Origin of the sequence: uncultured Odoribacter sp., assembly GCF_937966165.1 — a bacterium.
In the GTDB taxonomy this organism is placed as follows: Bacteria; Bacteroidota; Bacteroidia; order Bacteroidales; family Marinifilaceae; genus Culturomica.
The window spans coordinates 346,030-461,372 of the sequence record NZ_CALCLB010000012.1 but is presented as its reverse complement, the minus strand read 5'-3'; the positions used below and the strand labels follow the sequence as shown (position 1 = coordinate 461,372).

At 41.4% G+C, this 115,343-nt stretch carries 76 protein-coding genes and 1 tRNA gene (1 of these 77 running past the window's edge); 54 read left to right on the top strand and 23 right to left on the bottom strand.

Annotation, left to right across the window (positions count from 1 at the left end):
- Window positions 1-390, top strand: partial view of a sigma-70 family RNA polymerase sigma factor gene (locus Q0465_RS05600; RefSeq protein ID WP_009135349.1) — the final stretch only. The gene continues 471 nt to the left of window position 1, outside the view; only the last 390 of its 861 coding nucleotides appear in the window; the start codon falls outside the window, past its left edge; the stop codon is at window positions 388-390.
- A gap of 71 nt (window positions 391-461) precedes the next feature.
- Here the strand turns inward: Q0465_RS05600 and Q0465_RS05595 are convergent, their stop codons facing one another.
- The 3 genes from Q0465_RS05595 to Q0465_RS05585 form a co-directional block, all read right to left on the bottom strand.
- Complete coding sequence (locus tag Q0465_RS05595; protein ID WP_298613989.1) at window positions 462-1,229, bottom strand: TIGR03915 family putative DNA repair protein; 768 nt, start codon at window positions 1,227-1,229, stop codon at window positions 462-464.
- A 1-nt stretch (window position 1,230) separates the two neighbouring features.
- Window positions 1,231-2,499 carry a putative DNA modification/repair radical SAM protein gene (locus Q0465_RS05590; protein ID WP_298613869.1) on the bottom strand — a complete coding sequence of 423 codons (1,269 nt, stop codon included), beginning with the start codon at window positions 2,497-2,499 and terminating at the stop codon, window positions 1,231-1,233.
- An 84-nt stretch (window positions 2,500-2,583) separates the two neighbouring features.
- Window positions 2,584-3,117, bottom strand: a complete 534-nt coding sequence (locus Q0465_RS05585; protein WP_298613987.1) for an NUDIX domain-containing protein — start codon at window positions 3,115-3,117, stop codon at window positions 2,584-2,586.
- Between the two features lie 1,071 nt (window positions 3,118-4,188).
- Here Q0465_RS05585 and Q0465_RS05580 point away from each other — a divergent pair.
- The 9 genes from Q0465_RS05580 to Q0465_RS05540 all read left to right on the top strand — a co-directional run bounded on the left by Q0465_RS05580 (window position 4,189) and on the right by Q0465_RS05540 (window position 19,470).
- Complete coding sequence (locus Q0465_RS05580; protein WP_298613867.1) at window positions 4,189-5,820, top strand: tetratricopeptide repeat protein; 1,632 nt, start codon at window positions 4,189-4,191, stop codon at window positions 5,818-5,820.
- A 397-nt stretch (window positions 5,821-6,217) separates the two neighbouring features.
- Window positions 6,218-7,171: a hypothetical protein gene (locus Q0465_RS05575; RefSeq protein WP_298613865.1), complete on the top strand. Its 954-nt coding sequence runs from the start codon at window positions 6,218-6,220 to the stop codon at window positions 7,169-7,171.
- A gap of 18 nt (window positions 7,172-7,189) precedes the next feature.
- A complete protein-coding gene (locus Q0465_RS05570; RefSeq protein WP_298613863.1) occupies window positions 7,190-10,276 on the top strand; it encodes a TonB-dependent receptor in 3,087 nt (1,028 codons plus the stop codon).
- Window positions 10,277-10,300: 24 nt separating this feature from the next.
- Window positions 10,301-11,821 carry a RagB/SusD family nutrient uptake outer membrane protein gene (locus tag Q0465_RS05565; protein ID WP_298613861.1) on the top strand — a complete coding sequence of 507 codons (1,521 nt, stop codon included), beginning with the start codon at window positions 10,301-10,303 and terminating at the stop codon, window positions 11,819-11,821.
- 104 nt (window positions 11,822-11,925) lie between these two features.
- Complete coding sequence (locus Q0465_RS05560) at window positions 11,926-12,189, top strand: LysO family transporter (protein WP_298613859.1); 264 nt, start codon at window positions 11,926-11,928, stop codon at window positions 12,187-12,189.
- A gap of 34 nt (window positions 12,190-12,223) precedes the next feature.
- Entirely contained in the window at window positions 12,224-12,826 is a 603-nt protein-coding gene (locus Q0465_RS05555) for a lysine exporter LysO family protein (protein ID WP_298613857.1), read from the top strand.
- 87 nt (window positions 12,827-12,913) lie between these two features.
- Window positions 12,914-16,021: a glycoside hydrolase family 2 TIM barrel-domain containing protein gene (locus tag Q0465_RS05550; protein ID WP_367274303.1), complete on the top strand. Its 3,108-nt coding sequence runs from the start codon at window positions 12,914-12,916 to the stop codon at window positions 16,019-16,021.
- A gap of 42 nt (window positions 16,022-16,063) precedes the next feature.
- A complete protein-coding gene (locus Q0465_RS05545) occupies window positions 16,064-17,980 on the top strand; it encodes a trehalase family glycosidase (RefSeq protein ID WP_298613853.1) in 1,917 nt (638 codons plus the stop codon).
- A gap of 212 nt (window positions 17,981-18,192) precedes the next feature.
- Window positions 18,193-19,470: a M64 family metallopeptidase gene (locus Q0465_RS05540; RefSeq protein ID WP_298613851.1), complete on the top strand. Its 1,278-nt coding sequence runs from the start codon at window positions 18,193-18,195 to the stop codon at window positions 19,468-19,470.
- 133 nt (window positions 19,471-19,603) lie between these two features.
- On the opposite strand, the gene Q0465_RS05535 is transcribed toward Q0465_RS05540, so the two are convergent.
- Together Q0465_RS05535 and gap are read right to left on the bottom strand one after the other, a co-directional pair.
- The gene (locus Q0465_RS05535) at window positions 19,604-19,951 is read right to left on the bottom strand and encodes a hypothetical protein (RefSeq protein WP_298613849.1); all 348 of its coding nucleotides are present in this window, start codon (window positions 19,949-19,951) and stop codon (window positions 19,604-19,606) included.
- Window positions 19,952-20,297: 346 nt separating this feature from the next.
- Entirely contained in the window at window positions 20,298-21,302 is a 1,005-nt protein-coding gene (gene gap, locus Q0465_RS05530; protein ID WP_298613847.1) for a type I glyceraldehyde-3-phosphate dehydrogenase, read from the bottom strand.
- A 575-nt stretch (window positions 21,303-21,877) separates the two neighbouring features.
- Between gap and Q0465_RS05525 the strand changes: the two genes are divergently transcribed.
- Window positions 21,878-22,624 carry a transposase gene (locus Q0465_RS05525; RefSeq protein WP_298613846.1) on the top strand — a complete coding sequence of 249 codons (747 nt, stop codon included), beginning with the start codon at window positions 21,878-21,880 and terminating at the stop codon, window positions 22,622-22,624.
- 49 nt (window positions 22,625-22,673) lie between these two features.
- Here Q0465_RS05525 and Q0465_RS05520 read toward each other — a convergent pair whose 3' ends face one another.
- Entirely contained in the window at window positions 22,674-23,747 is a 1,074-nt protein-coding gene (locus Q0465_RS05520; RefSeq protein WP_298613844.1) for a redoxin domain-containing protein, read from the bottom strand.
- A gap of 82 nt (window positions 23,748-23,829) precedes the next feature.
- The gene (gene ppdK, locus Q0465_RS05515) at window positions 23,830-26,562 is read right to left on the bottom strand and encodes a pyruvate, phosphate dikinase (protein WP_298613842.1); all 2,733 of its coding nucleotides are present in this window, start codon (window positions 26,560-26,562) and stop codon (window positions 23,830-23,832) included.
- Between the two features lie 866 nt (window positions 26,563-27,428).
- Between ppdK and Q0465_RS05510 the strand changes: the two genes are divergently transcribed.
- From Q0465_RS05510 to mnmA, 7 genes are all read left to right on the top strand, one after another.
- Window positions 27,429-28,397 (top strand): TIGR01212 family radical SAM protein, encoded by a 969-nt coding sequence (locus tag Q0465_RS05510; protein WP_298613841.1) that lies wholly within the window; start codon window positions 27,429-27,431, stop codon window positions 28,395-28,397.
- Between the two features lie 63 nt (window positions 28,398-28,460).
- Complete coding sequence (locus Q0465_RS05505) at window positions 28,461-28,952, top strand: prolyl-tRNA synthetase associated domain-containing protein (protein ID WP_298613839.1); 492 nt, start codon at window positions 28,461-28,463, stop codon at window positions 28,950-28,952.
- Between the two features lie 135 nt (window positions 28,953-29,087).
- Complete coding sequence (locus Q0465_RS05500; protein WP_298613837.1) at window positions 29,088-29,747, top strand: aspartate kinase; 660 nt, start codon at window positions 29,088-29,090, stop codon at window positions 29,745-29,747.
- Window positions 29,748-29,893: 146 nt separating this feature from the next.
- Entirely contained in the window at window positions 29,894-31,219 is a 1,326-nt protein-coding gene (gene ffh, locus Q0465_RS05495) for a signal recognition particle protein (RefSeq protein ID WP_298613835.1), read from the top strand.
- A gap of 57 nt (window positions 31,220-31,276) precedes the next feature.
- Window positions 31,277-32,149, top strand: a complete 873-nt coding sequence (gene folD, locus Q0465_RS05490; RefSeq protein ID WP_298613985.1) for a bifunctional methylenetetrahydrofolate dehydrogenase/methenyltetrahydrofolate cyclohydrolase FolD — start codon at window positions 31,277-31,279, stop codon at window positions 32,147-32,149.
- Window positions 32,150-32,196: 47 nt separating this feature from the next.
- Window positions 32,197-33,429 carry a nucleoside recognition domain-containing protein gene (locus Q0465_RS05485; RefSeq protein ID WP_298613834.1) on the top strand — a complete coding sequence of 411 codons (1,233 nt, stop codon included), beginning with the start codon at window positions 32,197-32,199 and terminating at the stop codon, window positions 33,427-33,429.
- A 3-nt stretch (window positions 33,430-33,432) separates the two neighbouring features.
- The gene (mnmA, locus tag Q0465_RS05480) at window positions 33,433-34,470 is read left to right on the top strand and encodes a tRNA 2-thiouridine(34) synthase MnmA (RefSeq protein ID WP_298613832.1); all 1,038 of its coding nucleotides are present in this window, start codon (window positions 33,433-33,435) and stop codon (window positions 34,468-34,470) included.
- Between the two features lie 16 nt (window positions 34,471-34,486).
- Here mnmA and Q0465_RS05475 read toward each other — a convergent pair whose 3' ends face one another.
- Window positions 34,487-35,911 (bottom strand): hypothetical protein, encoded by a 1,425-nt coding sequence (locus Q0465_RS05475; RefSeq protein WP_298613830.1) that lies wholly within the window; start codon window positions 35,909-35,911, stop codon window positions 34,487-34,489.
- Window positions 35,912-36,355: 444 nt separating this feature from the next.
- Between Q0465_RS05475 and Q0465_RS05470 the strand changes: the two genes are divergently transcribed.
- From Q0465_RS05470 to Q0465_RS05445, 6 genes are all read left to right on the top strand, one after another.
- On the top strand, window positions 36,356-36,934 hold the full coding sequence (locus Q0465_RS05470; RefSeq protein ID WP_298613828.1) for an RNA polymerase sigma factor: 579 nt from the start codon (window positions 36,356-36,358) through the stop codon (window positions 36,932-36,934).
- Complete coding sequence (locus Q0465_RS05465; protein ID WP_298613827.1) at window positions 36,912-38,129, top strand: FecR family protein; 1,218 nt, start codon at window positions 36,912-36,914, stop codon at window positions 38,127-38,129. The genes Q0465_RS05470 and Q0465_RS05465 overlap by 23 nt, the downstream gene beginning before the upstream one ends.
- Window positions 38,130-38,175: 46 nt before the next feature.
- Window positions 38,176-39,660: a M20/M25/M40 family metallo-hydrolase gene (locus tag Q0465_RS05460; protein ID WP_298613825.1), complete on the top strand. Its 1,485-nt coding sequence runs from the start codon at window positions 38,176-38,178 to the stop codon at window positions 39,658-39,660.
- Between the two features lie 249 nt (window positions 39,661-39,909).
- Entirely contained in the window at window positions 39,910-43,374 is a 3,465-nt protein-coding gene (locus tag Q0465_RS05455; protein ID WP_298613823.1) for a TonB-dependent receptor, read from the top strand.
- A gap of 12 nt (window positions 43,375-43,386) precedes the next feature.
- On the top strand, window positions 43,387-44,838 hold the full coding sequence (locus Q0465_RS05450) for a RagB/SusD family nutrient uptake outer membrane protein (protein ID WP_298613821.1): 1,452 nt from the start codon (window positions 43,387-43,389) through the stop codon (window positions 44,836-44,838).
- A 13-nt stretch (window positions 44,839-44,851) separates the two neighbouring features.
- The gene (locus Q0465_RS05445; RefSeq protein ID WP_298613819.1) at window positions 44,852-46,036 is read left to right on the top strand and encodes a C1 family peptidase; all 1,185 of its coding nucleotides are present in this window, start codon (window positions 44,852-44,854) and stop codon (window positions 46,034-46,036) included.
- 415 nt (window positions 46,037-46,451) lie between these two features.
- Here the strand turns inward: Q0465_RS05445 and Q0465_RS05440 are convergent.
- Together Q0465_RS05440 and Q0465_RS05435 are read right to left on the bottom strand one after the other, a co-directional pair.
- Window positions 46,452-46,525 (bottom strand) — tRNA-Pro (locus Q0465_RS05440).
- 121 nt (window positions 46,526-46,646) lie between these two features.
- Complete coding sequence (locus Q0465_RS05435) at window positions 46,647-48,149, bottom strand: potassium/proton antiporter (protein ID WP_298613817.1); 1,503 nt, start codon at window positions 48,147-48,149, stop codon at window positions 46,647-46,649.
- A gap of 161 nt (window positions 48,150-48,310) precedes the next feature.
- Between Q0465_RS05435 and Q0465_RS05430 the strand changes: the two genes are divergently transcribed.
- A complete protein-coding gene (locus Q0465_RS05430) occupies window positions 48,311-50,563 on the top strand; it encodes a cation:proton antiporter (RefSeq protein ID WP_298613815.1) in 2,253 nt (750 codons plus the stop codon).
- 236 nt (window positions 50,564-50,799) lie between these two features.
- Window positions 50,800-53,157 carry an ABC transporter permease gene (locus tag Q0465_RS05425; RefSeq protein WP_298613813.1) on the top strand — a complete coding sequence of 786 codons (2,358 nt, stop codon included), beginning with the start codon at window positions 50,800-50,802 and terminating at the stop codon, window positions 53,155-53,157.
- A gap of 152 nt (window positions 53,158-53,309) precedes the next feature.
- On the opposite strand, the gene Q0465_RS05420 is transcribed toward Q0465_RS05425, so the two are convergent.
- The gene (locus Q0465_RS05420; protein WP_298613811.1) at window positions 53,310-54,281 is read right to left on the bottom strand and encodes a hypothetical protein; all 972 of its coding nucleotides are present in this window, start codon (window positions 54,279-54,281) and stop codon (window positions 53,310-53,312) included.
- Between the two features lie 725 nt (window positions 54,282-55,006).
- On the opposite strand from Q0465_RS05420, the gene Q0465_RS05415 reads away from it, so the two are divergent.
- The 5 genes from Q0465_RS05415 (at window position 55,007) to Q0465_RS05395 (ending at window position 63,190) form a co-directional block, all read left to right on the top strand.
- The gene (locus Q0465_RS05415) at window positions 55,007-56,155 is read left to right on the top strand and encodes a basic secretory protein-like protein (protein WP_298613809.1); all 1,149 of its coding nucleotides are present in this window, start codon (window positions 55,007-55,009) and stop codon (window positions 56,153-56,155) included.
- A gap of 9 nt (window positions 56,156-56,164) precedes the next feature.
- On the top strand, window positions 56,165-58,501 hold the full coding sequence (locus tag Q0465_RS05410; protein ID WP_298613807.1) for a GH92 family glycosyl hydrolase: 2,337 nt from the start codon (window positions 56,165-56,167) through the stop codon (window positions 58,499-58,501).
- A 164-nt stretch (window positions 58,502-58,665) separates the two neighbouring features.
- On the top strand, window positions 58,666-61,011 hold the full coding sequence (locus tag Q0465_RS05405; RefSeq protein ID WP_298613805.1) for a GH92 family glycosyl hydrolase: 2,346 nt from the start codon (window positions 58,666-58,668) through the stop codon (window positions 61,009-61,011).
- Between the two features lie 190 nt (window positions 61,012-61,201).
- Window positions 61,202-62,338, top strand: a complete 1,137-nt coding sequence (locus tag Q0465_RS05400; protein ID WP_298613803.1) for a clostripain-related cysteine peptidase — start codon at window positions 61,202-61,204, stop codon at window positions 62,336-62,338.
- A 63-nt stretch (window positions 62,339-62,401) separates the two neighbouring features.
- Window positions 62,402-63,190 (top strand): C40 family peptidase, encoded by a 789-nt coding sequence (locus tag Q0465_RS05395; RefSeq protein WP_298613801.1) that lies wholly within the window; start codon window positions 62,402-62,404, stop codon window positions 63,188-63,190.
- 163 nt (window positions 63,191-63,353) lie between these two features.
- Here Q0465_RS05395 and Q0465_RS05390 read toward each other — a convergent pair whose 3' ends face one another.
- Together Q0465_RS05390 and Q0465_RS05385 are read right to left on the bottom strand one after the other, a co-directional pair.
- Window positions 63,354-64,421, bottom strand: a complete 1,068-nt coding sequence (locus Q0465_RS05390; RefSeq protein WP_298613799.1) for a DUF1573 domain-containing protein — start codon at window positions 64,419-64,421, stop codon at window positions 63,354-63,356.
- Window position 64,422: 1 nt separating this feature from the next.
- A complete protein-coding gene (locus Q0465_RS05385) occupies window positions 64,423-65,487 on the bottom strand; it encodes a DUF1573 domain-containing protein (RefSeq protein WP_298613797.1) in 1,065 nt (354 codons plus the stop codon).
- A gap of 301 nt (window positions 65,488-65,788) precedes the next feature.
- Between Q0465_RS05385 and rpsO the strand changes: the two genes are divergently transcribed.
- From rpsO to Q0465_RS05370, 3 genes are all read left to right on the top strand, one after another.
- The gene (gene rpsO / locus Q0465_RS05380) at window positions 65,789-66,058 is read left to right on the top strand and encodes a 30S ribosomal protein S15 (RefSeq protein WP_298613795.1); all 270 of its coding nucleotides are present in this window, start codon (window positions 65,789-65,791) and stop codon (window positions 66,056-66,058) included.
- A gap of 163 nt (window positions 66,059-66,221) precedes the next feature.
- Window positions 66,222-68,360, top strand: a complete 2,139-nt coding sequence (gene pnp, locus Q0465_RS05375) for a polyribonucleotide nucleotidyltransferase (protein ID WP_298613983.1) — start codon at window positions 66,222-66,224, stop codon at window positions 68,358-68,360.
- Window positions 68,361-68,525: 165 nt separating this feature from the next.
- Entirely contained in the window at window positions 68,526-69,629 is a 1,104-nt protein-coding gene (locus Q0465_RS05370; RefSeq protein WP_298613793.1) for a PdxA family protein, read from the top strand.
- A gap of 20 nt (window positions 69,630-69,649) precedes the next feature.
- On the opposite strand, the gene ndk is transcribed toward Q0465_RS05370, so the two are convergent.
- From ndk to Q0465_RS05335, 7 genes are all read right to left on the bottom strand, one after another.
- Entirely contained in the window at window positions 69,650-70,114 is a 465-nt protein-coding gene (gene ndk, locus Q0465_RS05365; RefSeq protein ID WP_367274302.1) for a nucleoside-diphosphate kinase, read from the bottom strand.
- Between the two features lie 98 nt (window positions 70,115-70,212).
- Window positions 70,213-71,121 (bottom strand): PLP-dependent cysteine synthase family protein, encoded by a 909-nt coding sequence (locus Q0465_RS05360; RefSeq protein ID WP_298613789.1) that lies wholly within the window; start codon window positions 71,119-71,121, stop codon window positions 70,213-70,215.
- A 12-nt stretch (window positions 71,122-71,133) separates the two neighbouring features.
- On the bottom strand, window positions 71,134-72,900 hold the full coding sequence (locus Q0465_RS05355; protein ID WP_298613787.1) for a (Fe-S)-binding protein: 1,767 nt from the start codon (window positions 72,898-72,900) through the stop codon (window positions 71,134-71,136).
- Between the two features lie 32 nt (window positions 72,901-72,932).
- A complete protein-coding gene (locus Q0465_RS05350) occupies window positions 72,933-73,262 on the bottom strand; it encodes a 4Fe-4S dicluster domain-containing protein (RefSeq protein WP_298613785.1) in 330 nt (109 codons plus the stop codon).
- Between the two features lie 9 nt (window positions 73,263-73,271).
- Window positions 73,272-74,303, bottom strand: coding sequence for an FAD-dependent oxidoreductase (locus tag Q0465_RS05345; protein WP_298613783.1), 1,032 nt, complete (start codon window positions 74,301-74,303; stop codon window positions 73,272-73,274).
- A gap of 162 nt (window positions 74,304-74,465) precedes the next feature.
- Window positions 74,466-75,536 carry a heterodisulfide reductase-related iron-sulfur binding cluster gene (locus Q0465_RS05340; protein WP_298613781.1) on the bottom strand — a complete coding sequence of 357 codons (1,071 nt, stop codon included), beginning with the start codon at window positions 75,534-75,536 and terminating at the stop codon, window positions 74,466-74,468.
- Window positions 75,537-75,561: 25 nt separating this feature from the next.
- On the bottom strand, window positions 75,562-76,254 hold the full coding sequence (locus Q0465_RS05335; RefSeq protein ID WP_298613779.1) for a 4Fe-4S dicluster domain-containing protein: 693 nt from the start codon (window positions 76,252-76,254) through the stop codon (window positions 75,562-75,564).
- A 670-nt stretch (window positions 76,255-76,924) separates the two neighbouring features.
- On the opposite strand from Q0465_RS05335, the gene Q0465_RS05330 reads away from it, so the two are divergent.
- The 10 genes from Q0465_RS05330 (at window position 76,925) to Q0465_RS05285 (ending at window position 92,416) form a co-directional block, all read left to right on the top strand.
- Complete coding sequence (locus tag Q0465_RS05330; RefSeq protein WP_298613777.1) at window positions 76,925-77,206, top strand: FtsX-like permease family protein; 282 nt, start codon at window positions 76,925-76,927, stop codon at window positions 77,204-77,206.
- Between the two features lie 156 nt (window positions 77,207-77,362).
- Complete coding sequence (rbr, locus tag Q0465_RS05325; protein WP_298613776.1) at window positions 77,363-77,941, top strand: rubrerythrin; 579 nt, start codon at window positions 77,363-77,365, stop codon at window positions 77,939-77,941.
- Window positions 77,942-78,481: 540 nt separating this feature from the next.
- Entirely contained in the window at window positions 78,482-79,222 is a 741-nt protein-coding gene (locus Q0465_RS05320; protein WP_298613774.1) for a biotin--[acetyl-CoA-carboxylase] ligase, read from the top strand.
- A 31-nt stretch (window positions 79,223-79,253) separates the two neighbouring features.
- Entirely contained in the window at window positions 79,254-81,935 is a 2,682-nt protein-coding gene (locus Q0465_RS05315) for a transglutaminase-like domain-containing protein (RefSeq protein ID WP_298613772.1), read from the top strand.
- A gap of 127 nt (window positions 81,936-82,062) precedes the next feature.
- Window positions 82,063-84,183 (top strand): HRDC domain-containing protein, encoded by a 2,121-nt coding sequence (locus tag Q0465_RS05310; protein ID WP_298613770.1) that lies wholly within the window; start codon window positions 82,063-82,065, stop codon window positions 84,181-84,183.
- 74 nt (window positions 84,184-84,257) lie between these two features.
- Window positions 84,258-85,304 (top strand): DUF2776 domain-containing protein, encoded by a 1,047-nt coding sequence (locus Q0465_RS05305; protein WP_298613768.1) that lies wholly within the window; start codon window positions 84,258-84,260, stop codon window positions 85,302-85,304.
- A 66-nt stretch (window positions 85,305-85,370) separates the two neighbouring features.
- Window positions 85,371-86,645, top strand: coding sequence for a replication-associated recombination protein A (locus tag Q0465_RS05300; protein WP_298613766.1), 1,275 nt, complete (start codon window positions 85,371-85,373; stop codon window positions 86,643-86,645).
- A gap of 106 nt (window positions 86,646-86,751) precedes the next feature.
- A complete protein-coding gene (gene kdsA / locus Q0465_RS05295) occupies window positions 86,752-87,558 on the top strand; it encodes a 3-deoxy-8-phosphooctulonate synthase (protein ID WP_298613764.1) in 807 nt (268 codons plus the stop codon).
- Between the two features lie 111 nt (window positions 87,559-87,669).
- Entirely contained in the window at window positions 87,670-90,792 is a 3,123-nt protein-coding gene (locus Q0465_RS05290) for a SusC/RagA family TonB-linked outer membrane protein (RefSeq protein ID WP_298613762.1), read from the top strand.
- Between the two features lie 4 nt (window positions 90,793-90,796).
- Entirely contained in the window at window positions 90,797-92,416 is a 1,620-nt protein-coding gene (locus Q0465_RS05285) for a SusD/RagB family nutrient-binding outer membrane lipoprotein (protein ID WP_298613760.1), read from the top strand.
- 151 nt (window positions 92,417-92,567) lie between these two features.
- Here Q0465_RS05285 and Q0465_RS05280 read toward each other — a convergent pair whose 3' ends face one another.
- Together Q0465_RS05280 and Q0465_RS05275 are read right to left on the bottom strand one after the other, a co-directional pair.
- Complete coding sequence (locus Q0465_RS05280; protein WP_298613758.1) at window positions 92,568-93,188, bottom strand: WbqC family protein; 621 nt, start codon at window positions 93,186-93,188, stop codon at window positions 92,568-92,570.
- 12 nt (window positions 93,189-93,200) lie between these two features.
- Complete coding sequence (locus tag Q0465_RS05275; protein ID WP_298613756.1) at window positions 93,201-95,669, bottom strand: Smr/MutS family protein; 2,469 nt, start codon at window positions 95,667-95,669, stop codon at window positions 93,201-93,203.
- Window positions 95,670-96,311: 642 nt separating this feature from the next.
- On the opposite strand from Q0465_RS05275, the gene Q0465_RS05270 reads away from it, so the two are divergent.
- The 10 genes from Q0465_RS05270 to Q0465_RS05225 all read left to right on the top strand — a co-directional run bounded on the left by Q0465_RS05270 (window position 96,312) and on the right by Q0465_RS05225 (window position 114,749).
- Entirely contained in the window at window positions 96,312-97,235 is a 924-nt protein-coding gene (locus Q0465_RS05270) for a fimbrillin family protein (protein WP_298613755.1), read from the top strand.
- Window positions 97,236-97,254: 19 nt separating this feature from the next.
- A complete protein-coding gene (locus Q0465_RS05265; RefSeq protein WP_298613753.1) occupies window positions 97,255-98,220 on the top strand; it encodes a fimbrillin family protein in 966 nt (321 codons plus the stop codon).
- Window positions 98,221-98,258: 38 nt separating this feature from the next.
- Window positions 98,259-100,208, top strand: coding sequence for a fimbrillin family protein (locus Q0465_RS05260; RefSeq protein WP_298613751.1), 1,950 nt, complete (start codon window positions 98,259-98,261; stop codon window positions 100,206-100,208).
- 458 nt (window positions 100,209-100,666) lie between these two features.
- Window positions 100,667-102,661, top strand: coding sequence for an alpha amylase C-terminal domain-containing protein (locus Q0465_RS05255; RefSeq protein ID WP_298613749.1), 1,995 nt, complete (start codon window positions 100,667-100,669; stop codon window positions 102,659-102,661).
- 31 nt (window positions 102,662-102,692) lie between these two features.
- Window positions 102,693-104,669 carry an amylo-alpha-1,6-glucosidase gene (locus Q0465_RS05250; protein WP_298613747.1) on the top strand — a complete coding sequence of 659 codons (1,977 nt, stop codon included), beginning with the start codon at window positions 102,693-102,695 and terminating at the stop codon, window positions 104,667-104,669.
- A gap of 20 nt (window positions 104,670-104,689) precedes the next feature.
- The gene (locus Q0465_RS05245) at window positions 104,690-105,979 is read left to right on the top strand and encodes a glycosyltransferase family 4 protein (protein WP_298613744.1); all 1,290 of its coding nucleotides are present in this window, start codon (window positions 104,690-104,692) and stop codon (window positions 105,977-105,979) included.
- A gap of 66 nt (window positions 105,980-106,045) precedes the next feature.
- Window positions 106,046-107,473, top strand: a complete 1,428-nt coding sequence (locus Q0465_RS05240) for a glycoside hydrolase family 57 protein (RefSeq protein WP_298613742.1) — start codon at window positions 106,046-106,048, stop codon at window positions 107,471-107,473.
- Between the two features lie 284 nt (window positions 107,474-107,757).
- Window positions 107,758-111,999: an alpha-glucan family phosphorylase gene (gene glgP / locus Q0465_RS05235; RefSeq protein ID WP_298613740.1), complete on the top strand. Its 4,242-nt coding sequence runs from the start codon at window positions 107,758-107,760 to the stop codon at window positions 111,997-111,999.
- A gap of 163 nt (window positions 112,000-112,162) precedes the next feature.
- The gene (locus Q0465_RS05230) at window positions 112,163-112,906 is read left to right on the top strand and encodes a transposase (RefSeq protein WP_298613739.1); all 744 of its coding nucleotides are present in this window, start codon (window positions 112,163-112,165) and stop codon (window positions 112,904-112,906) included.
- 55 nt (window positions 112,907-112,961) lie between these two features.
- The gene (locus Q0465_RS05225) at window positions 112,962-114,749 is read left to right on the top strand and encodes a DNA mismatch repair protein MutS (protein ID WP_298613737.1); all 1,788 of its coding nucleotides are present in this window, start codon (window positions 112,962-112,964) and stop codon (window positions 114,747-114,749) included.
- A 19-nt stretch (window positions 114,750-114,768) separates the two neighbouring features.
- On the opposite strand, the gene Q0465_RS05220 is transcribed toward Q0465_RS05225, so the two are convergent.
- Window positions 114,769-115,098: a translation initiation factor gene (locus tag Q0465_RS05220; protein WP_298613736.1), complete on the bottom strand. Its 330-nt coding sequence runs from the start codon at window positions 115,096-115,098 to the stop codon at window positions 114,769-114,771.
- Between the last annotated feature and the right edge of the window lie 245 nt (window positions 115,099-115,343).

Below are 115,343 nucleotides of genomic sequence, written 5' to 3'. Positions count from 1 at the left end.
CTGGCTGATACTTTGGATTTACCTGCTGAAAAAGTTGCTGATACACTACGGGTGTCCGGCCGGCATATCTCTGTAGATGCTCCCTTTGTAGAAGGAGAAGACAATAGTTTGCTGGATGTATTGGTGAATGACGATTCTCCTGTAGCTGACCGGACTTTGATTAATGAATCCCTGTCTACAGAAGTGGAGCGGGCATTGTCTACCTTAACAGAAAGGGAACGGGATATCATTAAACTGTTTTTTGGGATCAATACGCAGGAAATGACTCTGGAAGAGATTGGCGAGAAATTCGGATTGACCCGGGAAAGGGTTCGGCAGATCAAAGAAAAAGCTATACGGCGTTTACGTCATTCTTCCAGGAGTAAATTGTTGAAAACCTACCTCGGATAAACGGATATTCTGATCGTATAGAAATCGTGCAAAATAGAAATTTGCACGATTTTTTTGTTGTAAGGCTGGCTCTAGTCTTGTTTTTCGATTAAGTATTTCCAGAACCGGGCCGGCATATTTTGACGGTGGAGTTTGGGGTTCAGGCGTTCTCGTATGGTGATGGATTTAAAATAGGCTTTCCAGAGTTGCTGAAATAATTTTTCGTCTGTCGCCAGAAATTTTTCAGGAAGTTTTCCCTTTTCTAAAGGGGTGGTTTCAGAATTGAAATATACTTCCGTGACTTGGGAGAGATCGTAATAATAGCCGTACTTTCGTTTAATATCGTAGATTAACCATTTCTGATCGGAAAAACGATTTTGAAAATGCGGAATAACTAAGGGCAGAACATTATAACGGGGTTCGAAAACGGAGAAAAAGATATCGTCTGCAGTTTTCTGAAAACGGGTAAATTGAATGATTTTGTGTTTTTCCTGATTTACTTTTTTCCAGATTTGAGAAATTTTCAATACATCCGGATCTCCGAAATTGAGTTCTATGGATTGGGGAGAATCGATATTTTTTCGCATATAACGAAAAAGTAACAGATCTGTTTCCGGTAGTTCTGACAGCCAGGTGATCGTCAGAAAAGACAGGCCGCCCCGGGATAATTTTTTTTGAAGGCCCTGCCATACCCGCTTTGATTTTTCTTCATCTGTGTAAATGGGGATTACCCGATCGTAAAAAAGGGGAAGCGTCTCCCCTTCCGCCAATAGAATATCCGGAAAAATTTTGTAATAATAGGCTTCAAAAAGAGCTGTCAGAAGTCCTTCGAACGTTTTATCATAAGTGAACAAAATCATATCAGTCGTCTTCAAACTGTAATTTTAATTGTCTGGGATCCTCCTGGTTCCGGCCTGTATTTTTGCGGGTCAGGATTTTCCTTACCTGGTCGGGGTGGACTTCTTGTATTGTTTGTAAAGGAAATTCCTGGCAGGTGATAAAATAACGGGCTTTTTTCATCACAATCCCCATTTTTTGCAGCTGTTGGCTACCTAATTTGCCGTATCGGCGGGAGACCAGGATCAGTTTCGCAGATTTTACGCCTATTCCCGGTACACGTAATATCATTTCATAATCCGCTCTGTTGATATCTACCGGAAATTTTTCCGGATGCCGGAGAGCCCAGGCTAATTTCGGGTCGATTTCTAAATCCAGGTCCGGGTAGGCATCATTGGCGATTTCATCTGCTTTAAAATGATAAAAACGCATTAACCAATCTGCTTGATAAAGTCGGTTTTCCCGGATCAGTGGGGGTTGTTTCAGGGCCGGCAGACGGGTATCATATGCGTTTACGGGTACAAATCCGGAGTAATAGACTCTTTTTAAAGTCGGCTTCTGATAAAGGACTGAAGAAAGCCGGAGAATGTCTTTATCCTGGTCCGGACTGGCCCCAATAATCATCTGAGTACTCTGGCCTGCGGGTGCAAATCGGGGGGCTGCCCGGAATTTTTTACGATCTTCCAGATTTTCCAATATCCCCTGACGGATAAAACGCATGGGGGTAAAAACACTCTGAAAATTTTTGTCAGGGGCCAGTAATTGTAAACTTTGTTCGTTGGGGATTTCAATATTTACACTGAGCCGGTCGGCATATAATCCGGCTTCGTTAATCAGTTCCCGGCTTGCTCCGGGTATACTTTTTAAATGAATATAGCCGTTATAGCGGTGATTCAACCGCAATTCTTTTGCTACCCGAACGAGCCGTTCCATAGTATAGTCAGGATTGCGTACCACTCCGGAACTCAGAAAGAGGCCTTCAATATAATTGCGTCGGTAGAATTCAATTGTCAGGTTAACCAATTCGGTGACAGAAAACGTGGCTCGTTTTAAATCATTACTTCTCCGGTTGATGCAATAGGCACAGTCGTATATACAATGATTCGTGAGCATGATTTTCAACAAAGATACACAACGCCCGTCTTCGGTAAAACTGTGGCATATTCCCCAACCTGCGGCGCTTCCCAGCCCTTGAGACCTGTTTCGTCTTGAGGTGCCGCTGGAGGCGCAGGAAACATCGTATTTGGCCGATTCCGCCAGTATTTTTAATTTTTCGAGTACCGCTTCATTCATGCTGCATAGTTCTATCCTTTTGCAAAGAAACGAATTAAATTGCAAACCGAAAGTTGAAAAAAGTTAATGATTGAAGAAAGGAAATTAATTTTTTATTTTTTCGGAAAAACCGGTGTGAAAAAAAGTCTGATATTCATGGATAAAATTGGGCGTCAGCAGATTCCGGGCGATTCCCTCTTTAATTTCCGGGCGACTCCAGAACCGGCCGGAATCCACTTCATCATTATCGATGTGAATACGGTCGTAACGGGTACAGAGAAAAGAGAATACCAATTCTTTTTCCCTGGGGCTCTCCCATAAATAAGAACCGTTGAACCGGGCTTCAAAATCCCTTATTCCTAATTCCTCCCGGGCTTCTCTTTTCAGGGCTTCTTCAATTTTTTCATTTAGTCCGATATGCCCGCCAACAGCGGTGTCCCACAAGCCTGGCAAAAGGTCCTTTTTCATGCTTCTTTTCTGTAGAAAGATTTCGTTTTTTTCATTTTGTATATGGAGATGTACGACGGGGTGCAGTAATTTAGAACCCGAATGACAAACACTTCTCGGAGCTTTTCCGACCAACTCTCCTTGTTCGTTTACTAAAGGTAACCATTCTTCCTTTTTATACTTTTGTACCATTAAATATCTCCTGAGGAATAAGCTACCGAAAAATAACCCGATCCCCGTATAGAGAAGGGTGCTACTCACAAAATTTACCGTATTTTCATCTGCATAGTAAAGGGATAAGAATAGGATAATAAGGTGTAAAAGCAGTAAGAAAAAAAGAATCCGTAATGTTATTTTCATCGTCTGCTGTTGTCCTGGACTAATTTGAAAATTTTTGCGTAGATTGGCCGGGATCGTAGAGCGGATGTCTTTATGGAAAAAAGCAAAAAATCCGATTAAAATACAAAAGGCAGCTTCCGCTATGCCGTTTTGTATTCGTGCGGGAAGAGGGGAAGAACTGCTTAAAGCAATTAGCCCGGGGATACCCAGAGCACAAGTTATAAATAAAATTGTCCAATCGTTGGATTTTTCTTTCATCCGGGTGTAAATAAATTCTGCGGAACCTAAAATAACAAGGCAGATTAAACCACTGAGCGGACCCAGATACTCATCAATTATCACGTAAAGTATAGCTAATAGTAGTGAAGGTCCTAATTTTCTCCAGGTGAACATGAGCAGTCTGACATAAAAGTTTTATGATCCGGGAATAAAAATACCGATTCAGTTTATTCATTTTTCAAAGATAATAAAAATTGGGGACGAATAATCATTTCCTTCCTCTTTACCGGTCCGAAAATTTTGAACCTTGGAACAGTTATCCGATAGATCAGTTTATTTCACTTTATGACAGGTGTTTAACAGGCAGGTAGATGAAATACGAATAAAAAGGAAGATGGTTGTGAAGAAATACAGATTACTTGAAAAGAGAATCTGTTCGTTTCAAAAGAATGGAGGAAAATGAGAAAAAACCGATTTATTTATGTTTTTAAGTTAGTAAATCCTAATTTGTATTCAGGGACGGGAAATATGGGAATATTATCTTTATATTTGTTTGATTTTTAGTTTGTGGGGAAAAAAGTTCGTTTTTACGGAGGTGAATTTTTACAAACTGTTGGGTGTAAATAATTTATAAAGAAATAATACCTGCCTGTTAAGCAGGTGGGGGTTTGATTACTGAAAGTGATAATAAGTATAACGAAGTATATGTTTAGGGTATTTCTCTATTTTCTTGTTTTTTTATTCCCGCTGCTGGGCAGAGGAGAAAGAAAAGAGGATATACAGGAGAAAGAAGTAGAAGGATATATCGATAAGGCTTACCAAAGTTCTTATTCAGATCCGGTTCGTGCGATTTCTTTTTCAAATACGGCTATACTGAAGGCTGAATTGTCCGGTAACAACAATTTAGTGTGCCGGGCATTGGTGGTATTGGGACGTTCTTATGTAAATCTCGGTTCTTTTGATATGGGATTTGAAGCATTTTATAACGCCTTGGATAAATGCCCGCCTGATAATGAACAATTACAAGCTCAGATCAATGTAAACATTGGTTATCTGTATATCAGTTTAGGAGATATTAAAAAAGCATTCCAATTTATAGAACGGGCAACAGAACTCTTTACTGCCTTGGGGGATATGGCTGGAATTGCCAGTTGTTATAACGCTGAAGGATTGGCATATGAACGGATAGAAGAAGACGGGAAGGCTGAATTTAGTCTGCAAAAGTCTTTGGCCTTGAACCGGCAATTGAACGACCGGAAAAATATTGCTGCTAATTTAAATAATTTAGGGCTTTTAGAGGGCAAACCGGAGGAAAAAATAGAATGGTTAAAAGAGGCCATACAAATTAATAAATCGTTGGGAGCAAACTGGTCTCTGGCGGAAAATTATAATAATCTGGGGACTCAGTATTTTTATAAAAAAGATTATGAAAAGGCTTTGGTAGAATTGAACAGTGCTTCTGTTTTGGCGACAAATTTGGGGGCTAAAGAGTTGCTGTGTGATAACTACCGCTATCAGACATGGGTTTATAAGGCAATGGGCAACTATAAAAAAGCCTATGAAAGTATGGAACGCCTGTATGAAATGGAAAAGGAACTGCTGTCGGATAAGAAAATCAGAGAAATGGAATTAAATGTAGCTGACCGGCGTTTTAAAGCCCAGCAACAGGAGTTAAATCTGAAACAAAAAGAATTGAAAATTAAGGGTTTGGAACGGGATATGCTATTGGTTATTGCTTTTTCTTTAGCCCTGTTTTTCGGATTATTTTGGGGGGTATGGAGATTTCGGCACAGGCGAAAAATACAATTGACATTAGCGAATCGGGAAATTGAAGACCAGCGCCAGGAAATGATCCGGTTGCAGTTGGAAAAGACGGAAGAAGAACGGAGAAATGTAGAGATGGAACTGGAATTTACTAAAAAAGAATTGACCAATTTTGCCTGTTACATGCAGAGTAAAAATGAATTGATCGAAAAGATTAAAGTGATGATCCGGGAATCTTATAAAGATGCCAAACCCGAAGTGAAAACACAATTGAAAACCATCAATGCTTTCATTTCTCAATATCAGAATAAAGAAGAAAATGCCGGTCCCTTGATTGAAGAAATCGAGCGGATTAATGCAGAGTTTATTGTACGGTTGACTACAATACATCCGGATTTATCGAAAAATGAAAAACAGTTGGCTTCCTTTTTGCGGATCGATTTCAGTACCAAAGAGATTGCTCTGCTCATTGGTTCTACCCCCAAGACTGTCAATATGGCCCGTTATCGCTTACGTAAAAAATTGGGTTTGGAAACCGACGAAGGATTGAGTGAATATATGAAAAAGATGTAAATTTTATTTTTATTTTAAGTTGTTTTTGCTGAAGACCCGGATAGCATTTCTTTAAATGTCTTCTGTCAAAGTTAATACTTTTCTTTTACCGTATGGTTTTATTTCCGGTTTCTTTCTCTCTTTTCACATTTATAATAGAAGGCATCCGTATTTTTTATATTTAAACCTATACTTTTTTACGCAAATTAAATGTAGATAGGATTATTTATTTAAATATCTGATTATCAAATATTAATTAAAAAAAATGTAGATATTAAATTCTAAAAAAATATCTTTTTGTAGGTTCATTTACGAGTAGTATTTCAAACGATTGTTTTCTTTCCCTTTTATTTTTGCCGGGCGATGGTGAAAAATATATCATTTTTTGAGAAAATAAATAACTAAAACCTTTATGAAAATGAGAAAGTATGTTTTGCAAATGTTGTTCATTTTTGTGGCATTTCTGGTTTTTCCAGGGTGTAGCGATGATGAAGATAATGTCGATTGGGGGAAAGTGGTAAAAGTGGCAGTAGCGACTCCCTCCAGTGTGTATTTTGAACGGAAGGCCGAGTTACCGGATACGGTGAAAATTGACCTTGCTTTTTCTGTGCCTGTGCCGGAAGATATAAACTTTGAAGTCCGGCTGGCTGCCGATAATGAAGTTTGTGCGGATAGTATTTCTTTCTCCCACGATTACTTCACCATAGGAAAAGGGGGACGTTCTTTTGAAATGGATTGTAAGATAAAAGCCGGGGCAGTAGAAAAGGGCATCCGGAACTTACGTATAGATTTTGTTTCAACACATGCAGAGGTGGGGACGATGCGGTTGGAGATTCCTGTGGAAAAAGAAGGACCGAATACGATCGTGCATGTGAAAGACCTGAATTGGGTTGTGGATTTTGATCAGCGGACATGGCAGGAAGTGGAGGCCGGTGGTATATTAATCGGAGGATTGTTTCAGACGACTGTAGCTATTGGTTCTGCTCCGGCAGAAAAGAGAATTCATTTCGATAACTATGGACGGGACATTATGGGAGTAAAGGAAGGGGATTTGATTCATATTCTACCCTTGAGCGAAGGGACAGAAATAGAAGAAACATCAAACTGGACCTTTAATTCTTCCTATAGTGACGAAAACTGGATGTATATGCCGGTATTGTATTCGGAAAGTTATACAGATTGGTTGGGTAAAACGGCTTATGTGGGAATGAGAATCGTAACGGGTGAAGAGGATATTGTTTTCAGGTATTATTGGTTCAAGTTTACAGTCACCGAAGATGCTGTATTTACTTTAACCGAATATGCATACGACAAAGAAGGTAAGAGCCTGAGAGCCGGTCAGACAGAATCGGAAAATAAACAAGATGAATAAAATTAATTTCGGATAAAAATGAAAAATAGACAAACGGATAAGGTGAAATATCTGTGGAAGATATGGGTAGTACTTTTGGCCTGGTGTTTACCGTTTAGTGCAATGGCTCAGGACAATTACCTGTTAAAGGGAAATGTATCGGATACTAAAGGTGAAACAATGCCTGGCGTAAATATTTTGATAAAGGGGACAGTAAGCGGTGTCGCTACGGATTTGGACGGGAATTTCAGCTTGAAGGTAAAGAAAGGGGATGTGCTGGTATTTTCGTTTACCGGCTATAAAAGTCAGGAAATTCCGGTCGTCGGACAAAATGATCTGAAGATCGTTTTGGAAGAAGATATAGAAAGTCTGGAAGAAGTTGTGGTAATCGGTTACGGTACTATGAAAAAGAGTGATTTAACCGGAGCGATAACTTCGGTGGATGCGGAAAAGTTGGCCAATAAGTCGACTGTAAATGTGGCAGAAGCTTTACAGGGACAGGTTGCCGGAGTCAGCATTGCCAAATACGGCGGTTTGGCCGGTCAGGGAGTATACGTGAAAATCCGCGGTTTTGGTACCTACGGAAGTAGTGAACCTTTATACATTGTCGATGGTTTCCCCGGGGATATGTCGACTATAGCTCCGAATGATATTGAATCGATAGAGGTGCTCAAGGATGGTGCTGCGGCTGCTATTTACGGATCAGTGGCTGCTAACGGAGTCGTAATTATTACGACAAAGAGCGGTAAAAAGGGTCAGGTAAAAGTAGATATCAATTCTTATGGGGTGGTGAAAAAAGCTACCGGTCTTTTTGATATGCTGGATGCAAAAGGGTTCCAGACCCTGAGCCGAATGATGGTGGAGGAAAAGAACAAATATGTGACCAAACCGGATGATATTCCTGCATACGTATACAAAGAGCCGCGGGCTAATACCAACTGGCAGGATGAAGTTTTTCGCAGGGGATTTGCTCAGAATCACAGTGTTTCTGTAAGAGGGGGAGGAGATGTTGCCCAATTCTCTATTTCTGCCAATATATACGATGAAAAGGGTATTGTCCTGGATAATAATTTCCTTATGCAAAATGCCCGTATAAAAGTGAATACTAAAAAGTCGATCTTTGATATTTCTGCTAGTTTGGCCTATACTGCTAAAAAGAGAAGCGATCCTGATTTTACCCTTACTGAAGTCTACCGGGCCAGTCCTTTGACTCCGGTATTCGATGACAGCCAGGAATTCGGATATGGGATAGCTAATCTTTCTGAGGGATTCGTTTCTACGCGTAATCCGGTGGCAGATGCTCATTTTAAACACAATAAGACAAAAACACAGGATGTGGTGGCTATGTTTTCTGTAGCAGCTAATTTTACGGATTGGTTACAGTTCAAAACTGCTTATTATTACAATGGATATAATTCACAGTATTACGAAAATGCTCCGAATTTTATATCCAGTCCTACGGAACCGAATAGTTATCCTTATGTATATGAAAAAAGAAGTTATTGGGAAAATCAAACGGTAGATAATTACCTGACATTTAATAAAAAATTCAGATCCCATTCCGTCACCTTAATGGCAGGTATTTCCGTATCTATGGAAAAATCCACTTGGAACGGTTTGAATGGGGAAGGTAAAACGACTGTTGACGGAAAAGACCAGCCGGCAGGATTTGAAAATCCGTGGTGGAATACCCCGAACGCAGCAATCGGAGGAACTTTCTCGGGAGAAGGTACCCGAACCGAGTACAATCGTCTTTCTTATTTCGGCCGATTGAATTATTCTTTTAAAGATCGCTATTTGTTACAGGTGACGGTACGCCGGGACGGTTCCTCTAAGTTCGGCCCGGATTCCCGTTGGGGAACTTTCCCCTCTGTGGCTTTGGGATGGAGAATCAGTGAAGAAGAATTTTTCCCGAAAGGCAATGTGATTTCCAATCTGAAATTGAGAGGTAGCTGGGGACAATTAGGAAATGAAAATGTTTTAGGTACGGTGGACTTCCTGGCACTGATGACGAAAGGAAATGGCGGTAGCCTTGGATACGTACAGGGAGTAGGAAAAAATCCCTGGACTGCTACTATTGCGAATGTGATGGAGAACAGGGAACTGAAATGGGAAACCAGTCAGTCGTTAAATGTGGGTGTAGATTACGGATTGTTCGATGGAAAACTGACCGGTGCTTTAAATTATTTCAATAATAAAACCATCGATTTGCTGATTACTAAAAAACTTGCTCCTTCGGCCGGTATCGCTGACCCGATTTTGAATATCGGAACAATGCGCAATACCGGAGTCGAATTTGATATTAATTACCGGAATAATTATGAAGGTTTTGTCTGGAATGCCGGATTTAACATTACTTACCTGAAAAATAAAGTAATTAAGATGGCAAATCCGGATCAGATTATTTACGGCGGATATAACGCTACCCAAACGAGGGAAGGAAAACCTGTGGCTACCTTCTATTTGTATCAGACAGATGGAATTTTCCAGAATATGGGTGAAATATATGCCCACAGTAAGGATGGGAAGTTGATTCAACCGGATGCCAAACCGGGGGATATTCGCTTTAAAGATATAAATGGGGACGGGATACTGGACGGAAAGGATAAAGTAGATATGGGAAGCGGTATGCCGAAGGTCGAGGCGAACCTGTCTTTTAGTGCGGAATACAAAGGATTGGATTTCTCATTTTTGCTCGGAAGCGGTTGGGGACATAAAATATACAATGGTACCCGGGTAAGATCAGAAAGTATGGATGAACTTTACAATATGTTTACTTCTACTTTAAATGCCTGGACGCCCAATAACCGGAATACCAGTATGCCCCGTGCGGTATTGGGAGATCCGAATGAGAATAGCCGTGAATCGGATCGTTTCCTGGAAGACGGTGATTTTATCCGTTTACGTCAGATACAGTTGGGCTATACCCTGCCCAAGATGTGGTTAAAAAAGCTCAATATGGAAAAAATCCGTTTGTATGTCAGTGCCGATAATTTGTGGACCTGGACGAAATATTCCGGTGTAGATCCTGAATTTGCACAGGAAAAAGTGATCAATACCGGTATTGACAGTAGCGTTTATCCTTTTACTAAATCTTATGTATTTGGATTACAAGTGACTTTTTAATGAATGAGATATAAATTTAGACCTATGAAAAAATTACTGAATCTGATATATATACCGTTACTCGCTTTGGCATTGTGCGGTTGTGAAGATTTCCTGACGGTGGAATCTCCGGATCAGTCTACTTCCGGAAATTACTGGAAAAATCAGGAAGCAGCCTTGTCCGGATTGTCAGCTGCTTATTCTCAATTGTATTATGGAGGAAGCTGGCGTTTTCACGAATATAAATTCGTATTTGAGCCTTTCCGGGAAGATATCATAAATATGGGTCCGGGAGCTTCCGGTTATGGGTATATGAGTTCGATATACAATTTTACCTTTAATATGAACAGCAGTATACCGGCTATGATTTGGGATTATAATTATTGGGGGCTTAGCTATAGCAATCAGGTGATAGATAAAGTCAGCGCTATGGATGAGGCTCTCTTTGATCCCAAGATGAAAGAACAAATTATCGCAGAGGCCCGTTTCATGCGGGGATATTATCATATGGTATTGTTGTTAAACTGGGAAAAAATCATAGTTCGGGAGAAATATATTACTTCGGAAAGTGATATTGACCAACCGCTGGCAGAAAGGGATTATGCCTGGGATTTTATCGTACAGGATTTCAAATATGCTGCCGGAAATTTACCGATGACCCGTGGGGATTCCGATAAGGGAAGGGCTACTTCTGCTGCAGCGAATGCTTATTTGGGTTTTGCTTATTTAACCCGTGCATACGAGGAACCGGAACGAAAAACAGAGTTTCTGGAGCAAGTTGTGGAAGTCCTGAAACCGGAAAATTTTAAAGGTTACGGACTGGTACCTATGGACAAATGGTTGGGCATGTTCAACGGTACAAATGATAATTCGGCAGAATCTTTATTTGAAGTACAGTTCTCTCCTTCTACTTCAGGGAATGCTTATTACCGGCATGAAACCCATTATTGGGTAGCTTCTTCGGAATTAAAAGGTTGGGAAGGGATTTTACCTTCGGAAATGTTGTACGAAGAATTTAAAAAGGAAGGGAAGACGGCCACGACCGGAAGATATGACAGCCGTTTGTACAGTACGTTGTGGTTTAAAGACGATTATTTTAACGGCCAGCCGGAAAAAGTATGGGGCACAAATTATGATGAACGGTTTAATGGAAAGGATAAACCGGTGTTCCGGAAATATGTACCGAGTGAAGAGTCAGAGATGAAGCCGCTTGAAACATCTATGAATGTAATGTTGATGCGGTATGCGAATGTATTGCTGATGCGGGCAGAGGCTTATAATGAATTAAATCATCCGGAATTGGCCCGTCCGCTGATCAATGAAGTGAGAGCCAGAGCCGATATGCCGCCTATGCCGGGAACTTCTCAGCAAGCGGTAAGGGATCAGATCGAACACGAACGTATTGTAGAATTTGCTTTGGAAAGTTTCCGTTTTTACGATTTGCGTCGTTGGGGAAAAACAAAAGAGGCTTTAGCTGCTGTAGGACGTACGGGTTTTGATCCGAGCAGACATAATTTTTTTTATGTTCCGCAGGATGAGATCGATTCAAATGGGCAAATAAAATAAATGAGGTTGGGGCGCCGGCGGAATGTTCTGTTTCAGAACATTCCGCTTTTTAAAATTCGTTAAAATATATATATTGCATGCCTTAACGAATAAAAGAGGAAATTATGCTAATAGTGATAGGATTAATGGTCAGCGGGATCATTTTGGGTTATTTGTTCCGGGAACGGAATCTGAAATTTGTACAAAAGTTGATTACATGGGCCATTTTTATTTTACTTTTTTTACTGGGGATCAGTGTGGGAGTGAACGACCAGATTATGGATCATCTGGACACCATAGGAATGGATGCTTTATTGATTACTTTCGGTGCCGTTACCGGAAGCATATTGTGTGCCTGGGGGATTTATAAATTTTACTTTTCTAAATGAAAAGGAAGGGTGAAATTTCAAAAATTGTTTAAATATGCGTGGAAGTTTAGTCATTGTTGCTTTTTTTATAGTAGGCTTATTGATCGGGCGTTTTGTTGATATGCCTGCTTTTATTACAGAGCAGGATCCTACTTTATATGCCCTTTACGTATTGATGTTTTTAGTCGGAATTAGTATTGGAAGCGATAAAAAAGCCTTACAGGCACTGAAACAACAAAATTTGAGGATTGCCTTGGTTCCCTTGGGAACGATATTAGGCACCCTGGCCGGTTCCGCTATAATTAGTTTAGTGATAAGGGACAGAAGCCTGACTGATTGTCTGGCTGTCGGTTCGGGATTCGGATATTATTCCTTGTCTTCCATTTTTATTACCCAATACAAAGGGGCAGAATTGGGAACAATAGCATTGGCTTCCAATATTATCCGGGAATTAGTCACTTTATTAGCAGCACCGTTTTTAGTTCGTTATTTCGGGAAATTAGCCCCGATATCTGTGGGGGGAGCCACTACGATGGATACAACTTTGCCGGTTATCACGCAGAATTCCGGAAAAGATTATGTAGTCGTTTCCATTTTTCATGGAATTACTGTTGATTTTAGTGTGCCGTTTTTAGTCACGTTTTTTTGTACAATATAAATGTCAAAAAGGTACAGATTTACTGTTTTAATGGAGTTTCGAAAGTATTAATTAGATAATCAGATGATAAGATATATATTTTTCTTCATGCTGGCCTGCTGTATAATGGAGGGGAAAGGCCAGATTACGGGAAATGAGTGGGAAAATCCTTCCGTAAATCAGATAAACCGGGAACCCATGCACGCTTGGTTTGTTCCGTATGAAAAAGAAAAAGATGCTGTTCAGAGGAGAATATCCGAAGCTTCCCGTTTGTCTTTAAACGGGATGTGGGATTTTAACTATTCGGTTCATCCGGAAAGTCGTCCGAAAGACTTTTATAAAAAAGGATACCGGCTGAAGGGCTGGAAGAAGATCGAAGTGCCGGGAAGCTGGGAGTTACAGGGTTTTGATGCTCCTATTTATACGGATACCAAATATCCTTTTCCGGCTAATCCTCCCTATATTCCTGAGGACTATAATCCGGTCGGATCGTATGTAAGGGAATTTACGGTTCCGGAAAATTGGAAAGGGCAAGAGATTATTTTACATTTTGGAGGCGTAGAGTCTGCTTTTTATTGCTGGGTGAACGGAGAATTTGTAGGTTATAGTGAAGACAGCCGTTTGCCGGCTGAATTTGTCATTACGCCTTATCTGAAAAAAGGGCAGAATAAGCTGGCAGTGGAGGTATATCGTTATAGTGATGGCTCTTATCTGGAATGTCAGGATTTTTGGCGGTATAGTGGAATTGAGCGGGATGTATGGCTGATTGCCCGCCCGGAATCCCGGGTCAAGGATTTTGAGATTGTTGCTCCCTTGATAAATAATTATCAGGACGGGGAACTACAGGTGAAAATAACGGCTGATAGCCGGAAGCTGACGGCAGGTACTGGTATTGAGGTAAAATTGCTGGACAGGGGAGAACTTGTTTACTCGGCCCGTTCAGTCGTGAAGGCAGTTACGGATACTTTGCATTATTTCCATACATTTCTGAAGAATGTCCGGAAATGGACTGCCGAAACACCGGAATTGTATACGCTGGTGGTGAATACCTTGAATCCGCAAGGAAAGGTCAGGGAATCATTTGCGCATCGCTTCGGTTTCCGTACAGTGGAAATGAAAAATGGAATGTTGCAGGTAAACGGGACTCCGGTGATTTTAAAAGGAGTGAACCGGCATGAGCACGATCCCCGGAAAGGAAGAAGCGTGAGTTTCGAAAGTATGAAAGAAGATGTGCGGCTGATGAAACAATTTAATATCAATGCCGTGAGATGCAGTCATTATCCGAATAGAGAAGAATGGTACGAACTCTGTGACGAATACGGACTTTATCTGATAGATGAAGCCAATCTGGAATCACATGGAATGGAAGTCACCGAAGCAGGGACGCTGGCGAACAGTCCGGCATGGATCACTTCTTTTATGGAACGGATGAGCCGTATGGTAGAGAGAGATAAGAATTTTACTTCTGTGATTATCTGGTCACTAGGTAATGAATCCGGATACGGGCCGCATTTTGAATCCACTTATCACTGGACGAAAAAAAGGGACGGAAGCCGTCCGGTACAATATGAAGGGGCAGGACGGGAAGGAGTAACGGATATTTATTGCCCTATGTATGCCCGGGTTTGGAGATTGAGGGAGCATGTCAATCAAAGACGTCCAATGCCCCTGATTCTTTGTGAATATGCCCATGCAATGGGTAATAGTGTTGGTAATCTGGGTGATTATTGGGATTTGATTTATAAATATGATCAGTTGCAGGGGGGATTTATCTGGGATTGGGTGGATCAGACTTTTGCGATAAAAGACAAAGAAGGAAACGATATATGGGGATATGGAGGAGATATGGGATATGTGGGAGTAAAAAACGACTCCAATTTTTGTGCAAATGGTTTGGTGATGGCCGACCGTTCCCTGCACCCGCATATCTGGGAAGTAAAGAAAATATATCAAGGGGTACATTTTGAAGGGGTACCTTTCCGTACGGACCGGATTGCACTGACAAACCGGAATGATTTTCTGAACCTGGATAATTATGATTATTTCTGGAAAATAAAAGCAGATGGAGAAACGATTTTGTCGGGTAAATTAGATGTTCCGGCTGTTCGTCCCCATGAAACGGCAGAGGTCAGAATCAGTGTTCCCGAATTTGAAGTAAAACCTGCTACGGAGTATTTTTTACATTTGCAGGCTTGTACCCGGGAGGCAACGGATTTGTTACCGGCTGGGCATGTCGTTGCTACTGAGCAGATGTTGTGGCCGGTAGAGTATATTTATCCGGAAATAACGAAAGTGGAAGGAACTTTAAAAGTAGAGCAGACAGCGCATCAGATTAAGTTGAGCGGAGACGAATTTGAAGCTGTTTTTTCCACAGACAAAGGACAGCTGACCCGTCTCTCTTATCAGGGGAACGAAGTTTTGAGAGAAGCTTTGCAGCCTAATTTCTGGAGAGCGCAGACGGATAATGACGTTGCCAACGGTATGATGGAACGTTGCGGAATCTGGTTAAAAGCTCCCGATCAAATGAATTTAGACGATTTGCAGGTAGAAAAAAAAGGAAAAAATATACAGCTGAAAACCCGTTATACTATGCAGGGACAAACTTCTGTTTATACGGTAATATATACAGTTTATCCCGACGGTGCCATACGAGTGGAAAATTGTTTTGAAACAGAGGAAAAGAATTTACCTGAAATGCCCCGGTATGGTATGCGGATGATTCTGAAAGGGGAGTATGATCAGATGACTTGGTTGGGCAGGGGGCCTCATGAAAATTACTGGGACCGGAAGTCTTCGGCTGATATCGATTTATACGAAGCATCTGTCTGGGAACAATTCCACCCCTATGTCCGTCCCCAGGAAACAGCAAATAAATCGGACGTCCGCTGGTGTGCTCTCTTGAATTCCGCCGGAAATGGGATTTTAGTGGTGGGAGAGCAGCCTTTGGGGGTAAGTGCCTGGAATTTCCCTTTGAAGGATATTCTGCATGTAAGCCCGAATATCGAAAGAAAACACGGGGGAAGTATCCGCAAACAGGATATGGTATGGTTGAATATCGATTTGCAGCAGATGGGAATAGGAGGTGATAATTCCTGGGGAGCGCAGACACATCCGGAATATACGGTAACACCCGATAATAAGCAATATGCATTTACGATTGTTCCGGTAAAACCGGGGGAAGATTTAGTGAAAAAGTCTAAAATTCTTCGTCCCTGACGGAGAGTAATAATCAATGTATAACACATAAAGATAGAGAAGATGTATAAGATACTGTGGATAGGAATAGTTATATTCTGCTTCGTAAATTGTAAGCCGGGAAAAATTACTGAACCGGAGAAAGCGTTTGCATATCCTGATATTTTGAATATTACTTATACTCCGGATCAGATGAAAGGAGGAAAAGGGTGGTTTACGGATTATGGCGCATGGATGGGCTTTACTTTGCCTGAGGCAAATAAGTTTACCAACGGCTTTTGCGGCCCTTTCGATTTGGATAACCGGAAGTGGATCAGCCGTTCATTGGTACAGGTGGGATATGTGGAAAATGGAAAAATTATGCCTCCGGATGTATTTCGTCCGGATAGTTTGGTATATTTCCCCGGACAATTGTATATGAAGAGTAGCCTTTCGGATGTTTCTGTCAGTCAGCGGCTTTTCTTTACAGATAAAAATCATGCTCTCTTAGTTTGTCAGAGTAATCGGGAATTAGATTGGTTTTTTGAAGGGAATATCTGGGGAGATGAAAATAAAAGCGAAGTGATAAACCGGAGTGTAGTAATTTATTTACCGGGCGGAGAAGTGGTTGGGGTAACTTTTGAGAAAGAGGCGGAAGTGATGCTTACTTCTTCTGTTTATAAAACTTCTTTTTCAACGCCTGCAAACAGACAGACGGTCGTATTGTCTTTTTTTAATCAGAAGGAAGAATTACCCGCAGGATTGAAAAAAGCTGAAACTCTTTTGGAACAGTCTGGACTGGAATTGAAACAGCATACACAAAGGTGGAACTCCTATTTAAAAAAGGTTTTGAGAGAAGATATGCCGGAATCGTATAACCGGATTGCAGTAAAGGCAATGGTGACTTTATTGAGTAACTGGCGTAGCAGTAAAGGAGATTTATTGCATGACGGAATGGTTCCTTCGCATGCGGTCGGATATTTCGTCGGTTTTTGGGCTTGGGACACCTGGAAACAGGCTGTGGCTACTGTACATTTTGAACCGGAATTGGCTAAAAACCAAATCCGCTCGATGTTCGATTATCAGGATGAAGCCGGGATGATTGCCGATTGTATATATAGTAATAAGCGGGAAAACAATTACCGGGATAGTAAACCTCCTTTAGCCGCGTGGAGTGTATATGAGGTTTGTAAAGAAACGGCCGATACAGCTTTTGTACGGGAAATGTATCCTAAATTGTTGAAATATTACCGTTGGTGGTTCCGCTACCGGGATCACGATGGGAACGGAATCTGTGAGTTCGGTTCTACGGACGGGACAGAAGAGGCTGCGAAATGGGAAAGCGGAATGGATAATGCTGTCCGTTTTGATGAAGCAAAAATGGTAAAAAACGGGGAAGATGCCTGGAGTTTTAATCAGGAATCTGTGGATTTGAACGCTTATCTTTGTTATGAATACCGCTTATTACAACAAATGGCGGACTTGATCGGGGAAAAATTTGAAGAACCGGATCGGACAGAAGTGATAAGGACTTATTTTTTTGACAGTCAAAATGGATATTTCTTTGACAGAATACTGAAAGGCGATTTTGTACGGGTAGAAGGCCCGGAAGGCTGGACCCCCTTGTGGACAGAGATAGCTACTACGGAACAAGCGGGGAAAGTGATGAAGATTATAGCTGACACAAATAAATTTTCGACGTATATCCCGTTTCCGACTTTGGCTGCAGATCATCCCAAATTTTTGCCGGGAGGATATTGGCGGGGACCGATTTGGTTGGATCAGGTGTATTTCGGAATTTCAGGAATCCGGAAATACGGTTATCACGAAGAGGCAGACCGTTATACAGACCAGGTATTTACCCGTTTGAAAGGATTATCGGGGAAAGCTCCCATACATGAAAATTACGATACCCATGACGGAAGCGTCTTAAAAGCGCCCCACTTTAGCTGGTCAGCTGCTCATTTGTTGATGATGTATTGGGAGTACGGAAAAGAATAAGGAGAATAAAAAACAGGTCCCGAAGCATTTTTCCGGAAACCGTTTGAGTTTTGAAGCCCGGCCGGCGAATAGGATTTCCTTCCATTCACCGGCCGGAGTTTTTTAACAGATAAAAGATTTTTCTGCATCATTTCTTTTTTTAAATGTAGAGAGGATTCTATTTAGTTTATTAACTTTACCCATCTGTAATTTTAATATATAAATATAAGATTATGAATCGATTATTTTTGACCGGATGGCTGGTGTTATTGTCTGTTGTTTCGGTAAAAGCCCAGTTTGATAAGTATTTTTGGGATAAAACCATGCGTTTTGATTTTTATCATTGCGGAGATCAGAATACTCAGAATTATTATTTTGACGAACTGAAAGAAGAACCTTATTGGGCAGGTTCCAAAGTTTCTCTGATCGATGATAATGGCTATGGGAATCAACTTTTTAAACTCGTGGATGAGGCAACAGGTAAGCTGATTTATTCCCGCTCTTATTGCACTTTGTTCAATGAATGGCAAACCACTCCTGAAGCTGCAGAGACAATGAAATGTATGCCGGAATCGGTCGTATTTCCTTTTCCTAAAAAGGATGCCAGGGTGGAATTATATGCCCGCAACCGGAAAGGAAAATTTGAAAAGAAATTTGAATATTCTATTCGGGTGAATAATTATTTTATCAAGCGGTTTACTCCCCGTTACGAATCCTTCGAAATTGTATACAACGGAAATCCGGACCACAGAATCGACTTGGTGTTATTGCCAGAGGGTTATTCTGCTATGGAAAAAGAAAAATTTATGGCGGCTTGTAAAGTATTTGCAGAAGAATTCTTCAGTTATTCTCCTTTCAGGGAAAATGCCCAAAAATTCAATATACGGGCCGTGTGGGCTCCTTCAGAGGAAACAGGAGTGACAATTCCCGGGGAACATATCTGGAGAAACACGGCTTTGAAAGCTTCGTTTTATACCTTCGATTCTGAAAGATACCAAATGATTGAAGATTTTCAGAATGTCAGGGATATAGCAGCCCATGTGCCTTATGAATATATTTATGTTTTGTCGAATACCCAGAAATACGGCGGGGGCGGAATATATAATTTCTATGGGATAAGTGCTGCTAATCATCCCACCCGGACCGGAAAAATTTATGTACATGAGTTCGGGCATGTTTTATTGGGTTTGGGGGATGAATATGTGGGAAATGTTTCCTATAACGATATGTATCCGGTGGATGTGGAGCCTTGGGAAGCTAACCTGACTACTCTGGTGGATTTTGAACGGAAAGATTGGAAGCAGATGCTGAAATCCGGCACTCCGGTACCTACTCCTTTAACCGATGAAAACGACCGTACATTGGGTGTGTACGAAGGTGGAGGATATGTGGGAAAAGGAGTGTATCGGCCTTGGCCAAATTGTCTGATGAACAATTTACATAAAACCGATGAATTCTGCCCTGTATGTAAACAGGCGATTCAGAAATACATCGATTTTTTGTGTAAATGATAAAGAGAACGATTTTTTTGAAAATCATCATCAATTTAAGATCGTTAAACGGTCTTGCAATAAGAATCTGAAAAGTTGGGAGATTTCTCTCCCGGCTTTTTTATCCTCTTTCTGTATTCTCCATTACTCCACACTAAATAAGTTCCAGGTAAAAATTAAAGTCAAAGATACGAAAGGCTGTTTCGCGAGGCAGATGCCGGCCCCTGACAATCGGGATACTTAGCATCAATTGGTAAACTTTGAAAAGACTTAACGTTTGTTCTTCTGGTACATACCTATTATAGGTTTTACAGTACTTCCGGAGGGCAAAAAGAAATATCCGGTATTCGTATTTATCTTTGTAATTCACAGAAAGATAATCTTTCAAAGGGACTGGAATATGCCAGATTTTGAACAGATACTCAGGAACTTCGTCAAAAGTAGCATCTATGTGTTGCTCTATAAATTCAAAACTTCTCTGCTCTATTTCGTCGATACTCATATATTGGGTTTTAAACTGTATTTTACCGACAAATAAAAAAGCGTGAACTGTACTTATTTCTTCTACGAAGGCTTGACGAGACCCCAATGACAAAAATAAGCAAGCCCACGCTTTTTTGTGAGTATATCGACAAAGCGTGAGCGTTGCACATTTTATCTCGTCATTTAATAAAATCGTCAAATTTTCGTAGAGAGACTTAATGTAAACGCAAAATTATATTATTTAGCTCAAAGTTGCACTACAAGTAGGCAACTCTATATGACAAAGTAAATAATAAAAAATGACTTTACAAAATGAAAAAAGGATGTCCTAAGACATCCTTTTATGAATATTTAGTAAGTTAAATTTACTTTACAGTAGCCATGTGAACGATTAATTCCAGTACCTTATTGGAGTACCCCCACTCGTTATCATACCAGGATACCAATTTTACAAAACTCTTATTTAAAGCAATACCTGCTTTTGCATCAAAAATAGAGGTGCGGGCATCGCCTAAGAAATCGGAAGAAACGACATCATCTTCTGTATATCCGAGTATACCCTTCATTTCTCCTTCGGCAGCTTCTTTAATGGCAGCTTTGATTTCGTCGTATGAAGCTTCTTTCGCTAAACGGAAAGTAACGTCTACCACAGATACATCCAGTGTCGGAACACGGAATGACATACCGGTCAATTTCCCGTTTAATTCCGGAATAACTTTACCGACTGCCTTAGCAGCTCCTGTAGAAGAAGGAATGATATTGCCGGCAGCAGCACGTCCTCCTCTCCAATCCTTCATAGAAGGACCGTCAACAGTTTTCTGTGTAGCGGTTGTTGAATGTACTGTCGTCATTAAACCCTCGATTACTCCGAATTTATCATTGATTACTTTAGTTAAGGGAGCCAGACAATTGGTCGTACAAGAGGCGTTGGAAACAATAGCTTCTCCTGCATATTTCTTATTGTTTACACCCATAACAAACATAGGAGTGTCATCTTTGGAAGGAGCCGACATTACAACCCGTTTGGCACCTGCTTTGATGTGAGCTTCTGCTTTTTCCTTGGTAAGGAAAAGACCGGTTGATTCTACAACATATTCAGCACCTACCTCATCCCACTTCAGATTAGCCGGATCTTTTTCTGCCGTTACCCGGATAGGCTGACCGTTTACAATCAGTTTTCCGTCTTTCGCTTCAACTGTACCTTTGAATCTTCCGTGCATAGTATCGTATTTCAGCATGTAAACCATGTAATCTACGTCAATCAGGTCATTTATACCTACAATTTCAATATCATCTCTGCCTATAGCAGCACGGAATACTAAACGTCCAATCCGCCCGAATCCGTTAATACCAACTTTAATTTTTGACATCTTTGTTATTTTTTAGGTGATACAAATTTTAAATTTTTCTCAAATTTACGATAAAGTGATGTATTTTGTGACTAATGGATTTAAAACTTTCCAAAAAAATGTCACAAACGATTCCATCAAAAAGAACTCATTACATTTCGTATGAATTTTACAAAAATAGAAATAAAAATTGAAACTTTAAAATAGTCAGTATATTGGATTATTTACGGTTCCTTTTTTCGAAAAGTTTGAATCGGTTTGCCTCCCTTTTTTTATTTAATTCATGCAGAATTCTTTATTCCGTTATTTTTGGCATCCTCCAATTTGAAACCAATTGTGAACTTTGGGAAATGAATTGAAACTTTTTAATGATTTTTTCTTTAAAAAATTTTGTGCAAACGTTTTAAGTATGTATATTTGCCCTACGATATAGAAATTATATTGCTTTATAAGTGTAGTAAATTTATTGTTAGTGTGTTTAAAAAGAGGCTTCGGCCTCTTTTTATTTTTTACACATTAGGGACGTGCCCTAATGTGTAATTTTGAAATGACCTCCTTTTTTTGTAAATTTGATATACCCATATCAATTTACTTATATGCCCCGTCTCGCTCGTAAAAGATCTGTAACTGGTGTATACCACGTCATTTTACGTGGTATCGATAGAATGATGGTCTTCCACGACGATCATGACCGTAAGCTATTTTTAAAACAATTAAAATTACAGGTTTGTTCGGATTTTGAGATTTATTGCTACTGCCTAATGAGTAATCATATACATTTATTAGTAAAAAGTGATTTAATCAGTCAGTGTATGCATCATATTGCTTCTGTATATGCAATGTTTTTTAATAATAAATACGACAGGAAGGGCTATCTTTTTCAGGACCGTTTTAAGAGTGAAGTGATTGAGAAGGAAGATTATTTGATTCAGTGTTTCCGTTATATTTTGCAAAATCCGGTTAAAGCCGGAATATGCAACCGGGTTTCAGATTACCGCTGGAGTAGTTACCGATTTTATTTTAATTCCGCCAATAGCTTTATAAATGCCGGGTTTATAAGGAATTTTTTCTCCGATAGGGTACATTTTGAAAAATATCTGTTGGAGATGGATCAGGCTCCCTTTATGGAGTATATGTCTGAGCGCCAGATGCGGGATGAACAATTAAAGCGATTGCTTGAGGAGCTGACGGGGAAACAGGATATATGTGAATGGCCGAAAGGGCAACAAAAAACAATTCTCCGGGAAATGTTGAAGAGGACAAACGCAGGGTCGAGGCAATTGGCGAGAGTTACCGGTGTAAGTATAGGGATTATTCGTTATCTGAAGAAAAGGGAAGGGTAGGGGGAAAATTACACATTAGGGCACGTCCCTAATGTGTAATTTTGAGGGATTATTTGTATATTTTCTGTAATTCTTCGTCTATGGCTTTTCCGCGTAAATTCCGGGCAATAATGGTACCATCCGGTCCGAAGAGGATAATATGAGGAATACCGGCAATGCCGTATAATTCAGTTGCTTCCTGTGTAGGAACAAAGAGTTGTGGCCAAGTGATATTGAGGTCTTTCACTGCTTTTTGATGGTCTTCTTTTTTGTCCCATACCGAAACACCAATGACGATTAATCCTTTCTTTTTGTAATCTTTATATGCTTTGGCGATGTAAGGAATTTCTTGCCGGCAAGGGCCACACCAGGAAGCCCAGAAATCTACCAGTGTATATTTTCCTTTTCCGACATAGTCCGATAATAAAATTTCTTTTCCGTCTTTATCTTCCGCTTTAAAATCCTGAAAAGGTTTTCCGGGAGATGTTAATTCAATTTTCCGGTTTTTTTCCTGAATTTGTTGTATGGTTTTGTTGTTTTTAGTCTGATCTCCGGCTTGTGCCAGGACGGAATTAAATTGTTCAGGGGTTAAGATTTCTGACCAGCTAAGAACGATCCAGGTCCCTAATGCATTATCTTTATTAACCTGGAAATAACTATTCATCAAAGAATCATAACTTTGTCTGAGTTTTTCAAAATTTTTGTCCAATATTTCTTCCTTTTCTTCTTCGCTCAGGTCAGTTTGATTTCTGACGTTTTCGACTTCCGTACGAAAACTGTTTTGCATTTGTTTTGATTTCTCATTTATTTCGCTCATTGCATTATTTAGGGGAGTACCGGCAGGGGCTTCTGCGTTATCCATGTCCACCAGAATATCTCCTTTTTCCAGGATGAGATAGCCGTGAAGGCGTTGTACACGGAGAAGAGCCATCTGTGCAGTATCCATCTGACCGGAAAAAGTGAATTTTCCTTCGGTTATAATGGCACTGTCCAGGACATTTACATTTTCGGGATCAATGAGATAAATTGTTTTTCCATTATAAGCGGGATCAGCTATTTTACCTTTTACGGTGTATGTATTGGATGGGGAAGAACAAGCTGACAATAAAGCAGCTGCAAATAAAAAGATAAGAATTCGTTTCATAATTTCCTGTTTTTAATGAGTCTTATGTTTAATAAAAAAACCGTCCCAACAAAGGAACGGTTTTTTTCCATATAAAACAAAATTATTTTTCAGCATGCATGATGGCAGCCTGAGCTGCAGCTAACCTGGCGATGGGTACACGGAAAGGAGAGCAGGATACGTAATTCATACCGATGGCGTCGCAGAAAATGACGGAGGAAGGTTCTCCACCGTGTTCTCCACAGATGCCTAATTTAATATTCGGATTGGTTTGGCGTCCTAATTGAGCACCTTTTTTTACCATACGGCCTACTCCGATCTGGTCCAGGACTGCAAACGGATCAGCTTTCAGAATTCCTTTTTTCAGGTAGGTAGGTAAGAATTTACCAACGTCATCCCGGGAATAACCGAAGGTCATCTGTGTTAAATCGTTCGTCCCGAAAGAGAAAAATTCTGCTACTTCAGCGATTTCATCGGCTGTGATAGCTGCACGGGGGATTTCAATCATGGTACCTACCATAAACTCAACCCGTACACCTTTTTCAGTAAATACCAGTTCAGCTGTTTTGCGGATAATATCTACTTGCATTTTCAGTTCCTTAACTTCTCCTACCAGGGGTACCATAATTTCCGGTTTCGGGTTCAAACCTTTTAGTTTCAGGTTGCAAGCTGCTTCGATAAGTGCACGGGCCTGCATTTCGGTGATTTCCGGATAAGTAATTCCCAGGCGGCATCCCCGGTGTCCCAACATCGGATTAAATTCGTGCAGGGCGTCTACTTTTTGTTTAACTTCTTCTACAGAAATATGCAGTTTGGCGGCTATTTCTTTTTGTGAGGAAGGTTCGTTCGGGGTGAATTCATGTAAGGGGGGGTCGAGCAGGCGGACGGTTACTCCAAGGCCGTCCATGGCTTCGAGTATACCTTCAAAGTCGCCTCTTTGCATGGGTAAAATCTTAGCTAAAGCTGTACGGCGGCCCTCTTCTGTATCGGAAAGAATCATTTCACGCATAGCGTCGATACGGTCTCCTTCGAAAAACATATGTTCGGTCCGGCAAAGGCCTACGCCTTTTGCACCGAAATTGCGGGCTGTTTTTGCATCATTCGGCGTATCTGCATTTGTCCGTACATACATACGGGTATATTTTTCTGCCAGGTTCATTATGGCCTTAAAGTCATCATTCAAAGAAGCTGCTACGGTTGCTACTTTCCCCAGGTAAACTTCTCCGGTCGAACCGTTTAGAGAGATCCAGTCTCCTTCTTTAATGGTAGTGCCTTTAACAGTAAATAGACGTTTATGGTAATCTACATTGATATCCCCTGCTCCGGAAACGCAGCATTTCCCCATTCCCCGGGCAACAACGGCAGCATGTGAAGTCATACCTCCCCTTGCGGTCAGTATACCTTCCGAAACGTGCATACCTCTCAGGTCTTCCGGAGAAGTTTCCAGGCGGACCAGTACCACTTTTTCTCCTTTCTCTTTCCATTCTTCCGCTTCATCAGCAAAGAATACGACTCTACCGCAGGCGGCACCCGGAGAAGCAGGCAGACCTTTGGCCAGCACCTTGGCTTTAGATTGGGCCACTTTGTCAAATACAGGATGAAGTAATTCATCCAGTTTAGCTGGTTCCAGACGAAGTAAAGCTGTTTTTTCGTCAATCATATCTTGTTTCAGCATATCCACGGCCATTTTCACCATAGCAGCTCCGGTACGTTTTCCGTTACGGGTTTGTAACATCCATAATTTACCGTCCTGTATGGTAAATTCCATATCCTGCATATCGCGGAAATGGTTTTCCAGCTTTTCCTGTACACTGTTCAGATCGGCATATGCCTCAGGCATAGCTTCTTCCAGAGAAGGATATTTCGTTTTTCTTTCTTCTTCAGAAATCCCCTGCAGTTTTGCCCAGCGGCGGGAACCTTCGATGGTGATTTCCTGAGGAGTACGGATACCGGCTACAACATCTTCCCCCTGTGCATTGATCAGGTATTCTCCGTTGAAAATATCTTCTCCGGTAGCGGCATCCCGGGAGAAAGCAACTCCGGTAGCTGAATTATTACCCATATTTCCATAAACCATGGACTGCACATTTACAGCTGTTCCCCATTCTTCCGGAATCTGGTTGAGTTGACGGTATAAGACAGCCCGTTCTGTCATCCAGGAGTCAAATACGGCACAAATGGCTCCCCATAACTGTTCCCAGGGACAAGTCGGGAAATCCTTGCCTGTCTTATCTTTGACAACTTGTTTGAATTTTCCTACTAATACCTGAAGATCTTCTACTGTAAAATCGGTATCATTGGTAATATTTTTGATGGCCTTCAGCTTGTCGATTTCCACTTCAAACGGATTGTGTTCGCCTTTTGCTGCTGAAACACCCATTACTACATCCCCGTACATTTGAATAAAACGACGGTATGAGTCCCATGCAAATCTCGGATTACCTGATTTTTCAGCCAATAATTTTACAGCATCGTCATTTAACCCCAGATTCAGCACTGTATCCATCATACCCGGCATAGAAACACGAGCTCCGGAACGTACGGAAACCATTAACGGGAAAGCTTCACCTTTTGAACCGAATTTCGCATTCATGATTTTTTCCATGTGTGCAATTCCGGCTTTTACATCCTTTTCAATCAACTTAACCACAGCTTCTTTTCCCTGTTGGTTGTAAATCGTGCAAACTTCAGTCGTAATTGTAAAACCTGCAGGGACAGGCAATCCGATAAGATTCATTTCAGCAAGGTTGGCTCCTTTTCCTCCGAGCAGATTTTTCATATCTGCACGGCCTTCAGCCTGTCCGTTGCCAAAAGTGTAAACGTACTTGGTACTCATATGTATTAGATTTGTTTTATATTCCTTTTTTCATAAGGAATGGTTTATATTATAGAAATTTTTCTCTATTAATGATCTGATTGGCAATGCGATCGATCAGAAGTACCCACTATTTTTAAGGGTGCGCAAATATAGTTCTTTCTACTGAAACATGAAAATATTGAATGCAGTTTTTATGTGATTAAATCATGAAAACGTTATAAATTCTAATTAAATGGAGCAGAACAGGATAGATAAATAAAAAATAACTATGGGTTTAGTTTTGTAATGAAGAGATTAGTTGTGAATTTGGTTTTAAATAAAGCATACACTGATGAAAAATTGCGTTTGAATAGCGGTGTTTAGTTTTATCGCAGTATGTAAGTTACAGGTAAAAAAGAGTGGGTTGAGGAAAAGTTACAGGCATTTAAAGTTAATTTTTGTCAGTTGTCAGCAAACGGACGTAATGATTTTTATAAACTAAAAGAAGGGATAAAACGGGGACGGCTGAGTATTCTGTTTGAGGAAGTATCACGAAGACGGGGCAGAAGGGGACTATTTGATTTACGGTAGGGTAGGAAAGCAGAAAAGTATGCTGATATGGGTAACGGATAAAAAGTAAGGAGACAAAAGAATTTCAGGAGGTTGTGTATGACAAGAAAAATGGACTGTTCTCTGCACTGTTTTCATTGGCATACCGGGTGTAAAGGAAATAGAGTGGTTTATATCCCTATAGGGAGGTTAGGAGCTTAATTTTCAGATGTTCCTTCTGGAAAGCTTTTTGGGGGAGAGAAAATCGGCGAAAGGGATTAAAATACTGTTTTATTTTCTGTTATTTGCGATTTTATTTTTCCATTGAATATATTACTTTCGCGGAAATAAAATAAATGGCCGTGGAGGGAAAAAGATATAGGGATTTACCGTCTTTTTTTAAGACTTTATTTGGGGAACGTGTACAAAAATTGTCTATAGATGGCGGATTTACCTGTCCTAACCGGGATGGAAGGAAAGGTTGGGGAGGATGTACTTATTGTAATAATGCCAGTTTTAATCCGGATTATTGCCGGCAGGTGGAAGGGATTCGTGCACAAATCGAGGAAGGGATTCGTTTTTTTGATACCAAATATCAAGGACAAAAATATTTAGCTTACTTTCAGGCTTATTCGAATACTTATGCAGCTCTGGAGGTTTTAAAATCCAGGTATGAAGAAGCTTTGGCTCATCCGAAGATTGTCGGGTTGGTAATAGCCACCCGTCCGGATGCGGTAAATGAAGAAATACTGAATTATATTGCCGGCCTGGCAAAACAGACTTATGTTTGCATTGAATATGGAGTGGAATCGGTGAATGATAGGGTATTGGAGACCATACGCCGCCGGCATACTTATGCAGAAGCAGAGGCTGCTATATGTCGGACAGCAGAGCGTGGAATACAGGTAGGAGCCCATTTGATTTTCGGTTTACCGGGTGAAAGCAGGGCGTCTATGCTGGAGGGAGCTGTGCGTTTGGGAAATCTTCCCCTACAGGTCTTAAAACTTCATCAGTTGCAAATCATAAAAGATACCTTGATGGCCGAAGAGTATTTCCGGAATCCGGAAAAATTCCGGCTTTATTCCGTTGAGGAGTATCTGGATTTTGTCGTGGAGGTGATCAAAAATATTTGCCCGGACATCTATCTGGAGCGTTTTGTCAATCAGTCCCCTCCTGAATATTTAATCGCTCCGAACTGGGGAATCAAAAATTTTGAATTTGTAGCTATGCTGGATAAAAAACTGAAGGAAAAGAATGTTTGGCAGGGAAAATACCGGAATAGTGGAACAGAAAATATTGTAAGTCCTGAAAGCGGGAAACATTGAATAAAAAGCATCTGTGTCTTTAGCACAAAAAAGAAAAGTTTAGTGTATTAAAAATAAGTGATCATGATCGGACAGTCAAAAGTATATGATACCTTGAAAACGTTAGGGATTGCATACGATTATATCGAGCATCCGCCTGCCCCCACCATAGAAATTGCCAAGCAATATTGGACAAATTTGGATAGTACTCATTGTAAAAATCTGTTTTTCCGGAATCATAAAGGTAACCGGCATTATCTGGTCATCTTCGATTGTGATCAGAATCTGGCTATTCATGACTTGGAACATTTATTAAAACAGGGAAAACTGAGTTTTGCTTCTGAAAAAAGGATGGTTAACTATCTGGGATTATATCCCGGTTCGGTAAGTCCTTTCGGTTTAGTTAATGACGCAGAGCATCACGTGTATGTTTTTTTAGACGAAAATTTAAAAAAAGCAACTAAACTTTCTTTTCATCCAAATGATAATCGCGCTTCTTTAGCTATTAAAACAGAAGATTTTATTCGTTATATGGAAGCTATGGGAAACGGTTACGAATGGATAAAGCTCTATTGAGTAAACAGAGGACTGAAAAACAGATTATAATGGTTTATTTTGTAGAAAATTTTTCGATTTGCCGTTTTTTTCTGTTAATGTGTTAGTTTTTGCTTTTTTTCTGTGTATCTTTGTTTAAAATTAAACATTCGAACTATGATCAGTATATCTCATGCGGTGGAGGAGCTTGTAAAACACCGTCCTTATTTGTCGGAATCTTTGGCTGTCGGAATTATAAATGTATCGGCTCTGGCCCGGCAGTTGCAGCCGGATGTGGAAAAAATATTGCAGAAAGAAGTGAATACAGGAGCTATTGTTATGGCTTTGAATCGTTTGGCTCCTTACTTACAAATCCGGCAACAGGTACAGTTGAACAAGCTGTTAAACAATATGGGGGATATTATATTGAGGAGTAATCTTTGCGATTATACTTTTAAAAATTCGCCTACTTTATTAGAGTGTCATATAGAAGTACTGAAAAAATTAATAAAAAACGAAGAGGTTTTTTATACTTTAGTACAAGGGGTTTTTGAAACGAACCTGGTGGTCAGTGACACGATGGAGCAATTGATTTTGGATTATTTTAAAAATGAGGTCTGTTTATTTAAGCAGAATTCTTTATCTTCGGTTACACTTAAATTGCCGAAAGGGAATAGTATGCAGCCGGGGTTTTATTATAGCATTATGAAAGAATTGTCCTGGGAAGGAATCAATTTGACAGAAGTTATTTCTTCTACCAATGAGTTCACGGTAGTAGTGGACAATTCCTTAATCGATAAAACTTTTGTCGTTTTGAAAAATATGGGAAAGAGGTAGGGAAAAGGTAGAAGCGAAAGGGGAGAATCCCGGGATTATGGAAGAGAAATTGCCGGATTAGTGAAGTTTTTTTAACTTTGCCTTCCTGAGGAGGAGGAAAGATTTTACTTCATTTTTATAACTGTAATTTATAACTGAGAATAATTATGTTTGAAAATTTATCGGAAAAACTAGAGCGTTCGTTTAAAATACTGAAAGGACAAGGCAAGATAACGGAGTTAAACGTAGCAGAGACCTTAAAAGAGGTAAGGCGTTCTTTGTTGGATGCGGATGTCAACTATAAAATAGCCAAGGATTTTACAAACCGGGTAAAAGAGAAAGCACTGGGTATGAATGTGCTGACGGCAGTAAAACCAGGGCAGATGATGGTGAAGATTGTACACGATGAGTTGGCTGAATTGATGGGGGGTAAAAACGTGGATATCGACGTAAAGGGAAATCCGGCGGTTATTTTGATGTCTGGTTTACAAGGTTCCGGTAAAACGACTTTTTCCGGAAAGCTGGCGAATATGCTGAAGACAAAGAGGGGAAAGAAACCTTTACTGGTGGCTTGTGATGTGTATCGTCCGGCGGCTATCGAACAATTGCGTGTTTTGGGAGAACAGATTGAAGTTCCTGTTTATACAGATGAAAACAGTAAAGATCCCGTAAAAATAGCACTGGCGGCGATCAGGCAGGCAAAAGCCAACGGAAATGACGTTGTCATTATCGATACGGCGGGTCGTCTGGCTATAGACGAACAGATGATGGCGGAGATTACAGCTATCAAGCAAGCGGTCGAGCCCAATGAGACTTTGTTTGTGGTAGACGCTATGACGGGGCAGGATGCTGTCAATACAGCCAAAGAATTTAATGAACGTCTGGATTTTGACGGGGTCATCCTGACAAAACTGGATGGAGATACCCGGGGAGGAGCAGCTTTGTCTATCCGTACAGTGGTCAACAAACCTATAAAATTTGTCGGTACAGGTGAAAAGATGGAAGCTATTGACGCTTTTCATCCGGAACGTATGGCCGACCGTATATTAGGGATGGGGGACATTGTTTCTTTGGTAGAGAAAGCTCAGGAACAGTTTGATGCGGAAGAAGCTAAAAAACTCCAAAAAAAATTATCGAAAAATCAGTTTAATTTCAATGATTTTCTCGGTCAGATTCAGCAGATCAAAAAGATGGGTAACATTAAAGATCTGGCTTCCATGATTCCGGGCGTAGGAAAAGCATTGAAAAATGTAGACATAGACGACGATGCTTTTAAGAGTGTAGAAGCTATTATACATTCTATGACTCCGGCAGAGCGGGAAATGCCGGATATAATCAACGGTTCCCGGAGAAAACGGATTGCTTTGGGAAGTGGGACTACTGTACAGGATGTCAACCGTTTATTAAAACAATTTGAGGAATCGAAAAAGATGATGAAAATGCTTTCCGGTGGCGGAAAGATGATGCGGCGCATGCCGGGTATGAAGCGGTAGGCAAGGGACGTTCCTGGGAATTAAAAATTTTAAAAGCGGTTGTTCCGCATGATCAATATGAAATTAATAGACGGAAAAGAAATAGCGGCACAGATTAAGCAGGAACTGGCGGACAAAGTAACTCAACTGAAACGGCAGGGGCGGAAAATTCCTCATTTAGCTGCTGTATTAGTAGGAAATGACCCCGCCAGTGAGACGTATGTTGCCAGTAAAGTAAAGGCTTGTCAGCAGGTTGGATTTAAAAGTACCGAATTACGTTATCCGGCTGAAATTACGGAAGAGCAGTTGCTGGAAGTTGTTGAAAAACTGAATACGGATCCGGATGTGGACGGATATATCGTCCAGTTGCCTTTGCCGGCGCATATTTCTGAGCAAAGAATAGTATTAGCCATCGATCCGGATAAGGATGTCGATGGATTTCATCCTTGTAATGTCGGGAAAATGGTAACCGGACTGCCTGCTTATTTACCGGCTACTCCTGCCGGGATTGTCGAATTGCTAAGGCGTTATGAAATTCCTACCCGGGGAAAGCATTGTGTTGTAATCGGCCGGAGTAATATCGTCGGGACGCCGATGGCTGTATTGATGTCCCGTAAAGAAAAGTATGCGGATTGTACGGTAACTCTTTGTCATAGCCGTACACAGAACATCCAAGAGATTACCTTGCAGGCGGATATACTGATTGTGGCTTTGGGGAAGCCGCATTTTATAACAGCTGATATGGTAAAGGAAGGGGTTGTTGTGATCGATGTCGGAATTCATCGTGTTCCTTCGGAACAAACGAAATCCGGATTCCGCTTGACCGGAGATGTCGATTTTGAGCAGGTTGCGCCTAAATGTTCTTATATCACGCCAGTGCCGGGGGGAGTAGGGCCGATGACAATTGTTGCCTTATTGCAGAATACATTAAAGGCATGTGAAGGAAAATAGTCAAAGCCAGTGGTGTGTAAAATTGTAGTTTTCTAAATTCTAAGAATGTGGTTCTGAATTACATCTGGATATTTTTCTTTGTAGCTGCTTTTATTGTGGCATTGTTCAAACTGGTATTGGACGGAGATACACAGGTTTTCGGAGCTATGATGAAAGCTACTTTTGATATGTCCAGAACCGGTTTCGAGATTTCTCTCGGTTTGACGGGGGTATTGACCTTTTGGATGGGGATGATGAAAATTGGAGAGAGGGGGGGAGCGGTTGCGATTATGTCCCGTTTGATCAATCCTTTTTTCAGGCGGCTTTTTCCGGAACTTCCTCCGGATAGTCCGGCTTACGGTTCTATCATGATGAATATTGCGGCCAATATGCTGGGTTTGGACAATGCTGCAACTCCTATGGGATTGAAGGCTATGCAACAGATGCAGGAGGGGAATTCCCAAAAAGACAGGGCGACAAATGCTCAAATCATGTTTTTGGTACTGAATACTTCCGGACTGACGATTATACCGGTTTCTGTCATGGTTTACCGGGCACAGTTAGGGGCGGCCAATCCTGCAGATATATTTATTCCGATATTACTGGCAACATATTTTTCTACCCTGGCAGGTTTAATTGCTGTTTCTATCTGGCAGCGGATCAATTTGTTCAACAGGGTTATTCTGGCTTATCTGGTAGGCGGGACAGTTTTGATTGCCGGAATAATCTGGTATTTTTCCACCTTGGATAAAGAAATGATTACAGTGGTTTCCAATGTGGCTAGTAATACCATTCTTTTTTCTATTATTATTGCTTTTATCGGGATGGCAGTCATCCGCCGGATAAATGTGTACGATGCTTTTATTGACGGTGCGAAAGAAGGTTTCTCCGTGGCGATAAAAATCATTCCTTATCTGGTTGCTATTTTGGTAGCGATTGGTGTATTCCGGGCTTCCGGAGCGATGGACGTATTGATGGGAGGGATAGAACGGATGGTGGAAGGCATGGGGTTTAATTCCGATTTTGTGGCGGCATTACCCACGGCTTTGATGAAACCTTTGAGCGGAAGCGGGGCCAGAGGGATGATGATTGATACCATGACTCATTACGGAGCGGATTCTTTTGCCGGGCGTCTGGCTTCTACTTTCCAGGGAGCTACAGACACCACTTTTTATATCATTGCCGTTTATTTTGGGGCTGTGGGGATTAAAAATACCCGCTATGCCGTTCCTTGCGGGTTAATCGCGGATGCCGCCGGTATTATAGCGGCGATTATCATTGCTTATTTATTTTTCACTTGACAAATGAGGCCGGAAATTGTTGTGGGTTTAAGCGGGGGAGTGGACAGCTTTGTCACAGCTCTTCTTTTACAGCAAAAGGGATTCCGGGTAGTAGGAGTGCATTTGAATCTGTGGACGAAAGAAGTGTCTGCAGGGCTTTCCCAATTGTGTGCTCATTTGAATATTCCCTTGCTACAGTACGACGGGACAGAATTATTCCGGCAAAAAGTAGTGGACACCTTTATTTCGGAATATCTGTCAGGGCGTACTCCCAATCCCTGTACATTATGCAATAATACTGTTAAATGGGCGTTATTAAGGAGAGCTGCCACAGAAGCCGGCATAGAGAAAATGGCTACGGGACATTATGTGAGAGTAAAAGACTTTGAAGGGGGGCCTTCCCTTTACAAGGGAGTAGACCCGGTAAAAGATCAGTCTTATTTTTTGTGGGGATTGTCCCGGGAAATACTTTTTGCAGCTTGTACGCCTCTGGGAGATTATACCAAGAAGGAAGTAAAAGCGATGGCCGAGCGGTGTGGATATCCTTCTTTGGCGAAAAAAAAGGAAAGCATGGGTATTTGTTTTCTGGAAGGACGGGATTACCGTGAATTTATTCTGCTGCAGCTTCCTCAGCTGGCTGAGAAAACAGGAAATATTGTGGATTTATCAGGTAAAATAATCGGCCGGCATAAAGGCCTCTTAAATTATACGATTGGTCAAAAAAGAGATATGCCTTTAAAAAAGGGTTTACCTTTATATGTTGCCCGGATAGACATACTTTCCAATACGATTGTGGCTGCTGAAAAAAACGAACTCTTTACTCATACGTTGTGGTTAGAACATTTGTGTTTTCAGCGGGAATCGGATTTGTATGAGGAGCATATAGAAATCAAGGTGCGCGGATTGGGACTAAATCCTGAAGGGTATATCCGGATTCAGAGAGAATCAGCAGACCTTTTGAAAATCTCTCTTGCTTCCCCGGCCTGGGCTGTTGCTCCCGGACAGCCGGCAGCTCTCTACTGCGGGGAACGGCTTATCGGCGGAGGGATTATTTCCCGTTAAAAGAGGGAGGTATACCTCATAAGCGGATTAACTTCCGAATGTCTTCGACGGAATAAGTGTAGTTTTTCCCGTCAGGATCCATAACGGTAAGTTTCGTTTCATTTTTAAAAAACAGCTGCTCTAACTCTTTCTGCAAAATTTCGCGGGAAGCGGCATGCATCGAATCTTTTTTTACCGGAGCGGAATCCCTTACTTTCTGTAAAAAGAGAATATGAGCAAAAAGTGCTGTACTTATTTCTTTTGCAGACGCTTTTGCCCGTTCGGTTTCATCCAGCAGAATACTGTATTTATAATTTACGAAATTGGAAATTGCCTGTGTATTTTTAGGATTCAGTTTGTAAGCTTTCCAATAATAATCTACTGCTTTGCTGTGGTTTTTCGGGGAAAAACCGCAGGCCATTCCACACATAACGGCTAATTGTGAAAGAAAACGGTTGTCAGGTTGCAATTGTTCCTCTATTTCCTCAAATACTTCCAATGCCTTCAAAGGATTGCCTATTCGTACCAAGGTCTCTCCATACTTTATCGCTACTTCCAAATCCGTGCGATTTCCTTGTTTATCCTGATAGAGGGAATCTGCTAAGGCTAAAGGTTGCAGTGCTTCTGAAAATTTGTCCAGCTGATAACGGGATAACCCCTGAAATTTATAATTGAGTTTCGCTTTTTCTCCGTTATTGATTAAGTCTGTAAATGTTTTTTCTGAAGTCACAAAACGATTGGCAACATACTCCAGTACTCCCCGGGTTTGTAGCAGATTAGCCGATTCGGGACTATATACCAAAGCCGTATCGACCAAAGCCGTAGCATAGTCAATAAAATCTCCGTATTGTTCTTTATTTGCCAGCATCAGATTAATAGCTTTTACTGCAATACCTCCTTCCCGGGGATCTAACTGAAAGGCATCACAATAATATTTTACAGCACTTCTGATCAGACCGGTTTCTGCATAGGCATCACCCAATCTTTTCAATAAAACAATATTGGTGGAATCCCTGTTTAAAAGTCGTGTGTAGACAGGTATGGCTTTTAAAGATTTACCGGTTTGTTGGTATAAACGTGCTAACTGGAAATTAATATTCAGGTCTAATGTGTCCTCTGAAGCTAATTTTTCGAAATCTTTCATCGATTCTTCCATGCGTCCTGCTAAAGAATAAGATTTGGCTAATGCAATACGGGCCTCTCTGTTAGTTGTGTCCTGAGCCAGCCATTCCTGAAAATACCGGCAAGCGTCCGTATAACGCATGACACCTTCACTGGCTTTGCCGGCATAAAACAATAAATCCGGAATGTTTTCTCCTGCATTACGTAAAGAATCTGCATATTTTAAAGCTTCCCTGTAATGATTTTTTGCCAGAAGACGTTCTAATCTTTGTTGAACATTTTCTTGACAAAATACGCTCAGGCTACTGAGCAGGCCTAAAATTATTCCAATGAGTTTCATATCCTTTTTTCTATTATTCCGATTTATCGGTCAAATTAAATCATATTTACCTAAATGACCAAATTTATTAACTATTTTTTTAGTTATAAGTCCGGATAACAGCTATTTTGAGTTTGTTGATGCATAAATGCTTTTCTGATTAATGAAATTAAAGTATTCCAAATCAATTTTTTACTTCAATGGAGAGAGAATTAAACGATTTATAATCAGGTGTCCGATCCCTCCCCTCGAATTCAATAATAAATACAGTGTTTTATCCTTTATTATTCCGATTGATTTTTAGCGAACAGGGCCTGTATAAGGATCAGAATAAGGCAGAATTTCGTTGTAATAATACAATTTGTTATTTTTTTACAGACTTTGAGTTGTTGAAGTTAAATTTTACACAAATAAACCCGAATTTCATTTCTTTTTGTATTTTTCGCATTAAATAATGAATAGCAAGTGAAAACAGAGGATTTGACGGACATTTTATCACAATTGGCATTGGGAGAGGAAAAGGCTTTTCGGAAGATATACGAGAAGTACAATCCGATGTTGCGTTTCTTCTGTTTTCGTTATTGTGACGACAAAGAGAACGCAAGCGATGCCGTTCAGGAAATTTTCGTTAAACTTTGGGAAGCCCGTCTTACGTTCAAAAATGAAGAAGCCTTGCGTTCCTATTTGTTTAAAACAGCCAAAAGTCTTTGTCTGAATCAGCTACGTCACGAAAAAGTAAAAAGTCGTTATACACAGCATATCCTTCAGCAAGAACAGTATGATTCTTTTTTGGAAGATATGATGGAAGCTGAAATTTTCGGTATTCTCAATCAAGTGTTTGAAGAGATCCCGCCGGCTTGTAAAGAAGTTTATCTTTGTAGTTTAGAAGGTAAAAAACATACGGAAATTGCAGAGCGGTTCCATATATCCGTCAATTCTGTAAAGAAATATAAAAACCGGGCCCATCATTTTTTACGGAATAAAATGAAATTAATATTTTCCGATAAAAAATCCTCCGGCGATGTATACCAAAGCCCGGTTTAAGTGTTTTATGAAAAAATACGAACGGATGGAAGAAAGGGAATTCGAAAATATAAAGGAATTGCTGCTTCAATATATCACTGGAACAATTGAAGAGGAAGGTTTGGAGATTTTAAATCGCTGGAGGCAGGAATCTGTTTTGCATGAAGAAATTTTTCAACGGCTTATTTCCAAAGATTTTCTGTCGCAAAACCGGGAAAAATGTATATTATCTCCTCAAGAGGCCCAAAAAGAATGGAAACAAATCAGCCGGCGTACATTTCATAAGAAACCGGTTCGTTGGCAACGGATTGTCCGTTATGCTGCAGTATTTTTGTTGCCTTTATGTCTCAGCCTGTTTTTACTAAAACGGGAACAGCCTGTTCCGGAAGTGCCTGTTTTCGTACAGGATATAAAAGAAATAAAAGCTACGGCTCCTGTTTTGACCCTTTCGGACGGAAGTTCTATTCAGCTGGAAACCGGAGCTACGGAAAAAATAAAATCTTCACATTCGTCTATTTTGCGTACTGGCGATACGTTATGTTATGTTCCGATAGAAACGCCGGATACGGCGCTTCATTATAATACCCTGACGATTCCTAAAGGAAGTGATTATCATTTGATGCTTAGTGACGGGACCGTCGTCTACCTGAATACTTCATCCAGTTTACGTTATCCGGTCAGGTTCAACGGGAAAATCAGGGAGGTTGAACTTATCGGAGAAGGCTATTTCCAGGTCAGGCGGGACACTGCCTGTCCGTTCGTTGTAAAGGCAAACGGTGTTGCGGTAAAAGTTTTAGGGACATCTTTTAATGTAAGGGCTTATCAGGCTGAAAGGTTCGTATCTACGACTTTGGTAGAAGGAGCTGTACATGTAAAGAATCAGCAGTCGGGAGTAGTCCTTTCTCCTTCCCAGCAGGCAGTATGTACTTTCGAAAGCCGGGGTATAGACGTACAAACCGTCAATGCCGATTATTATATCGGCTGGGTATCCGGGCGTTTTATTTTCAACAATGCCCGTTTGGATGACATTCTTACCCGATTGCAGGAATGGTATAACTTCGAAGTTTTTTATGAAAAAGAGAACTTGAAAGCACTGCCTTTTTCATTAAATATTGACAAACACAAGGATTTTTCTGCCATACTGAACGCACTGGAAAGAACAGAGTGTGTCCGTTTTTCCATAAATGGCAGGACCGTCGTTGTTAAAAACTATTGACAACGTTTTTTCTTTTCATAACTTTTAATCTATAATACCCAAAGTCATGTTGAAAAATATCTTTTTTTCTGTCCTCTTATTCTGTGCATATACTATTGGTTTTGCTCAGGAAAAACCGGCTTATGCCCCGGAGATTGAAATGTTCCATAACATTTCCAGTAATGAAATTTATAAATTCGTTGAAGAATTGTGTAAACCCGCGTATCAGGGCAGACAAGCAGGTTCTCCCGAATATATGGCGTGTGCGCATTGGGCAGCTAACCGTTTCGTGGAATGGGGGTTAAAACCAGGGGGTGACCAAGGTAGCTATTTTCAACATTTCCCTATACATTATACGGAAATGACGGGTCCCGGAAAACTGGAGGTCATTACCGGGAACGGACGGAAGAGTTACCGGATTGCAGAAGATTATTTTCCGGGAACAAATTCTTTAAACGGGAAAACGAAAGCGCCGGTCGTATATGCAGGATATGGCTTGACGGCAACAGAACTGGGGTATGATGATTATAAAGGGGTGGATGCCAGAGGTAAAATTGTATTGATAGAAGGTGGCGTTCCTTGTACAGACCGGAATCACAAAGATTATCAGATCTGGAACGAAAAATATATCAGTACGACGGGCAGGATAACGAATGCTCTGGAGCATGGAGCTGCCGGAGTGTTGCTAATTGGAAAGACCTCCAACCCCAATGTGAGGCATCAGGGGATACTGTTCTGTCATGTGTCCGAAGAGATTGCCGGGGATATTTTAAAATTTTCCGGGCAGGAACGGAAAACATTGAAAGAAAAAATCAACCGCACGTTAAAACCAGCCAGTTTCGATACCGGCTGCGAAGTTGAAATGCAGACTGAAACCAACTATAATCCATACAGTCAGACTTGTAATGTCATTGGGGTTTTGGAAGGGACAGATAAAACGTTAAAGGATAAACCCCTGATTCTCGGAGCCCATCTGGACCATCTCGGGAATCACGGAGGAATATTCCGGGGTGCCTGGGATAATGCTTCCGGTTCTGCTATCCTGCTGGAAACTGCCAAAGCTTTCGGTACATGCGGTATATCTCCCAAACGAACGATCGTCTTTATCCTCTTTGGGGCCGAAGAATGCGGTATTTTAGGCTCTGCTTATTATGTTGCTCATCCCTTATATCCCCTTGCCCAGACTTTGTGTATGATCAATCTGGATATGGTCGGAGGGGGTGACGGTTTTTCTATGGGAGGAATTAAATCTTTCCCGCAACTGGAAAAACATTTTGTGGAAGTCAACGAAAAATATATCCATCGTTATCTCAAGACTTCCGAATACCGGAAAATGAGCCCTACGGCTGTTGCCCGTACTGACGGAGCGACGTTTAACCGGGCTGATGTCCCTGCTTTTCATACCGGAACAACCGGAAAGTACAAAAATCCGATGTATTATCATGATTTACGGGATGTCCCGGAACTACTGGATCCTGAGATTATGGAGGATGTCTCCAGGTTTCTTTTTTTGGGTATCCTGGGAGTTACAAACGATACCACCATTCAATAAAAAAAACGACCTGAAAAATACTCAGGTCGTTTTTTTGTATGATCTTTATTTTCTGATATTCTCAATAGTCTATTCTGGAATAGGTCGTTATTGTATCCTTTACAGAAAAAAACAATTTTCAATGTATACTTTTTTCTTTTCTAGGTGTTCTATTAATAAACCGATCAGTTTTTAGAATTTTAACCAAACCGGCTACCTTTTGTCGTATCTGGCCACACGGCAAAAATCGGCACAACAAACTTAAACGTTATGGAAAAAACGACCACGAAGAAAAAACGTTCCGGAATTTTCCGGCCGTTACGAGGAACGTATGTATTACTGCTTTTTATTTTTGCTTCCGTACCGGCGCAGGCTGGTAGTTTCTTACAGGGACATCTGGTGAATTTAAACATGAGTAATGTAGGCATTAAAAGTGTCATAGAAGAGATCAAAAAACAGACAAATCTGAGTTTTGTATACAATGAATTGGATATACAGGGGATTGGTTTGCTAAACATGAAAGCAGAAAATGAGACGGTAGAAAAAGTCCTGGACCAATTACTGAAAGATAAACAGCTTTGTTATGAAATTATAGACAACGTCATTATTATCCGGCGGGATAACCGGCCGGTAGCTGTTACTCCCCAAGACAATAAAAAGACGATAAAAGGAAATGTCACGGACGAGAATAATGTCCCGCTTCCCGGAGTGGCAGTGAGGGTAAAAGGGACAACCGTAGGTGTCGCAACAGATGTGGAAGGGAACTATACTTTAGTATATGAAGATAACGGACATATTGTATTGGAATTCTCTTTTGTCGGCATGAAAGTTCATGAAGAAAAACCCGGTAACCGTTCGGCATTAAACGTAAAGTTACAAACGATAAGTACTGATCTGGAAGAAGTTATGGTCGTCGCTTATGGAATGACGAAAAAAGAAGCTTTTACCGGATCGGCTGTCAGTATTAATGGGAATCAGGTCATGAAAGAAGCTGCAGGGGCTGTTTCTCCGGAAAAAGCATTGAAAGGATACGTGGCCGGTGTACGGATTTCCCGGGGAGGCGGACAACCGGGAGAAACGGTAGGCCTTCAGATTCGCGGTATCGGATCTATTTCCGAATCTACAAATCCGCTGTATGTGGTAGACGGTATTCCCCTCAGTGAGGATTTTGATTTGAATAATCTTAATCCGAACGACATCGAGCAAATGACCGTTCTAAAGGATGCTGCTGCAACTTCTTTGTACGGCTCCCGGGCTTCTGCCGGTGTGATTATTATTACCACAAAGAAAGGACAGGAAGGTAAAACCCGGTTTGAAGTGACCTATGAAAGAGGCTTTTCTTCCGAAGCGATCAAACGGCAACTGAAAGGCTATTATATGAACGGAAGTGAATATACCCAATATGCAATGGAAGGTATAAAAAATTATTATCTGTATTCACAAAATGCATTACCGGGGATGGCTGAAGAAGACCGGTATCTGGCCCTTCAGAACGATGCCCGTGTTTATGCCCTTCAGCATTTACATGAATATGCGAAAATTGTACATCCGGACGATCCGTTGGACGGTACCTTCGATTATGAAAATCTGACGGCTGCCCAATTAGAAAAGTATCTGACATCCCCCCGGAATTATGACTGGTATAAGGCTATGTTCAAAAAAGGGTCTGAAGATAAAATCAATTTCTCTGCCCGAGGAGGCACTCAAAAAACCAACTTTTATACTTCTTTAGGCTATTTGCGGCAGTCCGGTATTACAGAAGGCAGCGATTTCAAGCGTTTCACCGCCAGGTTAGCCCTGAATAATAAAGTAGCTCAATGGTTGAATTTTTCTGTAAACCAAGCTATTGCTTACACGGAACAGGAATCTAAATTAGACAGTCAGGGGGCAACAGTCGGGAATCCTATTTCTAATCTGAGGGCGATGAATCCCACCCAGCCGATTTATTTACCGAATGGCCAATTGAACCAGACACCGGGATTTAACTCGACTGATCCGAACTTTTTGGAAACCATATCACTAGATCGGGACCGTACGAAATGGTTCTCCAGTACGACCAATTTGTCTGTAACTGTAAATATCACCAGTTGGTTGAAATTTATTACGACGAATGCTGCTGATATCCGTTATTCCCGCTATCTGCAAACCTGGGATCCTACTTCTAATCAGGGAGCGACCAATCACGGAGAGGTAAATGAAACCCGTACCTTTTATACCAATATCGTTTCTTCCAATGTATTGTCATTGACCCACTCTCTCGGATTACATAATGTCAGTGCTACGGGGGTTTACGAAGCCAAACGCCAGACTTACGACTTTCTGGACGCAAGCGGCTATAATCTTCCCATCGGCCGGTTGTTGTATATGAGCAACGCTTCCCTTCCTAATTCGGTAGGGGGATATGACAATTCCGACAGACTGATTTCCTGGGCGGCCAAACTCGATTATAATTATGATAATAAATATTATTTGAGCGGAAGCTGGCGACGCGACGGAACCTCACGTTTTTTAGCTTCCAATCGTTGGGGAGATTTTTGGTCTGTTTCCGCCGCCTGGAATGTGACGAGGGAATCTTTTATGGAGTCCGCGCAAAGTTGGCTGGATAATCTGAGACTGAAATTATCCTATGGGACAAACGGAACCCAACCGGGCAATTATTACAGATCCCTTTCCCTTTTCAGTATTAATAATACCTATATGTCGCAACCGGCTTATCAGGTCAGCAGCTACGGAAATCCTCACCTGACATGGGAAAGTTCTTATACCTGGAATGCCGGTATCGACTTTTCACTTTTTAAGAACCGCCTGAGGGGAACGGTTGAATACTACAATAAGCATACTGTTGACCTGATCAATAATGCGTCTACTCCGTACACCTCCGGTTGGAGCAGTATGACTGTTAACGAAGGAGAACTACGGAATACCGGTCTGGAAATTACACTGGATTCCCGGAATTTTATACGGGACGATTTCAGCTGGGAAACGAACTTTAATATTTCTTATATGCGGGCTAAAGTGGAAAAAATGAAAAAAGACAAAGAGAGTGGAAATTATATTTACCGTCAGGGCGAGCATTTGTATTCCTTCTACCTGAGGGAGTACGCCGGTATTGATGCCCAAACCGGCCGTAGCCAGTGGTATAAAAATACCAAGGGAGAAGACGGCAAAACAGTTATTGACCCTACCAGTATTTCACAGGATCCTTCGAGCGATGTTGAAAAAGTAATCGTAAAAAAAGGATATCCGGATTGGTTTGGCGGATTAACCAACCGTTTTACCTATAAAGGTTTCGATCTGTCATTCCTGCTTACCTTTACGATAGGCGGTACTTTGTTTGACAGTCAATATACGGCAACAGTCCGGGACGGGGCTTCGCTCGGAAGTGCAAATGTACGGTTTGATGCCTATAAAAATGCCTGGAAAAAACCGGGGGATAAGGGTACACCGATTATTATATATACGGATCCTTTTAAATCTAATTATACTTCAACCCGCAGTTTGCGTTCTTCCAATCATTTGAAAATTAAAAATATAAGCCTGGGGTACACCTTCCCTAAAAGATGGATCGGGCGGTTGGGTTTATCGGAACTTCGGTTATATGTAAACGGGAATGACATTTATACCTTTTACGGTGTCGATTATGTGAATCCTGAAGTAAACAATTCCGGTTCTTATAACAGTTATTCCTATCCTTCTTTACGGACGTGGAGATTCGGTATTGATATTAAATTTTAAAAGAGAAATGTTATGAAACAGATCAAATATTTACTTTTAATCGGATTGCTTACAGGTGTTTGTGCCTGTGGTGACAAATTTCTCGACATATCCCCTTCCACCAGTCTGCCGGACACGGAAGTTATTTCGGACATTAACGATCTTAATAATTTTACAAACGGTTGTTATAATTACCTGAAACTGACCAGCGGGGCATACGGATATTATTACGACGCAACGTTTATGTTCAGCGGGGATTTGATGGGTGATGATTTTCGGGCAGGCAATACAGGTTGGTTATCTGATTACTATTCCTACAACACCACACCTTACGAAGTGACAACTATGATATACAGCAATTTGTACAATCTGGCCTACGCTTCCATCAAAGTTTTTGAATCTGCTGAATCCTTGGAAGAATCGGAGAAAAAAGCGGAATATCTGGCAGAAATCCGCGTGATACGTGCATTGATGTATTTTGATATGGTCCGTATGCATGCTCCGCTTCCTTCAAATTGGGGAAAAGGTAGCATTACCGCCGATCCCCTCGGTATTTATATCGCGAAAACCATCAAAGACGATATTAGTCAGCCGAACTACAGAAATACAGCCCGGGAAGTATGGGAATATATCGGTACGGAGTTGGAAGAATCCGTCCCTCATCTGAGTAAAACCAGACAGAAAGGAAGATTGGACTGGTATGCCGGCCGTGCCTTTCAAGCCAGGTATTATCTGTATATGGAAAATTGGGCGGAAGCGCTGAGAGCAGCTAAAGATATCATCGATTCCAAGGTTTTTACCCTTTACGAAATAGAAGAATACAAATCAGTATGGGTGAATACCTTTAGCAGTGAATCCATTTTTGAGGTCAATGTATCCGAAACAGAACCGAATCAGTGGGTCTCTTTGGGAACATTGGTCGGAGGTACCCGTTATCAGAGAATTGGCACCACTGCCGATTTTGAAGAGCTGATGGAAGGGGAGCCGACGGATGTCCGTTTTTCCCTTTATGAATATGCTAAAACTTATCAATATTACTATGCCCGCTGGAAATGGGAAGGTAGGAACGGAAATGAGCTGATTACGAGCCCCAAGATTTTCCGTCTTTCAGAAATGTATCTGATTGCGGCCGAAGCTGCCCTTAAAAGTAACGATTCCAATGCCGGAAAGTACCTCAGCGATTTACGGGAAAAACGGACGACGGTCGATCCCCGGAAATACGACAATGGCGTGACTTTGGACGATATTCTGTATGAAAGGCGGCTTGAACTGGCCTGTGAAGGACACAGGGCCTGGGATCTTTGGCGTAATTGCAAAGAAGTGGTCCGCTGGAGGACACCGGAAGAAAAATTAGCTAAAAAACACCAGGATAATCTGGGCGTTATCCCGTTTGATCATTATCGCCGGATATGGCCCATTTCGTACACGGAAATGCAGTTATTTCCATCGGCCGACCGCCTAAGTCAACAGAATCCGGGTTATTAATTTTTATAAAAGTATGATGAAAAAGAATATTATATTGACATTTGTTTGTTTTTTCGCTTTTCTGTTTCAAATTCAGGCGCAGGAACAAAAAGAAGAAGGGTATCGGTTTACAGATATCAAACGCATGCCGGCAACCATTGTGAAATCGCAGGACCGGAGCAGTACTTGTTGGGCATGGTCCGGCATATCGTTTTTCGAGTCGGAAATTGCCCGTCTGGGAAAAGACTCTGTCAGTCTTTCACCTATGTATGTTGTATGGCATACCTATAACGGTAAAGCCGGCCGTTACGTACGTCTGCATGGTGAAATGAATTTCAGCCCCGGTGGGGCACATTATGACGTGCAATGGGCCATAGACCGTTACGGAATTGTTCCCCTGGAATCTTATTCCGGCTTGAACTATGGGGAAAACAGCCATGTCCACGCAGAACTCAATCGTTTATTGAAGGCTTATGCCGATGTCCTTGTCAAAAATCCCAACCGGAAAATCACGACGGCTTGGAAAACCGGTTATCAGGGAATTTTAGATGCTTATCTGGGAAAATTACCTCAAACCTTTATTTACAAAGGTAAAGAATATACTCCGGTAAATTTTGCACAGATGCTGGGATTGAATATGGGAGACTATATACAATTGACTTCTTTCAGTCATCATCCGTTCTATACCCCGTTCGCTATTGAAGTGCCTGACAATTGGCTGAATGGAAATACCTATAATCTCCCGCTGGAGGAATTCATGGACGTTTTGGATAAAGCTATTGACAAAGGGTTTACTTTCGCTTGGGCTGCAGACTTATCCGAGAAAGGATTTACAAACGGTATTGCCGTGGTTCCGACTTCCGATACGAAAGAAATGAAGGATGCTGAAATTGCCAGATGGCTGTCACTTCCTAAAGAAGAACAGCAACAGCTATTTACCAAACAACCTTGTAGTGAGAAAAAAATCACTCAGGAAATGCGGCAGGAGGCTTTTGATAATTATCAAACTACCGACGATCATGGCATGCATATTATCGGAAAAGCTCAGGACCAGAATGGTACCCCTTATTTTATCGTCAAAAATTCCTGGGGAAAATATAATAAATACGACGGTTATCTTTATGCTTCTTATTCTTATGTTGCTTATAAAACGTTATCGGTTATGATACATAAAGATGCCTTATCCAAAGAATTGAAAAAGAAACTGGGCATACAATGATTTGTGGTGAGAACCTTGTCCTGTTTCATTATCCCTAAAAGATGGATTTTCTGTTTCCTGTAAACGAAACCGCTGAAACTTTACCCAGGTATACAAGTTGTAATGTATGCTTGGGTAAAGTTTCACAATTGCAGATTTCATTCTCAGAACTGAAAAGTAAATCCCATAAATTGTTTTCGTTTCAGGGGCTTAACAATGAAATGAGGAGGAATGGTATTTTTCCCTGGCCGGTGTAATTAAAATATTAACGGATAGCAAGAATCCCGTCCCTTATTGTCCGATCCTTAAAAAGAGCTTATCCGAGGAAGAAAATAAAACCGTTATAAATTGAAATGCTTGCCCCGGACGGCAGAATGCGTCCGTCCTGAAAGAAAAAGGAGTTAAGTTTTACACCTAACTCCTTGTTAACCATTAGTCGGGGTGACTGGATTCGAACCAGCGACCACACGCCCCCCAGACGTGTACTCTACCGGACTGAGCTACGCCCCGAAAAAGCAGTGCAAATATATAGGTTAATTTTGAAACGAGCAAGAAGTGGGATGAAAATGTTATTTAAAAATTCGGATGTATAACCGTTCGGGAAAGAGGGTGTGAGGGAGAAACAGGCGGTTTAGTTTCTGCGGAGGGTATATTCTTCTATGCCAAGATGTGCCAGAGTGTTGCGGAGTTCTTCTTCGTTATCGGAGAGCAGAAGAAGCTTATCTCCTGGGAGGAGACGGGTATTGCCGTTGGGAACGAAATAATTGTCATACCGTTTAATCATAATGACGAGCGTGTTTTTAGGCAAATGCAGGTTTTGCAGACGGTCTCCATCTGTAAGTAAGTCGGGCATTACCGATGCTTCGGCGACAATGGATTTGATATCTTCAGAAAGTTCCATGTCAAATTCCTGGGTTTTATTTTCGGCCGGGTGTGCCAGGCCTAGAATCCGGGCAGCCTTGGAAACTGTTGTTCCCTGTATAAGTAAGGAGAGTATTGTGATAAAAAAGACTATGTTGAAAATCTGACTAGCTCCCGGAACATCTGCCAGTAGAGGATAGGTTGCAAAAATAATGGGTACAGCTCCTCTTAACCCGATCCAGGAGACAAAAATACGACCGGCTAAAGTCATTTTACGGAAAGGGAGGAGGCAGAGAAAGACGGCCAATGGCCGGGCAATGAAAATCAGAAATAAACCGATTAATAATCCGATATGGGATATTCCCCATAGATCCTTGGGATTAACGAGCAGACCTAAAGAAAGGAACATTATGATTTGGAAAAGCCAGGCTAGTCCGTCAAAAAAGTTGGCGATATTTTTTTTGTAAACGATGCGGTGATTTCCGATTACTAAACCTGCCAGATAGACTGCCAGGTACCCGTTTCCATTCAGGAGATCGGTTATAGAAAAAGTAAAAAAAAGGAAAGTGAGTAAAATCACCTGGTAAAGGGAATTGTTCATCAGGCATACATGATTGATAATATAAACTGCTGCCCGCCCCAAAACATATCCCAGGAGAATGCCGATACTGAATTGCATGAAGAAAGAAAGTAATATCTGCCCCCAGCTCATGTCTCCGGACTGGATAATTTGAAGCAGTAATATCGTAAGCATATAGGCCATCGGATCGTTACTACCGCTTTCGAGTTCCAATAAGGGACGCATATTCTGTTTCAGGTTTAAGCCTTTGGACCGGAGGATATTGAAAACAGAAGCCGAGTCGGTAGAAGACATAACGGCTGCCAGTAAAAGGCAGCCTACCAGAGGGGCAGCTGTATCCGGATAAAGATTGCCGATCAGCCAGTAAATAAAATAGCCTGTAATGAATGTTGTCAGAAGAACCCCTAAAGTAGCCAGGATCACTCCTTGGGAAACAATGGGGCGTATATCATTTATCTTTGTATCCATACCGCCGGCAAACAGAATAATACAAAGGGATAACGTTCCGATAAATTGGGCTTCACTGGCATTGTGAAACTGGATACCAATGCCGTCGCTTCCAAAAATCATACCTACTAACAGAAATAGCAACAGAACGGGTATACCAAGCTTATAGCCTGTTCTTCCGATGATCAGGCTGACAAATAAAAGGGTAGAACCGATGAGTAAAATATTGCCCGTAGTAACAATCATATCGTTGGCATTTTCATTATACTAAACGCATGAGTCTTTTGAAAGTTCCGCATTTATTTTTAATAAAAAGAAAAAATTAAAAAGAGGGCTGAGATTTTTGTGAAATGTCTAACTTTGTAAATTAGAAAAAGAAGGAGGTATGGTATACTAAATGGTTCTATATGTCTCACTTGCCTACATTAATCACTGATCTTGCCCTGATATTAGTTTCCGCTGGTATTGTCACGCTTATATTCAAAAAATTAAGACAACCTTTAGTGTTGGGATATATTGTTGCAGGATTCATTGCCGGACCTCATGTTTCTTTTACGCCTACCGTTATAGATACTGCTAATATACAAACCTGGGCGGACATCGGCGTTGTTTTTCTGTTGTTTGCCTTAGGATTGGATTTTAGTTTCAAGAAATTGATGAAGGTGGGAGGACCGGCAATAATTGCGGCGATAACCATTATTACCGGTATGGTCATCTTGGGGATGTTAGTGGGATCTGTGATGGGTTGGAAACGCATGGATTGTATCTTTCTGGGAGGTATGTTAGCTATGTCTTCTACTTCTATTATTTATAAGGCTTTGGAGGATATGGGCTTGCGTACACAGCGGTTTGCCGGTTTGGTGTTGGGTATATTGGTAATAGAAGATTTAGTGGCGGTTGTATTGATGGTATTGTTGTCGACTATGGCTGTAAAGAATAATTTTGAGGGAGCAGAGATGGTTTTCAGCATTGCAAAATTGTTCTTTTTTCTGATGTTATGGTTTATTATCGGCATTTTTATCATTCCCACCTTTTTTAAGCGGACTAAATTGCTGATGAATGAGGAGACAATGCTGATTGTGGCGTTGGGATTGTGTTTTCTGATGGTAGTGGCAGCTACACAGGTCGGCTTTTCTTCGGCACTGGGAGCATTTGTCATGGGTTCCATTCTGGCAGAAACCATGGAAGCCGAGAAAATCGGGCATTTGGTAAAGCCTGTAAAGGATTTATTTGCCGCTATTTTCTTTGTGTCCGTGGGAATGATGGTAGATCCCGGGATGATCTGGGAGTATATGGGACCGATTATTTTAATTACGCTGACCGTATTAACAGGGCAGTCTTTATTGGGTACTTTGGGGGTTGTGTTGGCCGGCCAACCTTTAAAAGTGGCTATGCAATGCGGATTTTGCCTTTCCCAGATCGGAGAATTTGCGTTTATTATTGCTTCTCTCGGGTTGAGCCTGGGGGTAACCGACAGTTTTTTATACCCTATAGTCGTAGCCGTTTCTGTCATCACTACATTTCTGACACCTTATATGATGCGTTTATCCGAGCCGGCTTACCCTTTTGTAGAAAAACGTTTGCCTGTCAAATGGAAAAAATTGCTGGATCGTTATACTTCAGGAGCTGAGGTGGTCAACCAGGAAAACAACTGGAAAAAACTGTTGGTTGCTTTGACCCGAATCGTTGTGGTTTATTCTGTCATTCTGATTGCAGAATTGATATTGGCATTCAGTTTATTGTTGCCTTTTATCCGGACGCATATTCCCGGAATCTGGGGAAATATACTGGCAGCTATTCTTATCGTTACCTGTATGGCTCCTTTTTTGAGAGCCATTGTGGCTAAAAAGAATCATTCGGTGGAATTTCAGATTTTGTGGCAGGATAATCGTTTTAACCGGGGATACCTGGTGTCTTTAATTGTCTTTCGCTTTGTGCTGGCCATGTTGTTTGTCATGTTTGTCATCTCGGCACTTTTTAAAATTTCAGTAGGCTTGTTGATCGGGATTGCAGGGATGGCTGTCGCCGGAATGATTTATTCCCGTTACCTGAAAAAACAGTCGATACTCATTGAGCGCCGTTTTCTCCGGAATTTAAATATCCGGGATATCAGTGCCCGGCCCAAAGGAAAAACAATGCCTCGCTTTGCCGGTAATTTATTATCCCGGGATTTGCATATGGCAGATTTTATAGTACCTGCCGACTCCAAATGGGCTGGAAATTCCTTGTCGGAATTGGGACTTAAAACCCGTTTCGGAATACAGGTTGTTGCTATATTCCGGGGAAATTATTGTTTGAATATACCGGGCGGACGGGAGCGTATTTTCCCCCAGGACCGCATACAGGTAATCGGGAGCGATGAGCAGTTGCTGAAATTTGGAGGACAATTGGAACAGCAGCTTTTGCAGGGGGAGGATTGCGACCTGAGCCAGAGTGAAGTCAACTTACGGCAGTTTATCGTCGACGCAGATTCAGCTTTTTTGGGAAAGACCATAGGAGAATCCGGAATACGGGAACGGTACAAGTGTTTGATTGTCGGGATGGAAAGAGGGGATGGTTCACTGCACGATCCGACAGCTACTACTCGTTTCGAAGAAGGAGATCTGGTGTGGATCGTGGGCGAAGACGCTAATATTTATAAACTTATCCATGCTGAATAAAGAAGTAAGAAAATTCCTATTATAATTTTTTCCGGGAAGGGATAATACGGTCTGTATAATACGATTTCTTTTCTGAGCTGAAATGTCTTTTTTTTAGACAGTTTTGTCTATATATTTGACAATTCATTCGATTATTTTATTTTTAAATTCCTGATTTATTGTTGTTTGTATGATTGGCACAGATTTTGTTAAAAATGATAAAAGAAAGAAACAGATAAGTATAAAACTGAAACATTATGTTTTTGCAATTCAAAGAATTCCTACGGGCGACGCGAAATAAACCCTTTTCATTTGTCGTAAATTGTGTCGGTATGTCACTGGCTTTTACTGCTCTTATTGTTTTATTTACTTATGTACGTTCGGAGCTGAATCACGATAGTGATGTAGTGGACAGGGCGGATATTGTGCGGGTAAAAAACTACAGTTGGGGAATTACGCCCGGAGCTTATGCTTCCTGGTTAGCTGGAAATTTACCGGAAGTGAAGCAATATTGCCGGGTGCTTGAGTTGTCGGTTGTTGTTTTTGTTCCTCAGCAGGAAAATGTCGGGGAATTGTATCTTGTAGAAAATGTCGTTATGGCTGACAGTACGTATCCTGAATTTTTTTCGCTTCGTCTTGTAGCTGGAAATTTAAAAGACGCCTTAATTACGACAGAACAAGTTATTATAAGTGAGAGTATGGCCCGGAAATTATTCGGAGAGGCGGATCCTTTGGGGAAACAATTGGTATTGGGAGGAAAAATCCATTCCACGGTTGTGGCTGTATACAAAGATATAAACAATCCCGGACTCCGGAGTCCTAAACTAATTGTTAACCTGGACTATATCAATAAGGTCTGGCAACCTGGGTACAGTGATTCGTGGTGGTCTTCGAATTGGGAAAGCTATTTAAAACTGACTCCCGGGGTAGACCGTTTGCAGCTAACGGATAAATACCGGCAATTATACGATCAGAAATTGAAAAGTTTTGAGTGGGAAGAAGCCAATATAAAGAATGCCTTAGCGGAGGCAAAATTCCAGAAATTTGAAGAATTGTATTTTATGCCTGAAGTTGATTTTGCCCGGCATGGAAATCGTTCCAATATTTATATTTTAATTTTGATTGCGGTATTGGTATTGGGCGTAAGCATTATTAATTATGTCAATATGGCTACTGCCCGTCTGGCGGATAAAGCCCGGATTACCGGAGTGAAAAGGACTTTAGGAGCCAGTCGCAGGAGATTGGTTTCCTCTATTATCCTGGATTCTGTGGTAACGTGTTTTCTGGCGATGGTTATCGCCTGGATTCTGGCAGAATTATCGTTTCCTTATCTGGCTGATTGGCTGGGATGCGGAGACATATTGAATATCGATAAATGGGCGGGTATCGTATTATTTATTTTGATTCCTATAACCAGCGGTTTGCTTTCCGGAATTTTTCCCTCTATCTATCTGACGCGTATGAATCGTATGGATTCTTTGAATTCCCAGCGGAATGAGAGTATTGCTTTACAGCGGGTAAAAGGAGGATTAATGGTATTGCAATTTGCTGTTTCCATAGGATTGATCATCGCTACTATGTTGATTAATAAGCAGGTAAATTATATAAAACATTTGGATCCCGGTTATGACCGTACAAATGTAGTGGTCGTAAAAGGGCATGGAGAACCGGCCTTATTGAAAAAATTTCCGGAATTCCGGAATCTGCTATTACAGCATCCTGCTGTTTTGAAAGTGGCAGCAGCTAAGGAGCCGATTTATAATATAGGAGAAAGAGGCAATCATCTCATTATTCCGGGAAGCGGGGAGAATGCCGGGGGATCTGTTACGTGGATTGATGAGAATTTTATGGATTTGATGGGGTTAAAACTGATTGAGGGAGAAGGATTCCGGGAAGGAAATGAGTACCGGGGAAAGTTTATTATCAACCAGCGGATGGCAAAACAAATAGCTGCAGCATCGCCGGATCATTCTTATCTTTCAGAGCATCAGATCGGTGTCGTTAAAGATTTTAATTTTAAATCGATGCATCAGCCGATAGAGCCTATGTATTTGGGTTATCTGAACGATTATCAGGGCATGGCAGACGCTTATATCCGGATTGCTCCGGAAAACCGGCAAGCTACCCTGGATTATATTGAAAAGTGTTATCGTCAGCTTTATCCTCAGACTTTTTATCAGTATAGTTTTATGGATGACGACTATTCCCGTTTATATGGGTCGGAGGATTTATTTGCAAAACGCCTGTTGGTCTTTACAGGTATGGCTATTGTGATTGCCTGTTTGGGGTTGTTGGCTTTTGTTGTCTTTTTTATCGAGCAAAAGACAAAAAGTATAGGGGTACGGAAAGTAATGGGAGCCACAGAATTCCAGATTATAGAATTATTAAACCGGGATTTTATACGTCGTTTATCGATCGCTTTTCTGATTGCCTGTCCGGTAGTCTATTATTTGATCTATTTGTGGTTGGATAATTTTGCTTACAAAACAATTTTAAGTTGGTGGGTTTTTGTGTTCGGCTTTTTCATCATGGTAATCATTGCTTTGTTGACAGTCAGTGTATTAACCTGGAAAGCAGCTACAAGAAATCCCGTAGATGCTCTGAAAACAGAATAAAAACGGGACAGAAAACTTTGCCGGAAGGTCAGGATGGAGAAGCCCGTCGTCCATCCTTTCAGTACCTCTTACATCGGAAAAGAGAATTGTCCTCGTATTCATATTAAAAAAATAATTCATTCCCACAGGTAATCTTTTAATCTCTTCATCTTTTATTCATCCGCCTTTTTAAAATAAAATCTGTGATTGCTGAAATCAAAAATTACATCGAAATGACGTAAAAAGTCTAATCCCAGAAATCCGTCACTTTCCAGTTGGGTAAAATGAGGAGTTATCATAAAAACTACGTTTGAAAATGGTACTTTTTTATTAAATACCCCCTCCTTTATATGCATTGCTTTTACCGGCATTGGTTGTCCCTTTTTGTTCAATCCTTGTTGTAACGGAATAGCAGTGTTTTGAATAAAATCTTTAACGTTAGGATGATTTTCAAACAAAGCTAAAAAAATGATATTGCCTAAATCCGGTATAAATTTACCCCGGAGAGTAGCAATCTTACCTGTTTTATCTTTAATTGCGAATTCTGCCTCCAGATTGTACATTTTTCCGTAATCTCCTTTACGGAGTGTTAATTCGCTGTACTGATGCTGTATAAAAGAAAGTTCTTTACGGGTAAGTTGACGCATATAATTTCTTTTTAAATTCAGTTCGATAATACAGGAGGGGATATTGTCCTCCGGCGTACAGAATGTTTGTACCGGATACATCATATCGATACCTCTGGACCTTAAATTGGCAATTAAGGTAATTCCGGTATAAATCTGACGATTTAAGAATACGGTATCTTCTGTCTGATAATAGCAACGTATTTTTTCTCCATTCAGGTTCATTGAAATCTCTGATGGTTTTAGGCTGAGGTTGAGAAGAGCCGAATTTTGAAATACAAATGTGCTGTCCAGAATAGGAAAAGGTATGCCGGATTCAAGCATCGCTTTAAGGGGTAACTTATGTTGAAGTGTCAGACAGGCGGCCCTATGGCCGGTACTCAGTTTTTCTAAACGGATGGTGTCGGATTGAGCTTTGGCGGGAATAGACAGGAGATAAAAGGAGGCAGACAGTAATAATGCTGAAATGAGAAATGAATGGCGGAATGTATAAAACATATTCAGTTTATTTTTATTCATAGGTTTATTTTGTTGTTCTGATGTTTTCTGATGGATAACTGTCTGGAAATATTCTTTCCGGGTCTTTTTCAGGCATTTGTAAAAATAGCAAAAAAAATGAGAAGTCCGGACTTATTTATTTTTTATTAAAAACTGACGAAGGTGTAAATATATAATTGTTTAAATGTAAAAATGTCCGGGTGTTTAAATGTTTGAAAGCGTGAGGTTATCGTTGTGAAAAGAGTAGTAATAAAAAAATGATTTTTATTGTTGCCTTTTTAAATCGGTTTCCGACTGACTTATTTTTTCTTTTATAAGGGAATTTTAGGTAGGGGGATATATTTTATTAAAGAGGAAGAGAAGGGGAAGATCGGGAAGGTAAAATTTAGAAAATAGAATGCGGTAATACTGTTCGATAAAAGATAAAAAACAGATAGCGCGGCCATACTATCCGGCAAATAACAAAGCTTTTGCTTTAAATTATAAGATTAATGTTAATTTTGCAAATGTTGGCGGGGAAAGATATGCCGAAGGTGTAGAAGTGCAGAGAGAGTGGTAAAGAATGATATAACTGTCAGAGAAATAAAAACGGATTTTATTTTACAGGAGGGAAAGCAGGCGGAGAAGAACAGTTTGGAAGAGAAAGAGTTAAAAGGTTTGTCGGAAAGTTTTAAAAGCGTCCTGAGGTTTAGTAATAATTCCGGCTACAGGGCTTTTAGAGACGGTGTTTTGAAATAAATATAGATATGAAAGCGAAGTTTTTTTTACACGAGGGTTTATTTTTCTCTATGCTTGCCCTGATTTTGTCTTGTAAAGGACCGGAATTAAGGCTGGAGATGGCTTTACAGGATGGGGATTTGACGACTGTAGGTAAGGCGTGGGGATCACAAAATCAGTTTTTACTGAACCCGGAAGGAAAAGGTGTAGTCCTGTCCTATAAAATATGGTCTTCAGGGGAATTTCCGGAGCAAGATCCTACGGCCTGGCGATTGAAAGGTTCAGCAGACGGGAAAAACTGGACGGTAATAGACGAGCGTCAGGAACAGTTTTTTTGTTCCCGTTATCAGGAAAAATTGTATACTGTGCAGCATCCGGGTGATTATAAACAGTATATGCTGGAAATAAAGGTATCGGCGGGAGATACTGTGACATTGGCGGAGGTGAAAATGTATACGGAAAATCCGGTAGAAAATTGGAAACATTTTGTCTATCCGCAAGTCGTTTTCAGCGATGCGGACGATACTTCCCGGGGAAGTGCCTGTTACAGGCAATTGGTACAATTGCCGGAGGAGTATGTAAAATACCATACACAAAAAGTAGCTGAAATATTGTATTTTAAGGACAGCGATCCTATGCCGGAAGTACGGCGGATTGATTATTCCCTGAAAAACTTTAAGGGAGTGTCTTATAAAGGGGGAGAGCCTCCTGTTGTACACATCGTCTACAGTACACAGCATATTGAAAAATCGGCCGGAGAGTCACTTTATAAACTGGACTATGAAACCCGAGGGGTGTTGTACCATGAATTGACGCATGCTTATCAACATGAACCTAAAAATATTGGTAGCTACGGGACCAATAAGACTTTTTGGGCCTGTATAGAGGGAATTGCAGATGCCGTAAGGACGGAAGCTGGTTTGTTTGATATAAAAACGTTACGGAAACCGGGAGGGAATTGGATGGACGGGTATAAGACGACCGGTTTTTTTATTCAGTGGCTGAAAACGAAAGATCCGGATGCTATCCGGAAATTCCACCAATCCGTGCGGGATTTAGATACCTGGAGTTTTGACGGTGCTATAAAGTATGTATTTGGAGAGCAACAAAGTATCGAAGGAATGTGGCAGGAGTATCAGGCATTTTTGCTGGCTGAAGAAAATAATAACCCTCTATAAAATAATTATATGAAGAGAATATCAGGATTTTTATGGTGTGTGCTGCTTCTACTGTCTGTGAGCAGTATATCGGCTCAAAGGAAAATTGATTACGTAAATCCCCTGGTGGGAACCAACGGGATGGGGCATACTTTTCCGGGGGCTTGTGTCCCTAACGGATTAATACAGTTAAGTCCGGATACAGATACGGTGCCTCACAATATAAATGGAGTTTATCAGTCCCGGGCTTATGAATATTGTGCCGGTTATCAGTATCACGATAAAACGATTGTCGGTTTTAGTCATACTCATCTCAATGGCACGGGGCATTCAGACTTGGGAGATATTTTAGTGATGCCTGTTGTGGGAGAAATAAAGTTTAACCCGGGTACGGCTGAGGATCCGGATGCCGGTTATCGTTCCCGTTTTTCGCATGAAACGGAAAAAGCGCATCCCGGGTATTATGCTGTTTTCCTGGAGGATTATCAGGTGAAAGCTGAGATGACAGCGACGCAAAGAGTCGGAATCCATAAATATACTTTTCCGGGAGGAGATGCTCATATTCTCCTGGATTTAATTCATGGTATATACAATTATGACGGAAAAGTGTTATGGGCCAATTTGCGGATAGAAAATGATACTTTGTTGACAGGTTATCGGATTACAAACGGTTGGTCGCGTGTAAATTACACTTATTTTGCGATCACTTTTTCAAAGCCTGTAAAGAGTTACGGTTACAAAGAAAGGGGGAAAACCTTATACAATGGTTTTTGGCGTAAGTTTGATATCTATCATAATTTTCCGGAGATCGGAGGAAGACGGGTAGTGGCTTATTTCGATTTTGATTTACAGAAAGGAGAAACGTTGGAAGTAAAAGTGGCCCTTTCTCCTGTTAGTGCTTCGGGAGCTTTAGCAAATCTGAAAGCAGAGGCTGCAGGAAAAAACTTTGAACAACTGAAGGCAGAAGCGGAACAGAGATGGGAGACGGAACTGGGACAAATTGAGGTAGAAGGGGATTACGATCAGGTATGTAATTTATACTCTTCTGTGTATCATACTTTAATCAATCCCTCTGTGTATATGGATCTCGATGGTTCCTACCGGGGACTGGATCATGAAATACATAAAGCGGACGGTTTTACCAATTATACTGTATTTTCTGTATGGGATACCTATCGGGCTTTGCATCCTTTGTATAATCTTTTGCATCCGGAACGTAGCCGGAACATTATTGCTTCTATGCTGGCCCATTACAGCCAGAGTGTACATGGGTCCCTGCCTATCTGGTCGCATATGGGAAATGAAAACTGGTGCATGATTGGTTATCACGGAGTATCGGTGGTGGCAGATGCATACATAAAAGGAATCCCGATGGATGAAAAGTTAGCTGCAAAAGCAGTAGTCAGCAGTTCTGCTATTCCTTATCTGGACGGTACAAAAGAATATATGGAATTGGGATATGTCCCTTTGGAAAAGAGCGGAAGTGCAGCTTCTGTTACGCTGGAATACGGATATGACGATTGGGCCATCTACAACATGGCTGAAAAAATGGGACTAAAAGATGTTGCAGCTACTTATAAGAAAAGAGCGGCTGCCTATCAGTACCTGATGGATCCTTCGCTGGGATTTGTACGCCCTAAAAACGCTGAAGGGGAATGGAAAATGAATTTTGACGTATTGGATACCCACGGGCAGGGATTTATTGAAGGGAATTCCTGGAATTATTCTTTCTATGTACCGCAGGATGTAGAAGGCTTGATGAAAGCAATGGGAGGAAATAAGCGGTTTGTCGGGCGTTTGGATTCCTTGTTTACTATGCATCTGCCGGAAAAGTATTATGCCAATACAGAAGATATAACGGAAGAAGGGCTAATGGGAAATTATGTACATGGAAATGAACCTAGCCACCACATTGCTTATTTGTATATGTGGACGTCCCAGCCCTGGAAAACCCAGTACCGGATCCGGGAAATCATGGACCGGATGTACCGCAATAATATAGACGGATTGTGTGGAAACGACGATTGCGGGCAAATGTCCGCCTGGTATATTTTCAGTGCTATGGGTTTTTACCCGGTTTGTCCGGGATCTGACCAATATGTTTTCGGTGCTCCTTATTTTCGGGAAATGAAAATCCATTTGGAAAACGGAAATGAATTGGTTATTAAGGCGCCAAACGTAAGCAGTACCAATCGGTATGTAAAGTCGGTGCGTTTGAACGGGAAACCTTATGATAAAGCTTATATAACGCATGCGGATCTGGTAAGGGGAGGAGAATTATATTTCGAAATGAGTAGCCGTCCCAATAAAAAACGGACTTTTACCGAATCTCAAAAGCCGTATTCATTGAGTCGGGATGTCCGGTAAGCGGGAGAAGTGTTTAGATGGGAAAGGGGGAAAGAAGGAGGGGACAGGTCTTTTTGGGGAAGCCGGCTTAATTCCGCTGAGAGAAGGAATAAAGGAGTACGGATTGGTTTTTGTGCCAAACCGGAGGGGTGTTTGTTTGAGTCTTAGAAATAATTACAATTAAAATGAAAAAAATACATTATGGTATAGGTTGCCTGCTGTCAATTCTGTTGTTGACGGGTCAGGGAGTGCGGGCTGTAAATGAAACGGCTTCCCAACCGCTTATTCAATACGTTAAACCGCTGGTGGGAACTTCCGGTTTCGGAAATGTTTACCCGGGGGCTCAGCTCCCTTTCGGGGGGATACAGATCAGTCCGGATACAGATTTTGATTATTACGATGCCGCCGCCGGATATAAATATGATCATCATACTTTGTTGGGATTTAGCCTGACACATCTGAGCGGAACGGGAATTCCGGATCTGGGGGATTTCCTTTTTATGCCGGGTACTGGAAAAATTAAGTTTACACCGGGTACGCACGAAAATCCGGATGCCGGTTATCGTTCCCGCTATTCCCACCAGCGTGAGTGGGCTTCTCCCAATTATTATGGGGTAGATTTACTGGATTACGGTGTAAAGGCAGAGATGACTTCCGGGGAGAGGAGTGGTATTTTCTGTTTTACTTATCCGGAATCGGAAGAAGCTTTTATTCTGATCGATTTAAACCATACCCTTTGGCAAAGCTGTGAGTGGAGCAACATACGTTTTGAGAACGACTCTACCCTTACGGGCTATAAACTGGTAAAAGGCTGGGGACCGGAACGTCACGTTTATTTTACAGCTGTCTTTTCCCGCCCTTTTGAATCATACGGGATTATGCAGGATACGACTCCGGTTGTGTATAATACCAAACGCTTTCGGAGCCATTTGGAAGCCTGGGGAAAAGAGCTGAGGGTATGGATGAAGTTTAAAACGGGAAGCGGGGAAAAAGTATATGTAAAAACAGCGGTTTCTGCTGTCAGTACCGATGGGGCCCTACTCAATATGAAGGAATTGGAGGGACATACTTTTGAAACTTTAAAGAGAAGCGGGGAGGAGAAATGGAATGCGGAACTGGGAAAATTTATTGCCAAAGGTTCACAGAAACAATTGGAAACTTTTTATACTTCGGTTTATCATGCAGCCTTGCATCCTTTTCTCTTTCAGGACGCTGATGGAAAATTCCGGGGATTGGATAAAAATATCGGACAGGCGGAAGGTTTTACCAATTATACCGTATTTTCTCTGTGGGATACTTACCGGGCTTTACATCCTCTGTTCAATTTAGTTCAACGGGAGGTTAATGCAGATGTAATTCATTCGATGTTGGCTCATTATGATAAAAGTGTGGAGAAAATGTTACCGGTTTGGTCATTTTATGGAAATGAAACCTGGTGCATGATTGGTTATCACGCTGTTTCGGTTATTGCAGATGCAATAGTGAAGGATGTAAAAGGATTTGATTATGAACGGGCTTATGAAGCTATGAAAACCACAGCTATGAATCCGCATTACGATTGTTTGCCGGAATATATTTCGCTGGGATGGGTTCCTTTCGATAAGGAAAAAGAATCGGTCTCCAAAACGCTGGAATATGCTTATGACGATTATTGTATAGCTCAGGCGGCTAAGAAATTGGGGAAACAGGCTGATTATGAATATTTCCTGAATCGTTCCCTTGCTTATCAGAACCTGATCGATCCGGAAACAAAATATATGCGGGGAAGGGATAGTGAAGGCAAATGGCGTACACCATTTGCGCCTATTGCTTATCAAGGACCTGGCTCTGTAAACGGATGGGGGGATATAACGGAAGGATTTACCATGCAATATACCTGGTATGTTCCTCACGATGTACAAGGCTATATCAACGAAGCCGGAGAAAAATTATTCCGGGCACGTTTGGACAGTATGTTTGTGATGGAATTGCCCGACGATATCCCCGGTGCTCACGATATTCAAGGACGGGTTGGAGCGTATTGGCACGGAAATGAACCTTGCCATCAGGTAATTTACTTGTACAATTACCTGAAACAACCCTGGAAATGCCAGGAGAAAATACGTTATATTATGGATACCTTTTATGGGAATACCCCGGATGCATTAAGCGGAAATGACGATTGCGGACAGATGTCTGCCTGGTATATTTTCAATGCAATGGGATTTTATCCGACAGCTCCCTCCAGTAATATTTATAATATAGGTTCTCCTGCTCTCGAAAGTGTAGAGATGCGGATGAGCAACGGAAAACGGGTTAAGGTCACTACTCAAAACTGGTCGCCCGAAAATGTCTATATCCGGGAAATGTATCTGAACGGAAAGAAATATGATAAATCCTATATTACTTACGAGGATATATGGGAAGGAGCTGAGCTGCATTTTGTCATGAGCCGGAAGCCGAATTACCGCCGGGCTGTCTCAGCAGCTGCAGTACCCGCTTCTTTGTCCGGGGTGGGAAAGACATTGAAGTATCAGCCTAACGGAAAATAACAGAGCAGGACTGAAATCCGGAAAATTTAAAAACTTTTCCAGGTTTTATTTTTTCATCTTTTTCTTTGATTTTTCGAATGTTTTGAAGAATAAAAGTGAATGATTCACCTTATTTTATGTTTTACTGGCATTTTATATTTTATATTTAAAAAATAATCCGTATAATCGAACTTTAATTCAACGTTTAATTATGCGGATTCGTTTTTTTATAGGAATTTTAGGAATATGCGCCTTATGGGGGTGTCATCACGATTCGGGCGGACCTGTTTATGCTGACCGGACAATAATCGTTTATTTAGGAGTTGATAATAATTTTAGCGGGGAAGATGCCGAGAAAATAGAAAGTTTGAGGAAGGGGTGGAAAGAAGACTATCCCGGACATCTGCTTGTATATGCCGATCCCCGGAAGGGGCGGTTGAGCTCGGGTGACGGTTTACCTTATTTGACCGAGGTGGTGTGGGAAAACGGGGAGGCTGTAGCCAGACAGGTAAAACAATATGCGGAGCAAAATTCTGCCAGTCCGGAAGTGTTTCGTCAGGTTTTGACAGAGATTGTGGCGGATTATCCCGCTGATTCGTATGGGCTGGTCGTCTTGTCCCATGCTTCCGGTTGGCTGCCTTCAGGGACGCTGGCCAGTCCGCATTCCATCATCAACGACGGGGATTCAGATATGGAATTATGGGATTTTGCAGAAGCGATTCCGGTAAAGATGGACTTCATTGTTTTAGATGCCTGCTTTATGGCGGGAGCGGAAGTAATTTATGAATTAAAAGAGAAGACGGATTATTTGGTCAGTTCGCCTGCAGAAGTTTTGGTTCCGGGATTTGTATACAGAAGTATGATGTCCCATTTGATGTTGGAGCAGCCCGATGTCCTTGCGGTTGCCCGGGATTTTTATAATTATTTCAATGACCAGAGCGGAATGAAACGTTCGGCTACAGTAAGTGTTTTTAAGATGTCTGCTGTGGAAGCATGGACAGAAATGACCCGTACTTTATTAGAGCAGGTAGATGGGGAAAAACTCATTGATCTGGACCGTATCCAACGTTTTGGATACGGAGAGAATAAATTGTATTTTGATTTGGGAGATTATATAAAAGCTCTTTATCCGGATCGTTTTGAGGAATTTACCACTGTCCTGAATAATTGTGTCATTTATAAAGCCTGTACGCCAGGCTATTATTCTGCGGGAACGGTTTCCTATTCCGATATCAATGCGTATTCCGGAGTAACGGTTTATATTCCGCAGGCAGAATTCCCTTATATTAATTCCGTTTATCAGCGGTTGAAGTGGACAAAGCGGGTAAATCCATATATCCCTTTATAAGCTTTCAGAAGTCTGAATTTTTATTAATTTTGTTCGGTTTATTCTTTTTAATCAGTCGTCAGTATGGCATTTGGTATTGCAGACTTAAGTATAGTTCCGATACGGAAAGAACAATCGGAAAGAAGTGAAATGGTTTCCCAGATATTGTTCGGAGAATTATTTGAGATACTGGAAGTTACAGATAAATGGTCCTATGTGAAGTTGCAGGTGGACGGTACGGAGGGTTGGATTAGTCAAAATATGTGTTTGCCGGTGAGCGATGAATTTGCCGGTCAATATAGGGAAGAACCGCCGATGCTGACGACGGAAATTTTCAATATTGTGACAAAAGAAGGAGATTACGGGAATAAACTGATTGTTGCCGGTAGCGTATTGCCTTTTTTTAATGCTGAAAACCAGAAATTTTCGATAGGGGAAGATACTTATACTTTGATGACAAAACCCCGTAATGTCGGAATGGATAGCTTGCGCGAATTAATTATAGAATATGCCCTGAAATATTATAATGCCCCTTATCTGTGGGGAGGCCGTTCCCCTTATGGAATAGATTGTGCCGGATTGGTACAAATGGTTTACCGCCTGGCAGAGATTAAATTGCCACGTACCGTTACGGAACAAGTGAACTGCGGGCAGAATTTTTCTTTTATAGAAGAGGCTTTACCGGGGGATCTGGCTTTTTTCGGGGACGAAACGGAGGTCACTCATGTCGGAATTTTATGGGAACAAAACCGTGTTATTCACGCTTCCGGACGGGTGAGGATAGACCGGATCGATCATCAGGGAATTTTCAATGAAGACCTGAAACGCTATACGCATAATTTGAAAGTAATCAAAAGGATTGTTTTGGATTGATGGGAGGGGGGAATGTTCAAATGTTCAAGCGTTCAAATGTTTAGGAGGCATGGGGGCAGTTCGGTGATAGTAACCTTGAAAATTTACTTCTCAGAGGTTTTATGCTGTAAATTTGGACATGTGTTTTCCGGTGTCCGAAAGAATAAATATGTTTTTCCGGTGTTTATTTTTTTATATTACCGGATAAGGTCAAGTTAATTTCCGGGTTTTTGGGATCATTGGTGATAACCGTAATCGTTTTATATTGACGGCCGCTTTTTCCGGAAGGATCGAAAATGGCACGGATTGTCATCGATTTCCCCGGAGCCACTGTGTTTTTTCCCAGCACTACAGCTGTACATCCGCAACTGGATTTGGTTTTCCGGATAATCAGTTCTGATTTTCCTTTATTTTCCAGAATAAAATCGCATTTTCCTTTTTCTTTAGGTTTGATTTCTCCGAAAGAGAGATCTTTTTCTCTGAAATGTGCAACGGGAGCATTGGCTAATTCTTCCGGTGTTAATCTTGTAAAATCTTCCTTGATAGTAGCGGATATGGCAAGACGGTTTCTGTAGGAATCTTTGTCGTTGACAATGAAAATAATATTGTCGTAAATGTAGCCGTACTCCTTATTGGCAATGGCGTCGAAAGCCAGGATCAGCATTCCTTTTTCTTTGGGTTTAATCTGCTCCGGTACCTGGATGTGCAGGTAAGAAGGGGCGTAGAGAACAGATAGGGTGACTTCTGTGTCCAGGGAATTATAAAAATAGACGGTGTCTTTGGTTATTGTTCCGCTGTAGATTTTCCCAAAATTTACGGAAGAAGAACGGAACTTTAATCCGTCCATACTATACCGGTATAAGAGAAAGGGTTTATCGGGATTCTCCACTACCTTCCCTTTTAAATAGAGTTTTTCCGGGGAATTCGATGCATTGGAAAATACCATAATCGAATAAGAAAAATGGGGAGGAAAAGAGGTTGAATTGAACGTTATTTTAATTGAGGACGATTGACCCGGAGCAATAGGACTTTTATCCCACTCTGCTTTGATTTGGGAAGTAACAGGAGACACCCGGGAAATAATGACAGGTTGTTCCCCGCTATTGGTAAAACGGAAAAGGATAGCCGTCGGCTTGTCGTCGGCTTTTAAATTGTCCAGAAGGGTATCTTTATTTTCAAAACAGAGTCTTCCTTGCTGGGCAAAGCTGACGAATCCAAGCAAAAGGAACAAAAAGACGGGGATAAACTTCATATTACTGAACATTTCCGGTTAATTTACAAGTGACAATTGTATTTTTAGGATCGTTGAGTGTGAAAGAGACGATTTTTACTTTTCTCCCTGAAGTATTATCGGTATTCAACGTAAGGGTTACTTTGGTTTTCTTTCCGGGTTTAATAATTGTTTTAGCGGGAACGACAGAAAGCATTTGATCGTCAGAAGTTTTTATTTTCCGGATGATAAGATCGGATTTGCCTGCATTCTGGATATAGATTTCCTGCTTTTTGGTCGTATTTTTTTTGAGGATACCTAGTTTGATTTCTGTTTCTGAAAATATAGCCTGGGGAGCATTTTGGTAATTATTCTTTTTAAAGGCTGAAAAATCTTCGCAGATGTTTGCTACGACTCCGAGTGAGCCTTTATCGCCGGCATCGGTTTCTATTTCCATCTGATCGTTGACAAATCCCCAATCCTTTTTTTGATCGGGGTAGTAGAGAATACGAACTTCCCCTTTTTCCCCGCTTTTCAACATTTCCGGGATAACAGTGGCTGAGATATAATTTCCTGCCGGGTGAATGCTGATTTTAACCGGGCGGGTTCCTGTATTGACGATATCCATCGATTTTTCCGCAATGGCGGTGTTATAAATACTGCCCAGGTTGAAGTAACTGGAACGGGTTTTGAGGGTACCGATGGAATGAGTATAGTCTGCATACGGATCAGAGTTACCGGCAAAAACTTTCCCTTTGATAGCTAAAGAGACAATAGAGTTTTCTGCATTGGATTTCACCGTGATGGATTTCAGGAAAGAATTGAGACGGTTTTTGGGATTGAAACTCACTTTAATGCAGCCCGTTTCATTGGGTAAAATCGGTTTGCGGCTCCATTGCGGGGTGGCACAACCGCAACTGGGTCTGACTTCTGTCAGAATCAGCGGACCTTTTCCTGTATTTTTAAAAATAAAATCGTATGAGACGATACCGCCGCTTTCGCTGATATTTCCGAAATTATGTATTGTCGTTTCAAAATCTATTTTTGCCCTTTGTCCGAAGAGGAGGAGGGGAAAAAGAATAAATAATACTAAAATAACCCTTTTCATTTGTTTTCCTTTATTATTGTTGTTGTTTTCTATATAAAAGCCGGCGGAATGTCACAAAAGTAAAAATAGAAAAGAAAAAAGAAAAACAGAATTCAATGAAAAACGATAAATTAGGAATTTTTTAAGGGTAAAAAATAGAGAAATGGAGAAAATAAAAATTTGAAACAGACATAGAGTCCCCCCTATAACGAATAAAATTCCGGATAACCCTGCGTTTTCCAAAGGAAAAATTGGGACAGATAAAAATAAAGTGTATCTTTGCGGCGTTTAACGATATTAATTATTTAAAGATTTAGAAATTATGTATTTAACAGCGGAAAAGAAAGAAGAGCTTTTTTCTTCATACGGGAAGTCTAATAAAGATACTGGTTCTGCCGAATCTCAGATCGCTTTATTTTCCTACCGTATCAATCATTTAACTGAACATTTGAAGAGCAATCACAAGGATTTTGGTACACAACGTGCCTTGATCAAATTAGTAGGAAAGCGTAGAGCATTATTGGATTATCTGAAAAGAAATGATATTGAGAGATATCGTTCTATCGTTAAAGCGTTGAATTTACGTAAATAAGCATACGTTTCGGACAAACCCGGGATCTTCCCCGGGCTTGTTTTTATTAATACCTCCCTCCAAGCCTCCATTGCAATTTTAATTTAATCTGAATGTTTTTCTTCGGATCAAATTGCATATCTAATAAAAGAGTTCCGTTAAAATAAATTATTTTAACTGTTTGATTATGAATGTTATTGAAAAAAGTATTACTCTCCACGACGGAAGGGTAATTACCTTGGAAACAGGCAAGTTGGCTAAGCAAGCTGATGGTGCTGTGATGTTGAAAATGGGCAATACCATGATATTGGCAACTGTGGTGTCTGCTCAGGAAGCGGGTCCGGATGTGGATTTTATGCCATTATCGGTCGATTATAAAGAGAAGTTTTCAGCTATTGGGCGTTTCCCCGGAGGATTTACCCGTAGGGAAGGAAAAGCTTCGGATTATGAGGTATTGGTATCCCGTTTAATCGACCGGGCGTTGAGACCTTTATTTCCGGACGATTATCATGCGGAGACTTTTGTACAAGTGACTCTCTATTCGGCAGATCCGGAGTCAATGCCGGATTCATTGGCCGGATTGGCTGCTTCTGCTGCAATTGCTGTAAGCGATATTCCTTTCCACGGTCCGATTTCAGAAGTGAGAGTGGCCCGTATTCAGGGGGAATTTGTGATTAATCCGACCTGTTCGCAGTTGAAAGAGGCCGATTTGGATATTATGGTAGGGGCTACCTATGAAAATATCATGATGGTAGAAGGAGAAATGAGTGAAGTTTCGGAAAAAGAAATGTTGGATGCCATCAAGTTCGCTCACCTTGCAATTAAAGATCAGTGCTTGGTACAAAAAGAATTAGCCGAAGCGGTAGGGAAAGCAAAGCGTACTTATTGCCATGAAGTAAATGACGAAGAGTTGCGGAAAGATGTATGGGACAAATGTTATCAAAAGGCTTATGATGTTGCCCGTCAGTGCAATGCCGATAAGCACCTGAGGGGTGAGTTGCTGAACCGGGTATGTGAAGAATATATGGAAAGCTTGCCGGAAGAGGAAAGGGACGCCAAAAAGATGATGGTTGCCCGGTATTATCACGACGTGGAGAAAGAAGCGATGCGCCGGATGATACTGGACGAAGGAGTTCGGCTGGACGGACGGACTACAGAACAGATCCGGCCGATTTGGTGTGAAGTCGGTTACCTGCCCGGACCTCACGGTTCTTCCATTTTTACCCGCGGGGAAACGCAGTCTTTGTCGACGGTTACCTTAGGTACGAAACTGGACGAAAAAATTATTGACGAAGCTACTGAAAAAGGAAAAGAACGGTTTTTGTTGCATTATAATTTCCCTCCTTTTTCTACCGGGGAAGCAAAAGCCAGCCGGGGAGTGGGACGCCGGGAAATCGGACACGGAAATTTAGCTCACCGCGCATTAAAACGCATGATACCGGAAGATTTTCCCTATACGGTACGGGTCGTATCCGACATATTGGAATCCAATGGTTCTTCTTCTATGGCAACCGTATGTGCCGGGACTTTGGCTTTGATGGATGCCGGTGTTCCGATGAGGAAACCGGTGACAGGAATTGCTATGGGATTGATTACCGATAAAGGATGTGAAAAATATGCTGTATTATCGGATATTTTAGGAGATGAGGACCATCTCGGCGATATGGATTTTAAAGTGACCGGCACAGTAGACGGGATTACTGCTACCCAGATGGATATTAAAGTCGATGGTCTGCCTTATGAAATTCTGGAAAAAGCGCTGGAACAGGCTAGACGGGGACGTTTGCATATTATGAATATTATCCGGGAAACCTTGCCGGGACCTCGTCCGGAACTGAAGCCGCATGCTCCTCGTATTCAGACCATTATTATCGATAAAGATCAGATCGGAGCCGTCATTGGACCCGGCGGAAAGATTATCCAGGATATTCAGGAAAAATCAGGAGCTACCATTAATATAGAAGAAGTAGACAATAAAGGAATTATCGATGTTTCTGCTTCCAATGCTGATTCCATTAATATTGCTTTGGCCCGCATCCGTGCCATAGTAGCTAAACCGGAAGAAGGAGAAGTGTATGAAGGAATCGTGAAGTCGATTATGCCGTTTGGGGCATTTGTCGAAATTTTACCGGGGAAAGACGGATTACTCCATGTTTCGGAAATCGACTATAAACGTATAGAAAAGGTGGAAGATGTATTGAAAGAAGGAGATAAAATCCAGGTGAAATTGCTGGAGATAGATAAAAAAACCGGAAAATTGCGTTTGTCCCGGAAAGCTCTTTTGCCCAGACCGGAGCGGAGAGAAAACAATAAAAACAATTGATTTTTTTCAGCACCTTGAAATAAGGGGAATAAAAAAAGAGGCGTGAGCCTCTTTTTTGCGTTATAAGAAAAAGGAATTCAGCCCTATTTTGAAAGAAATCGTATCGAATGCTAAAGGGGAAATTAAAATTAATTTATCTTTGTATGCCTTAAAAGTATTGGGAAAATGGAAAACAGATTAAAAATAGGAATCACTCAGGGTGATGTAAACAGTATCAGTTATGAATTGATTATAAAAATGATGGCAGAAAACCGGATTTGTGAGATTTGTACACCTATACTGTACGGATCCTCTAAAGTGGCTGCTTACCATCGGAAAACGTTGAATATTGAGAATTTTAATCTGAACAGTATCCAGAATCCGCAGGAGGCTAATCCGAAACGGTGTAACGTAATTAATTGTGTGGATGATGCTGTAAAAGTAGAGTTGGGAAAAGAAACCCGGGAATCGGATGAAGTGGCCATGATTGCCTTGAAAGAAGCCCTGGATGCGTTGGATCATCAGACTATAGATGCAGTTGTTGCAGGACCGCAGGGAGTGAAATCCTTTGAATTGGAAAATGCACAGGGATGTCCTGCTTTCCTGGCTGCCCGTTACGGGCTGAAAGATACAATGCCTCTGCTGGTGGGGACAAAGATGAAAATCGGTTTTGTTACGACACATATTCCTTTCAAAGAGATAACCCCTCATATCACTTTCGAGAATATCTGCCAGAAGCTGAATATGCTGGACAGTTGTTTAAAGAAAGATTTTACCATCCGGAAACCCCGGATAGCAGTGCTGGGCCTTAATCCCCATACGGGAGAGAACTGTACTTTCGGAGAGGAAGAACATAATATTATTATTCCGGCTTTGGAAAAAGCCCGGGAAAACGGTATTATGGCTTTGGGACCTTATGCTACAGACAGTTTGTTCAGTGGGATAGAATTTGAAAAATTTGATGCTATACTGGCCTTATACCACGATCAGGGCATGATCCCTTTTAAAGCCATAGAAGGATATGAAGGAGCTGTGTTAATGACCGGTTTACCGGTGGTATATACTTCTACTGTCACGGGTACAGCTTATGATATTGTAGGAAAAGGGATAGCGGATGAGTCGACTTTAAGAAATGCCCTCTATTTGGCAATAGATGTATATAATAACCGTATGCAAAACGAAGAATTAGGTGCCAATCCTCTTCAGCATTATGATGTAGCCGGTAATGCGAATGAAAGCGATATGAATGTAGAACAAATTGCAGGGGTGACAGAAGAAGTTGAAGATTAATATTTTGTTTTCCGGGCAAATTATTCGTCTATTTTTTCTGCGGGAACCGGTAGTTCATAGCGGGATTCGATGATTTCTCTGTCACTGAAAAAGAAAGCTGTTTCCCGGCTTGCATTTTCCTCACTGTCGGAAGCATGGATAGCATTCCGGGTTTTGCTTCCGGCAAATTGTTTCCGGATAGTTCCGGGGGAGGCTTTTGCAGGATCTGTGGCACCGATGAGTTTTCGGAAATCAGCTACTGCATTTTCTTTTTCCAGTACGGCGGCGACAATAGGGCCGGATGTCATAAAAAGACATAAATTGCGGAAAAAAGGACGTCCCTGATGTATATGGTAGAACTTTTCAGCATCGGAGCGGCTGAGGTATAACATTTTCAGAGCCAGTATCCGGAATCCTGCCTGCTCAATAATGCGCAATATTTCTCCGGTATGTCCTCCTCCTACGGCATCGGGCTTTAAAATAGTGAAAGTCCTGTTTTTCATCACTCTTCTGTTTGGTTAACTGTAGGCAAAGTTATGAAATCCTCCCGGGAAAGAGCTTTCCGGATATGTTATTGTCTTATAAATGTTGTCAACAGACTTTATCAGTAGTCGCTCAGGTTTTCGAACATGGGCGTGCTCAGGTATTTTTCGGCCCGGTCCGGGAAAATGACAATGATATTGCCTTTTTCTATACGTTCGGCTGTTTTCAAAGCGGCGACCATGGCGGCTCCGCTACTCATACCTGCAAAGATGCCTTCTTCCGCGATGATGCGGCGGGCCATGGCGATAGCTTCTTCGCTTTCAACCATAATCTGCATATCTATACGCGAAGGATCGTAGATTGCCGGCACTATAGCTTCTTCCATGTTTTTTAATCCTTGTATATAATGTCCTTTAATGGGATGGGCACAGACGATTTTGATATCCGGTTTACATTGTTTTAAAAATTTTGAGATGCCCATTATAGTACCGGAAGTACCCAAAGCACTGACAAAGTAATCAATGCGGCCTTTCGTCTGTTGCCAGATTTCTATGGCTGTATTTTCATAGTGCGCCTGATAATTACCGGCATTGGAGAATTGATCCGGCATAAAGTATTTGCCGGGGTTTTCTTTCACCAGTTTGCGGGCTTTGCGGATGGCTCCGTCCGTGCCTTCAGCTGCCGGGGTGAGAATGACCTTACCCCCGTAAGAGCGGATAATTTTACGGCGTTCTACAGAGACCGCTTCACTCATAACGATTTCTACAGCATATCCTTTTACAATACCGATAATGGCCAAGCCGATTCCTGTGTTTCCGGAAGTCGGTTCGATAATGGTTTTCCCTGGGGAGAGTTTCCCCTCCTGTTCCGCTTGTTCTATCATCTGGACGGCAATGCGGTCTTTTATGCTGCCGGTCGGATTAAAACCTTCCAGCTTAGCGAAAATACGGACGTCTTTTTTAGTACATAGTCTGTTTATCCGGACCAGGGGGGTGTTGCCTATGGTCTCGAGTATATTGTTCTTTATCATCAGTGTGTGGTTTTAACAAGTTTCAGCAACAATTTCGGCAATGTCTTTAACGGGTATGGCATCGGGTTTTTTAGCAAATGTCTTTTTACAGAGTGGACAAGCTGTTACGAGAACGTCTGGTTTATAAGAGGCGTAGATGCGTAAAGCGTCTGTACTGATGCGGTAACGCTGTTCTCCGGAAATATGGGTATTGGCCAGAGATCCTCCGCAGCACAATGAATTCCGGTCGTCATAAGGCGTATCTATTTTCTGACTTACCGTTTGGAGAATGCGACTGGGGGCAGCGTAGACATTGCTTCCCCGGCCTAGTTCACAGGGATTGTGGAAAACGGTACGGAGGGCCGAAGGTACGATCTTCAGACAGTGGTTCCGGATCAGGTAATCGATATATTCTGTGTGGTGCATGACCTGCATTTGCAGTCCGTATTCCTCTTTAAACGTTTTGTAACATATAGGACAGGAGGTAACCAGGATTTCTGCTTTTGAAGCTTCTATAATGGCTTTGTTTTTTTCCAGGATGACTGAAGCGGCGCTTTGATTTCCGGAAAGCAGCATCGGACGCCCGCAGCATACTCCGCCGTTTTCATCTATAAAAGTATACGAAACATTTGCCTTTTTGAAAATGGAACGCATGGCTTGTATGACACTGGGGGTGAGGTGTCCCATACAACCTGCAAAATAAGCTGCTTTGGCCGGGGAAAAGGATGGAAGCTTGACATAGCTGTACGTATCCTTCGTAATCCGGATCAGATCCGGACGTTTGCTTAAACGTAAGGCATTATGGCGGATGTCGACCGGACAACTGGCCTCACAGCGGCCACACATCAGGCAATTTTCCCGTTGTACGGTGTAATCTCTCCGATGGCGTATTTTTTTCAGAAAATATACCGCCTGAGTATCATTCAGGCCGAGGGAGGTATTCAATTGACAGCGGTCGATGCAAATTCCGCAGCGGGAACAGGAAAAGACCTGGATTTCACTGAAAGCATTGAAAGTTTTCCCTTGACGGATTCCCCAGTTTTTGAGGAAAATATATACCACTTCTGTGGGGATATGCATATACCGGGAAAAAGGCAGTAGCAGGAAAAATAAACCCAGAACGGAAGAATAAGCCCACCATGCCGGATAAGCCAGGGTATCCAGGGGTAAAAATGTAGCGAAAGCGTCACCTGCTGTGTGGGTCAGGAAACTGCCCCCTCCGCGGAGCCCGCTGGTGAAACTTTCGGCTAAGAACCGAAAGGGGAAAATGAGCCATAGAACCGTCAGAATCAGTAAATCCAAAGGTCTGTGACGGGTCGTTTTTTTCAGTCCTACCACCCGGGAAGAAATCCGTTTGGCCAAAGCCAGAAAAAGTCCGGACAGGATGAATAATAAAATCAAGTCCATGATAAAAGCAAAGACATTGCTGTAAGGAAAGGTTTCATTTGCCGGATGAAAATAACGGAAAAAGATGGCAAAATAAGGGGGATTGAAAGCACTGGTGTGGTAAACCATCGATTCTGTTTTCCCTACTACAATCAGTAAAAACCAACCCAGAGCAAAACACATATGCATATACCCCAGAAAAGGATTTGTCCGGAATATTCTATGGTGAACCAAACATTCCAGAACAGTTTCTTTTGTCGCTTTCAGGGTTTTGACACTGAACATCCCTTTTAGAATCAGTTTCTTTTCCGGCCGGGAAAAACTCCTGATCCATCTGATGTATTTAATGATTAAAAAAATAATCAATATGTTCAGACCGATAGTAAAAGGAAGTACAAAATGATCGTAATACATAGAATGCTTTCTATTGGATATAAATGATAAATTTATTTTCTCAGGTATTGTATCATAGTCAGTATCATTTTCCGGGTATCTACTCCTCGCGGACACACCAGCAGACACTTGCCGCAAAGCATACATTTAGATAAATTCTTCGCTGCTTCCTGATTTTCTCCTCTTTTTACCAACATCTGCAGTTTCCGGATATTGAATTCCGTCAGGTTCCCGGCTGTGCACGTTGCCGTACAGCCTCCGCAACCGATACAGAGCTTCGTACTGGGTACTTTCTCTGCTATATAAGCTGAGAAAGATTTATCGTTTTTATCGTAATCGATACTTCTGGTTTCCGATATGGAGTACCCCCAAAGTGTTGTCATGTGGTTCGGTTATTTAAAGGATTGATTCTGTTTTAAGTAGGCTGCTATTGCCCAGGCTGCGGAACGGGCATCTGTAAGGGTATCCGTCAGGTTCATCGGAGCTGTAGCGCAGCCGGCCAGAAAAACCCCTTCCTGATTACTCAGGTTGGTTCCGTAATGCGGATCTGCCGCTTGGATAAATCCGTTGGGAGACTGTTTTAACGACAATTGCCGGGCAGCTTTCCGGCTGCCTTCAGAAGCTTCCATGCCGACCATAAGGACCAGAAGGTCGAGGGTCATCCTGAGCGGCTTTCCGATAAGCGTGTCTTCCACTTTTATGACAAGTTGTTTATCGAGGTTTTCAGCGGCCTCGGAGAGTCTGCCCCTGACAAATTTAATATTGTATTTTTCCTGGGCTTCCCGGTACATTTCTTCATAACCGGGCCCGAACATACGCATGTCCATATAAAAACAGAAAATCTCGGCTTCAGGAATAAATTCCCGCACTTCAATTGCTTGTTTTACAGCGGTGATACAACACAACTTGGAACAATGATAATTGCATATTTTTTCGTCTCTGGAACCCACACAGTGGATGAATCCGATGCGTTTGGGACTTTTTCCATCCGGTAATTGGAGGGAATGATTGGAAAAAAAGTTTTCGAGTTCTACAGAAGTAATGACGTGATTGTAAACTCCATAGCCATATTCTTCTTTCCGCTGGGCTTCGAAAAGTTTAAAACCGGTGGTAATCAGTAAAGCATCCCCTTCTAAAAGTCCCCGGTCACTCAAAAGCACTGAAAATTGCCCTTGGGCCGTCTTTTGCAGGTTGTGGGCTTCCGTGTTCAGGTGTAAATGAATATTGGGATGATTCAGGTTTTCATGTAACAGCTTACAGATTTCCTGTGCATTTTTCCTGTCGGGAAAAAGTTGATACCAATTATTTAAATTTCCGCCTGTCGTATTTTCCTTTTCGATCAAATCTACCTGAATGCCTTCGTTTGCAAGCCGGAAAGCAGCTTCACAGCCCGCCGGGCCACCGCCGATAATGATTACCTTCATAGATTACAGGTTTATGGTTTCTCACTATTCAATTCTCATTTGTCTGTATATTGGCCTGACCATACCAAAAATTAAAATGTCCGGAAAGCCGGAAAGATAAGGGAAAGACTGATTTTAAAATAGAATTCAGTTTTCTGCCTCTCTTTGGGAATTTGTTTTTTCCTATTTTACTTTTAAATAAGTGGGACAGGCGGGTTCCCCCAGCGAATCCCCCCTTATATTCCGGTATTTGGCATCGCGCTCATATTCAATTCCCATTTTGTCCAATAAGGGTTCTACTGCTACCTGGTGCATTTGTAAACCGATTTCCCAGGGATCATATCCCAGTACCAAAGCTGCCAGTTCTTCGTATGTAAGCACCGGTATACCATACCCGTCAGGGCCGTATGTAATTCCCTCCATTTCACTGATCGTATATTGCCATTTGTCCAGAAACATTCCGCATCCCGGGCAATTTGTCAAAATAAAATCCGGTTCGTACTCCTGCATGGATTCGAATTTTTTCTTTGAATTGGCTACGGAAAACCCCCGGTTTGCCATTACCAGGTAATTCCGGAAGCCAAATCCGCAACAATGACGCCGTTCCGGGTAATCTACCGGTTCTCCCCCCCAGGCCTCTATTAGTCCGGAAAGAACCGCCGGAAATTCTGCGCCTCCAATTCCTTTAGAAGGAAACATCTTGGCATAATGGCAGCCGATGTGATCCACTCCTCTCAACGGCCGTCCGCTATGTACATCTTTCAGAGAATAAACCGCCAATTCAGCTATATGCTGACGGAATTTGTAGATGATATCCGATGTATGAGCCAGATTTTTAGGCTTTTTAAATTCTCTCTTCGTAGCTTTCCATAAAAAATCCCGGATTTTTTCCTCTATTTCGGGATGATGTTCCCAGGTGTCCAGAATTTCAGTATATATTCCGAATGAGGTGATGCAGGAAGGCGTTATATTTTCATAACCAGCTTCTGTCATCAAGGCAAAATGCCGCGCTACGACAGTCATAATTGTTTCTATCGGGACTACGTCCGAATGATAACCGATTCCGGTGCAGGTGGTATGCCGGGCATCTTCCAGTACATCTTTGTGTAATTTATTCCGGAGAATATCCAGATAAGCCCATTCGGAACCGGGAAAGAACGTCTGACGGATACAACTGCGCGCATAGAAGTATTTATCGTCGGCAATTTCTTTCTGATAGTCTTTCCATATTTGTTGTTTCCCTAGTAAATTCATATATTCTTACCTCTTCCGGTTGTTTTTATTCGCTGTGAGAACCGTTGTTTTCCGTATAAACAGACATAAAATATTGTTCTATGTCTTTTCCCGATTCTTTGGCTTTTTCTTCCGAACACTTTTGGATGTGTTGTAAAAAGTCTGTTCCTCCTGTAATGTCGAAAATTCTATGGAGTTCTTCCATACTCTGCTCATCCACTTGCCTTAATGCTCCGGGACCCGGTTTGCGGTAGTTGGCATGCACCCGCTCGTAAACATCGTCCAGGTGGGCATAGATCCATTCCCATACCGGACCTTGTTCGGGATGCATTTCCGGTTTCACAATGTCTGGCGTCACGCAATATCCTCTTTCCAGTATATTGGTATCTATCACTTTTTTTAAAGCATATTGCTGCCTGCCTTTTTCAGAACAGGTGAACGTCCCCTCGTCCTGGGCCAGCTTCCGCAAGGCCATAATGATTAATCCGGGCGTATTCCCGCGGGGACAGCGGGTTTTACAGGACATACATTCCCCGCAATACCAGATCACATCCGACTTTATGAATTGACGTATCACTTCCTCGTCATTCCGTTGTACCGAATCGACAATAATCCGGGGATCGTAATTGTAGAATTCGGCAGCGGGGCAAATAGCCGTACATACACCGCAATTCATGCAACTATTCATCCCTTCTCTGTAATGGATATCCTTTTTAAGTTTCTCAATCAATGTACCCATATCCTTTGTTTTTACTGTTCCCGGTTTCAGGACACCATATTACGTATGCAAAATTATATTTAAAAAATCTGGTGTTAAAGTGAGTAAATGCTTATTGTGAATGTGTATTTATACTTAGGCCATCTGTTATCGAATAACTTAGTTATATATGGGTAATAAAAGCATCGGTCCCGGTCAGAAAATATTATCGGAATCTTCAGCTAAAACAGGTTTTTCCTATCCTAGTTCGGTTTCATTTTCCTTTTTGCTTCCCCGTACTTTTTGAAATACACCCTGGGAATGAAACTTCCTTCTTCTTTTTCTGAAGTTATAACTGTTCGTATGACATCCAGCAGACAGAGGCAGTAGTATTTATCATAACCGCAATATTTGATTTAACCTGCCGTCAAACTTTTTATTCAATACAGGGAATTAAGTTTAGAAAAATAAAACAATTCAGGAATATAAAATTATATATAATTTTATTGTTTTTTGTTAATTAACTGTATAATTGTTTATAATCATTCATTGTTTAGAAATACCTGTAAAATTTGATTTTATCCTTATAATGGAGAATGGAAGCATTAAAGAAGTTAAGCGATCAGATTTTATAAAAAATGCAAGTAATTCATTTGATAGCATATGACCAGATAGTTTATTTATACTGCTTTACGTTTTCTTTCAGAAAGAAATGGGAGTCCGTAAAACTTTCGGGGCAAATGGAAAAGATTTAATTTCTTTGTTATTAAAAAATTTTCTTCTGGCAACTCTCACAGCATTTGTCCTTTCTATTCCTTTGATTTATACGTTTGCGACCTATTTCGATAGTCAGTTCGCCTACAATAGCGGTATACCTTTAAATCTGTTTTTGGTCAGCTTATTCTATGTTGTTGTAATAATAGCGGTAGCCGTTAGTTATCATTATTATCAGATCGTAAAATTAGCTATTATCCGTATCTTGAAACAGGATTAAAAGATGTTTTATTTTAACTTCTTACTTTTTATGTAAGAAATTAACCCGTTAAATGTCCCCTCGTAAGAAAGAAAAAATCAGAAATTTAAATGTTTTGTAACTCTTATGACTTTCAGACGTAGATAAAGAGTGTATTAATTATTAAAATTTAAGAGAATGAATAAGTCAGTAAAGGGAACCTTAACCGAGCAAAATTTATTAAAGGCTTTTGCCGGTGAATCTCAGGCAAAAAACAGATATACTTTTTTTGCAGAGGTAGCTAGAAAAGAAGGCTATGAGCAGATTGCCGGTATTTTTTACGAGACGGCTTTGCAGGAAGAAACCCATGCCAAACGTTTTTTCAGTTATCTGGAAGGAGGCATGGTGGAAATTACTGCCGCTTATCCGGCCGGAGTAATATTAGAGACAGCTTATAATTTGCAGGAAGCTGCCGAGGGGGAATTCGACGAATGGCATAATCTTTATCCCGTGTTCGGACAGATTGCTGCTGACGAGGGGTTCAGTGCTGTAGCTGCTCTTTTCAGACATGTTACGGAAGTGGAGAAAATGCATGAAAACCGTTATTTGAAATTATTGGATAACCTGCGTTCCGATATGGTTTTCTCCCGTCCGGAAGAAGTCAGATGGTATTGCCGGAAATGCGGATACGTACATGTTGGTAAAACGGCTCCTAAAATTTGTCCTTCCTGTTTACATCCGCAGGCTTATTTTGAATTATTTCCGGATAATTATTGATCCCTGAAATCATAAAAGTGCCAATCTTTGAAATGCATCTGGACGGTTAAACAGACTGTCGGATGCATTTTTCAGTATAATTGTTTTGATACGTCTTTTGCCGGTTTTTAAGGTGTTTTATCCGGATTGTATTTATAATTCAGGACGTTATAACAGATAAATAAAATCTGGTTTTGCTGAGGAAGGTTACGCTTGACGGATTTCCTGTTTTCGTACGGCAAAGATTCAGCTGACCTTCGCCTTAACTGTCTTTCCTGTATCTGCAGGATGCTGTGATTCCCAGACGGGAGAAAGAAGGGACAGTTACTTCGGGCATCCACAATACGATCCCTGATATTGTTGCCCTCCGTCGTCTCAAACTGACCGTTGTAGACAATAAGAGGGGTAGAATTAAAAAATTAGCTCAAATTTATTTTCCGGCCGGCTCTTTTAAACCAATAAAAATCTGAAATAAAATTGCTAAATGAAAATTTAGTTTTTAGATTCGCAGGGTAAAGTCTAATCGGGTGAAGGGGTGTGTAACGATATAAGGTGGAAAATATGAGGAAATACGATTTGTCTGGTTTTCAGGTGCTGGAATTTGAGGAATTGGATTCGACCAATACGAAAGCTGCCCAGCTGCTAAAGGAAGGGTTGGGAGATCGGTCGGCTGTCCTTACATTTTGTCAGACGAAAGGCAGGGGACAGGTGGGAAATAGTTGGGAAAGCGAAAAGGGAAAGAATATTTCCGTTACGGTAGTTTTCCGCCCTGAAAAATTGCAGGCTGTACGACAGTTTGCTGTATCAATGGTAATTGCTTTAGGCTGCAGGGATTTTATTAGCCGGTATGTGGACGGCTGTTGTGTAAAATGGCCGAATGATGTATATGTGGAAGAACGGAAGATGGTGGGGATATTAATCGAACATACGGTGTCGGGACCTTATATCCGGGCTTCCCTGTGCGGAATAGGGGTAAACATCAATCAGCGGCAATTTTATTCTGATGCTCCGAATCCCGTATCTTTGTATCAGTTGCTGGGTAAAGAACTGGATATCCGCGGGGTATTGGGAGAATTGCTGGAATGTATCGGAAAGCGTTATGAGCAAATCCGGGATTATGCAGGCTTGGAAAAGGATTATCTGGAGGCTTTGTACCGGAGATGCGGACAGTATGCATGGGAAGATGCTGGAGGAAAATTTGTGGCTTCTGTGGTAGGGATAGATGAATATGGAAGACTGGTTGTAAAGGATGAAGAAGGCAGGGAACGGGTGTATGGTTTTAAAGAAGTTAAGTTTTGCTGAAAAAATAGTTCTAATTTTTTAATTAAATTGTATGTTACGTATTGTCGTTTTATTGGGGGCATTTCTCTGTCTTTGGGCCTGTCAGCAGGAAAAACATTTTATTACGGATGTGACTTACCGGAAAACAGTAAAAGAGGATTTTGAACATAAAAAAGAATTGTTAGCTGATTCCCGGGTAGATTTATTTCAGGTTTTTAATCAGCCTCTGACAACGGAAGAGCGTGAAGCCCTGGAGTTTATATATGCTTATGCTCCGCTGACGGATTTAGCCACGTACGGGGGAGATTTCCTGCTGAAAAATGTACGGCAGTCGTTAAAAGTAAGGGAAGAAATGCCTTGGGGAAAAGAGATTCCGGAAAATATTTTCCGGCATTTTGTGCTTCCGGTAAGGGGACATAATGAGGGGTTGGACTCTTCCCGCTTTGTCTTTTACCGGGAATTGAAAGACCGGGTATTAAAGTGCGGGACGATGGAAGAGGCTGCTTTGGAAGTGAATCACTGGTGCCATGAAAAGGCGATTTACCAGCCCACAAACGGGCGTACCTGTGCGCCCTTGACGATGACGACTACTGCCTATGGGCGTTGTGGAGAGGAATCTGTATTTGCGTTGGCTGCCATGCGTTCTGTCGGGATTCCCGCTCGTCAGGTGTATACTCCCCGTTGGGCTCATTGCGATGATAATCATGCTTGGATAGAAGTGTGGACAGACGGAAAATGGAAATACCTGGGAGCTTGTGAACCGGAACCCCGTTTGGATATTGCCTGGTTTACGGCACCCGTCCGCCGGGGATTATATATGGAAGCCCGGGTTTTCGGTAAGTATGAATCGGAGGAAGAAGTGACGGCAAGGAATGCTAATTTGACAGCGGTGAACGCTACAGGGCATTATACCGATGTGAAAAAAGTGGTGATTCGGGTGGTCGATACTGCCGGCGGACCGGTAGCAGGAGCTAAGGTGGAGTATAAAATATACAATTATGGAGAATATTATCCGGCTGTAACTTTAAATACGGATAAGCAAGGAATTTCTTCCCTGACTGTAGGCCTGGGGGACTGGATGATCTGGGCTTCCGGGAACGGGAAATTCGGTTTCGGAGAGTTAGAAGCCGCCCGGATGGACACCCTGAAAATTGTATTGAATAAAAAAGGAAATGAAAGAGAACGCTATGCTTATCATCTTATTCCGCCTGTGGAAAAAGAATATCAGGCTTTGGTTGCAGAAGAGAAACGGGCTGAAAACGACCGGCGTTTTATGAAGGAAGATTCGATACGGAATGCCTATATTGCAACATTTATGGATGAACATACGGCGAAAGAAAAAGCAAAAGCTTGGGGATATCAACCGCAATCTTTTTTCCGGTATATAAAGGCTGCCCGGGGAAATTATCCGGTCATTCTCCGTTTCCTGGAGCTGGAAAGCCGGAGAGAGCCGGAGAGAAAAGAAGTTGCTATGGATTTGTTGGGCGTTTTACAGGAAAAGGATTTACAGGATATTACAGTGGAGGTTCTGGAAGATCAGCTGAACGGAGCTTTCCGGTATGCAGCACAGCCCCGTTCCCCGGAATACGGGGCTCGCGCTTATGCGGATGTATACCGGGAATATATTTTAAATCCCCGGATAAAAAACGAATTTATTACTGCTTACCGGGATATAGTCGCTGCTTATTTGGAGCAGAAGAATATCCGTACGCCTGAAGAATTACTGCTGGAAATGACGAAAATAAAGGTAGTGGATGACTTGAATACAATCAATATTGTTACTCCTCCTGCGGCCATATTGAAAACCATGCTTACGGATTCCCGTTCCAAAGAACAGTTTTTCGTGGCGGCCTGCCGTACAATGGGAATAGCGGCTCGTTTAAATCCGGTGGATGGTAAACCGGAATATTATGCAGGCGATAATTGGAAGCCTGTGAGTTTTGCCGCGCAGCAAACTGTCGGGCCGAAAGGGGAGCTGATGGTTGTTTACAAAGGAAAAACGGTAAAAGATCCGGCTTATTATACGCATTTTACTCTTTCAAAACTTGTGGAAGGCGGGGCCCATTTATTGGATTTAGGAAGTAATGCCGAGGTGGATATGGGAGGTGGTGCTACGTATAGTACGATTTTCCGTAAGCCTGTTTCTTTGGAAGAAGGAACGTATGTTTTGGTAAGCGGCAACCGGAAAAGTGATGGTTCTGTTTTATCCAATATGACCACTTTCCGGATAGAAGCCGGAAAACTGGCGCAGGTAGATCTGGTTTTGCAGGAGGTACAGGAGACATTGACTGTCGTTGGGAAAATCGATACGGGATTAAAATATGTACCGGAAAATGAAGAAAAACCTGTAAAAATTAAATTACCGCGAAAAGGATATACAGCAATTGCTCTGCTTGGGGTAAACCAGGAACCTACCAATCATTTGATCCGGGATATGAGCGGAATGAAAGCGGATTTTGAAGCAAAGGGAGTTCCGATGACATTTCTCTTCCCCGATTCCGCTCAGTTGAAAAAATTCTCCCGTTCCGATTTCCGTCCGCTTCCTGAAAATATGCGTATCGGGTATGATGATCAGGGGAAATTTGTCCAAATGTTAAAGGAAAAACTGGACATAAAAAAAGAAAATAATTTGCCGGTTATTATTCTGGTCAATAAAAAAGGAGAAGTTGTTTTCTTATCGCAGGGGTACCGGGTTGGTTTAGGAAACCAGATGATGAGATTTATGAATTTGTAGGATTAAACGTTATAGGAATGCCCGAAGGGTTCTGCCGGTAAGGAGGAACCTTTCGGGCATTTTTGCAGCATCGTTTTCCGGAAAAAAAACTGTATCTTTGTTATATTACTATTGGTGTGATATTTATATGGAAACGAATATTCAGTTAGAGTTAGCTTATAATTTTCTGCAATATACGGGGGTAAATGTCTTTTTGACCGGAAAAGCCGGTACGGGAAAGACGACTTTTTTGCAGCGGCTGAAAAGAGTATCCCCCAAGCGAATGATTGTGCTAGCTCCTACTGGAGTTGCGGCTATTAATGCCGGGGGAGTTACGATTCATTCTTTTTTTCAACTTCCTTTTGGTCCTTATCTCGCTGCAAAAACGAATGGACCTACCGATACCGGGGAACGTTTTACGAATAAATTCAGTAAGGAAAAAATCAATATTATCCGCAGCCTGGATTTATTGGTGATAGACGAAATCAGTATGGTGAGGGCCGACTTATTGGATGCAGTCAACGATGTTTTGTGTCGCTACAGGGATAGAAACCGTCCTTTTGGAGGAGTACAATTGTTGATGATCGGAGATTTGCAACAATTGGCACCTGTCGTGAAGGAAGAAGAATGGGGACTTTTGAAAGGCTATTACAAATCTCCCTTTTTTTTCAATAGTATAGCTTTGCAACAGACTTCCTACGTGAGTATCGAATTGACGGAAGTGTACCGGCAGTGTGACGCCGAATTTATACGGTTGTTGAATGGAATACGGGAAAACTGTGCTGACAAAACGATTTTAGATTTATTAAACCGCCGGTATATTCCCGGGTTTAAACCCGGAAAAGAAGAGGGATACATTACCCTGACCACACATAACGCACAGGCCCAGTTGATAAATAACCGGGAATTGGAAGAAATTGACGAACCGGCTTTTTCCTTTCTGGCAGAAGTGAAAGACGATTTCCCGGCTTATGCTTTTCCGATGGAGGAGCGGTTAGTATTAAAAAAGGGGGCTCAGGTTATGTTTGTCAAGAATGATTCTTCTCCTGAAAAACGTTATTATAATGGGAAAATAGGCAAGGTCACAGAAATCGGGAGTAGCCGGATCCGGGTAAGATGTGCGGACGGGCAGGAGGAGATAGAAGTGGGGCAGGAAGAATGGACAAATACGAAATATACGATCGATCCGGAAACGAAAGAAATTACAGAGAGCATAGAGGGCGTTTTCCGGCAATATCCTTTAAAGACTGCTTGGGCGATTACCATACACAAGAGTCAGGGGTTGACTTTTGAGCGGGCCATCATTGATGCTGCATCAGCATTTGCACATGGACAGGTATATGTTGCGCTCAGTCGCTGCAGAACTCTGGAAGGTTTGGTATTGAGTGCTCCTTTGAAAGACAGTGCTTTGATTAATGACCGGACAGTTGAAAGTTTTATTGAAAAGGTAGAAAAAAATCAGCCGGGCGATGTAGATTTAAAGAGAGCCCGTTGCCATTACTATACAGAGTTGGTAACGGATTTATTCGATTTTACCCTTCTCTGGAAGCGTTTACAGAGAGTAAGCTGGGTTTTCGGTGAGCATTTGGGGAAATTATATCCCGAATTAACTGCCCGTTACCGTCAGGCAAGGGAGAATTGTTACCGGGAGATGACAGAAGTCGGTGAAAAATTTAAGGTACAGTTGAGGCGGTTGATTGCAGAAAGTGAGAATGCTGAGCAAAGTGAATTAGTGAGAGAGAGGATCAATAAAGGAGTTGTCTATTTTTTCGGGAAATTACGGCTTATTGTGATGGATTTGTTGGAAAATTCCGTTTTAGAAATTGATAATAAAGAAGTGCGGAAGACTGTAGAAGAGGCATTAGGACGTTTGCAGCAGGAAGCAGATATCAAATGTGAAACGCTGAGGGCTTCAGAAGATGGTTTTTCGATTAAAAGCTATCTGGCTGCCCGTTCCCGGGCGATGTTGGAAAAGACCAAAATTAAAACGCGGAAAAGTACAGATAAAATAGAAGTGGCCGAAGATATTCGTCATCCGGATTTGTATAATAGTTTACGGCATTGGCGTAAAGAAGAGGCTGACAGGTTGAAATTGCCCGTTTATACCATCATGCAGCAAAAAGCTCTTTTAGGTGTTGCCAATACCTTGCCGGCAGATGGAAAAGAATTATTAAAAATTCCGGGTATTGGAAAAAAAGTATTGGAGAAATATGGTAAAAAATTGCTGGAAATGGTGGATGCATTCCGGCTGGGGGGCAAGCTGACTTAAAGAATTGAACTTTTTACACAAGATACCGTATATTGAGGGTAGTTAATGAATTTACAACCTTTAATATCGAAAATATGAATTATGGTATCAGTGTTTTATTTCGGGCAATCCCGGTAGTAATGGCCTTCATTTGTTTCTTTCTGGGAGGTTTTATTTTTTTGTACGGGGATGATGCAGCCAGGGACGTTGCCGGTCCTGTGGTGTTCTTTTTAGGGTCCATATGCCTGGCTTTGTATGCCACGGCAGCTACTATTATCCGTCAATTGATTCATAAATTTCATCCTTTCCTCAAATACCTTATTCCGGGTTTCGGTTATTTGGTAGCTCTGGTGACTATCGGTTTGGGAATATGGATTTTTACACAGGGTACTTCTAATTTTATTGTATCCGGACATGTGGTATGCGGAGTAGGATTAATTGCCTGTTGTGTTTCGACAGCGGCTACATCTTCTACAAAATTTTATTTGATTCCGCAGAATTCCGCTTCCGGGAGTCTGGCTTTAAATAAAGAAGGTTTTTCGGGATTTACGGAAAAAATGCTGATTGTGTTGACAGCGATTTTCTCTGTCATAGCTTGGGTTTGGTGCATTATTCTGCTTTCCCGTCTGTCGGAAGGAGGGGAATATTTTGTCGCAGGTACGGTGATGGGAGGTTTAGCTTGTATTTGCAGTAGTCTTATTGCCCTTGTTGCCAGTATTTCCCGTCAGATCCGTAACGATTACGGAGAGAAGGACCGTAGCTTTTGGCCGAAGTTGGTTTTTTTCTTTGGGACTGTATGTATCATTTGGGGAGTAGTCGTCATTTTGACAATGATTGGCGATGTGGCAAACACAACCGGATTTATAATGATTGGTTTGGGATTAGTATGTTTCAGTATTTCCAGCAAGGTTTTGTTGTTGGCTAAGGTTTGGAGGCAGGAATATGCTTTGGCAAACCGGATTCCGCTTATACCGGTGATTACGGCCCTTTTGTGTTTGTTCCTGGGAGCTTTTCTGTTTGAGGAAGGTATTCTGGACAATGCCTTTTTTGTGCCTGCCCGGGTATTAATCGGACTAGGGGCTATTTGTTTCTGCCTTTTCTCTATCGTCAGTATATTGGAGAGCGGAACTTCAAAAAAATAAGGAAGGGGCTTGTTTCCCTTTTAGGCTTAAATCCTTATCTTTGCAAAAAGATAAGGATTTTTTGTTATGGAAAATAAGCCTTTGGCAGAACGGATGCGTCCGAAAACATTAGACGATTATATCGGACAGAAACATTTGGTGGGAGAAGGGAAGGTTTTACGGAAGATGATAGAATCAGGGGGAATATCGTCTTTTATTCTGTGGGGGCCTCCGGGAGTGGGGAAAACTACTTTAGCGATGATTATTGCAGAGCAGTTGAAAAGACCGTTTTATGTATTGAGTGCTGTCAGTTCCGGAGTAAAAGATGTGAGGGAAGTGATTCAGAAAGCAGAAAGTCAGCGGTTTTTCAATACCCCTAATCCTATTTTGTTTATCGACGAAATTCACCGTTTTTCGAAAGCCCAGCAGGATTCTTTGCTGGCTGCTGTAGAGAAAGGTACTGTCACTCTGATCGGGGCTACTACGGAGAATCCTTCGTTTGAGGTGATTTCTCCTCTTTTGTCGCGTTGTCAGGTATATGTATTAAAAGCCCAGGAAAAAGCCGACCTGGAAGAACTGATCGATAAGGCGATAACGAAAGATTATTATCTGAAAGAGAGAACAATTCTGGTTAAGGAAAAGGAAGCTTTGATTTCTTTTAGCGGGGGAGATGCCCGGAAATTGTTGAATATTCTGGAATTGGTCGTGAATGCCCAGGCAGGAAAAGAGGTTTTGATAGACAATGAAACGGTACGGAAGGAACTTCAGGAGAATCCTTTGATGTATGATAAGAACGGAGAACAGCATTACGACATTATTTCAGCTATGATAAAGTCGGTTCGGGGAAGTGACCCGAATGCGGCTCTTTATTATATGGCCAGGATGCTGGAAGGAGGAGAGGATCCTAAATTTATTGCAAGACGTTTAATTATCTCTGCTTCGGAAGATATCGGATTAGCCAATCCCAATGCTATGCTTATTGCAAATGCCTGTTTTGAAGCTGTACACAAGATCGGCATGCCGGAAGCCCGGATTCCGCTGGCAGAATGCCTGATTTATCTGGCTACTTCTCCCAAAAGTAATTCGGCTTATCTCGCTATCGACCAGGCGATGGATTGGGTTAAGAGGACAGGCAATGTCCCTGTTCCCCTCTATCTGCGAAATGCACCTACAAAATTGATGAAGGAACTGAATTATGGGAAAGACTATAAATATGCCCATGATTTTCCGGGGAATTTTGTCGATCAGGAATATATGCCGGAGGAGGTGAAAAATGCAATATTTTATCAGCCCCAGAATAATGCTCAGGAAATAAAAATTTTCGAACGTTTAAAAAATTGGTGGAAGCGAAAATATAAATAAAAGATGTCCGGGAATAAAATATTTTTATAGAGCGGTGTGGCTTTTGCGGATAAAGGGTGATTTTTAAGTCCTGGAATTTTAATGGAATAATTTTAAGCTAAATTATATGGAACTAATGGATGAAATAAAAAATTCAGAAATGTTTTTTCTATTGGCAGGGCCGTGTGTTGTGGAGGGGGAAGAAATGGCATTGCGGATAGCGGAGCATATCAAAGGGATAACGGATCGTTTAAAAATACCTTATGTATTTAAAGGTTCTTTCAGGAAAGCCAATCGTTCGCGTTTGGATTCTTTTACAGGCATAGGGGATGAAAAAGCTTTGAAGATCTTGTCGAAAGTAAGGGCTGAATTGGGAATTGCAGTGGTGACAGATATCCATTCGCCGGAGGATGCCCTCAAGGCTGCCGAATATGTAGACGTATTACAAATACCTGCTTTTTTGTGCCGTCAGACGGATCTATTGGTAGCTGCGGCTAAAACCGGGAAGGTGGTCAATGTGAAAAAAGGACAATTCCTTTCCCCGGAAGCGATGCGTTTTGCTGTGGAAAAGATCCGGGAATCGCAAAATCCGAAGGTAATGGTGACGGAGCGGGGCACTACTTTTGGTTATCAGGATCTGGTGGTAGATTACCGGGGAATCCGGATCATGCAACAGGAATGCCGGTGCCCGGTAGTGGTTGACGTAACCCATTCGCTTCAGCAACCGAATCAAAGTTGCGGTGTAACAGGCGGGCAACCCGAGCTGATCGAAACAATTGCAAAAGCCGGTATTGCTGTCGGTGCAGACGGTTTGTTTATTGAAACCCATATGGAACCTGCTCAGGCAAAATCCGATGGAGCCAATATGCTGAGATTGGACCGGATGGAAGGATTATTGGAAAAGTTAGTCAGAATTCGGGAAGCCATTTTGTAAATCATAAAAAAGTTTAAAAAATTAAATTTTTGGATAAAATGATTTATTAATCGTTTTATTTGTATGCTGAATTCAATAGAAGAATGTCCTTTTTATAATTTATAGGGGAAGATGACTGTCAAAGCGATAGGGTTAGTATTTTTGTGCTTGTTTACCTTTCTTTTTGGTGTTCTTGGAAAAGAATCGCCTTCCTTCTTTTCGTCGGACGGGAAAGCAAGGGATACGCTTTTGGCTGTGGATAAACCGGTTCGTTGTGGATTAAAAGGAGTGGTTATGAATAAGGGAGGAGAACCTTTACCGGGAGCGACAATTTTAGAAAAAGCAACGGGACAGGGGACGACTACTGATATATACGGTCGTTTTGAATTAGAGGTCACAGCCGGAAATGAAGTGGTGATTTCTTTTATTGGATATTCTACTCAGCGTTTTATTTGTAAAGAAGCGTCGGATGTACAGATTGTCTTGGAAGAAGAGTCGCTTTTATTGGATGATATACTGGTGACGGCTTTGGGAATCCGTAAAAAAGAAACTTCTTTGGTATATGCTGCTACAGAGATCAAAGGGGATGATATCGTAAGGGTAAAGGACCCGAATATGATCGTTGCGCTTATGGGAAAAATTGCGGGTATGCAGATTCACAAAAGTTCTTCCGGACCGGGAGGATCTGCCCAGGTGCTTTTGAGAGGAGCCCGTTCTGCTTCCGGGAATAATCAGCCTTTGTATGTAATTGATGGGACGCCTATTTTAAATTCCGGAGGAGAACAGCCTTATACTGCCATAGGGGGAATAGCCGATGGCGGTAACCGGGACGGAGGGGATGGGGTTTCCAATTTGAATCCGGAAGATATAAAAAGTATAAGTATACTGAAAGGCGCCCCGGCAGCTGCTTTATATGGAACACAGGCGGCGAACGGAGTGATTTTGATTACGACAAAAAAAGGACAGGCAGGCAAACAGGAGATTACTTTTTCTTCTCATGTATTATTTGAAAAAGCGATTTCGTTACCGGAATTTCAAAATACTTATGGGGTGAGTGACGGCATAGAAAGCTGGGGACAACGGGCAGATATGAAAGCTTATGACCATGCAGGGGATTTTTTCCGAAGGGGGCATACGGCCATTCATACTTTTACCGTATCGGGTGGAAATGAGAAACAGCAGGCTTATTTTTCATATGCTAATACCAGCTCCAAAGGGATTGTTCCCCACAATCGTCTGACCCGTCACAATTTCAATTTCCGGGAAACAGCCAATTTTTACGGAGACCGGCTGAAGTTGGATGGCAATGTCAGTTTACTCCGTCAGACAGTGAAGAACCGGCCGGTACCGGGAGGATTTTATATGAATCCACTGGTCGGATTATACCGCTTCCCCCGGGGAATGGATATGAGGGAATACCGGGAGCATTTTGAAACATTCAATCCGGACCGGAATCTAATGGAACAGAACTGGCATTCTTCAACAGAAGATTTTGAACAAAATCCGTATTGGGTTATCCATCGGATCCTGAGTAAAGATCAGAGAACCCGTGCAATTGCTTCTTTAGCATTGCAATTGACACTTACGGATTGGCTTACATTGGAAGTCCGGGGAAATGCTGATTACATATCGGATAAATTCAGGGAAAAATTTTATGCTTCTACGGCTCCGGCTCTGGCGGGCCTGAACGGGAGGTATATTGATTCCGAATACCAGCAAACATTGTTTTACGGAGATGTTTTGGTGAAAGGAGAACGGAAATGGAAGTCGTTTTCTTTACAGTTTGCAGTCGGTACAAGTATTAACGACAATACGGTCAATGCTCTTCGTTATGATTCCAAAACAGCTTCTTTGAAATATCCCAATGTATTCACAATTGCCAATATCAATATGAATAGTTCTGCCTATATCGAGGAGAAAAATGAAGCTCAGCGGCAAATGCAGTCTGTTTTCGGTACTTTCCAGGTCGGTTACCGGGATTTTTTATATTTGGACGTGACGGCCCGCAATGATTGGTCGTCTACTTTAGCCTATACAGCCCATGAAAAGAGCGGTTTTTTTTATCCTTCTATAGGTATGTCCTGGGTACTTTCCCGGAGTTTAAAAATGCCCTCCTGGATCTCGCTGGGAAAACTGAGGGGAGTGTGGAGTCAGGTCGGAAATGATATTCCCCTTTATATTACTTGTCCTGCAGCTTCCATATCGGCAGGAGGGGAAGTACAGCTGCCGGATGCAGCTCCATTCGAAGATATGAAACCAGAGATGAATACTTCTTTCGAAGCCGGAACGGAGTGGAAGTTTTTTAAGAATCGCCTGAATTTCAGTTTTACCTGGTATATCAGTCATACCCGGAATCAGTTTTTTAAACTTCCTGCCAAAACCGGTGATACATACGCATACCGTTATGTAAATGCCGGAAATATCAGGAACAAAGGGATAGAATTGAGTGTGGAGTCCTGGGTTTTAAATAAGAAGGATTTCAGCTGGAGAACGGGGATAAATTATGCCATGAACCGGAATAAGGTATTGCGTTTACAGGAAGAACTTCCGGTATTTATATACGGGCCCTCCGGTTTTTCTTCCAGTTATGCCTTAAAACTGGTAAAAGGCGGATCTTTCGGGGATATATACGGAAAAGCTTTCCTCCGGGATGAAAAAGGGGAGATTCTATATGAGACAGAGGGGGAAAAAGCTGGTTTGCCCAAAGTGTACGGAGAGGGGAATACCGTTAAGGTCGGTAATGCTAATCCCCGTTATACCTTGGGATGGCAAAATACATGGAGCTGGAAAGGATTGTCACTGTATGTGCTGTTGGATAGCCGGGTAGGAGGAAAGGTGCTGTCTCAGACTCAGGCTGATCTCGATATGTTCGGAGTGACGAAAGCTACGGCTAAAGACCGGGATAAAGGATATGTAGAGCTGGAAGGCAAGAGAATCCCTAAAGTAAAAGAATTTTACAAATTAGTCGTCGGAGGACGGGCCGGAGTTACGGAGTATTATATTTATGATGCTACCAATATCCGCTTGAGAGAACTTTCTTTGACCTATTCTTTGCCGGAGAAGTGGATGGAAAAGACCGGTTGTTTCCGGAATGTTTATTTTTCGGTTATTGCCCGGAATTTATTTTTTATCTATAAAAAGGCTCCTTTCGATCCGGATTTGGTCCTTTCTACCGGAAATGACAATCAGGCGATCGATTCTTATGGAATGCCTACTACCCGGAGTATAGGGTTTTATGTCCGTTGTACTTTTTAAAAATATGTATAGGTTTTATTTATATATTATAATAAGCATTTGCGTAGCTTGTACCGGAAGATTCCGGGAAATGAATCAGGATAAAGCCGGGATGACGGATGAAGATATGCGGATAGATTTCAATCAGCTGGGTTTTCCGTTGGGGACGATTCAGCAGGGTATTTATTTCAATTATGATTTTGGTAAAGGGAAAAACTGGCCTTATCAGATTATGCAAAATCTGAGTGCAGATATGTTTAGTGGGTATATGCACGATTATAAACCGCTCAATGGAGGAAGCCACAATTCGGACTATAATCTGCAAGACGGTTGGAATGGTACATTTTGGGAAAATACCTATGCTTATATTTTCCCCCAGATCAAAAAACTGGAAGACAGCTGCCGGGATAGTTTTCCCGATTTTTATGCTGTTACAAAAATATTAAAAGTATTCCTTATGCATAGAGTGTCGGATTATTATGGTCCTATTGTTTACACTCATTTCGGAGAAGGGGGAACTGCTTATAAACCTGATACGCAACAGGAAGCTTATTATGCTTTTTTCAGGGATCTGGATACTGCCGTAAGTTTATTATCCTGTTATATAGCAGAAAATCCCGGGGAATGCCGGTTTGCCAAATTTGACCTGCTAACGGATGGAAGTTGTGAAAGTTGGATCAGAATGGCCAATTCTCTCCGGCTCCGCCTGGCCGTCCGCCTTTCCATGGCAGACCCGGAAAAGGCTCGTAAAGAATGTGAGAAAGCTTTGGAAAATGAATATGGAGTATTGGAAAACCCCGGAGATGTAGTTGCTGTTTCTACCCGGGAAGGGTATACAAATCCTTTGGGAGAGATTAATAAAGTCTGGGGGGAAGCTTTCATGAATGCTTCCATGGAATCCATTTTGAACGGATATCAGGATCCCCGCCTTGAAAAATATTTCATTCCTTGTCCGGAGGATGTGATATTACCCGATCACCTTGGAAAAGATTCCGTTGTTATTTCTCTGAAAGGACAATACAGGGGAATCCGGCAGGGAACTCTTTTTTCCCATACTTATTATGCTTCTCATTCCCGTTTATACGTAACTCAGTCGACAGCTCCGATTTTAATGACCGCTGCCGAAATGTGGTTTCTTCGGGCAGAAGCAGCTTTAAGGGGATGGTCGGAAGAGAGCGCAGAGGCTTGTTACAAAAAAGGGGTAAAAATTTCTTTTTCCCAATGGAGAGTACCGGATGCAGAGATTTATTTGGAAAGCGACAGAATAGGAGCTGATTATGAAGATGTTTATACGCCTTCCAATAATATTGCAGCACGCTGCCTTGTTTCTCCCCGCTGGAAACCAGAGGATACTGCTGAAGTGAAATTGGAAAAAATTATTACTCAAAAATGGATCGCTATTTTCCCCGAAGGCTGTGAAGCCTGGGCGGAACAAAGACGTACAGGATATCCTCGGCTTTTCCCTGTTAAATACAATAATAGCAAAAATGCTTCTATCGATACGGAAATAATGATCCGGCGGTTGAATTTTCCGGTTAGCCTGCAGGATGCTGATCTTGGTTTGTATCAGGCCCTGTGTGCGGCTTTAGGGACAGAAGATGACGGAGGATCGCGTTTGTGGTGGGATACAGGGCGGAATTTTTAGTTGAAAGATGTTAGACGTTCAAAGGCTCAAAGGTATAAGGGAGGGATGATTCAGGATAGTGGTATTTCCGGTTTGATTTCCGTTTATTGTAAGAGAAGAAAAGGGGCAGATGCGGAGGGGGAAAAGGTGTTGGCTATTTTTCTATAGAGGACTAAAGGTAATCAGAAGCTTCCGGACCCGTATTAAACAAGAGATCGAGTATACTTAAATTAGGCATAAAAGGAAATCGGTCGTTAAAGGTTTGAGTGTAAGGACGACCCCTGAAATCAGTATCCATTGCTTTCCGGCGACTCGGTTTAGGATGGATAATTTCCCGGTAATCACAGAAGCCGGTAGTGTCGGTTATATAATCAGGCGTGCTATGTATTTCCCTTTTTAAATCTAACAGAGAGAGAAAAGTCAGCAGTATTTGATTATTCAAATCCAGCAGGTATTTTTCCTGGTGTTCGAAAAAGCCGAGCAAGTCTTCAATATAATAATCGTAAAAAGGAGAATTTTTATAAGCTGATTCTATGCTTTTGAAATGTAATTTTTGCCATTTACAGGAATAGTCGATCCGGGCTTCTTTTGTCAGAAATTTAATTTCTCCTGTTTTTCTTACCGGTACGACCAGGGGCATTGCTCCGTTAGCGGATTGAATTATACAGCGGTTCCGGTAACTTTGTTTTCCATAGTTTTCATATTGTTCAATACAAAGCTGTTCGTGCCGTTTTATTTCGGAAAAATATTGTATGGGCGGAAAATAGGCGGTGTTCAAAAGGAGTATACTCATGTTACAATGGTTTTAAATATCCAGTTTAACGACGGTGATACCAGCACCTCCCAGTTGTATTTGCTCGTCAGCGTATGAGCCGACAACAGGGTTTGTGCTTAAAAACTGGCGGATGATCTGCCTCAAGGCACCGGTACCTGTCCCGTGCAAAATACGCAGGTTTTTAGCATCGAGCATCACGGCTTCATCTATAAAGTCTGTTACTTTTTGCAAAGCTTCGTCTCCGCGCATTCCCCTGACATCGATTTCCGGTTTAAACAAGAGTCGTTTTTGACTCATATTTTCTCTGAAATCCGGATAAACAGAAGGAGACAGGGTACGGGTCTGTTTTTTTACCTGATTGGCGGACACTTTTTGTAATTTGCCGGGGTTTACAGTTGTCCGGATATTCCCCAAAGCGATAGTCGCGCTTTTATCCTTTATTTCCAGAATTTCTCCGACTGCCTGATTGGGAAGTTTTACGAAATCTCCTTTCTGAAACCGGATTTCAGCTGAGGTGTCGGAAAGAACAGTTGAATTTTTCTTAGCCTCTCCTTTTTTTCTGTTTTCCCGTTTTTTGATTTTTTCTATTTTCCGTTTCAGGCGTTCTTCTTCCTCTTCTTCCTGAACTAATTTTTGTTTTTGGGCTTCCAGTTGCTCCCGGATTTTCCGGGTTTTTTCTTTGTCTGCCTGACTTTCTTTTATCTCCCGTATCGTGTTCTCGATCGTTTTATTGGCTTCTGTTAATAATTCATTTGCTTTTTCCTGTGCTTCTTTGATGATTTCTTTCCGTAAACGGGAAGCTTCCTGGAGTTCGTGGCTGTATTTTTCGACTACTTCATCCAGCCGTTTTTCGTTTTCGTGAATTTTTCTCCGTTTTTCTTCCCAATACCGTTTATCCCGTGCTATGTCTTTCAAATGCTTGTCGTAATTGATATGTTCTTCCCCGACTTTAGAGGCAGCTTCTTCCAGGATATCTTTGGGAAGACCGATTTTTTGTGCGATTTCAAATGCAAAGGAGGAACCGGGTTTCCCGATTTCCAGTTGGAACAAAGGCATCATCCGGTGGTTGTCGTAAAGCATAGCTCCGTTTTCTATTCCCGGAGTAGCAGAAGCAAAATGTTTCAGATTGGTATAGTGAGTCGTAATTACCCCTTTGACGCGATGTTCATTTAGCGCGTGAAGGATTGCCTCAGCAATGGCGCCCCCTAACATGGGTTCTGTACCCGTTCCGAATTCATCGATCAAAATAAGGGTGTTGTTGTCTCCGTATTTTACGAAGTTTTTCATATTAATCAGATGGGAACTGTAAGTACTCAAGTCGTTTTCCAAAGACTGCTCATCTCCGATATCGATTAATATTTTTTTGAAGATACCAAACCGGCTGGCTTCGCTTACCGGTACGGGTAACCCGCATTGAAACATATATTGCAGTAAACCGGCTGTCTGTAAGCATACCGATTTTCCTCCGGCATTCGGACCGGAAATCAGGATAATACGTTGTTCTTCGTTGATTTCGATCCGGAGAGGAACCAGCGTTTTGTCCGTATTTTTGAATGCCAGGTATAAAAGGGGATGTCTGGCTTCATACCAGAGCATTTCCGGCTCAGCGGTAAAAACCGGATGAATAGCATTGATTTCTATGCCGAACAGGGCTTTTGCTTTTACGTAATCTACGAAAGCTAAGAAAGCATAAGCGGGAATAAGGTCGTCGATATAGGGGCGGATATCGTCTGCAAATTTTCGTAAGATGCGGGTGATTTCCCTTTTTTCTTCCAATTGCAATTCCCTTATTTCATTGTTGGTCTCGATGATTTCAGTCGGTTCGATATAAGAGGTTTTTCCCGTAGCCGACTCGTCGTGTACGATTCCGTTAATCCGGCGTTTGTAGGCAGCCGGTACCGGGATCACCATACGTCCGTCCCGGATCGCGATGGCAGCGTCTTTTTCTGCCCACCCCTCTGTTTGAGCGTCCTGCAATAAGACTTGCATACGGCGGGAAATACCGGATTGCTTTTTTAATAGTTGACGCCGTATTTCCCCCAGTTCGGAAGAAGCATTGTCTTTTATGGTTCCGTGTTTGGAGACGATTGAATCTAAACGTTGTAATACATAGGGGAAAAGTTGTATCTGTCCCGCTTTGGAAGTCAGTACCGGATAAATTTCCGTTTTCCCCTGGAAAAAGCGGATAATCGCATGCAGGGATTCCAGGGAATTTTTTAATGCAATTAATTCAGGAATATCCAGAAACAGTCCTTCTATCCGTATTTTTGATAAAAAAGGACGGGCATCCGTATAATGATTGTCCGGAAATTCTTCTTCACGCATGATCTGCATAAATTCAGCAGTTTCTTTTTGTGCCTCCTCGATCTGTTCTTTATTATCGGAAAAGCACATCTGTTCCACCAAAGCTTTACCCATTTCACTTCGGCAATTCCGGCTGATAAGATGCCGTATTTTATCGAATTTTATTTTACTTTCAAAATTATCCGGATATATCACTTCCTCTTCCTCTTTTAAATTTGAATTACAAAAATAAAGAGAAAACGGCTAATGTCGAAAATCCTGCTCAATTAATTCTGTGAATTTGTTGTTTTAAAACAGTAAGACTCATTTTTAAGAAGGTTTTTCCTAATCGGACAATTATTTCTGTAAATACCGGTTTTCATTCTTTTGTTGTAAATTAAAATATCTTAACTTTGGAAATCCGACTGGAAGAAAACTTGAGGAGTTTGTATACAGACCCGGAGGATTAAAATGAAATAGAAAGGTCCGGGCCGATTGAAAGGGAAGGAAGGTTTGAAGGTCAAGGGTTTCCTTTATATATAATTTACTGAGGGAAAAGTAAGTTTGTTCGGCTCAGGGATACAGTAATTTAAAAGAAAGGCTATAAAATTTATCGGATAAACAACTGATTGAAGTCGTTTCATAAATAAGTGGACCGGGAAATTTCAGGGAGATGTGAATAGAATTACTCGATTTCTGTCCCGAATAGTATGTTGGAGGTAAAAGAGGGGAAAAATCCCCCTGTTTTTCTTTTTAACACAATTCTTCCTTATTTATCGTAACAAAATCTCTAAGTTTGTCATAATACAGATAGAAAATGCAATTTTATTTCTTAAAAAATAATTTTAATCAAAGAGTATGAAACAAAAGCTGAAAAACAAATGGGGAGTTACTTTGTTTTTGGTTGGCACTTTACTTCTTGGCGCTTGCAGCGAGGAAAGTAGTGTAACGGAAGACCCCTCTCAACCGTTGATGCAAGTCGTGACAAACGGGATCGAAACCCGCGCCGGCGTGGAAACCCAATTTGCCACGGGAGACGCGATTGGAATTTATGTCGTTAACCGGGTAACGGAGAATGTACCAGCTTCACTTGCCGGATTGACAGGGAACTGGTTGGATAATATAAAAGTGACACTCGGAGCTGACGGGAACTGGGATGGCAATTCTCTCTTAACCTGGAAAGATAAGAATACAGTGGTGGATGCCTATGCTTATTATCCCTGGAAAACGACTCCCGGAAATGCAGATATAACTGCCTGGCCGGTAGAAGTATCTGCGGACCAGAGTCAGGCAAGTGCTATCCGGGGGAGCGATTTTCTATGGGCCAAAACCAACGGGGTTTCCTTTGCCACTGACGAAGGTCGCCTGACATTGAGATTTAAACATTGTTTTGCAAAACTCAATATCCGTATTACAGGAAACGGAATCACCAATGGGGCTCAGATTGTTTCTATGGAAATCAGCGGATTGAAAACAGCGGCTACATTTAATATGAATACCGGAGAAATAAACGGGGTTACAGGAGAGGCGCAACTCATTATCCCTTATTATACTTCCGGTGTAAAAAATACAGCAGAAGTAATTCTGATTCCGCAATCGGTGGAAGCGGGAGAATTATTGTCTGTTACTATTCAGGATCAGCAAAATAAAAGATTATTTAAATATAATTTGAAGGAAGCTGCCGTTTTTAAAGCGGGGGAGGAATACAATCTTCAGATGGAGTATACGACTGAAAATGGCTTAAAATCTACTTTTTTATCAAAAGGTAGTGAGGTGAAATAACAAACTGATAAAAAAAGATATGAAATCAATATTATTATATACAGGACTATTTGCAGGAATGTTTTGGGCTTGTGGTGGAAGTGGAAATGGGGATGATCCTACCCCTGAGCCGCCTACTCCCCCCGTTGAGAAAATAGAAATGAAAATTTCTGTATCCGGTATTCAGGCCCGGGGAGAAATGAGTGAAAAATTTGAAGCAGGGCAGAGTGTGGGTTTATTTGTGGCAAACCGGGAGAGTGCGGGGACCAAAGCCCGGCTCGTTTCTGTGAGCGGAAATCAGGTAGACAATGTAAAGAATACTTTAGAAAGTGATGCAAAGAACTGGAAAGCTGCTTCCACAATGTATTGGAAGGATGCCGCTACTACGGTCGATGCTTATGCTTATTATCCCTGGATCGCTGCTCCCTCCGGGGCGGACGTGACGAAATGGCCGGTTTCGGTAAAAACCGATCAAAGTCAGGAAGAGAGTGGGGTGGCCAGCGACTTCCTCTGGGCAAACACCAGCGGACAGAAAGCCGGAAATGACGGTCTGTTGTCTCTCTCTTTTCAACACGCTTTATCTAAAATCAGTCTGAGTATTAAAATGGAGGAATCCGTCAAGGACATATATACCATTAGCGGAGTAAAATTTATGGGTTTACAGACGACTGCTACTTGTGATTTAAATACAGGAGATGTGACAGCGTCTGATGGAAACGGGAACGATATGATTCCTTATTATAAGACGGCAGATAAGCAGAGTATAGAATTGATTGTTGTTCCCCAGACGATAGCCGCAGCTAAGTTTTTACAGGTAGAGGTGAATGTCGGAGGAGGAGAAATCCATACCTTTGAATATAATCTTACCGGGGATTTAAAAAGTGAAAGAGGAAAACAATATATTTTGGAGGTGAAAGTAGAAAAAGAGTTAGATCCTTTAAAGACGGTTGACATAAAGATTTCCGACTGGGAACCGGGAGGAAATGAGGATGTAGAAACGGATTGAGAAAGCGGAAACGCTGGATGAGTAGAAATAAATAGAAAATGAATGCAGTAAATTATATGAACAAAAATAAGATCATTTGGGGCATTGCTTTATTGTTGGCCGGATGTACCCAGGAAATGGAAAATCAGCCACAAAGTTCCGAATTGCGGATTAATGTGGGTGTAAATGAAACCCGTGTAACCCCGGGAAACGAAGGGTATACCTTCGATACAAATGATGAAATAGGCGTATTTGTAAGTCCTGAGGGACAATCTATACAAACTGCGGATCTGTCTTATAATGTGAAAAACCGCTGGAGCGGCTCTGAATGGGTAGCTGAGCACTCCATGTACTGGACTTCCGATGAAGTCGGTACCAAAGATAAAATAGTCGGATATTATCCTTATGCGAAGACCGTTTCCGATCCTGCAAAATTTGTATTTACCGTTTCTTCCGATCAGTCTACTACTGACAAGATGCAGGTAAATGACTTCCTGTATGGAAGTACAGTTGGGGTGAAGACAACGGAAAATGCTCCTGTCCGTTTTTCATTGGATCATAAAATGACCCGGTTGACGGTAAATGTAAAATACAGTACTCAATTTACCGGTACGGAATCCATTTCAAGTTTTAAAATCAATGCTTTACCTACAGTATCGATTGATTTGAATACGGGTAATTTGGGGAAAGCTTCCGGTACCCGGACAGCTATTTCTTTAGGAAAAGCGGGTAAGGTGACCGAAGGATATCGGAGTACTTATGACGTGATCATTGTGCCCCAAAGTGTTTCTGCAACTGATCCTTTACTTACTTTGTCGATAAATGGTCAGGAATTGAGGCTTACGCTGGCTAAGGAATTTGAGAGCGGTAAACACTATGTTTTAAACCTGACTGCCGGAAAAGAACGTTTGGAATTAACAGGAATTTCGGTATCCGACTGGACTACCGGAAAAGTATTGGTTGGGGAAGTGGTAGAAGAACAGTTGTATTATAAACACGGGGATGTAATTCCTTATATGGTGAACAGAACACAGAAACCGGTTACAATAGTGTTTGTCGGAGACGGATTTACGATAGAGTCGATGAAAAAACAAAACGGATTTTATAATGAAAGTCTGGATAAAGCCATTAAGGCTATCTTTAATACGGAACCTTATAAGACTTATCAGGATTATTTCAATGTCTATAAAATTGTTGCCGTTTCTGCAGAAGAAGGGGCTGATAATACTTCGACAGGGGACATGAAGGATACTTTCTTCGGTGCCGGTTGGAATAACAGTTATAGTGATATGAAATGTGACCATAATACTGTATTCAATTTTGTACAGCAGTATTGTCCGGATATTGTAAAGGGACAGACAACCATAGATAAGATAGCCATTATTGTTGTTGTGAATGACGAACGGTATGGAGGTATGTGCTGGTCCTGGTCTACCGGACGGGCTTATTGTATATGTCCGATTGCAAAAGGAGGAGCTCCTCTCTATTGGTCCGGAGGGTATGAAGGTACAGGTTTGAATAAGGGAGATTGGACAAATACGGTGGTACATGAAGGCGGAGGCCATTGTTTTGGAAAGTTGGGAGATGAATATTATTCAAGTGAAGGCTATTACCCTAACTCTTATATTTCCGGTCATAGTTGGCCTGTACCGATGAGTTTAAATTTGATTGCCAATAAAAATAATGTACTCTGGCAGCACTTTATCGGTTTGAATGATTATCCTAAGGTAGGACTCTACGAAGGAGGAAGTGGTTATTTACATGGGGTATGGCGTTCGGAATTGATTAGTTGCATGATCGACAATCGTTTTTATTTTAATGCACCTTCCCGGGAATTGATTGTAAAACGTATCAAATCACTGGCTGGAGAGACTTATTCCTTTGAAGACTTTTTGGCAAGGGATGTAAATGTTGATAATACTCCGAAGGTAACGGGCGCACGAACTGCCTCTGTTCAGATTATGCCACCTACGGCTCCGCCTATGCTGATAGATAATTCATTTGAATAGCCGATAGCATAAACCGGATTTAAACCATTCGGTAATTTTAAATCAGATGCCTGAAATGTTTACAGCATTTCAGGCATTTTTCTTTTATACTTATCCAGGAATAAATAAAAATTAATAAAAAATTGTAAATAAGGATTTTTTTAGTTATTTTCGAAAGGACCAACTCTGTGGAGTGTTTTTGTTCGGGATTTTTGCAGGAAAAGCTGTCTGAAATCAAACGCAGAAATGGAGATAATTAAATAAAAAATATGTAACAATCTCTATATATAAAACGTATGCGTATATTAATATGTAAATTCCTTATTCAAAACGAACAAGTGCTTTAAAATTGTGTTACTTTTGTAGTTGGATAGTAGCTTTCTAAAGTGGGACATGGTTATTAAATTATTTAAGTAAGAATAAAGGATATAAAAAACTTTGGATATAGGCTGTTGGTTAATAGATAAATTGAGCAGGATATGATGGATAGAAATTGCAGCTTTGCAGATAAAGACCCTTTATTAGAACCTTTCAGGTATACAATCCGGAAGCGGTATGAGAATTTTATAATGCGGGAACTTGGATTTACTGAAGGGAAGAAGAAGTTGGCAGATGTTTTTAATTCCTATCTTTATTACGGACTTCATAATACCGGAAAGAATTGGATTTTCCGGGAATGGGCACCGGCTGCTACTGCGATTTATCTGATTGGAGATTTTTCCGGTTGGAAGAAAGAGGAAGAATATCGGTTGCAGCGGATCGAAAACGGTAATTGGGAGTTGAAGTTAGCTTTGGAGAAACTTCGGCACGGGATGAAATACCGTTTGTGGGTAGAGTGGGAAGGAGGATGCGGAGAACGTTTGCCTAGCCATGTGAGGCGTGCCGTGCAGGATGAAGAGACGAAACTGTTTTCGGCGGAGGTATGGAGTCCGTCTGAAACTTATAGCTGGGAACATAAATTTCGTCGCAAAGAGAAAAATCCTTTAATTTATGAAGCGCATATCGGTATGAGTACGGAGAAACCGGGAGTGTCTACTTTTGAGGAATTTCGCCGGCAGATATTGCCCCGGATTGCCGGTTTGGGCTATAATACCCTTCAGCTAATGGGTATACAGGAACATCCGTATTACGGATCTTTCGGCTATCAGGTCTCTAATTTCTTTGCAGTGAGTTCTCGTTTCGGGACCCCGGACGATTTGAAAAGATTGATTGATGATGCTCATGGAAGAGGAATTGCGGTTGTAATGGATTTGGTACATTCTCATGCCGTAAAGAATGAGGCGGAAGGTTTGAGCCGGTTTGACGGAACTTATGATCTCTATTTTTACGGAGGAGAAAAGGGAGAACACAAATTGTGGAATTCCCGTTGTTTTGATTATGGAAAAAATGAAGTATTGAATTTTTTGTTATCCAATTGTAAATATTGGTTGGAAGAATATCAGTTCGACGGTTTCCGTTTTGACGGGATAACGAGCATGTTGTATTGGGATCACGGCTTAGGACGCGATTTTACAGAATATAAATTTTATTATGATGGAAATCAGGACGAAAATGCGATTATTTATCTGACTTTAGCAAATCGTTTGATTCATCAGGTGAATCGGAATGCCATAACCATTGCGGAGGACATGAGCGGAATGCCGGGATTGGCCTCACCCATAGATCAGGAAGGTATAGGCTTTGATTTCCGGATGAGCATGGGAGTGCCGGATTATTGGATAAAATTAGTGTCGGACCAGCGGGATGAAGAATGGCATGTGGGAGATTTATTCTATCAGCTGACGAATAAACGGGAAGATGAACATACGATTAGTTATGCTGAAAGTCATGATCAGGCTCTTGTCGGAGACAAGACATTGATTTTTAGAATGGTCGATAAAGAGATGTATACGTCCATGAATGTTTTTGAACGGAATATGGTGGTCGACCGGGGAATGGCTTTGCATAAAATGATCCGTTTGCTGACGATTACGACTGCCGGGGACGGTTATTTGAATTTTATGGGTAATGAATGGGGACATCCGGAATGGATCGATTTTCCCCGGGAAGGAAATGACTGGAGTTACGAACATGCAAGGCGGCTATGGCATTTGATGGAAGATAACAGTTTGCGTTATCATTTCCTGAATGAGTTTGATAAAGCCATGTTAAAACTGGTAAAACGCGAAAAGATCTTTCGTTACCGTCCCTTATCTGTAGTAAGGGATAATGAACGTCAGGTCCTGATTTTTTCAAGGGGAGATTTACTCCTGGCTTTTAATTTTAATCCGGTTACTTCTTTCCCGGATTACAACTTTATTGCTCCTCCGGGAAAATATAAAGAACTTTTGGATACAGACGGGCGTAAATTTGATGGATTTGGTCGTATCGATAAAAAAGTTGATCATTTTACATACTACAAAGAGGGAGAAGGGAATGTCCTGAGTCTGTATTTACCCTCCAGGGCGGCTTTGGTCTTGAAATTGGTTGATTAGAATATAAACGATTACTATAGATATAAAAATTATGGCTTATTTAAAATTTAACAAAGATGAATTGGTGAATCTGGAGTATTCATTAAAACGCGAGGTTTTAGCAACAAACAGGGCGGGAGGATATATGTCTTCCACTATTATTTGTTGTAATACGCGTAAGTATCATGGGTTGTTAATTGTGCCGATAGAAGAGTTCAATAATGAGAATCATGTGCTTCTGTCTGCTTTGGATGAAACAATTGTCCAGCATGGGCAAGCATTTAATCTGGGGATTCACAAATATCCTGGTAATTACGAACCCCGTGGTCACAAATATATTGTTGATTTTGAATATGAGCCTGTATATACACTTACTTACCGCGTAGGGGGTGTCGTATTAAAGAAAGAAATCGTATTGGTACATAATGAGGATCAGGTGTTGATCCGGTATACTTTGGTAGATGCCCATTCGGAAACGCTGTTGCGCCTGAAACCGTTTCTGGCTTACCGGAATGTAAATAGCCTTTGTAAAGCCAATATGATGGCTAATACAAAGTATGAAGGGATAGAAAACGGTATCCGTTCCAAATTATACAACGGTTTTCCCTATCTGAATATGCAGTTGAGCAAAGCCAATGACTTTGTTGCTGTGCCGGATTGGTATCTGAATATTGAATACATGGAAGAGGAGAACCGGGGATATGATTTCCGGGAAGATTTGTTTGTACCCGGGTATTTTGAAGTGCCTATCAAAAAAGGAGAAAGTATTATTTTTTCGGCTTCTACGCTTCCTGTTGCTACCGGTCGTTTAAAAGTTAAGTTCCAGAAATTGGTAGATGCCCGTGGTCCCCGCAACAGTTTTGTAAATTGTTTGAAATATTCAGCTTCGCAGTTTATTGTTAAGGAGGGAAAAGATACTGAAATTATAGCAGGGTATCCTTGGTTTGGCGCTTGGGGAAGGGATACTTTTATTGCTTTGCCGGGAGTGACGCTGGCAGCCGCAGGAGATGTAAAAACCTGTAAGGAGGTATTGGATACCATGTCCCGTCAATTGTATAACGGACTTTTTCCCAATGTCGGGAAAGGGAAAAATGCGGCTTACAATTCTGTAGATGCTCCGATGTGGTACTTTAAAGCTTTGCAGGAATACGGGGAAGCCATGGGGGATCCGGCTTTGGTTTGGAAGAATTACGGTTCGAAAATGAAGGCTATTCTGACGGCCTTCCGTACAGGCGTACATCCTCACGTACAAATGCATGAAAATAGCCTGATATGGGCGGAGGAACCCGGAAAAGCTTTGAGCTGGATGGATGCTGTTGTAAACGGACGCCCGGTTACTCCCAGGGGAGGCTATCAGGTAGAAGTCAATGCTCTTTGGTATAATGCTGTCTGTTATACCCTGAAGTTAGCCCAGGAAGCAGGTGATACAAAGTTTGTGAAGGAATGGGAAAACATGCCCGAAAGGATAAAGGAAAACTTTATTAAAGTTTTTTGGTATAATGAAAAAGGATATCTGGCCGATTATGTCGGAGCGGAAGGGCAAAACGTATTTGTACGTCCGAATCAGGTTATTGCCTGTTCCCTTGAATATAGTCCGTTGACGGACGAAATGAAACGGAAAGTTCTGGACGTTGTAAAAAGAGAGTTGCTGACCCCCAGGGGATTGCGTACTTTGTCACCTAAGAACCCGAATTATAAAGGACTATATGGGGGAAATCAGACGGTACGGGATGAAGCTTATCATCAGGGGACCGTATGGCCATGGTTGACTGGTCCTTATATCGAGGCTAATTTCCGTTTATACGGAGCTGCCTTTGTTCCCAAAGCGAAAGAATTGGTCGCTGGATTTGAGGAAGATATGACATTATACGGGGTATGTTCTATATCGGAGGTGTATGACGGGAATCCTCCTTATGCCCCGAATGGATGTATTTCCCAGGCCTGGAGTGTTGGGGAGATTCTTCGTAGCTTGGCGTTGATCGAAAGATTTGAAAAAAAGGCTCCGAAGAAAACGAAAAAAAATAGCTAATTATTTGAATTTGATTATATATGAAGACAAGAGTGTTAATGTTCGGTTGGGAGTTTCCGCCTCACATTGCGGGAGGTTTGGGAACTGCCTGTTTAGGCCTTACCAAAGGGCTCGCTAAACAGGGTGTTGAAGTGTTGTTTGTCATGCCAAAAGCCAGTGGGGATGAGGACCAGAGCGCTGCAAAAATTATCAATGCCAGTGATGTGGAGGCTTTGTTTGATGTGGTAGATATAGAAGAATACTGGAAAAATATCAATTTTATGGAAATCGGGTCTAACCTGATTCCCTATATGGATCCGGAACATTTTGAAAGAGAAGTGAATGAGCAGATAAAGACAGGCCGGCGGGAAGAAAAGATCGGATTTAAAAATAAATATACATTTTCCGGAAAATACGGGGCTAACTTAATGGAAGAAGTCGCCCGTTATGCCATCGTAGCGGCTACAATTGCCCGTCAGCAAAAGTTCGATGTCATTCATGCGCACGACTGGTTGACTTATGCTGCAGGTATTGCAGCAAAGAAAGTGTCTGGCAAGCCGCTGGTGATCCATGTACATGCTACGGAGTTTGACCGGAGCGGAGAGAATGTAAATCAGCTGGTGTTCGATTTGGAGCGGCAGGGAATGATGGCTGCCGACCGGGTTATTACTGTAAGTAATCTGACCCGTAATATTGTCATCAGCCGGTATGGAATTGATCCGGCAAAAGTGGTAACAGTACACAATGCTGTAGATTTCCAGTCTTATAAAGATATGAATATTGAGAAGGGCGTAAAGGAAAAAGTGGTTACTTTTTTAGGGCGTATTACTTACCAGAAAGGACCGGAATATTTTATTGAAGCTGCTAATAAGGTATTAAAAGCTTATCCGAATGTACGGTTTGTAATGGCTGGTAGCGGAGATTTGATGAACCGCTCGATCCGGAGGGTAGCAAAATTGAGAATTGCTACACACTTCCATTTTACCGGTTTTTTGAAAGGACAGGATGTACAGAAGATGTTTGCACAGAGTGATGTTTATGTTATGCCTTCCGTATCAGAACCTTTTGGGATTTCTCCTTTGGAGGCAATGCGTTCCGGAGTACCTACGATTATTTCCAAACAGTCGGGGGTTGCTGAAGTTTTAAAACATGCCCTGAAAGTAGATTTTTGGGATGTGGAGGCTTTGGCCGATGCGATTTACGGTTTGTTGAAATATCCGGCACTTTCCCAGATGGCAGGTCGCTGCGGGCTAGAAGAAGTGAATACTTTAAAATGGGAAAATGCTGCTTATCTGCTGAAGCAAATTTACGAGGAAGTAAAACAAAAATAAGTTAGAATAAAGACTTTTAGCAAGGGTGGGGTTTAAATAGGAAATGAAACAATAAATTAAAATATTATGGATAAGAAGACATTATGCTTGTATTTTCAGGTTCATCAGCCGGTGCGCTTAAGAAAATATCACTTTTTCGATATAGGTAAAAGCCATGATTATTATGATGATTTTGCCAATCGGACGATTACCCGGAAAGTGGCTGAAAGATGTTATTTACCAGCAAATAAGATGATGCTGGAGCTGATCAAAAAGTACGGAAAAAATTTTAAAGTGAGTTTTTCTATATCAGGTTTGGCTATCGAGCAATTTGAAAAATATGCTCCGGAAGTAATTGATAGTTTTAAAGCTTTGGCGGAAACAGGTTGTGTGGAATTTTTGGCGGAGACGTATTCACACTCATTGGCAAGTTTGGCAAATGAAAAAGAGTTCAATAATCAGGTAAAACAACACGCAGAACTGATAAAAAAATTATTTGGCTATACTCCCGTAACTTTCCGGAATACGGAACTTATTTATTCCGATAAAATTGGAGAAATGGTAGCTCATATGGGATATACAACTATGCTGACGGAAGGGGCCAAACACATATTGGGTTGGAAGAGCCCGAATTACGTCTATACCAATTCCCTGAATCCGAAATTGAAATTGTTACTGAAAAATTTCCGTTTAAGCGATGATATCGCTTTCCGCTTTTCTGACAGATCCTGGGGAGAATGGCCCCTTACTGCGGAAAAATATACGGGATGGCTGACTGAGGCTGTTCAGAAGGAGGATGTCATTAATTTATTTATGGATTATGAGACTTTTGGTGAGCACCAGCAGGAAGAAACCGGTATATTTGCCTTTATGAGGAGTTTACCGGAGCAGGTACTTTCGACTGCTGCCTTTGAATTTCTTACTCCCCGTGAAGTAGTTGCCAAACATCAGCCGGTGGCTCCTTTAAACGTGCCTTTCCCTATCTCCTGGGCAGATGAAGAAAGAGACCTGACAGCGTGGTTGGGAAATGAATTGCAGATGGAAGCTTTTGAAGAGCTGTATAAAATGCGCGATAAAGTGAAGGTTTTAGACGAACCGAAAATCAATTACGATTATAAGTGCTTGCAAGCCAGCGACCATTTTTATTATATGTGTACGAAATTATTTTCAGATGGAATTGTACACCAATATTTTACTCCTTATGATTCTCCTTACGAAGCCTTTATTAATTACATGAATGTCCTGAGTGATTTTATTGCCCAGGTGGATGAAAAAACAGAAAATTTATCAAAGCCTGGGAAAAAAGGAAAAGAAGAACCGAAAAAAGAAGTAAAAAAAGCAAAAACCGGTAAAAAAGAGGTGATGGCTGAAGTCCAGACGGTGCAGGCTGAAATTCGGGAACAGAAATCTCTGAAAGCAGCCCGTACAGCAGAAAATGAAAAGATTGAAACGGAAGTTAAAAGCGCCCGTACAGATAAATCTGCAAAAGGAACCCGGAGGACTACTAAAAAATAAATGATATCAGCAGAATGAATAATAGATGAAGTTTACGGATAAACTGAAATCAGTGGAATCCGTAAACTTCGTGTTTTTTATAAAGCAGTAAAAATTAATTTTCCCTTTATAAAACAGAAAATACACATAAAGTCAAATTATCAGCTGCTGTCAAAATTGGAAATAAAAGCTCGCTTGAGCGGATAAAGTGATGGGAAGGTCAGGTCTGTTTTTTATGTATTTTAACTGTACCTCAAATTATTTTTTTCGTATCTTTGCGCGCACTTTTGTATAAATATAATATTATGGATAACAATAAATTGAAGAATCCTGCCTATTTGTTTGAGGTAAGTTGGGAAGTTTGTAATAAAGTCGGAGGGATACACACCGTAATTTCTACGAAGGCTTTGAATATGGTGAAAGAGTATAGTAATAGCCATATTCTGATCGGGCCGGATGTCTGGAGGTATACCGAACAGAATCCGGAATTTATTGATGATCCCCGTTTATTTAAATCCTGGAGGGTGAGGGCCGCTCAGGAAGGTTTGCGTATTAAAGTGGGACGGTGGAACGTGGCAGGGGAGCCGGTGGTGATTTTAGTAGATTTTACTACTTTTATTACACAAAAAGACGCCATTTTTTCTTCATTTTGGGAAAAATATAAGCTGGACTCTATCAGTGGGCAATGGGACTATATCGAACCGGCTCTTTTTGGATATGCGTCGGGAAAAGTTATTGAAAGTTTTGTCCGTTTTAATACGACAATGCGGCAACGTATTATTGCCCAGTTTCACGAATGGATGACCGGTACCGGACTTTTATATCTGAAATATGCTATGCCTCAGGTAGGTTGTGTATTTACTACACATGCTACGGTTTTGGGAAGATGTGTAGCGGGGAATAATTTACCCTTATACAGTGAGATGAAAAATTATGTGCCGGAAGAGTTAGCCCGCCGCTTTAATGTAGTCTCAAAACAGTCTTTGGAGAAGACAGCAGCTCATAATGCCGATTGTTTTACTACAGTCAGTGAGATCACAGCTACTGAATGTTCCCATTTTCTGGACACGGATGTAGATATTGTTACTCCTAACGGTTTTGAAAATGTTTTTACTCCTAAGGATACAGAGTTCGAAGGGAAAAGAAATGCCGGAAGGGAAAAATTTATGCAGGTCGCTCAGGCTTTGCTGAGACGTCCGGTAAGCGAAAACGCTTTGATTATCGGGATCAGTGGACGGTATGAATTTAAAAATAAAGGAATTGATGTATTTATTGAAGCGTTGGGACGTCTAAACCGGAATAATGGTATCAACCGAGAAGTTTTGGCTTTTGTGTTAGTGCCTGCCGGTCAGAATGGTCCGAACAAAGAATTATTACATAATTTGGAATATCCCCAGGATACTGTCAATGGAAGTTCTTATCTGACCCACTATTTATCCGATGAAATGCACGATCCGGTCATGAATAGTATCCGGTCACAAAAATTAAATAACGGGGAAAACGATCCGGTAAAGGTGTTTTTTGTGCCCTGTTATTTGAACGGGGATGACGGCGTTTTCAACATGCCTTATTACGACTTGTTAATCGGCATGGATTTGACTGTTTTCCCTTCCTATTATGAACCCTGGGGATATACTCCTCTGGAAAGTCTGGCTTTTAGGGTCCCTACGATTACGACAACTTTAGCCGGTTTTGGTCTGTGGGTTAAAGAGCATTATAATATGGAACATCCGGGAATAGATGTTATTCACCGGGAGGACGGAAATAGTGATTATGTGATTGGTTCTATCGCTGACCGGATTAAAAGTTTTACGACACTGAATGAACAGGAAGTAGTACAATACAAGGAGAATGCAAAAGACGTTTCCCGTATTGCTTTATGGGATAATCTGATTATTTATTATAAAAAAGCTTATGAAATTGCTTTAAATCAGGTAAATGAACGCCTGAAGGAGATGCCTGTCGCTTTAAATGAACAAGTGTCGTATATTGAAAAACAACTTTCGGTGAATACTCCTCATTGGATCAGTGTCATGATTCATCGTTCTATTCCCGAAAAGTTGATAGCGCTGGAAGAATTATCCAAAAACTTGTGGTGGTGTTGGAATGATGAAGCCCGGGAATTGTTTAGAAGTATTGATATTGAGCAGTGGCGGGCTTGCGGGCATAATCCGATAGCTTTGCTGGATAAGATTTCATTGAGCCGTTATAAGGAATTGGAAAATGATCCGGAATTTGTAGGACGTCTGGAGAAAGTCTATACTCACTTTAAGACTTATATGGAGGGGAAGAAACAGATGAGTGGGGCAGGAGTCGCTTATTTCAGTATGGAATATGGATTGCATACTTCTTTAAAGATTTATTCCGGAGGCCTGGGTATTTTAGCCGGGGATTATTTGAAAGAGGCCAGTGATAAGGGAACTAAAATTACAGCGGTTGGGTTGCTGTACCGGTATGGTTATTTCACCCAAAAGCTTTCGGCTATGGGGGATCAGGAAGCCGAGTATGAAGCGCAGGACTTTATGAAAATTGCCGTGACACCTGTACGCGATAAGGATGGCAATTGGCTTACCGTAAGTCTGGTATTCCCGGGACGTAATGTATATGCGAGGATTTGGAGAGTAGATGTCGGACGTATTGAGTTGTATCTGCTGGATACGGATTTTGAAGATAATCTTCAGGAAGATCGCTCGATTACCCACCATTTGTATGGAGGGGATTGGGAGAACCGTTTGAAGCAGGAATTGTTGCTGGGATGCGGAGGTATACAGGCTTTACGGAAATTAGGAGTAGATGCTTCCACTTATCATTGTAACGAAGGTCACGCTGCATTTACAGGTTTGGAACGACTGAAAGAGTATATCACAGAGCAGGGATTGTCATTTGCTGAAGCAATAGAAGTGGTAAGAGCCTCTTCTCTTTTTACAACTCATACTCCTGTTCCTGCCGGACATGATTTCTTTTCTGAAAATATGCTCCGTACTTATATTTCTCATTTTGCCGATCGTCTGAAGATTAGCTGGGAACAGTTATTGGGTTTGGGAAAAATCAATGTGGCAGATCCGAATGAGAAATTTTCGATGAGCTTCCTGGCTGCTAATTTGTCTCAGGAAGTGAATGGGGTAAGCTGGCTGCATGGTGAAGTAAGCCGGGATATTTTCAAAGGATTATGGCCGGGTTATCTACCGGAAGAATTGCACATCAGTTATGTGACAAATGGAGTGCATTACCCGACTTGGACAGCCCCGGAATGGAAGAAAATAGAGGCTTCTATTTTTGGGGAAGCTTTTCAGACCCACCACTATGATAAAAAGTGTTTTGAAGAAATTTATAAAGTACCGGATGAAATTGTATTCGAAGTACGGAATAAACTGAGAAAACGGTTGATCGATCACGTCAAGAAAATGCTGACGGATGGACTTACGGCTTCTTATTTTACTCCCCGTCAGGTGATCGAAATACATGATACTTTGCGGGACGATATTCTAACGATAGGGTTTGCACGCCGTTTTGCTACTTATAAACGGGCTCATCTGCTCTTCCGTAACCTCGATCGCCTGGACGAGATTGTAAACAATCCCCAGCATCCTGTACAATTCATTTTTGCCGGGAAAGCCCACCCTGCAGATAAAGCCGGGCAGGATTTGATCAAACGGATCGTCGAAATATCTAAACATCCCAAGTTTATCGGAAAAATTTTGTTCCTGCCGAATTACGATATGGATTTGGCAAAGAATCTGGTTCAGGGAGTGGATGTGTGGATGAATACTCCTACACGTCCTCAGGAAGCTTCGGGAACCAGTGGAGAGAAAGCAGCCATGAACGGAGTAATGCATTTTAGTGTGTTGGACGGTTGGTGGGTGGAAGGTTATCGTCCCGATGCCGGTTGGATGCTCCCCATGGAACGTACCTATGAAAATCAATCTTTCCAGGATGAACTGGATTCGGAAATGATTTACAATATCATAGACGATGATATCGCTCCGCTCTTTTACGATAAAAATAACGCGGGCATGTCTCCTAAATGGATCAGTTATATTAAGAATACTATCGCTAAAGTTGCTTCTAATTTTACAACCAACCGGATGTTAATTGATTACGAGAATCAATATTATATTCCGATGTCGGAACGTTATCACCAAATGATTGCAAATGATTTTGCCATGGCAACGGAAATTGCGGAATGGAAAAAGAAAGTTACACGTGAATGGGATAACATTGAAGTGGTCAGCCTGGATATTCCCAATCGCTCCAAACAAATTATCGCTTTGGGTAAGTCTTATTGGGGAGAAGTTACGTTGGAGATCGGAGAGCTGTCTATGGAAGATATAGGAGTGGAATTGGTGGCTGCCGAACAGAAAAACGACCGTTTGGTCATCCGCGAAAAATACGATTTTACACCTGTATCCCAGGAAGACGGGAAAGCGACCTATCATATAGATGTGACGGCCGATGCCCCCGGAGTGCTCAATTTAGCTCTGCGTATTTATCCTAAAAATTCGTTACTGCCTCATCGGCAAGACTTTGCTTTGGTAAAATGGTTATAATCCGCTATGGATATAGCAAATACTGTAAGAGCCGCCCTGTGCGGCTCTTTTGGTGACAAGGGGACGGTTCTTTTGTCACCTGCTGCAATTTCCCGGAAAAAGTCATGTTGATTTTCATTAAAAAATGCCTTAAATTTACATAACTTAAAGGCTTGTCCGTAATATGCCCAGAAATTCGCGTCAGACATCAGTTACAGGGATATATCATGTTATTGCCCGGGGTCAGGGCGAACAGATTATCTTTTACGAGCGGGAGGATTATGAGGAATATTTAAAGCGATTGGAAAGATATTCTGATGAACATTTTACCATCTATTGCTTTTGTTTAATGGATAATCATGTGCATCTGTTAGTCAAAAGTACCGATTTAAGTCTTTATATGAAAAAAATAACGGTGAGTTTTGTTGCATGGTATAATCGGAAATACGATCGTAAAGGCTGGCTTTTTTTGGATCGTTTTAAAAGTGAACCGGTAGAAGAAGAAGGTTATCTGATGCGGTGTGTAAGGTATATTTTGCAGAATCCTTTAAAAGCGGGGATTTGTAAGGATATCTCTTCTTACCCCTGGGGAAGTTTTTCTTTCTATTACAGTAAAAGGAAAACCTGGATGGAAAGCATGCCGATAGAATTGCTTTTTGGAAATAAAGAGGAATTTTTGCAATTTGTTCAGGAAAAAGAAATCATTGCCGATACCAATAAATTGGAGATAGAAAAACGTATTTCTGATTATGATTTGATCCGGTTATGGCAGAAGGCGTTGGGAGAGAGAAATTATGGTAAAATGGAAAAAGAAGAAAGAGTGGAGTTTGTAAGATACATAGGACAGGAAACAAATGCAAGTGTAAGGCAACTTGCGCGTATTAGCGGATTCGGACGGGGATTGTTGTATCGGTTAAAGAAAAAATGAAATGAAAAATGGTGACAAAAGAACCGTCCCCCTGTCACCAAAATGTTGAAATAGGATGAGGCCCGAAGAATTTTACAGTCAAAAACAAACAGAAATACAACAAGCTTTAGCAGCAGTAAAGAAGAAGCGGAATGGGATAACTCTGGGAAAAATTATACTGTTTCTCGGTATGTGTATCGGGATATATTTTTTTGCGACAACAGCAGTCTGGGAAATTTTGGCTGTCAAGATAGGTTGTCTGATCCTGTTTATTATTTTATCCGTTTGGGACAATAAAGTCGTGGTTCGGATAAAGGAGTATGAAATTGCCCGGATTTGTTATCAGACTGAATTGAACTATTTAAAAGAAGAGTATGAGGGACTTCCGACGGGCAAAGAATATATGCGGGAAAATCATCCCTATGCGACAGATTTGGATATTTTGGGGGATAATTCGCTTTTTCAACAAATGAACAGGACCGTTCTTCCCGGAGGAAAAGACAAATTAGCGGAATACTTACTTTCTCCTTCCCGGACGGTTCAGGAAATAAAAGAAAGGCAGGATTCGGTAGCAGAATTAGCCGCATTGCCGGATTGGTGTAACGAATTCCGGGTAAAAGGCCGGTTGTATTCGCAGGCGGAGGGTAAACCTCTGGATTTAAATACATGGTTGAATGTGAAGCCTTATTTTTCCCATCGGTCCGTTTGGATGTATATATATTTTAGCAATATTCTGACTGTTGGAGCATGGATAGCAGTGTTGTTTTCCTATATCCCTTTTATTTTTGCTTTAGTATTATCCCTTGTCCAATTGAGTTGGGTAGCTTTGCATTTGAAACGTATGGGACTTTATAATGAACAATTGGACGGATTTATGCAGGTAACGGCTGTTTATTTGCATTTGATCCGTCACATGGAGGAAATTCCGTTTCAGTCGAAGCGTCTAAAAGACTTACAGCAGCGGTTGGGGGGCGAAAAACAGGAAGCGTTAAGGGCTTTTGCTGTATTGAATTCCCAATTAAATCGCTTTGAACAGCGGGGCAATTTTTTAGTAAGTACAATAGTAAATGGATTGTATACACATACGTTCTATGTCATTAAGAACTTAGATCGCTGGAAGTGTGTATACGGAAGTGCCGTTTTTAAGTGGATGGGGGCTATAAACGAAATAGATGCATTGGTCAGTATGGCCATTTATTATTTTAACCATCCGGAATATACGATTCCGATTTTAAAAGAGGGGAAATGGCTGACGGCGGAAGGAATAGGCCATCCTTTACTGGGGAAAAACGGGGGGGTAAAAAATGATTTTTCGGTCCGGGATATGCATGAGTTTTTTATTATTACCGGGGCAAATATGGCGGGTAAAAGTACATTTTTAAGAACGATAGGAGTAAATTTAGTGTTGGCCTTATCCGGAAATGTTGTTTGCAGCCGGAAATTTGAATTTGGTTTGATGGAGCTGTTTACCAGTATGCGGACTACAGATGATTTAGCCCGGTGCACATCCTATTTTCATGCGGAATTATTGCGTTTAAAACAATTGGTAGCTCAGGCCGGACAAACGGATCGCCTTTTTATTATTTTAGACGAAATGCTGAAAGGGACAAACTCTCAGGACAAACTTTACGGATCCGTGAAGTTTCTGGAACGTTTGATTCAATTGCCGGTTTCCGGGATGGTTGCTACCCACGATTTGGCTTTGGGGGAGTTGGCTGAAAAATATCCGGATCATTTTTTTAATTATTGTTTTGAGATTATTTCGACAGACGAGAATATTCAGTATGATTATAAATTAAAGGCCGGAATCAGCCGGAATATGAATGCTTCTTTGTTGCTTCGCAAAATGGGATTAATTAGGTGACAAAAGAACCGTCCCCTTGTCACCGGGTACGGTAGTGATGATCGTGGAGGATTGCCAATATTTTGTCTTTGAATGCTCCTTGAATGAGGATTTGTCCGTCTTTGACCGTCCCTCCGACCCCGCACTTGTTTTTAAGCAATTTAGCTAATTCTTTCAAATCTTCTTCTGTGCCGACAAAGCCTTGAACGAGGGTAACGGTTTTTCCTGCCCTTTGTTTCGTGTCGAGAACGACTTTCAGATGCTGCTTTTCGGGAGAAAGTGTTTCTAAAGCAGCCTCTTGCTCGTATTCGTATTTAAAATCCGGATTAGTGGAATAAACGATATTGATTCTTTCTTTTTTATTGCTCATGGAATAATGTTCTTTTTATAAATAACGGAATAGTCTTATTTAAGTTGATTTCTCCTGCAAAATTAAATTTTTTTGTTTAAATTTTAGCAAAAGACTTGATCAGTTAGAAATAGCGATTATTTTTGTATGTCTTTAAACCTATACCCTGCTGAATATTTTTTGCTGTTTCTGTTGAAAAGAAGAGCGGAATAAGGATGGAATTTTAAGGGTATATCGTTTTCAATGTAAACTTGTAAGTCTAAAGC

Bases quoted from the DNA above. Each gene is read 5' to 3' on its own strand.
- Q0465_RS05595 (WP_298613989.1), bottom strand. From the start codon at position 1,229: ATGATTTTGTTCACTTATGATAAAACGTTCGAAGGACTTCTGACAGCT.
- Q0465_RS05590 (WP_298613869.1), bottom strand. From the start codon at position 2,499: ATGAATGAAGCGGTACTCGAAAAATTAAAAATACTGGCGGAATCGGCC.
- Q0465_RS05585 (WP_298613987.1), bottom strand. From the start codon at position 3,117: ATGGTACAAAAGTATAAAAAGGAAGAATGGTTACCTTTAGTAAACGAA.
- Q0465_RS05580 (WP_298613867.1), top strand. From the start codon at position 4,189: ATGTTTAGGGTATTTCTCTATTTTCTTGTTTTTTTATTCCCGCTGCTG.
- Q0465_RS05575 (WP_298613865.1), top strand. From the start codon at position 6,218: ATGAGAAAGTATGTTTTGCAAATGTTGTTCATTTTTGTGGCATTTCTG.
- Q0465_RS05570 (WP_298613863.1), top strand. From the start codon at position 7,190: ATGAAAAATAGACAAACGGATAAGGTGAAATATCTGTGGAAGATATGG.
- Q0465_RS05565 (WP_298613861.1), top strand. From the start codon at position 10,301: ATGAAAAAATTACTGAATCTGATATATATACCGTTACTCGCTTTGGCA.
- Q0465_RS05560 (WP_298613859.1), top strand. From the start codon at position 11,926: ATGCTAATAGTGATAGGATTAATGGTCAGCGGGATCATTTTGGGTTAT.
- Q0465_RS05555 (WP_298613857.1), top strand. From the start codon at position 12,224: ATGCGTGGAAGTTTAGTCATTGTTGCTTTTTTTATAGTAGGCTTATTG.
- Q0465_RS05550 (WP_367274303.1), top strand. From the start codon at position 12,914: ATGCTGGCCTGCTGTATAATGGAGGGGAAAGGCCAGATTACGGGAAAT.
- Q0465_RS05545 (WP_298613853.1), top strand. From the start codon at position 16,064: ATGTATAAGATACTGTGGATAGGAATAGTTATATTCTGCTTCGTAAAT.
- Q0465_RS05540 (WP_298613851.1), top strand. From the start codon at position 18,193: ATGAATCGATTATTTTTGACCGGATGGCTGGTGTTATTGTCTGTTGTT.
- Q0465_RS05535 (WP_298613849.1), bottom strand. From the start codon at position 19,951: ATGAGTATCGACGAAATAGAGCAGAGAAGTTTTGAATTTATAGAGCAA.
- gap (WP_298613847.1), bottom strand. From the start codon at position 21,302: ATGTCAAAAATTAAAGTTGGTATTAACGGATTCGGGCGGATTGGACGT.
- Q0465_RS05525 (WP_298613846.1), top strand. From the start codon at position 21,878: ATGCCCCGTCTCGCTCGTAAAAGATCTGTAACTGGTGTATACCACGTC.
- Q0465_RS05520 (WP_298613844.1), bottom strand. From the start codon at position 23,747: ATGAAACGAATTCTTATCTTTTTATTTGCAGCTGCTTTATTGTCAGCT.
- ppdK (WP_298613842.1), bottom strand. From the start codon at position 26,562: ATGAGTACCAAGTACGTTTACACTTTTGGCAACGGACAGGCTGAAGGC.
- Q0465_RS05510 (WP_298613841.1), top strand. From the start codon at position 27,429: ATGGCCGTGGAGGGAAAAAGATATAGGGATTTACCGTCTTTTTTTAAG.
- Q0465_RS05505 (WP_298613839.1), top strand. From the start codon at position 28,461: ATGATCGGACAGTCAAAAGTATATGATACCTTGAAAACGTTAGGGATT.
- Q0465_RS05500 (WP_298613837.1), top strand. From the start codon at position 29,088: ATGATCAGTATATCTCATGCGGTGGAGGAGCTTGTAAAACACCGTCCT.
- ffh (WP_298613835.1), top strand. From the start codon at position 29,894: ATGTTTGAAAATTTATCGGAAAAACTAGAGCGTTCGTTTAAAATACTG.
- folD (WP_298613985.1), top strand. From the start codon at position 31,277: ATGAAATTAATAGACGGAAAAGAAATAGCGGCACAGATTAAGCAGGAA.
- mnmA (WP_298613832.1), top strand. From the start codon at position 33,433: ATGAGGCCGGAAATTGTTGTGGGTTTAAGCGGGGGAGTGGACAGCTTT.
- Q0465_RS05475 (WP_298613830.1), bottom strand. From the start codon at position 35,911: ATGAAACTCATTGGAATAATTTTAGGCCTGCTCAGTAGCCTGAGCGTA.
- Q0465_RS05465 (WP_298613827.1), top strand. From the start codon at position 36,912: ATGTATACCAAAGCCCGGTTTAAGTGTTTTATGAAAAAATACGAACGG.
- Q0465_RS05460 (WP_298613825.1), top strand. From the start codon at position 38,176: ATGTTGAAAAATATCTTTTTTTCTGTCCTCTTATTCTGTGCATATACT.
- Q0465_RS05455 (WP_298613823.1), top strand. From the start codon at position 39,910: ATGGAAAAAACGACCACGAAGAAAAAACGTTCCGGAATTTTCCGGCCG.
- Q0465_RS05450 (WP_298613821.1), top strand. From the start codon at position 43,387: ATGAAACAGATCAAATATTTACTTTTAATCGGATTGCTTACAGGTGTT.
- Q0465_RS05445 (WP_298613819.1), top strand. From the start codon at position 44,852: ATGATGAAAAAGAATATTATATTGACATTTGTTTGTTTTTTCGCTTTT.
- Q0465_RS05435 (WP_298613817.1), bottom strand. From the start codon at position 48,149: ATGATTGTTACTACGGGCAATATTTTACTCATCGGTTCTACCCTTTTA.
- Q0465_RS05430 (WP_298613815.1), top strand. From the start codon at position 48,311: ATGTCTCACTTGCCTACATTAATCACTGATCTTGCCCTGATATTAGTT.
- Q0465_RS05425 (WP_298613813.1), top strand. From the start codon at position 50,800: ATGTTTTTGCAATTCAAAGAATTCCTACGGGCGACGCGAAATAAACCC.
- Q0465_RS05420 (WP_298613811.1), bottom strand. From the start codon at position 54,281: ATGAATAAAAATAAACTGAATATGTTTTATACATTCCGCCATTCATTT.
- Q0465_RS05415 (WP_298613809.1), top strand. From the start codon at position 55,007: ATGAAAGCGAAGTTTTTTTTACACGAGGGTTTATTTTTCTCTATGCTT.
- Q0465_RS05410 (WP_298613807.1), top strand. From the start codon at position 56,165: ATGAAGAGAATATCAGGATTTTTATGGTGTGTGCTGCTTCTACTGTCT.
- Q0465_RS05405 (WP_298613805.1), top strand. From the start codon at position 58,666: ATGAAAAAAATACATTATGGTATAGGTTGCCTGCTGTCAATTCTGTTG.
- Q0465_RS05400 (WP_298613803.1), top strand. From the start codon at position 61,202: ATGCGGATTCGTTTTTTTATAGGAATTTTAGGAATATGCGCCTTATGG.
- Q0465_RS05395 (WP_298613801.1), top strand. From the start codon at position 62,402: ATGGCATTTGGTATTGCAGACTTAAGTATAGTTCCGATACGGAAAGAA.
- Q0465_RS05390 (WP_298613799.1), bottom strand. From the start codon at position 64,421: ATGAAGTTTATCCCCGTCTTTTTGTTCCTTTTGCTTGGATTCGTCAGC.
- Q0465_RS05385 (WP_298613797.1), bottom strand. From the start codon at position 65,487: ATGAAAAGGGTTATTTTAGTATTATTTATTCTTTTTCCCCTCCTCCTC.
- rpsO (WP_298613795.1), top strand. From the start codon at position 65,789: ATGTATTTAACAGCGGAAAAGAAAGAAGAGCTTTTTTCTTCATACGGG.
- Q0465_RS05370 (WP_298613793.1), top strand. From the start codon at position 68,526: ATGGAAAACAGATTAAAAATAGGAATCACTCAGGGTGATGTAAACAGT.
- Q0465_RS05360 (WP_298613789.1), bottom strand. From the start codon at position 71,121: ATGATAAAGAACAATATACTCGAGACCATAGGCAACACCCCCCTGGTC.
- Q0465_RS05355 (WP_298613787.1), bottom strand. From the start codon at position 72,900: ATGTATTACGATCATTTTGTACTTCCTTTTACTATCGGTCTGAACATA.
- Q0465_RS05350 (WP_298613785.1), bottom strand. From the start codon at position 73,262: ATGACAACACTTTGGGGGTACTCCATATCGGAAACCAGAAGTATCGAT.
- Q0465_RS05345 (WP_298613783.1), bottom strand. From the start codon at position 74,303: ATGAAGGTAATCATTATCGGCGGTGGCCCGGCGGGCTGTGAAGCTGCT.
- Q0465_RS05340 (WP_298613781.1), bottom strand. From the start codon at position 75,536: ATGAATTTACTAGGGAAACAACAAATATGGAAAGACTATCAGAAAGAA.
- Q0465_RS05335 (WP_298613779.1), bottom strand. From the start codon at position 76,254: ATGGGTACATTGATTGAGAAACTTAAAAAGGATATCCATTACAGAGAA.
- Q0465_RS05330 (WP_298613777.1), top strand. From the start codon at position 76,925: ATGGGAGTCCGTAAAACTTTCGGGGCAAATGGAAAAGATTTAATTTCT.
- rbr (WP_298613776.1), top strand. From the start codon at position 77,363: ATGAATAAGTCAGTAAAGGGAACCTTAACCGAGCAAAATTTATTAAAG.
- Q0465_RS05320 (WP_298613774.1), top strand. From the start codon at position 78,482: ATGAGGAAATACGATTTGTCTGGTTTTCAGGTGCTGGAATTTGAGGAA.
- Q0465_RS05315 (WP_298613772.1), top strand. From the start codon at position 79,254: ATGTTACGTATTGTCGTTTTATTGGGGGCATTTCTCTGTCTTTGGGCC.
- Q0465_RS05310 (WP_298613770.1), top strand. From the start codon at position 82,063: ATGGAAACGAATATTCAGTTAGAGTTAGCTTATAATTTTCTGCAATAT.
- Q0465_RS05305 (WP_298613768.1), top strand. From the start codon at position 84,258: ATGAATTATGGTATCAGTGTTTTATTTCGGGCAATCCCGGTAGTAATG.
- Q0465_RS05300 (WP_298613766.1), top strand. From the start codon at position 85,371: ATGGAAAATAAGCCTTTGGCAGAACGGATGCGTCCGAAAACATTAGAC.
- kdsA (WP_298613764.1), top strand. From the start codon at position 86,752: ATGGAACTAATGGATGAAATAAAAAATTCAGAAATGTTTTTTCTATTG.
- Q0465_RS05290 (WP_298613762.1), top strand. From the start codon at position 87,670: ATGACTGTCAAAGCGATAGGGTTAGTATTTTTGTGCTTGTTTACCTTT.
- Q0465_RS05285 (WP_298613760.1), top strand. From the start codon at position 90,797: ATGTATAGGTTTTATTTATATATTATAATAAGCATTTGCGTAGCTTGT.
- Q0465_RS05280 (WP_298613758.1), bottom strand. From the start codon at position 93,188: ATGAGTATACTCCTTTTGAACACCGCCTATTTTCCGCCCATACAATAT.
- Q0465_RS05270 (WP_298613755.1), top strand. From the start codon at position 96,312: ATGAAACAAAAGCTGAAAAACAAATGGGGAGTTACTTTGTTTTTGGTT.
- Q0465_RS05265 (WP_298613753.1), top strand. From the start codon at position 97,255: ATGAAATCAATATTATTATATACAGGACTATTTGCAGGAATGTTTTGG.
- Q0465_RS05260 (WP_298613751.1), top strand. From the start codon at position 98,259: ATGAATGCAGTAAATTATATGAACAAAAATAAGATCATTTGGGGCATT.
- Q0465_RS05255 (WP_298613749.1), top strand. From the start codon at position 100,667: ATGATGGATAGAAATTGCAGCTTTGCAGATAAAGACCCTTTATTAGAA.
- Q0465_RS05250 (WP_298613747.1), top strand. From the start codon at position 102,693: ATGGCTTATTTAAAATTTAACAAAGATGAATTGGTGAATCTGGAGTAT.
- Q0465_RS05245 (WP_298613744.1), top strand. From the start codon at position 104,690: ATGAAGACAAGAGTGTTAATGTTCGGTTGGGAGTTTCCGCCTCACATT.
- Q0465_RS05240 (WP_298613742.1), top strand. From the start codon at position 106,046: ATGGATAAGAAGACATTATGCTTGTATTTTCAGGTTCATCAGCCGGTG.
- glgP (WP_298613740.1), top strand. From the start codon at position 107,758: ATGGATAACAATAAATTGAAGAATCCTGCCTATTTGTTTGAGGTAAGT.
- Q0465_RS05230 (WP_298613739.1), top strand. From the start codon at position 112,163: ATGCCCAGAAATTCGCGTCAGACATCAGTTACAGGGATATATCATGTT.
- Q0465_RS05225 (WP_298613737.1), top strand. From the start codon at position 112,962: ATGAGGCCCGAAGAATTTTACAGTCAAAAACAAACAGAAATACAACAA.
- Q0465_RS05220 (WP_298613736.1), bottom strand. From the start codon at position 115,098: ATGAGCAATAAAAAAGAAAGAATCAATATCGTTTATTCCACTAATCCG.